The following is a 103,153-nucleotide window of genomic DNA, read 5'->3' as shown; positions in this document are numbered from 1 at the left end:
CCCTGCCGCGCCAGCCACCGACACAGGGCGGCGACGACCGTCGTTTTGCCGGCATCGGAAGTCGTTCCCTGTATCATCAACGTGGTCATGGGTAGCAGCCTCTGTTACAGCTCGACACCTTTCTGGGCTTTCACACCCTGGTCCTTGAAGGCATGCTTCACCACGCCCATTTCCGTGACAGTGTCCGCCAGGTCCACCAGTTCCTGTGGTGCCGACCGACCGGTCACTACCACATGCTGCATCTCCGGGCGGCCCTGGAGGTCGTCCAGAACACGGTCGAGATCAATATAGTCGTACTTCAGGGCGATGTTGAGTTCGTCCAGCAGGACCAGGTCGTAGCTGTCGTCTTTCAACATGTTGGCGGCCACATCCCAGGCGGCATTGGCTGCCTCCACGTCCTGCTCCCGGTTCTTGGTATCCCAGGTATAGCCCTGGCCCATCACGTGATAACTCACGTTGGGCAATTCGCGGAAGAACGCTTCTTCACCGGTGCTGAATGCGCCTTTGATGAACTGGACAATACCCACTTTCATACCATGGCCGAGCGCCCGGGCCACCATGCCAAAACCGGAACTGCTCTTGCCTTTGCCCGGGCCGGTCAGCACCAGCAGCACACCCTGTTCTTTCTGGGCACGGGCGATGCGCTCCTGCATGATCTTCTGCTTTGCGTCCATGCGGCGAGCATGGCGTTCGGGGTCTTTGGCGCGTTCACGCATGGTCAGGCTCCTTATCGATAAGCGGGCGAATGGCCTGCCCGCGAAAAATTCCGGCCACCAGTTCTGGGGCGGAGGGGAAATAGCCGTGGAAATAGCTGGCCACCAGCCCCTTCCGGCAATACACCGGTTCAGCCTCGGTGCCCGCAACCTTGCGGGTTCGGGCCAGGGGTTGCCAGTCAGTTTCCAGTCGCGAGTGATGATAGGTATGCCCCCGCAACTGCCCCTGCTCGGTATTCAGGCTCTGCAGACCCAGCGCCTGCAGGCGGCCGGCCATACTGGCTCGACCCGGGATAATTCCGAGCAGGTTGTGGATCTCTCCGTCGTGGTCCGCCAGTTCCTCCACACAGGTCATTAACCCGCCACATTCGGCCAGCATGGGTTTACCGGCGCTGTAGTGGTTGCGAATCGCCTCCAACATCGGACGGTTACCGGCCAGAGTGGCACCATGAAGTTCCGGGTACCCGCCTGGTAACCAGAGGGCGTCGGCGTCTGGCAACGCTGAATCTATCAGCGGGGAGAAGAAAGACAGTTTTGCCCCCATCGCCTGCAACAGGTCCAGATTGGCGCGGTAAATAAAACTCAGCGCTGCGTCCCGGGCAATGGCGATGCGAACGCCCTCAAGCAACGGTGGTGGGGACTCCGGGGGTTCAGCTTCCAGCGTCACGGGAAGCGGCAGGCCATCCAGTCCTGCTTCCGCAAGAACGTCAGCGGCGGCGTCCAGGCGCTGCTCCAGATCGCCCAACTCGCCGGCCTGAACCAGCCCAAGATGCCGGTTTGGGAGACTCATGGCCTCGTTTCGGGGAATGGCCCCTAGCAGACTGATGCCCTCAGGCAGGCTCTCCCGCAGCATAGCCCCATGTCTGGGACTGCCGATGCGGTTGGCAATCACCTGATAAACCGGAAGCGCGGAGTCGAATTTTGATAAACCCAGAGCCACCGCTCCAAAGGTCTGAGCCATGCCGCGGGCATCAATGACCGGCAGAGCGGGAATACCCATCAGCTTGGCGAGGTCCGCACTGGAAGGGTCACCGTCAAACAATCCCATTGATCCTTCCACCAGAATAAGGTCGGCATCCTGCGCCGCTTCCGCCAGACGCCAGCGACACTCGTCCTCGCCCGTCATCCACGGATGCAACTGGTACACTGGCTGTCCGGATGCGACTTCCAGCACCATCGGGTCCAGGTAATCCGGGCCGTGCTTGAACACCCGTACCTTTCGTCCGGCATTCCTATGCAATCTCGCCAGTGCTGCGGTCACCATGGACTTCCCCTGGCCAGAACCTGGTGCGGTAATCATTGCGGCTGGTACGGTTGCTTTCATATAGCTCCTACGTTCAATACCTAACAGGGACAAATAGCGGCGCACCATCCACGTCCACTGTCAGAAGTTCCTGATCATAAAGCCGTTCAAGTGCAGCCGGCACGAGCATTCGTTCTGCAGGCCCCCAGCAGGCTTCGCCGTTGGGGTACAGCAACAACAGATGGTCACACCATCGTGCCGCGAGATTCAGATCGTGCAAACACATGAAGACGGAACGCCCACTACGCGCCTGCTCGGTCAGTAACTGGAGTACCGACACCTGATGGTGCAGATCAAGGTGGTTGGTGGGTTCATCCAGAAGCCAGGTATCAGGTGCCTGGGTCAGCACTGTGGCAATGGCTACTCTCTGGCGTTCACCGCCAGAGAGTGTGTTCACCAGCCGATCACTGAGATGGCCCACATCCAGCTGTTCCAGAGCGCCTCTCGCAAGACGTTCATCGGCTCCGGACTCCATCTGCCAGGGTGACAACCAGGGGTGGCGCCCGATCAGCGCCGTTTCCAGTACCGTCGCGGGAAAACCGTCCTGCCGTTCCTGGAAAACCATCCCCAGTTGTTGCGATATTGTCCTGCGCTTCAGGTCTGCCAAAGGATGCTCTCCCAGGCAAACCGATCCGTGACGTGGTGCTCGCAACCCCGCCAGTGTGTGCAAGAGCGTCGTCTTGCCGGCACCATTTGGCCCCAAAACGCCCCAGATCTGCCCGGGTTCCACGGCAAAGTTCAGCGCTTCCCCATCGCCCCGCCCGGGAATGTCGATGACCAACTGTCTAGCCTGCAACGGATTCATCAGCGGCTCCGATACAACAGGTAAAGGAAGGTGGGTACACCCAGCAAGGCCGTGATCACACCTACCGGCAACTGCTCGGGCGCAATCACTACTCGCGCCAGGGTATCCGCCAGCACCAGCAGCGTGCCGCCAGCCAGTGCACAGGCAGGGAGGATCAGGCGCTGGTCGTTACCAAGCACCAGCCGCAACATGTGAGGCACCACCAAGCCGACAAAACCAATACTGCCAGCCATGGTGACCGCGGTGGCCGTGAGCAGGCTGGCAAGGATATAGATCGTCCATTCCAGCGGTCGCACCGCCACTCCCAGGGCTGCCGCCTGCATGGGACCGCGTGCCAGTACGTTAAGACTCCGCCCCAGGGGTACCACCAAAAGACACACCAGCACCAGGAAAGCCAGGGCGGGCCAGGGCGTTCTAGCGTAGGACACATCGCCCATCAACCAGTACAACATTCCCGGTAAGCGCTGGGCCGGGCTGATCGCTAACATCAGGGTAATCACCGCGCCCCAGCCTGCGGCGACCACCACACCGGTGAGCAACAAACGCGACGGCGTCCAGCTTCCGGTGCCATGGGCCAGACCGAACACCATCAGTGTGGCCAACAACGCACCGGCAAAAGCCGATCCCGAAATCATCAAACCGCCCAGGCCCGCCAGCATCGCAAACAAGGCCCCGACGGCAGCACCGCCAGACAACCCCAGAACGTAGGGGTCCGCCAACGGATTGCGTAACAGCACCTGCATCAGAGCCCCGGCCACGGCCAGCAAACCGCCCGTTGCGAAAGCGGACAGTGTCCGTGGCAGTCGCAATTCCAGCACCAGGGTTTGCTGCAGGTTGCTGCCCTCACCCAGAATGACGGCGACAACATCTCCCAGTGCCACGCTGACACTGCCCACACCCACCGACAACATCATGGCGGCGAGGCTGGCCAGAGCCAACAACACAAGTGGCATGGTCAGAGGCCTGCTCAAAGGGTCTGTCTCCCACTAACGTTTGGCACGGGCATCATCCAGTTTCTCGCAAAACAGTTGTGAACCTTTCAGAATACGCGGCGTCGGGCGCTGGATCAGCGACGGTGGAACAAAATACAGGTTCTCCTTCGCCGTGGCATCGATACTCTGGAAAGCCTCCCAGCGGGTCAGCCAGTGCCGGTTCTCTTCACCCATGCCACCGGCCAGAATGGCCTCAGGGTTGGCGCCGATAACCGCCTCGGCACTGATCCTCGGCACCAGGCGATCAAGATCACCGAATACGTTCACGCCTCCGCATAGCGTGATCACCTTACCAATCAGGTGCTCGTCGTTCACGGTCATCAGAGGCTCATCCCACACCTGATAGAACACCGAGACCGGCTCCGCACCCTGATATTGTTTTTCCAGTGCGGCCATTCCCTTGCGGAAACGATCCGCTTCGGCAAAGCCTTCATCTTCGGTACCCGCCAGAATCGACAGCCGTTCGATGGTGCTTGAAACGCCCTCAAAACTTCGGGGCTCAATAGAGAATACCGGCAACCCCAGGTCTTTCAGGGCTGTAATCTGTTCCGGCGGGTTGCCTGTCACCCAACCAATGACCAGATCAGGTTTCAGTGCCATCAGGCGCTCAAGGTCCATGCGAGTGTGGCTACCCACAGAGGTGACCTGCTTCGCCTGCTCGGGGTAATCACTGTACGAAACCACCGCGATGACCTGATCACCGGCGCCTGCAGCCCAGACAAGTTCGGTTGCTCCGGGAGACAAGGCCGCGATCCGGCTGGCCGGTTGTTCAAGGCAGACTTCCTGGCCGGTGTCGTCGGTTGCACATCGCTCAGTACCGGCCACAGCCCCCGGTGACATGGCCAGAGCTAACGACATCAGCGCAGCGGTATGCCGGAACGATTTCAACATGAGGCCCTCTGGTTTCCGGGAGTCTGACAATCATCGTTGGCAGCGCCTATCGGGGGAAAGTCGGCCGACCCACCTTTTCGCGCGGATTCGAAGGCTTCCCGCTGCCGGGGGTCCAACTGGTCCGCGACCCAATCCATCAGCGGGTGATCCGGACGGGTGTGGCCACTGCCGGGAAGGCCATGGTCGATGATGTTTCCCGCGAAGTCACGTGCCAGGGCCTGACGGGTGAAGACGTCCGCCTCCCAGAAGCCCCGTTTCGCAGCAAGGAGCGCAATCGCCTGCATGTGGGTTTTGACATGTACGTTGTGGCCCTCTGCCAGGAAGTCGTCCAGGCCAAGGCCGTGGCGATCCTGAAAGTACACTTCATTGACCTCATCCCAGACGCTGGAGCGAAGCACCTGGGGACTCGTTATTTGCCAGCCCCAGAGGTTGTCGAGAAAATCACTGCCCATGGTGCGGGCACCGGCGTAGCCGTGCTCCATCAGTGGGGCCAACCATTGCGGATTCAGGTTACGGGCTCTCAGCTCTACCTGCAGCGCTCGCTGAAGCGAATCCACCCGTGGATTTCGCGGGTCTGCGTACTGAAGCACCCGGTTCTGCGGTGGCTTGCCGCGCAAGTGCTCCACGGCGTTGGACAGCCCGCCCTGGAAATCGAAACCGTCATCGTTGTCCAGCAGGCCATAGAGGTGGCTGGCCCACCCAAGATAGGTATGGTTCACCGACCGCAATTGTCGGTCGAAAGCATCGTGAGCAGGTTCACCCTGTCTGCCCTTGCCATAGACGTGCCCCATCCGCCGGCGATAGGCGTCACCCAGTTGCTCCCGGTCCTGCCAGACACCCGTGCGGGTAGCAAGCCGATTAACCCCCGCACCGTATGCGCCCGGAGCCGTACCGAAGACCCGGTATGCGGCCTTTGCCCCCGCATCCCGAGCCGACGCACCTGCGGCCAGCAGTACTCGTGTGTCAGCGACCCAGTGGGCGGCAACACCGTTGGTGGACAGGGATTCCTCACCCGGCTTACGCATGTCGACCGGCAGAACCGATAACGCCTGGTCCAGTGCCTCTTCCAGCTCGGGGTGCTCGGCCCTGATGGATCCCGCCGCGCCTGCCAAGGCGTAACGCGATGCCATATCCAGCCATTCCAGTTGGCTTTCATAGAGATCCCGGAACAAGCCGGACGTGGTGAAAACCACATTGCGGCGAATGGGTGTATCGGTTCCCGGGCCCGCTGGCAAACGCTCCAGGCCTTTCACGATGCCCCGACTGTTCCACACCGGGCGCACACCTAATAGCTTCATGCCAAACGCGATCATGACCCCTTCGTCTCGCACCGTATCCGAGGCCCAGAGCACCAGTGCATCGCTTTGTTCTGAGGTGCTGTCTTTTGTGGCCCTGGCCTCCTCGACCAGTTCTTCAGCCAGCGACCAGGCCACACGGGTTGGAATCAAGTCATCCGACAAGGCGTGAAAATTGCGCCCCGTTGGCAATACCGCCGGCGTTCGCAATGGATCATTGCCCTGCCCCGGAGCAACAAACCGGCCATTCAACGCGTTGAGAAAGCTGGTGCGCTCAGAAGCAGGAGACGCTTCAAGATCGGTGCGCCAGGCTGGCTCTGGCTTGCCGGCCTTACCCGCCATGGAGTCGAGCATGGTGTCCACCATGTCTGTGCTCCAGTCCTGGCCAAACACGTGCAGCCCCAGGGGCATAAAGTGTTCCTGCATATCAGTGACGTAGTGGCCGGCTTCATGAACCAGCAGGTCGGATGAAAGTTCATCGAGGGACACCTCCTCCACCGACAATCCCATCTCGCCAGCGATTTCCTGTTCGAGATCGTCGGAGATATCCAGCACCTGGATTTTCTCCCGCAGCATCTTTAGCGCCCGCTCCCTGGTAGGGCTGTCGGGCTCATTGGCGGACTCCCAGGTTTCCACGAGCTGTCGGAGCTCCAGCAGTTCGTCATAAAGCTCCGTTGCGGCCAGCGGCGGCGTCAGGTGACTGATCATGACTCCCAGCGCCCGGCGCTTGGCCTGGATGCCCTCGCCCACACCGTCGACGATGTAAGGGTAGATCAATGGCAGGTCGCCCCCCAGCAGGTCCGGATAGTCATCCCCAGTCAAACCAGCACGGCGGCGTGGCAGGAATTCCCTAGTTGAGTGGCGCCCAACGTAGACCAGCGCATCAGCCTGGTAGTGATCCCGTAACCAGTGGTAGAAACCCACGTACTGGTGGGTCGGGGGGAAGGTGGTGTTGGCGTGCAACAATTCCTCGTCCACTTCCCAGCCTCGGGGCGGTTGCGGACCGATATAGATATTACCGAATCGAAGCCCAGGGAAAATCAGCCTGTCATCAACCACCATGGACTGGCCCGGCGCTTCTCCCCACCCCTTTAGTCCGGGAATGCCCGTATCGGCCAGTGCAACCCGGCTGTCATCCAGTTCCGCACTGTGACCACCTTCATCGAGACGTGCTTGCCAGAGCGCTTCGTACTCGTCCAGTCGGCTCAGGGCCGCCTTTCGGTTCGGGTGCTGGAGATGTTCAATCAGGTGCCGCAAGTCACGAATGCCCCGACTCAACAGACCGGTTGCCAATTCTTTCTCGCCCAACCTATGTGCCTGCTCAAGTCGCTCATGCAAATAACCCAGGGGGCCATGGACCATTTCCTGCTGGACAACCCTTGGCAAGGTTTCGAGATACTGACGATAGGTTCTGCCCGCCATTGAGGCAACGTCACCGGCCATTTCCCTCAGCGCGCGAGGATCATCCGGCAGACTCACGCCCCGTTGCTGGAGCAGGTCGGTGAGGGCTTCCGGACTCTCCGGCAGCGGGCCAGTCTCGTAGCCCTCGGCTTTAAGCCAGTGCAGCATTTCATATAGGGAAGCTGGCACATCGAGATTGTCCGCCCCAATATTCTGCCGGCCCGGTGGATGATTGTAGTAGATGATGGCCACGCGCTTGTCGGCGTTGCCCTTGGCTTGCAGCGTCTGCCAGCGTTTCAGGCGGTCCGCAACGGCGTCCACCCGCTCCGGCACCGGCTGGGTAAGCGTCAGAGCCACACCGGTGTTTTCGTCAATCACTTCCGGCTCCGCCGTAGCCAGCACCATAGGCTGACTGACCCCCTGGAGCTCGGGCATCGCCAATTTGTAGTGCACCTTGTCAGACGGAATACCATCGATCGACAATTGCCATTGGTTGGTGGTGCGGGAGGCCAGGCGCAAGCCCTTGATCACCGGCACATTCAACCGGACCAACGCTTCCGTGACCTGACGCCGACCCTCGCCGCCTCCAATAATAAAGTCCTGAAGACTGACAATACCGGATAGTGTCGCCGGGCCTACCGTTTCATTCAGGGCACGAACAGCCTCCAGGCTGGCACCACCCCAACGGGACAGAATTGCAAAGCATTGCATCCCTCTGGATTCCATCGCTGCACAGGTTGCATCCAGCAGTGCCCGATCGCCCGGGCGATCACCGCTATCCAGGTCCAGAAGCGCGACCACGGGGCCTGATTGCAGGTTAAGGTTCGCCGCGCTATCTGTGGCTTCACCATTACGGTAATAGCGGATCAGCGACCGGGGCGGCAGATCCGGCACGTCAAACTCTTCGCCCGCCTGAACAAGCAACCAACGCAATAAGGCATCCAGGTGTTGCGGGGTGCGTCCCTGGTATAGGGCCCGGCCTTCAAGCCAGGGTTCCTGTTCGGGGAAACGGGCCTTAAGCTCTGCCAGATGGGCTTTCAAGTCCGTGCCGGGGTCCGGCGCTTTCATCACGTTGTTCAGGGTCGTGGCATCCAGCCCTTCCAGGGGCTTGCGCCCCTGTAACCGTGACAGCACAGTCAGCGCCCTGTCGCCATTCACCCCCAGAATCGGAAACTCGCGAACGGCGGCCTGCTCGCCCACAGCACGCTCAATCCGGCCCACCTGCTCTCCGAAAACCGCCGCCATCAATAAGGCATCGGCCTGGCTCACCAGATCGTCGAGAGCGCTGTTGTCCAGGTTTGCCAATTGCTCCGGTGTTCGCAGAATAATGCGGTGATCTGGCTGGGCTGCCAGAAAGCGTTCCGCACCAGCAGCCATCTCCGCAGCGGAACGCTCAGACACTACCCCAAATACCGTGGCGCCGGACACTGGTTGGGACAGCATCAACAGAAGCCCGGAAAGGCAGCCGAACAACGGGCGTCTCAGAGTCCTATACAGGCGCTCAATCATGCCCTTACCTCTCCATGGTTGATCATAGGTCGTAGCGAATCGTCAGCATTGCGGTGCGGCCAGCGGCTATGTAAGCACTTCCATCAAAGCGCTGCGCCGTGGCGTATTCTCTGTCCAGCACGTTGTCGACCGTCAGATTGGTGGTCCAATGGCTGTCGATTTCCCACTTTGCCCGCAGGTCCCAAGTGACAAAGCCGGCAATGCGCTCTTCATTCTCTGCGTCGTCGTAGCGATACCCCTGGCCCTTAACGGTGGTTCCCAACGACACTCGGCCGAAGTCACGATCCAGATCCACCCGGAACTGTTTCGCGCTACGGCGACGAATTCGATTGTCGGTCTCACGGTCGCGGGGGTCGGTTACCGAGGCCCCAGCCTGCACGGTCCATTCGTCCAATTCCAGGCCAGCACTCAGCTCAACCCCCCTGATGCGTGCTTCGTTAACATTGAATGGTGCGAACCGACCGTCCCTAAAGACAAATACAATCAGATCATCAGCGTCTGTCTGATAGATCGCGGCATCCCAGAACCAACGGGCGTAATTTCCGCCAATACCAAGCTCCACGCTACCTGCGGTTTCCGGTTGAAGATCCGCATTGCCGAAGTTCGGGAAGTAGAGGTCATTGAACGTGGGCGCCCGGAAAGATGTGCTGTAGCTCACCCTTACTCTATGGTTGCGATCCATATCGACACCCATGGCGATCGCACCGGTTTCCTCACGACCAAAAGCCTCGTTATCGTCGGCGCGCAAACTCAACTGAAAGTCCGTCGGACCAAAATTCAACAGGGCCTGACCAAAAACAGCGGCGTTGGTGCGGCTGGTTTCGTCAAAGTCGGTGGTGCTGTCTACTTCATCCATCAAGAGTTCACCGCCCAAGATGTACTCATGGCGGCCGACACTGATCTGGTTCTCCCAACGGGCACTGCGGGTTTTGGTATCGAAGGTGCTGTCACCAAATTCGTCCCGTGTATCCTGCTCATCAATGGATTCGGCTAACAGGATACGGCTCCGCCAATAGTCGCTGATGGGCGCGTCCAGACGAACACCAACGGTTTGGATAGCAAAATCTGTATCACCGCCCTCGAACTCGGTATTGCCCTGGGCACGCATGAGGACAACGCCGGCTTCCCCACCGGAGTCGAACTGGTGAGCAACGGACGCCAGGGCTGAAGTGTTACGAAAGCCCTTGTCTTCGCCCCCTTCAACAATGGCCGTGCCGTCAGTTTCCAGATGGCTTGCGCTCAGACTGTATGTCATCCGGCCTTCAGAGCCGGCCGTTCCAGCTACATACTCCTGGGTGTTAAAGTTGCCACCGCCTGCCTGAACCCATCCCTCGCGGCCCTTTTCGGCGCTATGCGTGAAGGCCTGGATAACCCCGCCCACGGCATCGGCCCCGTACAGGTTACTGCGGGAACCCCGAACAATTTCTACCCTTTCCACCATTTGCGGCGGGAAATACTGCCAGGCAGCACTACCACTGGTGGCCGAGCGCAAACGAATGCCGTCCACCAGGAAAACCGTGGATTCGCTGCCGGTACCCCGGGTGTAGACACTGGTGTTCTTACCGAACGAGCCGTTGCTGGTGATATCAATGCCGGGTTGGCCCATCAGCAGCTCGTCGAACGTTTGAGGCTGCAAGCGTTCGATCGCCTCTTCATCGATCACCGTGACCGATGAGTCACTTTCGCCCCGGGTCTTCGGACCAAGCGTGGCCGTAACAACAATGGGGTCAAGTGCCGAGACCATTACCTCTTCGTCGGCTAGCGCACTGGAAACTGGCAGGAACACAAGGGGGAGGCCGGAAAATAGAACCGGCAAAGACTTCGAACAACTCATAATCAACACTCGCTGGCAAACCACGCGCACCCGCGTGATGGTTATTGTGTTGCGGAGTTTGAGTATGAGATTGGGGAGGCAGGATACGAGTCAGAGTACGGGTGTGAGACCGACGCAACTCTCCCACCGCCGTCGCCCTCCGCAACTTCCGGTGTGCATTCAGGCCGGTCTCCGGGCTTGCGAGTGGATCAGCCTGTTGGACTGGTCCGGGGCAATCACCTTCCCATGCATGATGCACAGTGGCTTTTTCGATTGCCTTTAGCTCGCTTACCGTTGCGGGGGCAGCGTCGGACTTTAACCGACTTCCCGTTTTACGCTTTCCGGCGGGGATACCGCAAAAAAGCGTTACCTGAACACGGTGTTCATCGAATCGGGCGCCAAACTAGCAGCCCTTATGTGCTAAATCAATACAGATGGCTTAAATACAGTGCCTGCTCTAACCGCGTCCATTCCGGTTCTGAGCCGGGCAATCCAAAGCGCAGCGCAGCAGGATTCTCGAACTCCCGAACGAGGATTCCCCGCCGTGCGAGTTCGCCTGCAATGTCCGCCGCCCGGCCATGCCGAACGTATCGAAAGAGCGCCGTTCCTGCGGCTCCTTCAAGGCCATGCCGCGACAGGCAGTCCGCCAACCGCTGGCTTTCACTGTGCAGTCGCTCCATCGTCGCAGCTTGCCACTGGGTGTCCGCCAGCGCCTGGCCCATGATAAATCGCGCAGGGCCACTGATTGACCAGGGCCCGATCATTGCACCCAATCGGCGAATAATATCCGGGTCTCCCACCGCAGCTCCGGCCCGCAGGCCCGCCAGGCCGAAAAACTTACCCAGGGATCTCATGACGATAAGACCGGGTCTGTCGGTCGCATACCCGACACTGAGTTCCGGAGTGGCATCGACGAACGCCTCGTCTACAATCAGCCACCCACCACGACGTTGAAGCCGCTGATGCCAGCTCAGCAACCGGTCCGGATCAACAACCTGGCCAGTGGGATTATTTGGATTGATCCACACCAGCACGTCCAGCTCGTCCAGCCAGCTTTCGTCATCATCCGCTAGCTGATCATTGCCAATCTCGATCACCCGATGGCCGGCAGCAGCCCAGTTATGACCATGCTCCTGGTACCCCGGAGAGGGCACACCTACCCGGCACGGCTGTCGTAAACGGGGCAAGTGCATGATTGCCGCCTGGCTACCAGCCAGGGCCATACATGCGGCGCTATCCGGTGCACCCACCCATTGTCTGATGAGTGGCTCCAGGCCATCGTCTGGCTCCGGCAGGCGACGCCAGACCTCTTCCGGGATCGCCGGAACAGGCCACCCATGCGGATTGATACCGGTGGACAGGTCCAGCCATTGATCCAGCGGGGTGCCCCACGTTTTTGCGGCGGCCCGTAGCCGGCCACCATGTTCCAGCGGCGACAAATTCACGCTTCAATACCCTGGTCTCGGGCCAGCATTATTTTCCCGGCACCCAAAGCACATCGTCCTTACCCTGGTTGTTGGCGTGTCTGGCAAGGACAAACAGCAAATCAGACAGCCGGTTCATGTATTCCAGCACCAACGGGCTGATGTCCTGCTCTTCCTGTAGCTGAGCAATGATGCGCTCAGCACGCCGCGTTACCGTGCGGGCATGGTGGAGATGCGTAGCCGCAGCATTGCCTGCGGGCAGGATAAAGGAGCGAAGCGACGGAATATCCGCGTTGAACTGGTCGATCTCCTGCTCAAGCTCAACGGTCTTGCCCTCGGCAAGCCTCAGTGGCGGGTATTTCGGGTTCTCCACGATCGGGGTACACAGATCCGCCCCGACATCAAACAGGTCGTTCTGGATGCGTGCCAGTATCACGTCCAGTTCGTCGTCCACATGCAGCCGCGCGAGACCAATCACTGCGTTGGCCTCATCCACCGTACCGTAGGCTTCCACACGCAGGTCATGCTTGGCGACGCGGCTGCCGTCGCCAAGACCGGTATCGCCCTTGTCTCCGGTTTTCGTATAGATCTTGGTGAGCCTGACCATTCATGTCTCCCGTGAACCGGTTCTGTCAGTATTCAAAGCCGGTCAGATTACAGGTTTTTCGCGATAGGTTCCCCATATCCCTTTCAGGGTTTCAACAATATCGCCCATCGAGGCGCCCTCTTTCACCAGTTCGATGGTGATGGGCATGAGATTGGCCGATTCGTCCTCGGCCTGCTCTTTCAGTTGCCTGAGCATGTCCTGGACTTTCTCCTCGTCGCGATTGTCCTTGACCCTATTCAGGCGTTCAATCTGCCGGCGTTCGGTTTCCGGATCGTGGGGATGGGTTTCGATTTCAACATCCTCTTCGTCCTGCACGAACATATTGACGCCGATTACCGGTCGCTCACCGCTGGCCTTGCGCAGCGCGAAGTCATAGGCGGAATCGGAGATGCCTCTCTGGAAGTAGCCGTCGTCGATGCACTGGAGCGTACCACCGAGCTCTTCCACTTCATCAAGAATCTTCCAGACTTCCTTCTCGATCTCATCGGTAAGATTCTCGACATAGTAGGAACCGCCCAATGGGTCCACCACCTGGGTGATGTTGGTCTCGTAGGCGATGATCTGCTGGGTTCGCAGGGCAATACGCATCGCCTCTTCCGTTGGAATGGCGAACGCTTCATCCATGCCGTTGGTGTGCAGCGATTGGGCGCCACCCAGTACCGCAGACAGTGCCTGAAGCGCGGTACGGATCGGGTTGATGGTGTACTGCGGCTTGGTCAGGGTGGCCGCGGCAGTCTGGGCGTGAAAACGGAGCCGGCTGGCCTCGGGTTTGGTGGCGTTGAATTTTTCGCGCATGATCTTGGCATAAACCCGCCGGGCTGCGCGGAACTTGGCAATTTCCTCGAAGAAATCCGCCTGGCTGACAAAGAAGAAGGACAGGCGTGGCCCGAACTCATTCACGTCCACGCCCGCGTCGATGGCGGTCCTGACGTACTCCATGGTGGTTGCCATGGTATACGCCACTTCCTGGACCGCCGTCGAACCGGCTTCAGAAATGTGATAGCCGGAGATGTTGATAGGGTTGTACCGCTTCATGTTTTCGGAGCCGTACTGAATACAGTCCCGCACCAGGCGAACCGATGGCCGCACCGGGAATATCCACTCTTTCTGGGCAATGTATTCCTTGAGAATGTCGTTCTGGATGGTGCCCGACAGGTCATTGAGATCGTATCCCCGTTTCTGCGCCAAGGCGATGTACATGGCGTAGAGAATCCAGGCTGACGGATTGATGGTCATGGATACCGAAATTTTGGTCAGATCAATGTCGTCGAACAACTCCTCCATGTCGGCAAGGGTGTCGATGGCAACGCCTTCACGGCCCACTTCACCCTGGCTCATGGCGTGACTGGAGTCGTAACCCATCAGGGTCGGCATATCGAAGTCGATGGACAGACCGGTCTGGCCCTGGGCGATCAGGTACTTGAAGCGACCGTTGGTTTCCCTTGCCGTACCGAAGCCGGCAATCTGGCGCATGGTCCAGTTCCTGCCCCGATACATGGTGGGGTATGGCCCCCGCGTAAACGGGTATTGCCCAGGGAAACCAATATCCTCAAAGGGCGTATTCTTCAGGTCCAGTGGCGTGTAGGTACGTTTCGTCGGCATTCCCGAGGCAGTGGTGTATTCCGTCTTGCTCTCCGGCGCCCGCTTGATAAAGGACGACACCTCGTTCTGTTCCCACTGGTCGAACTCTTTTTCCATGTGCTTGAGTGCAGCGGGGTCATACTGGTCAGTGCGCTTCATGAATGGTCTCCTTCATGGCTTTTAACAAGGTTACTGCGGCTCCATGGGGGTCCAGTTCGCGCTGGGTAACCTTCTTGAGCAGCTCTTCGGTCTGCGACCTGCTGTCACGTGCAAAATTATCCCGGACAATCTCTTCAGCAACCTTCACCACCCGGGTTAATGCAATCTGGTGCCGCCGCTGGGTGATTTCGCCGCTTTTTTCCAGGTGCTCAGCGTGACGATCAATGGCAGCCATCAGGTCGTCAAAACCGGTATGCTTTTCGGAACTGGTAGGCACCACGGGCACCCGCCAGATTCCCTCGCCCGGCTCCAGGCTCATCATCAGCATGGCCTTGAGTTCCTGAATGGTTTTGTTGGAGTCCGGCCGGTCCGCCTTGCTCACCACGTGAACATCGGCGATCTCCAGAACGCCGGCCTTGATGGCCTGGATGTCGTCGCCCAGCCCGGGCGCGTTGACGACCACGGTCGTGTGGGCGGCACGGACAATATCGACCTCGTCCTGCCCCACCCCGACCGTCTCGATCAAGACCACGTCGAAGCCGCCGGCATCCAGAAGATCAACCGCATCCAGGGCTGGCCTGGCGAGGCCGCCCAGGGTTCCCCGGGTGGCCATGCTGCGGATGAAAACACCGGGGTCGGACACCAGGTCGCCCATGCGGATACGGTCACCGAGGATCGCACCGCCGGAGTACGGGCTGGACGGGTCAATAGCAACAACGCCGACCTTGCGGCCGCTGGCCCGGTACTCATGGACCAGTTGCGTGACAAGGGTGGACTTCCCGGCTCCTGGCACACCGGTAATTCCCACCACATGGGCGTTGCCGGTGCTTTTGTAAAGCTCGGCCAGGGCTTCGCGCACCTCAGCATCACCGCCGCTTTCAACGCGGGTAATAAGTCTGGCGATGGCGCGAAGATGCCCTTCCCGCACACGTTCAGCGAGCTTCATCGAGGGTATGCGGTTAATCATTTAACCTCCTCGCTTCTGGTTGAGGCTCTGGTAAAGATCGCGGTCGTCAACCACACGCTGGGCCTTGAAGTCCGTGCGTGGAAAGGTCTCAGGGTCAACCATGACAACCCTTGCCCGCACACCCAGTATCCGGCTCAGTTCAGCCTCTGCCTTCTCACCGAGGGATCTGACCGCATCCGGCCCCTTGCCTGCGACCTCCTGGTTAAACTCCGCTTTTACCGCCAGCTCATCCATAGAGCCACCCCGCGAAATGATGATCCGGTGCTCGCCGCCATAACCGGCCAGGCCTTCCAGAACTTCCGCAATGGCGCTGGGATACACGTTTTCACCGCGGATCTGGAACATGTCATCAATCCGGCCGTAGATGCCTTTGGGCAGCCTGGGATAAGTGCGACCACAGGGATTGTCTTCCATCACCCAATGGGTCAGATCACCGGAAACCATCCGGATCATCGGCTGGGACGTTCTCTCGAGATGGGTGTAGATCGGCGTTCCCTGATCGCCGTATGGCACCCGGCGATGGGTGTTGGGATCAGCCACTTCGGTGTAGACAATGTCCTGCCAAAGCAGCATGCCCTCGGTGTCTGCGCTACCGGAGGCATGCATCCAGGGGGTCAACTCTGCCATCGTTCCGCAGTCAACTACCTTGGCACCGTAGATCTGCTGAATCTTGTCGCGGATGGACGGAATAGAGCCGCCCGGTTCACCGGAGAAGAACAGCACCTTGATGCCGAATTCTCTCGGGTCTACCCCTTCCTCGCGGGCCACTTCCGCCAGCCTTAACGCGTAAGACGGCGTTGAATACAGCCCGGCTGGCTTCATCATTCCGAGCCAGGTTACCGCTCGCGCAGTCATCCCGGGCGCACCAGCGCCGAAGGGGAAGGCTTTGCAACCCAGTCTTTCAGCCCCGATCAACGCCCCCCATGACCCCATGTAGAGGCTCAGGATCGCCGCCACAAATACCGTATCACCGGGGCGCAACCCCATACCCCACATGATCCGGGCATGGTTGTTGGCAATGGTTTCCCAGTCACGCCTGGAAATGCCAAAAGCGGTGGGTCGGCCGGTAGTACCAGAAGTGCCGTGAATATGATGGATGTCGCTTTCGGGACAGCAGAGGTAATCCCCGAAAGGTGGATTTTTCGCCTGGGAATCGCGCAGTTCCTGCTTGGTGACGACGGGCACTTCCTCGAAGTCTGCGAGGGTACGGATGTCATTGGCCTTTATACCGGCCTCATCCCATTTGCGCTGGTAAAATGGCGAGTGGTCGTAGGCATAGGCCATCACCTCGCGGATGCGCGCAACAATCAACTCATCGCGTTTTTCCGGGTCCATCGTCTCCCGGTCCCGGAACCAGTAGGGACTGTTCGTATCCGGAAAATAGTCGTTGCGATAACTGGGGGGAAAATTCCACTCTTCCATCGGAGACTCCTGATATTGTTATTGGTTGTCGTCTGAGGAAATCTGCGGCCACGGCCCTGACTATCGGGCACCTCGATCTGCGACCATTTGCCGGAACGAATCGATGATTTCTTGCGGAGGAGTGTCCTGAAGAAGAATCTTGTGGACGCCCATCTGGTAGAGTTCTTTGACATCGTCGTCGGGGATGACACCGCCACCGGCAACGATCATATCTTCAGCTTCCTTGTCTTTCAGAAGCTCCAGTACCTTGGGGAAAATGTGCATGTGCGCACCGGACAGCAGGCTGATGCCGAGGATGTCCACGTCTTCCTGAATGGCAGCGTCCACGACTTCTTCAGGCGTGCGATGCAGTCCGGTATAGACCACATCCATGCCGGCATCACGCAGAGCACGAGCGACCACTTTAATGCCGCGATCGTGACCATCCAGACCGATTTTTGCCAACATTACCCGAATCACAGCTGCATTTTTGTCATTGTTTTGCATCGCGTTCTCCTTGGATTAACTAATCGTGCTCCCGCTTCTTTTCAGGGGTTCACGGCAGACTTGAATCTCTTTCTGAAGCCATTTTGATGCGGTTTCCACATGCTCTCTGGCAAGTGTTTCAGCAGTCCGTGCATCACCGGCCAATACCGCGTTCAGTATTGCCTCGTGCTCTTCCCAGATCTGTTTCTGGTTTTTCTCGACAATGAGAATGTCACTCATGACGCGCCTTACGTGATTCCAGTGCGCCTCCATTGAGTCAAGGATGAAGGTGTTACCCGCCAGCTCGTAGATGAAGCCATGAAAGCGCATGTCAGCATCGATCAGAGCGGGGAGATCATGTGCTTTCCCTGCCGCGAAACCTTCGGCAATGATGTCCTCACCTCGCTTTCGCGCCCCGGCATCCACTCGCTGGGCGGCAAGCCCGGCACTCACCAGATCGATCCCACACCGGAATTCGTACAGCTGCGCCACAAAACTCTCATCAAGCACCGACACCATCAGGCCCCGACGCCCTACCGCTGACAGAAACCCGTCATCACGCAGACGCTGCATAGCCTGGCTTACCGGCAACCGCGACACATCAAGCCTCTCGGCCAGCGTCTCCTGTGTGACCCGCTCACCCGGCTTAAGCAAACCTTCAACGATCGCATTGACCACAGAGTCGTAGATCAACTCCGGCAAGTTTTTTTCGGTCTGAATTTTTTTCATTGATCGCACCCCACGACGCAACTCCTTTTTGTCGTTTGCATACAGTATTCACCATGTAATACCTGATCGATTTACAAGCATATTAGACCTTTGTCTAACACTTGAGCATTCAGGGACACACAAAACGTCAGCGGGCCCAAGAAATGGGCCCGCTGATAAACGCGAAAAAAAGAGGAGAACTCGAAAGGAGGGGTCAGGAGACGCTGGTCAGCGTTTCGGCGGCGGCTCCAGCAAATCAATACCGGCGTCGTAAACCGCATTGAGGAAATCCACCAGAACGACCGCAGACAGGCCCCATATCTGATAGCGTTCCCAGCGATAACAGGGGACATAGAAGGTATTGTTGAGGAAGTTGAGCGGATCTGTGCGTTCTCGATTGTCGTCCAGGAAAAACTCAACGGGCACCCGGAAAATACTATCGATTTCCGCAGGATTGGCTTGAAGAGGGTGATCGCCGGGTATCACCCCTACGTAAGGCGTTACGAGAATCTGATGCAGCGACATGACCTGGCTCAGCGGCGCAATCAGTTCCACCTGGTCTGGTGGCAGCCCGATTTCCTCGTGGGTCTCGCGCAGCGCGGTATCGGCCAGGGAATGGTCTTCCGGATCGCGCCGCCCGCCTGGGAAAGACACCTGCCCCCGGTGGGTACTCAGGTTTTCCGACCTCAGGGTAAACACGATTTCAGGGTTTCCGTGGTCATTGGTGACCGGGACGAGTACGGCTGCTTCGGGGTAATCCAATGTCAACAAACGGGGTACATAGCCTGACAGGCGTTTGGTGAGAAGATCGCGCAAAACACGGCTCCGTTAAGACTTCTGACTGTTGAATGAGACACCGGCAGCGCAGATAGTTACACTTGCTACCAACACACATTTGTCCAGTATATGGTGAAACAGATGAAATACTGCAGCACATGCGGCCATCCTGTCGAACAGCGCATCCCCCAAGGCGACAATCGCCACCGCTACGTGTGCATCAGTTGTGAAACCATACATTACCAGAATCCCCGCATCGTCGCCGGTACGGTTCCCGTCTGGAAAGGGCGGGTTCTGCTATGCCGCCGCGCTATCGAGCCCCGCTATGGTTACTGGACGCTGCCTGCAGGGTTTATGGAAAACTCGGAAACCACCCTCGAAGCGGCCACCAGGGAAACCCGGGAAGAGGCGCTTGCAGAAGTGACGGTGGACAATCTCTACACCATCATTCATGTGCCACACATTGATCAGGTACACATGTTCTATCGCGCCACCCTCACCAGCGAAGACTTCGGGGCCGGCGAAGAGTCGCTGGAAACCCAGCTGTTTGCGCTGGAAGACATTCCCTGGGATGAGCTGTCGTTCCCCACTGTCCGTCGCACCCTTGAGCTCTATGTGGAAGACGTTCGCAATGAGCACTTCCCAGTGCATGTGGACGACATTCGGTACCGGATGGGGCCTCGTGCCTAAATATCCACGCCTGGCCGCCGCTACAGTGTTTCCATCCGAAACACCTCGTAGGCGGGCTCTTCGTATGGATGCGCCTGTTTCAACGCTCTAAGTGCCGCCTGAATCAGGTCGTCCTTGCACACCAGCTCAACGCGGAATTCGTCCACACGCTCAATTTCCCCTGCCTGGCCCAAAAAAGGCTGGCTGCCATCCAGCGGACGAAACTGCCCCTGACCTTTACATTGCCAGGCACAGCAATCGTAATCTCCAATACGCCCGGCACCCACTTCAAAAAGGGCGCTTTTGGTCGTTTCAAGATGACTCTCAGGCACGAAATAACATATCTTGTACATTCGTCAGATCCTCCCTTGAACACCGTTGTGTCAGAACAGAATCGGGCCATTCCGACACCCTTCCAACGGATAATTTTTGTACAGATTAAGCATTTAGCTACTTACCCACAGAATCTGTGGATAACTCTGGGGAAAGTTTTGGGGAACATGCCCCCATCCCCCGGAATTACTGCACTTTTGTTAAATTGGCGACAAATTCACCTACTTAATTAAGTTCTTATATTTCATATAGTTATAGTTGTCGAACAAAAAATGAACCTAAACCCAGTGCTTTGTGCACATTGCACACAGCATGGCACCAGGAATGTGCATAAACCGTTTGAGTCAAGGGGATTTTCGCACTTATAAACAAAAATTTCCCTTGAAAATTCTTGAAAGCTCCCGTCGCCAGAAACAAAAAAGCCGGCCCTGGATGAGTCACCTTTATGGTGCGTCCGGGGCCGGCTTTTTTAGCTCAGGCTATGGCTTTAGCTGAACCAACGCCTCGCATTACGGAACATTCGGATCCATGGCGCGTCTTCACCCCAATCGGCAGGGTGCCACGAAAGCTGGGAGGTTCTGAATACCCGTTCGGGATGGGGCATCAAGATGGTGACCCGTCCATCCCTTGTGGTCACACCGGTTATGCCCGCCTCAGATCCGTTAGGGTTCCATGGGTAACGCGTGGTGACCTCGCCGCGGTTATCCACGTAGCGCAGCGCGATCAGCTCGCTATCACTCAATTGGTCTGCAGACGTTCCAGCCGGGAACTCAACCCTGCCCTCACCATGGGCAACCGCTATCGGCATCCTGGAGCCGGCCATGCCTTCCATGAACGCCGACGGAGAAGCGGGCACCTCCGCCATCACCAACCGGGCTTCGAACTGCTCCGACTGGTTACGTACGAAACGCGGCCAGCCTTCGCTGCCGGGAATCAGTTCGTGCAGGTTGGACAGCATCTGACAACCGTTACAAACGCCAAGTGCCAAGGTGTCCTGACGGTTGAAGAATGCGGCAAACTGATCACGAACCCGATCATTGAACAGGATGGACTTGGCCCAGCCCTCACCTGCACCCAGAACATCCCCATAAGAGAAGCCACCACAGGCAACCATGCTGTTAAACCCTTCCAGGGAAACCCGGCCGGAGAGCAGGTCACTCATGTGAACATCCACGGACTCGAACCCGGCACGGTCAAAGGCGGCGGCCATTTCAACCTGTCCATTAACACCCTGCTCCCGCAGCACCGCCACCCGAGGACTGGCCCCTGTGTTGATGTATGGCGCGGAAACATCGTCGTTGAGGTCAAACGTCAGTTCCGCGTGAAGCCCCGGGTCACTGCTGTCCAGCAGGTTGTCGAACTCCTCCTGAGCGCAATCGGCGTTGTCACGGAGCGACTGCACGCGATAGCTGGTTTCCGCCCAAAGACGCTGCAGGTCCGCCCGCGGTCGGGATATGACCGACTGTCCCTCAAAGGTATAGCGGATGTGGTCGTCCTGGTTGACGGTACCGATCACCGAGGTGTGGTCACCAAGACCCGCTGCCGAAAACTGCTGTAGTACAAACCCGGTATCCTCCCGACGAACCTGGATCACGGCGCCAAGTTCCTCATTGAAGAGCTCACGAGCGAACTGGGACGCATCTTCCGCAAGACCATCGAGTTTGATGTCGATACCGGTGTGCCCGGCAAAGCTCATCTCAGCCAGGGTGACGAACAGGCCACCATCCGAACGGTCATGATACGCCAGCAGCTTGCTGTCTGCGTTCAGGCCCTGGATAACCGCGAAAAACGCCTTGATGTCTTCCGGGTCGTCCAGATCCGGTGCTACCGCACCCACCTGCCGGTAGACCTGCGCCAGTGCCGAACCACCGAGGCGGTTCTGTCCCGCCGCAAGATCAACCAGAATCAGATCCGTATCGCCCGCATCTGTCGCCAGCTGAGGGGTCAATGTTCTGTCCACATCCGTCACCGGTGCGAAACCGCTGATGATCAGCGACAACGGGGCCGTAACACTTTTTTGCTCGCCGCCATCCTCTTCCCAGACCGTCTTCATGGACATGGAATCCTTGCCCACCGGAATGGTGATACCCAGTGCAGGACAAAGCTCCATACCAACCGCACGAACGGTTTCATAGAGGTTTTCATCCTCACCCGGGTGCCCTGCCGCGGCCATCCAGTTGGCGGACAGCCGAATATCCGACAATTTGGCGACAGGGGCGGCCGCCAGGTTGGTAATCACTTCGCCCACTGCCATGCGCCCGGATGCAGGCGCATCGATAACCGCAACCGGTGTGCGCTCACCCATGGCCATGGCTTCGCCTGTTTTTACATCAAAAGACGACGAGGTAACCGCCACATCACTGACAGGCACCTGCCAGGGGCCCGCCATCTGGTCACGCGCGACAAGCCCCGTGATGGTCCGGTCACCAATGGTGATCAGAAAACTCTTTGAGCCCACCGACGGCAGCCTCAGAACACGGCTTACCGCATCGTTCAGATCAATTTTTGTGGAATCAAATATGGGCTTAGTGAATGAGGAACGCGAAACACTGCGATGCATGCGGGGCGGCTTGCCGAACAGAACGTCCATCGGCAGATCAACCGGGCGGTCGTCGAAATACGAATCCCCGAGTTCCAGATGGTGGGCCTCGGTGGCTTCGCCGATCACCGCATAGGGGCAACGCTCACGGCGGCACAAGGCATCAAACTGTTCAAGGTTCTCCGGCGCCACCGCCATCACGTAACGTTCCTGGGATTCGTTACACCAGATCTCCAGGGGCGACATGCCCGGCTCGTCGCTGGGAATGTCACGCAGTTCGAAACGGCCACCGCGACCACCGTCCTTGACCAGTTCCGGCATGGCGTTGGACAGGCCGCCAGCTCCCACGTCATGAATAAAGCATATGGGGTTGTCGTCGCCCATTTGCCAGCAACGATCAATCACTTCCTGGCAGCGACGTTCCATTTCCGGGTTATCCCGCTGGACCGACGCAAAGTCCAGGTTCTCGTTGCTGGATCCGGAATCCATGGACGATGCAGCGCCGCCGCCCAGACCAATCAACATGGACGGGCCGCCGAGGACGATCAACTTGGCCCCCACAGGAATATTGCCTTTCTCCACATGGTTCGCCCGAATATTACCCAGGCCGCCAGCGATCATGATGGGCTTGTGATAACCGCGTACCTCTTCGCCACCGGCACCGGGCGCCACTTCCTCAAAGGTCCGGAAATACCCGGCGAGATTGGGACGGCCGAACTCATTGTTGAAGGCAGCACCGCCAATGGGACCTTCAATCATGATATCCAGAGGCGAGGCAATTCGTTCCGGCTTCCCGTAACCAAGTTCCCAGGGCTGCGGGTCATTCGGGATGTTAAGGTTGGATACCGTGAACCCGCTGAGGCCCGCCTTCGGCTTGGAACCACGCCCGGTTGCCCCTTCATCACGGATCTCACCACCAGAACCGGTTGCAGCACCAGCCGCCGGCGCTATCGCGGTCGGATGGTTGTGGGTTTCCACTTTCATCAGGATATGGATATCTTCCTCATGATAGCGATACACACCGGTTTCGGGCTCCGGGAAGAAGCGCCCCCCACGGCTGCCGGCGATGACCGACGCGTTGTCCTTATAAGCGGAAAGCACGCCCTCGCTGTTCATCTCAAAGGTATTGCGAATCATCGCAAACAGGGATTTCTCCTGCCCTTCGCCGTCGATATCCCAGGAGGCGTTGAAAATCTTGTGGCGGCAATGTTCTGAGTTGGCCTGCGCGAACATCATCAACTCAACATCGGTGGGATCACGTTCCAGGTCCGAGAAGGACTTCACCAGGTAATCGATCTCATCTTCAGCCAGCGCCAGGCCCAGTGAGCGATTGGCATCTACCAGTGCCTGACGCCCACCAGAAAGCACCGGAACTCGGTTAAGGGTGCGCGGCTCGTCGGTATGGAACAACAATTCCGCACCGCCCATCTCGTGGAAGACTTTCTGGGTCATGCGGTCGTGAAGCAACGCCGCAATCTTCTCCCGCTGCTCGAGGCTCAGCTTGCGGTTGGCTTTCACGTAATAGGCGATACCCCGCTCAATCCGCCGAATCTGCCGCAGGCCACAGTTGCGGGCGATGTCCGTCGCTTTGCTTGACCAGGGTGAAAGGGTGCCCGGGCGCGGAACCACCAGGAAAAGTACGCCATCAGGCTCTTCGGCGGAAACACTGGGACCGTATGTCAGCAGGCGATCAAGTACCGCCTGATCGGATTCGGACAGCGGGAACTCAAGATCCGTGAAGTGCATGAACTCGGCATACACATGTTCCACCGCAGGCACGATGTCCTGGAGGCGAGTATGCAGCTTGCGGGAACGAAAGGGCGAGAGCGCGGGAGCGCCGCGAAGTTCAAGCATGATCAAAACCTGTACGCGCGAGACTGGGAGCCGGTGCAGCATCCTGTGTTCCGTATCGACGGAGTACAAGGCAAACAGGAAAAGGCCGGCCATCTGAAAGGCCGCAATGATACTTGAAACACGCACCGGGATACAGCGTCAAAAGGTTATAAACCGGCCGCTATAATTTACATTGTTTTGCACATTAACCGAGCAGATTCATTGACCACCCCAGTATGACCGGGGATCATTACAGATGAGCCAGGGAGGCTCCGTATTGAGTGAACATCGGTTAAACTCCCAAAACTGTGCTGGCATGCCACTTGCTGCTTTTTTAGTAACGCAAGAAGTGCGAGCGAGGTAGCAGGGAGTGATCGGACATCAGGGGAAACACCGTAACACTCAGCGTCCTGCATCAAGGGAGTTCAGGAATTTGCCTAAGAACCGTCGTCAGCCGTACACGGCCATCGCGAAATTCACCTGCCTACTGTCAATAATCCTGACAGTTGCAGGATGCTCAAGGCCAAGCACTCTTCAGGAGATCCGTTCCGAGGGTGTGCTCCACGTTATCACCCGGAATGCGCCATCGGTTTATTTTGAAGGCCGTGATGGCCCCACTGGTTATGACTACGAACTGGCGCGCCTGTTCGCAGAGGACCTGGGCGTTGAGCTCAAGGTTCGCGTTGCGAAGGACAACACCAGCGTGCTGTCGATACTCGATCAGGACTACGCTCACATCGGTCTGGCAGGGCTGTCCTCGCGCCCCGATTTTCAGCAGCGCTACCAGAAGGTTGCCAACGGCATCGAAGCCGAATCCGTGGTGGTCTATAACCGCGAAGTTGACCGCCCGGAATCCCTGGAGGATCTTGAGGGGCAGACTATCCATCTGGTGGCGGACAGCAATCACGAACACCAATTGGAACAGTTCAGCGCCAACAACAGCGGCCTGCAGTGGACCATGCACGCCGGCCTGGACGCGGCTGGCATCCTCTCACGCGTGGAGTCCGGCGAGTTCCCGCTGGCCATCGTATCCTCCAACGAACTCGAGCTGAACCATGTGTTCTTCCCGAAGGTCAAGAGCGCGTTCAGCCTCGGAGAGCCCGAACCATTACTGTGGCTCTTTCCCAGCGAGCAGGACCAGAGTCTGGCCAATGCCGCAGAACAGTTTATTCAGGAGCTGCGGGACGACGGCACACTGGCGCATATTTCCGAGCGATTCTACGGTCATCTCGACCGCCTGGACTATGTTGGCGCGCGGACCTTTGTTCATCACGTGGAAAACCGCCTGCCCAAGTACGAAAGCCTGTTTCGCGATTACGCCAAGACCTACGAACTGGACTGGCGACTGCTGGCCGCCATGGGCTACCAGGAGTCCCACTGGCGCCCTAATGCAGTCTCGCCGACCGGTGTTCGCGGCCTGATGATGTTAACGCGGAACACAGCCAGCCATATCGGCATCAATAATCGTCTCGATGCCGAGGAAAGCATCCAGGGTGGCGCAAAGTATTTCACCATCGTGCATAGCCGGGTCCCCGATCGCATTCCCGAACCGGACCGGACCTGGTTTGCCCTCGCCTCCTATAACGTTGGCTGGGGGCACGTGGAGGATGCCCGCAGACTGACCGAGGGGGCCGGCAGAAACCCTGACCGCTGGATGGACGTCAAGGAATTCCTGCCTCTGCTGGCCCAGAAGGAATGGTATTCCAAAACGCGGTTTGGCTACGCCAGGGGGCATGAACCGGTGATTTACGTTCAGAACATACGCCGCTACTACGATTTCCTGGCCTGGCTGACGGAGCCAACAAAGGTAGCGGAAACTGAGGAAAAGCCCTGGTTCAAAGAGTTGGAGGGTATGGAAAAGATTGTCGGGCCCGTCGATGGCAAGGAAAACAACAGCGACATCAGGGCGTCGCTGCCAGAGGAATTCGGTTTCGTCCCACCAACGCTATAGCCGTTGCTCAAGCGCGCTTTCCACGTGCTCGGAGGAAAACCCCCGACGGGCAAGAAAGCGGGCCTGGCGAGCTTTTTCATCCCAGTCATCGCGGATATCGCTGAGCCCGAACCGCTTCTCCCGAAGCAGCGTCGCCCGGTCGGACCAGTCCGTGTCGTTCATTTCCCGGACGCAGGACGGCGGCTCCTGGATACCCCTTTGCTGGAGTTCAGCCTGGATTCTCAGCGGCCCGTAGCCCAGATCCATCCGCTGCCGGGCATAGACCTCCGCGAATCGCTCATCACTCAACCAACCTTCGGTTTCATAGTCGTCCAGAACCTGCTCAATAACATCCGATTCGATCTTCCTCTGCTTGAGCTTAAGCGCGAGTTCCAAACGGCTGTGCTCCCGTCTGGCGAGCAGTCGCAACGCGGCGGAACGCGCCTTGTGGTCCTGATCTTCCGGATTTGATGCTTTTCCCATTCAGACTCTTCCCGCAAATGCCGACAAAACGCTAGACTAGCCCCCACCTGATACAGCTGACCGTTCAATTCCATGGATCGATCAGCTGACGTACCCGGCACCCGGAACTCCGGACAACGCCGATGGCTGGTGCCTGCTTACTTTGCCGGCACCGGGAACTGGTTTCAATATCAAAGGATAACCCCATGGCCGCATTCATCCAGAAACTGTTTGGAAATCGCAAAGCAACCGCGACTGCCGTTACCCCTCGCAAGGAAGCTACGAAGGAAGAGGCCGACAAGACAAGCAGGCAGGATGACCAACGAGAGCTGCAGGCAGAAGCACTGAAAGCCAACCCGTCCGAAGGCGAACTCGAGGTACTGGCCATTGGCGGCCTGACAGCAGGTATACGCAGCGAGGCGGCGGAAGCACTGACAGAAAAAGCCACCCTGCAGCGCGTCCAGAAGCTTGCCAAAGGCAAGGACAAAGGGGTCTATCAAATCGTTCGCCAGAAGCTGCAACGTATTCGCGACGACGAAGATCGACAACGAAAACTGGCCGAAACCATTCAAACCATCGTGCGTCATGCGGTTGAGCAGGCCCGCAGCGACGACACGAAGTTATTTGAGGCGCGTCTGGACGCACTCCTCCAAAAGTGGGCTGATGTTGAAGCTCAGGCCTCACAGGAACAAACCACGGAGTTCCTGCAGGCTGTTCACCAATGCCGCGAACGGCTGCGCGAGATGCAGGCCGAAAAGGATCAGCTGAGGCATCAGCAAGAGCAAAAGAGCCAACGGGCGGAAACGTTGTCCTTACTGGAAGACACCCTTGACGAACTGAAACATCAGGATCCGGACCTGGAACCCTCCCTGGCCTCCCTGGATGCCTTGCAGAAAACCCAGGAGAACCGCTGGCTGGAAGCCACCCGGGACACCCAGGTGGAGAAACAGGAACAGAAAACCTACGAGAACCTGATGCAGTCGCTGCGGAGTTATATATCCGCAGTCAAGCGCCTCGGCCAGCACCGCGACGAGATCATGGCGTTGCAAGCCACCGACAGCAGTGACACCGATGATAGCAAGCAGACCGATCAAGCCAGGGTGATACTGGAAACCGTCGACTGGCCCCGCGATTTCAGGCGCCCCACCTTGCTGGACGCTCTGAATCGCCTTGCGGGAAAACCCCGCCCTGCAAAAACCAACAAGCCAGACTCGGAAGAACAGAAGGCCTTGGCTGATTCGCTTCGGCAGGTGTTGGATAAGCTGGAGGAAGCTCTCGAATCCAAGCAGTTGAAGGAGTCCCGCCAGCACTTCAAGGCCGCACAACAACTCGCAAAAGGCCTTGATCATCGCCACGGCAAATCACTGCAACCACGAATGCACCTGCTCGGCGGCCAGCTTCGCGAACTGACAGACTGGCAGGGCTTTGCAACGCGCCCGAAACAGGAGTCGCTCTGCGAACAGATGGAATACCTGGCAAACCAGCCCATGGAACCGGAAGCCAAGGCTGAGCGAATCAAGGAACTGCAGAATGAGTGGCGGGGTTTGGGAGGTTCTTCCGATCGCGACTTGTGGTCACGGTTCAAGCAGGCCTCGGATCAGGCGTATGAGCCCTGCAAGGCCTATTTCTCTGCCAAGTCCGGGCTGAAACAGGCAAACCTGGAAACCCGCAAGACGATTTGCGATCAGCTAGGCACATTCCTCGACAACGCCGACTGGAATAACATTGACTGGAAAGCGGCCGAACGCATACACCAGACCGCACGTGAAGAGTGGAAAGCGGCCTGGCCCGTGGAATTTCGCGACAATCGCCCGGTTCAGAAACGGTTCGACGACCTGCTGAAACAGCTCGAGGCGCCGCTGGATACCGAGCGTAAGAAGAACGAAGCTCTTAAACAGGGCATTGTTGAGCGAGCGGAAGCCCTGATTGAACACGAGCCCCTGGGCGATGCCATGAGCCAGGCGAAAGCCCTGCAAACAGAGTGGACGAGCATTGGCATTACCCGACACCGCGAAGACCGAAAACTGTGGCAAGCGTTCCGCAAAGCCTGCGACCAGATCTTCGCGCGAAGGGATGCCCGCAAGAATGAGCAGGAACAGCTTTCCCGTGAGGCGGATGAAAAAGCGGGGCCGGTGCTTGAAGCCTGCCAATCGGCGGGCTCCGATAGCAGCCTTGATGTGCTCAAAGCGACACTGGCTGAACTTGACTCGCTCAGAAACGAGCCATTGTCTGCGGGCAGCAAAGAGCGAGTCAGCCAGGAACGCAGTCGCCTTTCAGGGCTGGTTTCGACCCGCCAGCTGCAGGATCAGATAGATACCTGGAAAACTTGGATCAACGCCCGGAGTTCAAGCACCCTGGACAGCGAGGCACTGCCACAGCATTGGGCCGGTCTGGCTGCCGATGTGGGCCAGCCAGACCCGGTAGAACTGGTGATTCGGGCGGAGATACTGGCGGAAGTGCCGTCACCGGCGGAAGACCAGGGCCGTCGCATGGAAATTCAGGTACAGCGACTTGCCGAAGGCATGGGCAACGCTTCTTCGGATAGCGACAAATCAAGGCAACTGGAAATGCTGGTTGCCAACTGGTGTGTGGTTCAACCAGTGGATGTTGTCAGTGAGCCCCTGGCTGAACGGCTTGGCAAGGCGTTGGAGGCTGTACTGAGCGAGAGCTAATCGTCCCGCTGATGGGTCTTTACAAACTCCCTGGCCTCCCGAACGGCGGTCAGGGCCTGTTTTTTCATGGTCTCGAGTTCGCCGTCGGCGAGGTAGAACATCATATCGATGCTGTGGCGGTAGTATTTGGCTGGCAGCCGATTTAGCGCCACACACATCACGTCGGTCAGGTAGTCCTGGCTGTCACCATCCCCTCTTGTTTCATCAATGGCTTCCGCAACCAGCGGCTCGTAAAAGTTATCGATGGCATCTCTCAGGGACATCGCTTTGCTCCTGCTTGTGATGGGTACCTGTCTACACCATAGAACCCTACCCTGAAATTGTCATGACCGGATTGAGCAGTTTCGCCAATTCGATTGGCAGTGCTCGTCATTACGCTTACCCGTCAGGACCCGCTATGGTTACCCTTCGCGATGCTATTACTGAGTCAACGACCAACAGAGGACAGGAAATGACCACCGAAGCCTATATCTTCGATGCGGTTCGTACGCCCCGGGGGCGCGGCAAGAAAGACGGTGCCCTGCACAGCGTTAAACCCATTACCCTGCTGACCACCGTTCTCAAGGCGCTACAGGAGAGAAACAGCCTGGACACCGCCCAGGTGGACGACATCGTTATGGGCTGCGTGACCGCGGTTGGCGACCAGGGTGCGGATATTGCCAAAACCGCCGCCCTGGCCGCGGACTGGGACGAAGTTGTAGCCGGTGTCACCCTGAACCGATTCTGTGCATCCGGCCTTGAGGCCGTCAACCTGGCGGCGATGAAGGTTCGTTCCGGGTGGGAAGACCTGGTGGTTGCCGGCGGTGTTGAAGGCATGTCTCGCGTTCCCATGGGTTCCGATGGCGGTGCCTGGGCCACGGACCCGGCCACCAACCTGCACACTGGCTTCATGCCACAGGGCATCGGCGCGGACCTGATTGCAACACTGGAAGGCTTTAGCCGGGAGGATGTAGACGGGTTTGCGGTGAAGTCACAACAAAAGGCCGCCAACGCCTGGGAAAAAGGCTATTTTTCAAAGTCCATCGTTCCGGTTACCGACCAGAATGGCGTGATGATCCTGGATCGTGACGAGCATGTACGCGGCAACACCACGGTGGAATCCCTGTCCAGCCTCAAGCCCTCGTTCCAGATGATGGGTGAAATGGGCTTCGACGGCGTCGCCCGGGAAAAATACCACTACGTGGAGAAAATCAATCACGTACATCATGCCGGCAACTCCTCCGGCATTGTGGATGGCGCCACGGCGCTCCTTATTGGCAGCGAAGCCAAGGGCAAGGCCATGGGGCTCAAACCCCGAGCACGTATCCTGGCCACAGCGGTCACCAGCACCGACCCCACTATCATGCTGACCGGCCCTGCCCCGGCGGCTCGCAAGGCGCTGGAAAAAGCTGGCATGACAGTCGACCAGATCGACTTGTTCGAAGTAAACGAAGCGTTTGCCTCCGTGGTGATGCGCTTCCAGAAGGAGTTGTCGGTTCCGGACGAAAAAGTGAACGTGAACGGCGGTGCTATCGCCATGGGCCACCCACTGGGGGCCACTGGCGCTATGATCCTGGGCACCCTGCTCGACGAACTGGAGCGGAGAGAACTGCGCTACGGCCTGGCCACCCTGTGTGTGGGTGGTGGAATGGGTATTGCCACCATCATTGAGCGCGTCTGAGCCGACGACTGATTCTGAGAGGAGAACCAACTATGAGCGCCATTCACTACGACCTGGGTTCAGACCAGATCCTGACCCTGACCATCGACATGCCCGGCCAGTCCGCCAACACCATGAACGCCGATTTTCGAGCGGCACTGACGGAGACAGTGGGCAAGGTTAAAAGCGATCTCGACAATATCCGCGGCATTATTGTCACCTCCGCCAAGAAAACCTTCTTTGCCGGCGGTGACCTGAAAGAGCTGTACAAAGTAACCCGGGAAGACGCCGGTGCCTTTGAAGACATGGTCAACGGCATGAAAGCCGAGATGCGCGTCCTCGAAACCAGCGGCAAACCCATCGTGGCAGCCATCAATGGCTCTGCCCTCGGTGGTGGTCTGGAAATCTGCCTGGCGTGCCATCACCGGGTTGTTCTGGACGAAGACAAGATTCAACTGGGCCTTCCGGAAGTCACCCTTGGACTGTTGCCCGGTGGCGGCGGCACTCAACGCCTGCCCCGTATGATCGGTTTGGAAGCGGCCTTCCCCTTCCTGATGGAAGGCAAAAAGGTAAACCCAAAAGCGGCGCTTAAGGCCGGCATTGTTAATGAACTGGCCTCGTCCACCGACGACATGATGGCCAAGGCACGGGCCTTTATCGACGCCAATCCAAAGAGCCAGCAGCCTTGGGACCAGAAAGGCTTCAAGTTTCCTGGCGGCGCGCCTCACCACCCCGCCATGGCCCAGAAACTGGCTATTGCGCCGGCAATGCTCAAGCAGAAAACCAAAGGCTGCTACCCCGCCCCGGAGCGTATCCTGTCCGCCGCCGTGGAAGGTGCCCAAGTGGACTTCGACAATGGCAGCCTGATCGAAACCCGCTATTTCGCGGAACTGGTTATTGGTCAGGTCGCCAAGAACATGACCGGCACTTTCTGGTTTCAGCTTAACGCGGTCAACGCCGGCGAAAGCCGCCCGCAGGGTGTTGAGAAGGAAACCTTCCGCAAAGTGGGCGTCCTTGGCGCCGGCATGATGGGCGCGGGCATCGCCTACTCCACCGCAACCCGAGGCCTGGATGTGGTCCTCAAGGACGTTTCCACGGAAAACGCGGAAAAAGGCAAGGCCTATTCCGAGAAACTGCTGGCGAAAAAAGTCAGCCGTGGGCGCATGACGGAAGAACAGAAAGCCGAGATATTGAACCGCATTAAGGCCACTGGTTCCGCGGACGACCTGGAAGGATGCGATCTGGTCATCGAGGCCGTTTTTGAAGACAGCAACCTGAAAGCAAAAGTCACCCAGGAAGCGGAAGCGAAACTGGCCGGGAACGGTCTCTTTGCGTCCAACACCTCCACCATTCCCATTACCCAATTGGCCAAGGCCTCGGCTCGGCCCGAAAAATTCATTGGGCTGCACTTCTTTTCGCCGGTGGACAAGATGCAACTGGTGGAAATCATCGTGGGTGAGAAAACATCTGACGACACCCTCGCCCGCGCCTTTGATTACGTCCAGCAGATCGGCAAGATCCCCATTGTGGTCAACGACAGCCGCGGGTTCTTCACCTCACGGGTGTTTGGCACCTTCGTCAATGAAGGCATCGCCATGCTGGGTGAAGGTATCCATCCGTCCAGCATCGAAAACGCAGGCGTATTGGCCGGCATGCCGGTCGGCCCGCTGGCGATTTCTGATGAAGTCAGCATGACCCTTATGCAACATATCCGCGACCAGAGCAAAAAAGACACGGAAGCGGCCGGTCAAACCTGGAACGCGCACCCGGCGGAAGCCGTCATCGACCAGATGGTCGGCAGCCACGACCGCAAGGGCAAGGCCGCCGGTGCCGGCTTCTACGAGTATCCGCAATCCGGGAAAAAGCACCTCTGGCCGGAACTGGACACACTGTTTGTCGATCGGGAAAAAGCCCGGAACACGGACCTCCAGGAGCTGAAAGACCGCATCCTGTTCATCCAGGCCATCGAAACCGTACGCTGCCTGGAAGAAGGCGTACTCCGGACCGTTGAAGACGCCAACATCGGCAGTATATTCGGTATTGGCTTTGCCCCCTGGACCGGCGGTGCCATCCAGTTCATCAACCAATACGGTGTCAGAGCCTTTGCAGAACGGGCAAAAGTCCTGGCCAAGCGCTTTGGTGAGCGATTCAACCCACCCCGTCTGTTGCTGGACAAGGCAGAACGCAACGCGGTCTTCGAGTAATCAACCCCTTCCCTTGCCGGAGCTGCACCTGCGCGCTCCGGCAAGGGGGTCACCAAAGGTTTCTCGCTGGCTTTCCGCCGGCCCCCGCGTTCACAAATCTGACGACTTCATGGACAGATTGTCACGTATCGAAACTTCCCCACTATGGCAACCGGTTCTGTGCTTGCCTACAATAAAACCATGAGCCAATCCAGCGATACCCAAAAAGCGCTTAATCAACTGCCAGCGGCCGCTCATCATGGGTCCCTCTCCGCAGCGCAGGGTATCGTCCACACCGTCAGGTAACAAAGCTTATGAGCATCGCGGAACGATTTGTCACCCGTTACAGCACGACCATGGGTGGAGTCATGCCCGGCAAAAAAACCTTTGCCCTGGCTCTCACGCTCGCACTCGCTGTGCCTGTATCGGCCAATCTGGATACCGACAAGGTCTACCAGCCGGTGTCTCCAACGGTGGAGCAGGCTCGCGCCAACATATTGATTGCCCGCCAATTGCAGTTCACCCACTTCCGCGATTTGAGCATTAACGACTCGCTGTCTGGGGATGTGTTTGACGCTTATCTTGACTACCTGGATGGCCAGCGCGTCTACCTGACACAGAAAGACATCGACAAGCTCAGTGCGATTCGGCTTGGGCTCGGATCGGCGCTCAAAACCGGTCAACTGCAACCGGGTTTTGATATCTACAACCTGGTTCAGCAACGCATCATTGAACGCCTCGAGTTCGCTCTCGACCTGATCGACAACGGCATCGACAAGCTCGACTTCAGTGCCGACGAACGCATCCTGCTGGACCGCTCCGACGCCGATTGGGCCGCCGACAGGGAAGCACTGGACGACCTGTGGGTAAAAAGGATCAAGAACGCCGTCCTGGCACAACGCCTCAACGATTCCGATGACGAATCCATCAAGGAGGCTCTGCAGCGGCGCTATGAAGGCCAGTTGAAGCGCGCCTACCAGGCACGTAGCGAGGACGCGTTCCAGGCTTACATGAACGCCTTCGCGGGCATGTGGGACCCGCATACCTCCTACTTTTCACCGCGCACGTCCGAGAATTTCAATATCAACATGAGCCTGTCCCTCGAGGGCATCGGCGCAGTGCTGCAATCAGACAACGAATACACCAAGGTGGTTCGCCTGGTACCGGGTGGGCCTGCCTCAAAGCAAGGCCAGCTTGAGCCGGCAGACCGTATCGTGTCGGTCAAACAGGACGACGAGGAAAAGCCCGTCAACGTCATCGGCTGGCGCCTCGACGAGGTTGTGGATCTGATTCGCGGCCCCCGCGAATCCACGGTGACCCTGGAAGTCATCCCCGCCGATGCCCCGGATGAAACCGTCACTGAAACCATCGCCATTGAGCGGGACAAAGTGAAGCTGGAGGAACAAAGCGCCAGCAAGGAAGTCATCGAGTTCGAACGCGGCAATACCACTTACAGCATCGGCGTCATTAACATTCCCACCTTCTACGCCGACTTCAAGGCGATGCAGGATGGCGATCCCAACTACAAAAGCACCACCCGGGATGTTCGCAAACTGATCGACGAGTTGAAGGCAGATGGCGTCGATGGCGTGGTGATGGACCTCCGCAATAACGGCGGCGGCGCACTTCATGAAGCCAACGACCTGGTCGGCCTGTTCATCGAGGAAGGCCCAACGGTACAGATTCGCAACTCCAACAACGACGTACAGGTACTCAACGACGAGGACCCATCCGTTGCCTATGACGGGCCGCTGGTGGTGCTGGTCAACCGAATGAGTGCCTCCGCCTCGGAGATTTTTGCCGGTGCCATCCAGGATTACGGCCGGGGCCTTGTGGTTGGCTCCCAGACCTTCGGAAAAGGCACGGTACAGGCTGTTCGGCCGCTGAATCACGGCCAGCTGAAAATCACCCAGAGCAAGTTCTACCGCGTGTCCGGCGGCTCGACCCAGCACAAAGGCGTGATTCCGGACATAGAAATTCCGTCGCGCGTGGACAAGACCCGTATCGGCGAGGATGCGCTGGACCACGCCCTGCCCTGGGACCAGATTGAAGCCGTGCCACATGCGCGCTACTTCGACTTCAGCGGTGTTATCGATGAACTCCGGAAGCGCCACGATACCCGGTTTGAGGAAAACCCGGAGTTCAGCTTGCTGCAGAAGGAAATCGAATTCCTGAAGCAACAACGCGAACAGGAATACGTCAGCCTGAACCTTGAAAAGCGCAAGGAATATCAGTCACAGATTGAGAGCACCCGGTTGACCATCGCCAACGCACGCCGCGCCATACACGGTGAAGAAGCCTTCGAAAGCCTGGACGCGCTGGACGACTGGCAGGACGAGCAGGCGGCGGAACCAGACGGCGCAGACGACGAACTGGATTTCATTATCCGCGAAGGCGGTAACATCATGGCGGATATGCTTGAGCTGGATCAGCGCATGGCGTCCATCCTGGCTCCCAAGCAGATCACCGCCCAGGCGAACACGCTGAGCGGCAAGTCAGGCCAGTAAAGGGTTTCAGCTAAACAATCCCGCCATACCGGTCAGGTTCGGGGTGCTGACCACACCCTTCTCAGTGACGATGACGTCGATCAGACTGGCCGGCGTCACATCGAACACCGGGTTAAACGCCTTCACGCCGGCGGGGGCGATCTGAACGCCCCGAACCTGCCTGAGCTCCTCCCCCTCGCGTTCTTCAATCGGGATGTCCTTCCCCGATGCGAGGGCCATATCCACCGTACTGGACGGTGCCACCACCATAAAACCGACTTTATGATGCCGGGCCAGGACCGCCAGGCTATAGGTGCCAATCTTGTTGGCCACATCACCGTTGGCCGTAATTCGGTCCGCGCCGACAATCACCCAACGCACATGACCCGCCGCTAGTATCGACGCCGCCGCCCCATCTGCGTTGAGCGTCACCGGAATTCCATCCCTTGCCAGTTCCCAGGCGGTCAATCGGCTACCCTGAAGCCAAGGCCGGGTCTCATCGGCAAACACATCCTTCAACAGCTTTTTCTCATGCAGACGCCGGATCACTCCCAGCGCTGTGCCGTAGCCGCCGGTGGCAAGCGCCCCGGTATTGCAGTGGGTCAGAACCGAAAACGGTTTGCTGGCATCCATGTGGGCCAGTGCATAATCCGCCATTGCCAGATTGGCAGACAGGTCGTCCTTATGGATTTGAACCGCCGTTTCGGAGAGGCGCTTTACCGCCTCCTCCAGGGAGTGACATTCTGAGAACACCTGCTCCATTTTCTGCAGCGCCCAGAACAGGTTCACCGCCGTTGGCCGGGAGGCCGCCAGTTCGCGAATGGCCTGCTTGATCTCCGCTTTCCAGTCACCGCCACCAGCGTGCCGGGCTGCAAGAGCAACACCGTACGCGGCGCTGATTCCGATCGCCGGCGCCCCACGCACCACCATATTGCGGATACTCTGAGCCACCCCGGCGGAGCCCTCCAGCGTAATCCAGTGTTCCTGGTCCGGCAGCAGCCGCTGATCCAGCAATTCAAGACTTCCGCCATGCCAGCGAATGGCTACGGTGCCGATAGCACGGTCACCAGATGAAACAGGGGCGCGACTCATTCATTAACTCCTGAGGGTTACAAAACGGCAGTATACCTGTGTTAATACGGTAAACTCAGCCCCCAGGGTAGTTCTCAACCGGGCCGGTCGCTATACTTTCGGGCTACATTTCAAGACAGCGTGGCTCCGTTCCAGGCTGCACGCACAAAGGTAGGGTTAATGACGGCAGACACCATTACCGCAGCGGACATTCGCATCAACGCACGCTGGCTGATTCCCATCGAGCCCGCCGATGTGGTTCTGGAACATCAGGCGGTTCTCGTCCAGGGTGACAGGATTGCCGCCATCGTATCGCAGGACGAAGCGGATGCCCGCTTCCGTGCCAAGGAAGTGATCGACCTTCCCAGCCATGTGGTGCTGCCCGGCCTCATCAATATGCACGGCCACGCCGCCATGTCACTGTTCCGTGGCTTGGCCGATGACCTACCCCTGATGACCTGGCTTAACGACCATATCTGGCCCGCCGAAGGCGCGTTTGTCAGCGAAGCATTCATTGCCGATGGCACCCAGCTTGCCATGGCGGAAATGCTGCGCACCGGCACCACCACGTTTTCCGATATGTACTTCTTCCCGGAAATCGTTGCCCAGCTTGCGCATGACGCCGGCATGCGCGCGCAGATCTGCTTTCCGCTGCTGGACTTCCCCACACCCTGGGGGAGCGGGCCGGATGAATACCTGTCCAAAGGCGAAGCGTTCATAAAACAGTGGCAGGACAACGCCTTCATCATGCCGGCCATTGGCCCCCATGCGCCCTACACCGTATCCGACGAGCCACTGAGAAAAGCCGTAGCGCTATCGGAGGCGACGGGTGCCCCGATCCAGATTCACCTGCATGAAACCGCCTTCGAAGTTGCGGACGCCATGGAAAAGTCCGGCAAGCGCCCTACTGCCCGCCTGGCGGAGCTGAAAGTACTCGGGACCAACACCCAGTGCGTGCACATGACGCAGATTGATGAGTCAGACATAGCGCTGCTCCAGGCGACCGGTGCCCACGTTATCCACTGCCCGGAATCCAACCTGAAACTGGCCAGCGGCCTGAGCCCGGTGCAAACATTCCGCAAGGCCGGCGTCAATGTCGCCATTGGCACGGATGGCGCGGCCAGTAACAATGACCTGGACCTGTTCGGCGAGCTTAACACCGCCGCCATGCTGGCCAAGGTGGTCGCAGACGACGCCTCGGCACTGTCCGCCCACGAGGCACTGGCTATGGCGACCATCCAGGGCGCCAGAGCTCTTGGGCGCGATCATGAGCTGGGATCGTTGGCCGCTGGCAAACTGGCGGACATTATCGCCGTGGATCTCGGCGACCCGTTCCTGCAGCCAGTGTATGATCCCGCCTCCCATCTGGTTTACAGCAACCATGGCCGCCAGGTAAGCCATAGCTGGATCAACGGCGTACCCCAGGTGCAGGAAGGCAAACTCACCCGCATTGACGTCCCGGACCTGATGCTACGCGTCCAGGGCTGGGCCGACCGTATTCGCGAACAGCAAACCAGTTGACGCTCACTCTCTCAGCGACCAGGCAGAACGGCACATGAGTAACCACAACGTAGACCAGAACGAAATCGCCAAGTTCGAGGCACTGGCCAGCCGCTGGTGGGACCCCACCAGCGAATTCCGGCCTCTGCACGACATCAACCCCCTGCGACTCAACTACATCGATGAACGCGCGCCCCTGGCCGGTAAGCGCGCGCTGGATGTCGGTTGCGGTGGTGGCCTGCTCTCCGAGGGCATGGCATTGCGTGGCGCCCATGTCACCGGCATTGATATGGGAGAAGCACCGCTATCCGTCGCCAGACTCCATGGTATGGAAAGCGGCATTGAGGTGGACTACCGTCAGATCACTGTGGAAGAGCTGGCGCAAGACCCGGAACACGCGGGCCAATACGATGTGGTGACTTGCCTGGAGATGCTTGAGCATGTACCCGACCCGGCGTCGGTGATCAGCGCCTGCGCCACCATGCTCAAACCGGGCGGGCATCTGTTCGTGTCTACCATCAACCGCAATCCAAAATCGTTCCTGTTCGCCATCGTCGGCGCGGAATATATGCTCCGCCTGTTGCCCAAGGGCACCCATGAGTGGCGCAAGTTTATCCGGCCGTCCGAGATGTCCGACCATCTCCGCCACGCTGGCCTGGACATCCGCGACCTGACCGGCATGACCTATAATCCGATTACCAAAGCCTACCGCCTGGGGCGGGATGTGGACGTGAACTACATGATGCACGCCATGGACACACGAGAGGACGGTACGCCGTCGTGAACGCCACACCCCCAGAGTCAGCCATGCCAGCAACCCCGTCGACCGTCCTGTTTGACCTGGACGGTACGTTGATCGATACCGCACCGGACTTTATTCGTTGCCTGAATGAGCTGCGACTCTCTCACGGTTTACCAGGCCTGCCCGCACCGCATATCCGGCGCTCTGTCTCCAACGGGGCCCGGGCCATGATCAAGATTGGCTTCGGGCTCGACCCGGACCATCCCGACTACCTGGAAAAACACACCGCGTTTCTCGACCTTTACGAGGCCGGCGTCGCCGTGGAAACCACTCTGTTCGAGGGCATGGACAACGTGCTGAAAAGCCTCGAAGCACGGGGTATCCCCTGGGGCATTGTCACCAACAAGCCGGTTCGCTTCGCCGTTCCGCTGGTGGAAGCCCTGGGACTTGCAAACCGCTGTGCAGCAGTGGTCTGCCCCGACCATGTCACCCACCGCAAGCCGCATCCAGAAGCTCTGTTTCTTGCCTGCAAGGAAGTGGGCGTCGAACCGACAACGGGCGTATACGTGGGCGACCATGAGCGCGATATCGAGGCCGGGCGCAACGCCGGGATGACAACCATTGCGGTTCGGTACGGTTATATCGAGCAGCCGGAAACCGTTGACCTGTGGCAAGCCGACCTTATTGCGGACACCGTCAGCGACCTGGCAAAACTGTTACAATAGCGCCGATGGCAGCACTATTTCAGCATTTCCCAAATGGAGACTCAGAATGCAGGACTATCAAGCACCGGCCGACCTACTGAAAGAACGCATCATCATGGTGACCGGTGCCGGCAGCGGGATAGGAAGGGCTGCAGCAAAGGCCTATGCGGCTCACGGCGCTACCGTCATTCTCGTCGGCCGCACCGTCTCCAAACTGGAATCCGTCTACGATGAGATCGAAGCGGCCGGTCATCCCAAACCAGCCATCGTACCGCTGAATTTTGAAGGCGCCGCGGTGAAGGAGTATGAAGAGCTGGCCATGACCATTGAAGACAACTTCGACCGGATCGACGGGCTTCTCCACAACGCAGCCATTCTGGGCACTCGCAGCCCGATCGAACTGTACGATCCGGAAATCTGGAACAAGGTCATGCATGTCAATGCCACCGCGCCTTTCCTGCTGAGCCGGGCAATGATTCCGTTACTGCGCAAATCCGACGATGCGTCGGTGATTTTCACCGCCTCCGGCGTCGGACGCCGGGCCAAACCCTACTGGGGCGCCTACGCCGTTTCCAAATTCGCCATCGAAGGCCTGAGCCAGATGCTGGCAGAGGAGCTGGATGACGACCGCCACAACGTCCGCGTGAACAGTCTTAACCCCGGCGCCACCCGTACCAATATGAGAGCCACCGCGTACCCGGCTGAGAACCCGGACCAGAATCCAGCACCGGAGGAATTGATGCCGGTGTATCTGTACCTGATGGGTAAGGACAGCCACGACGTGAATGGCCAACAAATAGACGCACAGCCGAAATAATGGAACTGATTTTCTACACCACGTCCCAATGCCACTTGTGCGAACTGGCGGAAGCCCTATTGGTCAGAACGCCCATGCCGGAGCCGGTGCCCGTGGACGCCGTGGACATTGCCCAGTCCGAAAAACTGGTTGAACGCTATGGCACCCGGATTCCGGTGTTGCGCCGTAACGATACCGGTGAAGAACTGGACTGGCCGTTCACCAGTGACCAGTTAATGAATTTTCTTCGATGAGGACAGCCCGACATGTTGATGGTGATATCCCCCGCCAAGACACTGGACTACGAGAGCCCGCTGGCGACCCAAAAGACAACCCAGCCGGACTTTCTCGAGGATGCCTGTGAACTGATAGACCAGCTTAAAGACCTGGAACCCCATGACATCAGTAACCTGATGGGGATCAGCGACAAGCTCGGCCAGCTCAATGCTGAACGCTTTCGCACCTGGCACACCCCCTTCACACCGGATAACGCCCGCCAGGCGGTGCTTGCCTTCAAGGGTGATGTATACACCGGCCTGGATGCGGAACGCTTCAGCGAGAAAGAATTCGAGATTGCCCAGAAGCGGCTGAGAATTCTGTCCGGCCTCTACGGTGTGCTCAAGCCGCTGGACCTGATGCAACCCTATCGTCTGGAGATGGGCACCAAGTTCGAGAACCGCCGGGGCAAGGATCTGTACGCATTCTGGGGCAGCAAGGTCACCGATGAGCTTAACCGCTTGTTGAAGGCTGATGATGGCGTGCTGGTAAACCTGGCCTCTAACGAATACTTCAAGAGCGTTCGCAAAAAGGACCTTGAAGGTCGCCTGGTTACACCGCAGTTCAAGGACTGGAAAAACGGCCAGTACAAGATGATCAGTTTTTACGCCAAAAAGGCCCGGGGCCTGATGTGTCGCTACGCCATCCAGAACAACATCACCCAGGCCAGTGACCTGAAAGGCTTTGACCTGGAAGGTTACCGGTTCAGCGAAGAGCAGTCCGATGCGGACAGCTGGGTATTCCTACGGGATAAGCCGTAAACCGTTCACTGAATCCGGAGACATTAATGAGTGAAGCCGTTTTTTCCCAGCTCGCCATGCTGGTCTTTCTCACAGGCCTGATCGTCTGGATGGGATTCATCGTGTGGGATCTGGCCAAAAAGTCCCAGGCCGGGCGGTTTGGCACCATCATTTTGTTCACCATACTCGGTGCTGGCGTGGTGGGGTTCATCATCAAGACCGTGATGGTGGAGATTATGAATCTCTAACTGCCCAAGATGAGGTTTTCAGCATTGTCACTTTACGGCCACGGACCCGTGGCCGTATCATCCCCACCCTTTTCAGACTCTCACCATCATCGAATAACCAACAAGGATCCGGACCATGTGGTTTCGTAATGCCCGCGTATTCCGTTTTACCAAGCCATTCGAAATAACCGCCGAAGCCCTGGAAGAAAAACTCCAGGAAGACGCCTTCAAACCCTGTGGTCCCCAGGAAACCTCACGCCAGGGCTGGGTATCGCCCATGGGTAAGCACAGCGATCTGCTGGTTCATAGCGCCGGCGGCTATCACCTGATTGCCCTGCGCAAGGAAGAGAAGCTGCTGCCCGCCTCCGTCATCAAGGAACTGGTGGACGAGAAGGCTGAAATGATTGAAGCGGAACAACACCGAAAGGTGCGACGCAAGGAAAAGGACGAACTGAAAGAAGAAGTGACGCTGGAAATGCTGCCCCGGGCATTTTCCAAGAACCGTCGCTGCTACGCCTATCTGGCACCGGCAGACGGTGTACTGGTTGTTGACGCGGGCTCCTCCAAACAGGCGGAAGATCTCGCCTCAACACTTCGCAAAAGCCTGGGTTCCCTGCCCGTTCGCCCGCCAGCCGTGGAGCAGGCACCCGCCTTCACCTTCACCGGCTGGTTGAACGAGTCCATTGATCTACCCGTGAGCATCGAGCTGGGCACCGAGTGCGAACTGAAAGACACATCCGAAGACGGTGGCGTGGTGCGCTGCAAAGGCCTGGATCTTCAGGGTGATGAAATCCGCAGTCATCTGGACGCCGGCATGCAGGTGACCAAGCTGTCTGTCACCTGGGACGACAACCTGTCATTCGTGCTGGACGAGGAACTGGGCATCCGTCGCCTGAAATTCGGCGACACCCTGCAGGAAAAGCTGGACGATGTGGATGCGGATGACGCCGCAGCACGCTTCGACGCCGCATTTTCACTGATGACCCTGGAGTTGGCCAGGCTGATTCCTGGCCTGCTGGAAGCCCTGGGCGGCGAAGACCGTTCCGCGATTGTGGAAGAAAGCTGAACCTGGATATTCAGTGGGACGTCTGTTCCAGGCGTTCCCGCTGCCAATCCTTCTCCGGCTCGTTCAGTACCAGCGTCAGGTCCATTACTTCCTCTTCCGTGTTGTAGTGGATCTCGAAGCCCAGATGCTCAGCCAGTTGCAGCATCGGACGATTGTCCGGTAACACATCACCCACCATCTCCACCGTGCCCTTGGCACGGCAATAGTCGATCATCTTCTGCATCAGGGCCACACCCAGTCCCTCGCCTTTCATCCTGTCGTGCACCATCACCGCGAACTCACAGCGCAGGTTGTCGGCATCGGTCCAGGTTCGCACCGTTCCCAGGGTCTCCTCCCCCTCGCCGTCCTCCCTTGGCGCATTGGCAATAAAGACCATTTCCCGGTCGTAGTCGATTTGCACCATTTGGGCCACGTCTTCACGGGAGAAGTGCTTGCGGTACTGGAAAAAACGGTAACGGATGGACTCCGGGGACTGGAGTTCATGAAACGCACGGTGCGCCGGTTCGTCTTCCGCCAGCACCGGGCGAATGATGACACGGCGCCCGGACTTCGGCAGCACGATCCACTCCTCCAGCTCCCTTGGGTACGGCTGGATAATCGGCCGCCCCGGCTTGTCCGCCAGGTCGATCGCCACGTTCACCGCAACCGTGCCCTGGTCGTTGAACAACAGCGGTGAGATCTCCAGCCCGCGAATCTCCGGAATATCGATCACAATCTGGGACAGAGTCACCAGGGTTTCCGAGACCGCGCGAATGTCCTCCTCGGGCTTCAGGCTGTGTTCTTTCAGCAACTTGTACATGTAGGTACGCCGCAATAGCTCCCTGGCCAGCACCATATTCAACGGCGGCAACGCAATCTGTCGATCCGTCATTACGTTGATATGCGCCCCCGAGGCGCCGCAGACTACCAGCGGCCCAAACAACTTGTCCCGGGTGATCCCCACACTGAACTCGATGCCACCGACGTGCTGGTAGGAACGTTGCACCGCAAAACCCAGAAAACCGCTGTCAGGGTAATGTTTCTGGTATTCGTCCATCAGGAAGCGACAGGAATCCATAATCGCCCCCTCACTGTTCAGTTTCTGAACCGTGCCCTTGTAACGGCGCTGTCCGGGGCTGAGCTCCACAAGCGGATGACAGGCCTGTTCATGGATCAGCGTGATGTCCACCGGACGACGTTCCACGGCGAAGACCTCCAGCACTTCCTCCATATCGTCGCAATACATGGTCTCGACGGCATTAATGCCGTAATTCCGGATCACGTCGCGGGCTTCCTGGTTGGACAGATGCGCCCGACCAGAGCGAATGGCATTCACGACGATACGCCGTGTTTGGGTATGGTCGGCCAGGTGGTCGGTAAAGGACTCCGGCGTTTCGGTCAGCAACCGTTGCACACGTTGGTGTCGCACGTGCTGCATGAACGCCATAACGGCCTTCTCAGGGTTGAAGAACGACGGTAAGCCCGCCCGATAAAACTCATCGCGGGCATCCAGCACCGTACTTTGCCCCAACCAGCAGGTGAAGACGTTCAAGCGCGTGCCCTTGGTAGCCTGCACCACCGCATCGGCAATCCGCAGGCTGTCCTCGGTCAGGCTGGGCGCGTACATCACGAGAACATTGGCCACTTCCGGGTCTTTGGCAAGAATCTTGATTGCTTTGGCGTAGAGCTCCGGTGAGGCGGCGTAACCGAGGTCGATAGGATTCTTTCGGGTCCAGTACGGTGGCAGCAGTTCCGCCAGTGAATCAATCGACTTGCCCGACAGCTTTGCCAGTTCACCACCCAGATACGCCAACCGGTCTACCGCCAGTACGCCAGGGCCAACGCCGTTGGCCATAATGGCCAGTGTTTCCCGCCGCAGGGGACGCATTCGTGTCAGCGTTTCCAGCGCATCAAACATCTGCCCCAACCCATCCACTCGCAGCACACCGGCACGCTGCAACATAGCATCGTATATGGGGTCACTCTGGGTCAGCCCGGCGGGCAGCTCGTGGGGGAACCATTCCGATTCCGGCACACGGCCGCTTTTCACGGCAATCACCGGCTTGGTGCGGGAAGCCACACGTACGGCGGACATGAAGCGGCGTGGATTGGGAATATTCTCAATGTGCAGCAATATTGCTCGGGTCTGGCTGTCCTGGGCCAGATAATCAATCAGGTCGTCGTGATCGATATCCATCCCATCGCCCAGTGTCAGGAAGTATGAGAAACCCACACCCCGGGCGAACGCCCAGTCGATTACCGAACTGGCGATGGTGCCGGACTGGCCCACGAACGCCACCTTGCCGGGAATGGCGCCCATGTGGGCGTAGGTGGCGTTCAGGCTGCGGGCTGGCACCATCAGCCCAATAGTATTGGGGCCAAGCACGCGTATGCCGGTCTCCCGCGCAGCATCGCGAACCGAATACATTAATGGCTGACCGGTTTTACTGTGGCTCCTGGACATGCCGCCGGTCATCACAATAGCCGTGCGGACGCCTGCCTCGCCCAGTCGCTTGATCATCTTCGGCACGGTATCCGGAGGGGTACAGATAATCGCCAGATCGGGGCTGAACCCCATGCGGGATACTTTCTTGACGCAGGGTACGCCGTGGACGTTGTCGTAATCGTTCTGGTTAACCACCATCAACTGGCCGGGATAACCACCACCGAGTAGGTTCCGCAGAACCATGCCACCGAGGTTGTCTGCCCGTTCCGAGGCGCCGATCACCACAATAGAAGACGGGTTGAAAAGGCTTTCCAGATAACGGGTGCTCAAGTTTCACTCCTTGATTCGAGTCGACCGGGCGTGTGTACACCTTATCTTAGGCGCTTGCCTGACGATGTAAAACGGCTATCTCCGCCATAAGACCAAAGAAACGCAGAAAGCCCGGTCTATCCCTGATAATATCGGACAAAATACAAGCACAACCAGAGTGTTCGGGACCAGTATGACAACGGGATTCTTCTCTCACGACGACTGCATGAAACACAATATGGGGGCGGAGCACCCTGAGTGCCCCGAGCGACTGGCAGCCATCACCAGTTACCTGGCCGACACCGGCCTGGGGCAAGATCTCGACTGGGTGCGACCTGACGAAGCCACCCGGGACCAGTTGCAGACCGTGCACCCCGAACGCTATCTGAACCAACTTGATCTGATGCAGCCCACCAGGGGACGGGTGTATACCGACCCCGATACCGCCATGATGCCGGACACCCTGAGAGCCGCCCGACTTGCCGCTGGCGCCAGCATTGAAGCGGTCGATATGGTGCTCAGCAGCCAGCTCACCAACGCGTTTGTGTGCGCCAGGCCACCCGGGCACCATGCCGAACGCAGTAAATCCATGGGCTTCTGCTTCTACAACAACATCGCGCTGGCCGCCATGCGGGCGTTGAACTTTCACCAGTTGGAGCGGGTAGCGATTATTGATTTTGACGTACACCAGGGCAACGGCACGGTGGATATCGTGGGCGGTGATGAACGCATCCTGATGTGTTCCAGTTTCCAGCATCCGTTCTACCCACATTCCCACGTGCATCGCCAGGCGGAAAACATCATCAATACGCCCATCCAGGCAGGCACTCCGGCAGACGAGTACCGGAAGATCGTGGAAGCAGCGTGGCTGAAACGGCTGCAGGACTTCCGCCCGCAACTGGTGCTAGTCTCCGCCGGCTTTGACGGCCACCGACTGGACCCGATGGCGGAGCTGAACCTGGAAGTAGAGGATTACCGCTGGTTGACGGAAATGATCACCAGCGTGGCCAGCGACCATGCCAACGACCGTATTGTCTCAACCCTGGAGGGTGGCTATCATTTGAGGGCGCTGGCCGAGAGTGTCAACGCTCACCTTGAGGTGCTCAACGCCATCCACTGAGATTGCCGCGCGCAATGTCAGGTATTTGGCGTTGCGGCCTCGTAGCCATTGGCTTGCTGCAGGTCCGGCCGTTCGCCTTCCCGCTGAAGGCGAATTGTGGTGCGCCGGTTGTCTGCCGCGCGGCGTGATACCGGGTATTGGTCCGCATGGGCCCTGGTGGTCACGAGATCAGCATCAATGCCCTGCCCGATCAGGTAATCCGCCACCGCATTGGCCCGCTCTTCGGACAACGCGCGATTGTCGATACGGCTACCGCTGCTGTCGGTATGCCCATCCACGAACACCCTTTCCACCGTGGAATCTGCCTGGATGTACATCACAATGTTGTCGAGAAACCGACGGTCAGCTTCAGACAGGCTGGTGCTGCCTGACGCAAAGGAAATGCGGGACCGCTTGATCTGATCGTAGTTGACCGGCAACAGGCCGGCGGTGCAGCTTCGATAACCAGAGAACTGGCCCGCAAAGTTAATGTTGGACACTTTCACCCGAACCAGGCTGCCGTCGTACCAGGACTCACGCGTAACCGTTGGGTCCATCCCCTCCAGCAGGCTCTGGACAAGCACCATGGCGAGGCGTGACTCGAGCATCAGCGGCCGACGACTGTCGTCCACGTTAACCCGACCAAGGGGACGGGGGGCGGTTCCCGGGCGCCATGACGGCGCTTCCATCACCAACTGAGCCTGACCAGGACGCATGAGCGGCGTTTCCGACTCCAGAAAGAAGGACAGCGACTCACCCGCCTTGTGGCGGAATACGGCACGGCCGTAGCCCGGAACCTGATGCACTAAAGTACACTCGAATACGGACTCCGACAGGTACCACTGGCTGTTCTCGATACCCGCGCCAAAGGTGGCGGCCTGCACCGCAACAGAGCCTGCCGTCAGTGCACCAATCGCACTGGAAACCACTGCACCACGCAGGAAGGCGGAAATTCGTGCCATACCATCCATCCGTCAGAAAAGATTCACTACCCTCGTAACGGCCGAAGTCAGTCTTTCTTTAGGACGCCCGCCAAAACAATCGCTGTCGGCTTCTGATATAATTTCGCCAGATTTTTTCTTTCAGGGGTTCACGTTTGACGGGCCCCAGCAGATCCCGGAACCGTAAATGACCGAACAACTGATCATCACCCGTCCTGACGACTGGCACCTCCACGTGCGGGACGGCGACATTCTCAAGGACGTCGTACCCGCCACCGCCCGTTGCTTTGGCCGCGCCATCATCATGCCAAACCTGGCGCCACCGGTGACGGAAGCCGAACAGGCCATGGCTTACCGTAGCAGGATACTGGCCGCAGCCGGCGACACCGGGTTCGACCCGCTGATGACGCTGTACCTCACAGAAACCACTACGCCTGCGCAAATCAGGGATGCCAAGGCTGCGGGCGTGATTGCCGCCAAACTGTACCCGGCTGGCGCCACCACCAACTCCGCATCCGGTGTGACCGACATCCGCAACATTTATCCGGTACTGGAGGCCATGAGTGACTGCGGCATGCTGTTGCTGGTCCACGGCGAAGTCACCGACGCAGAGATCGACATCTTCGACCGGGAAAAGATCTTCCTCAAGCGCGTACTGGCGCCGACCATGGAGGCGTTTCCGGATTTGCGGGTGGTTCTGGAGCACATCACCACCGCCGATTCAGCCGAATTCGTGCGTGACCATGACGGTGACAATCTGGGTGCCACCATCACGCCGCAACATCTGATGTACAACCGCAACCACATGCTGGTCGGCGGCATTCGCCCTCACCTGTATTGTCTGCCCATCCTCAAACGCAACCGGCACCAACAGGCGTTAAGGGATGCAGTGGTCAGCGGAGACCGCCGCTTCTTCCTGGGAACGGATTCTGCGCCGCACTCGAAAGACAAGAAAGAAACCGCCTGTGGCTGCGCCGGCTGCTATTCAGCGTTCAGCGCCATGCCCCTGTATGCGGAGATTTTCGAAGACCTGGGTGTGCTGGACAAACTGGAGGCCTTTGCCAGCTTTAATGGCGCCGATTTCTATGGCCTGCCCAGAAACAGCGATACCATCACGCTAGTGAAAGAATCCTGGGAGATGCCCGACGAACTGCCCCTGGCTGACGGTACCATCGTGCCTTTGAAGGCCGGCGAAAGCCTGAGATGGCGGCTTGTCTGAACATCAGCCGACCAACCGTTCCCTGTTAATCGTTCCTTATCAATCATTTGTGTACCAGGCCGGCAACCCTGGCCAGAGACTCCAGGAGTTTAAGTGACTGAAGAACATAAAGAACCGCATCCCATGTCCCGCCGCTTCCGTGGTTTCCTGCCGGTTGTGGTGGATGTGGAAACCGGCGGCTTCAATCCTGAGAAGGACGCCCTGCTGGAGATCGCTGCGGTCATACTGACAATGGATGAGGACGGCTGGTTGAAGCGGGCTGAAACCCACGTTCAGCAGATCGACCCCTTCGAGGGCGCCAACCTGGAGCAGTCTGCGCTGGACTTCACCGGTATCGACCCGTGGAACCCGGAGCGGGAAGCCGTTCCGGAACGAGAAGGCATGAGCGAGATTTTCGGGCCCATCCGCAAGGCGGTCAAAGCCCACGATTGCAAACGAGCCGTGCTCGTTGGCCACAACGCAACCTTCGACCACAACTTTGTGTTCGCCGCTGCCCTGCGTTCAGACATCCGCCGCAACCCGTTTCATCCGTTTTCCACCTTCGACACGGCAACGCTAGCTGGCCTGGCCTACGGCCATACCGTACTGGCGCAAGCCTGCAAGCTGGCGGGCATTCCGTTCAGCAACAAGGAAGCGCACTCGGCCGCCTATGACGCAGAGAAAACCGCAGATCTGTTCTGTGGCATCGTCAACCGCTGGCGCGAAATCGGTGGCTTCCCACCGCCGCCCATACCGGACGACACAGAAGAGGCACCTTGATAGACAGCCACAAAAAACCCCGCGCGAAGCGGGGTTTTTTTGATCTCCAAGGGCAATACTACCAGTAAATACCCCGCATGATCGCCGCAAAGGCCACCTGCTCGGAGGACACCTTCGGCTTCTCGCCGGAACGGCTGCCGGCAGCGGCCGGAGAGTCCGGGAACATGCGGTAACCCGTGTTCATCACGATCTCGCCCATCTTCGGCGCCAGCGCCTGCATGACCTGGGCGAAAATGCCGAGACGCGTGGCGATGCGCTTGGGACGGTAAACAATGGCATCCGCCACCATTTCCGCCGCTTCGTCCGGCGTCAGTGTAGGCACCGAGTCGTAAATCTTGGTAGGCGCGATCATCGGCGTTTTTACCAGCGGCATGTTGATGGTGGTAAAGGTCACGTTGCGATCCGACCATTCCGCCGCCGCACAACGGCTGAAGGTATCCAGCGCTGACTTGGACGCGACATAGGCCGAGAAACGGGGCGCGTTGGTCAACACACCGATGGACGAGATATTGACCACGTGCCCGCGACGACGCTCCAACATAGCCGGTGCAAAACCCATGATCAGGCGAACGGAACCGAAGTAGTTCAGCTGCATGGTACGCTCGAAATCGTGGAAACGGTCGAACGAGAGCGCCAGCGAGCGACGAATGGAACGGCCCGCATTATTGACCAACACGTCCACATGGCCGTGATTGTCCAGCACCGTTTTCACGAACCGGTCGCAGTCATCCATGTCGGCAAAGTCACATTGGTAGGCATGAACGTTGCCGCCACGGGCTTCCAAGTCCGCAGCCACTTCCATCAGGCGTTCTTTCTTGCGCGCGCCAATCACCAGGATAGCGCCGGCATCCGCCAGTTTTTCTGCCGTCGCCAGGCCGATGCCCGAGGTACCTCCGGTGATTACACAGACCTTTCCTTCCACCGTGCCACGCAGGGTGCGGTCCTTGAACAGGTCGGGGTCCAGGTTGCGCTCCCAGAAGTCCCACAGCACCGCAGCGTAACCCTCCAGGCGGGGCACCTCGATACCGGTGTCCTTGAGGACCCGCTCCGTCTCACGGGCGTCAAACCGCGTGGGGTAGTTGATGAACGACAACACCGAAGGCGGAATGCCCATATCGTCCAGCAATGCGGTGGTCAGACGCTTAACGGGCGGCAGATTCTTCAGGCTCTGGCGGATAAACGGCGGCACAAACCCGAACATGCGCGAGTCGATCCGCATCGCCATACGGGGAGCGTGACCGGCTTCGGAGAAAATATTGAGGATCTCGCCCACTTTGTACGGATCGGAATCCACCAGGTGGAAGCAGTTACCGTCCTCGCCTTTCAGGTGCGCGATGTGATCCATCGCATTCACCACGAAATCCACCGGCACAATATTCAGTCGCCCACCCTCGATGCCAATCGTCGGCACCCATTGGGGCAGTGCATGGCGAATTTTCTGGATCATCTTGAAGAAGTAATAAGGCCCGTCGACCTTGTCCATTTCACCAGTCTTGGAATGGCCAACCACCATACCCGGACGGTAGATCCGGAACGGAACCTTGCAGCTCTCACGAACCACCTTTTCAGATTCGTGCTTGGTCAGCAGGTAGGGATGGTCGAGCTTTTCCGCTTCCTCGAACATGTCCTCACGGAAGGTGCCCTTGAACAGGCCAGCTGCCGCGATGGAGGAAACGTGGTGGAAACAACCGGCGTCCATGGCTGTTGCCGCATTGACGGCACTGTGGGTGCCCTCGATGTTGGTGGCCTGCTGGGACTTCTCGTCCGCACCCATGTCATACACCGCGGCAAGGTGGAAGAAATGATCAATGTTACCCTTGAGCGATTTCATCGTCTTGGCGTCAATACCCAGGTTCGGGCTGGTGAGGTCGCCGATCACTGCTTTCACCCTGGACTCATCCGCGCCCCAACGCTCCCGAAGCTGGTCCAGTTTTTCCTGTGATTGCTCGCGAACCAGTACATGCACTGTGCCGCCACGAGCCAACAGTTTGTCAACGAGAAAACGGCCGATAAATCCGGTGCCACCCGTCAGAAAGTAATTCATTGATAGTCCACCCTGCTTATTGCTCAGTTGTTGTCATTTCCCTTTGTTGCCATCGGATATATTAGACCAAAGTCTTATACCGCCGATGCACGCCGGCATTGTACTTAATTGCAACACTCATGTATCGAACTTTTTTAGAGCATTTACTCTGTAAGCCATTGTTTTGATTAGAGCGCTTACTCTAATTCATGCATGCAATACACGCCGGAACCTGTTCGGTTAACCAGCACTCTGAAATTGAGACTAGCACAAGGTGGGCAGGCTGCCCGCAAATCCTTACCATTACTGGAAGGAAATGAAACCTGACGGTTGCAATGACATAATCGGAACCTTCAACGGCAGTTTCTGTCTCTATACTCTCTACACACTCTCTACATTTCCCGCACTTCGGAACCCGGAACATGCACAAAGACGATCCCAACGCTGAACGCTACATTGCCATTGCACGTGCCTGCCTGAAGGCCATCAACGATACAGCCGCCGACGCCGGCTCCCGGGAACAGAAAATCCAGGCGGTGTATCAGGCCATTGACCACGCCTTCCAGGCCGAATTCGCGGATTATCGCCAGTCCGTTGCGGTGATGGGGACGGTTCTGGAGCGCATCGCCTCCGGCCAACTCGATGCCGACGCAGCCACCAGCCTGGCCAAGAAAACCCTGGATCAACAACCGGAAAGTACCCGTAACGCTCTGATTCATTAACGTTTCAACGTAAAGAGAGACTGTATGCACCCTGGCATCCATGGATTTGCCCAAGGTTTCCTTGGCCTGAAGCAAGGATTTCTCCTGGCGCTGGTACTGGCCTTCAGTTCGGTTGCCCTGGCGAGCCAGTCGCCCGTAAAAAGCCCGAACGACGACAACCTGTACCGTTATGTGCAGTTGGACAACCAACTGCGGGTGCTTCTGATTTCCGCGCCGGGCTCCGACAAAGCCGCAGCATCCATGAACGTTGCCGTCGGCAGTGGCGATGACCCCGCCAACCGCGAAGGCCTCTCTCACTTCCTTGAACACATGTTGTTCCTGGGCACGGAAAAATACCCTGACCCTGGCGAGTACCAGAAGTTCATCAAAAGCCATGGTGGCAGTCACAACGCATTCACCGCATTCCAGGACACCAACTACTTCTTCGACGTACAGGCCGAGCATCTGAAGGAAGCCCTGGATCGCTTCGCCGAGCAATTTTCAGCGCCACTGTTCACGCCAGAACTGGTGGATCGCGAACGCCGCGCCGTGCACTCGGAGTACAGCTCGAAACAGAAAGACGACAGCCGTCGCTTCTACTCCGTTAAAAAGGCCGTCAGCAATCCCGACCACGCGTTCCATCAGTTTGCCGTCGGTAACCTGACTACCCTGGAAAACACCGAAGAGCGCCCCCTGCGCCCGGACCTGATCGACTTCTGGAAAGCCCATTACTCGTCCAACCTGATGACGCTTGCCGTCTACGGCCCGCAATCGCTGGATCAGCTCGAGGCCATGGTACGAGGCCGCTTCGACCGCATCGAAAACCGCAACCTGAACGCGAAGGTCCACGACGAGCCACTGTTCAGCCCAGGCACCCTACCCGCCCGCGTGCATGCGGATGCGCTGAAGGATATCCGCAACCTGACGCTCACCTTCCCCATCCCGTCTCAGGAAGACCACTACCGCGACAAGCCGGCCAACTACGTTGCCAGCCTGCTTGGCCACGAAGGCCCGGGCAGCCTGTTTGACGTGCTGAAGAAGGCTGGCCTGGTGGAAAGCCTGTCCGCAGGTAGCGGCATGGATACCGGCCAGGAAGCCACCCTGGAACTGAACATGGCGCTGACCCCGGAGGGCCTTGATAATCAGGAAACCATTCTGGAACTGACCTTTGCCTACATCGACAAGGTGCGCGAGGAAGGCATTTCCCGCTCTCGTTTCGAAGAAATGAAACAACTGGCACAGATCGATTTCCGTTTCCGTGAGAAGAGCCAGCCAGTGCAGGAAGTGATGCATCTGTCGCGACAGATGCGGCATGTGGCGCCAGAGGACGTACTCCAGGCGCCATGGATGATGGAAAGCTATGCACCCGATAAATACCGGAACATTCTGAACCGGCTTACTCCGGATAACGTGCTGGTGTCCGTCCTGGAAACAGAACCGAACCTTGAAGACCCCAACCTGACCCAGTGGTACGACGCCGCCTGGAAACTGAAGCCCCTCGCCATCCGGGACATTCGGCAACGGGACGACAACCCCATGGTGTCCAGGCTGGCCCTGCCGCTCGACAACCCTTTTATTCCCGAAGAACTCGACATGATCGACGGCGCAACCATGGAGCAGCCCGTTTCCATGGGGACCGTCAGTGGCATGGAGGTCTGGTACGCCCGGGACACCCGGTTCGAGACGCCGAAGGCCAATGTGTACCTAAGCCTGCGAACCCCGGCGACACGGGCATCCGCTCGCAGCAATGTGCTGTCGTCGCTGTTGGTGGATGCCATCAACACCAACGTGAACGCATGGGCCTATCCCGCCCAGCTGGCGGGACTCGACTACAGCATCTACCCCCACCTTCGGGGCATAACCGTCCGCGTCGGCGGTTACAGTGACAAACTCCACACCCTGATGGCCCGCATCCTGACCCAGGTAGCGGACCCCACACTCACCGAGCAACGCTTCCGCATTGCCCGGCAAAACATGATCGATGGACTGCTAAACAAGGCCAAGGAACGGCCTGTGCAGCAGACCTCTGAACGCATTCAGAGCCTGCTGATCGAGGGCGCCTGGAGTACAGAAGAGAAGCTTAAGGCCGCCCGGGAAGTCACGCTGGATGAACTCAAATCCTTCGCCGAGGCGTTCCTGGCCCAGGTCGACCCGGTGATGCTGGCACACGGCAATATGACACAAGCGTCCGCCCTTAACCTCACCAATCGTATCCATGCCATGGTGCTGGACGACAGTGAGCTGACAACGGTCGAGCGCAGCCGCGTTCGGGCCTTACCGGAAGGTGAAACCCTGTTACCGCTGGAGGTAGACCATCCGGACACCGGCTATACCCTCTATGTACAGGGCGATAACACCGGCTTTGAGGAACGCGCCGTATTCCGCCTGCTGGGGCAGATTATCAGCAGCCCGTTCTATGAAGAGCTCCGCACCAATCGCCAGCTTGGCTATATCGTTTACGCTACCCCGTTCGAAATGCTGGAAACCCCGGCGCTGGGCTTCGTGGTGCAATCCCCGGAAGCCAGTGGCGACCAGATCGACCAAGCGGTGCGGGAATTTTCCAAGGCTTTCAAGGACACGTTATCCAACCTCTCGGAGCAGGACCTGGCGCGAGAGAAACAGGCTGTCATCAGCCAACTGATGGAACAGGATCGGCAACTTGGTGAGATTTCGGAGCGTTACTGGCGTGAAATCGACCGCGGCGCGACCGACTTCAAATCAAGGGAGAAACTGGCCAAGGCGATACAACGCGTGAGCCGGGAAGCCCTGGTTAATACTTTGCAAAAGCAGGTCATTGACCGTAAACAGGCACTGCAGGTGTTCACTACAGCCGAGGCAAAAAACAACGCCAGCGCGGTTGAGCTGTTGCTGCAACGCAGCGCTGTTCCCGACGCCTGATCAGCTCTCAACCTGAGGACTGGCCCGTGAACCGGTGCCAGTCTTCGGGTTCATCCACGTCCCATCGTTGCGGAAGCAACCTGAATGACAAACCCGCTTGCGTAAGGCGGTCACAGGTTTGCGACAACGCCTTTTCCGTTCCCCAGGCCACGTCGGCCAGCATGCCCGGGAGGACCCGGCGAGCACCGATGAGTACATAGCCGCCGTCCTCCGACGGCCCCAGTACCACGTCCACCTCGTCCAGCGCAGCCACGGCTGTTCGCACGTAGTCCGCATCCACGGAGGGGCAATCACTGCCCACAATCATCGCCTTGCCAAAGCCACGCAACCCTGCGTCCAGTGCCTGTGACATGCGTTCCCCAAGGATGTCGCCCTCCTGTACAGCCTGAGCAACGCCGTGAACGTCAAGCCGTTCCAGTACAGGAGCAGCACCCGTGGGCGCATTCTCCAGCGCCCGGTCCCACAGGAACTGGACGGTATAACCACTGGCCACCAGATTATCGAGCACGGCCAGACTGAGCCTGACGTGTGCCGCCATAGCGCCCTCGGCGCCCAGTGCCGGCATCAGACGGGTTTTCACCCTGCCCGCCTCCGGCCACTTGGAAAACTGCATAACCAGCACTGAAGCATCAGGATTGACGGGCATTACGAACATCCGACCGGTAGAGGGTAACAAGGGTTTCCGGCGAGTCGCCGCGCCAATAGCGCCAGCGCAATCGCCACATCAGCAGGATGGTACGCCAGGCACCTTGCTGTTCCCAGCGCCGGCTATCCGTGACCACGGGATCGGTAATACGGAAAGGTCGTGACACCAGTCTCAGACGAGACGATAGTTCCACATCCTCCATCAACGGCATCTCTTCAAAGCCACGCAAGGCCTCGAACACCGGCCGACGCACGAACAGAGCCTGGTCGCCAGTAGCGATACCCGTCAGCCAGGAGCGTTGATTCATGAACCAGGCGATCACCCGGTACAGCACTCTCTTGCCGCTGAGACGCACATCAAACCGCCCCCATGCCTTACGGCTTGCATTAAATTGCTCCAGTGCCGCCAGCGCAGAATCCGGTAAACGGGTATCAGCGTGCAGGAACAGAAGGACATCGCCACGGGCTGCTTGTGCGCCGGCGTTCATTTGCGGCGCCCTTCCACGGCCACACTGGATGACACGGTCACAATGACCCTGCGCCAGCCTGGCTGTTCCATCATCACTGCCACCGTCCACCACAATGACTTCATGGCCCGCCGCTCTGAGCGGCTGCAGATGATCCAGGGTGTCGCGAATGGTGGCGGCTTCCTGCCAAACAGGCACAATAACGCTTAAACGCAACGGCTGGGGCGGTGTCTTGGAAGTGTGCTGTGCTGGTGTCTTCAATGCGCCTGGTATCCCCTGTGCCCGATCAAACCGGTAGCTGCCTCGCCTCAATAAACTGTTTCAACGCTACCGCATTATTATGATCTGTATCCTTGGCTGCAAATACCAGCGTGATTCGTTCGTGCTTATCAACGTAGGATGCCAGAGTGCACAGGTCCGCACGATCGGACGATGCCAGTTCCTGCAGGTACTTTTCACGAAACCCGTCCCATCGGGCCGGGTCATGGCCAAACCACTTACGCAATTCAGTGGATGGGGCCAAATCCTTCAACCACTCGGCCAGACTGGCCTTTTCCTTGGCAACGCCCCTCGGCCACACCCGGTCAACCAATAGCCTTGGACCATCAGAACGAGCCGGTTCATCATAGGCACGCTTCAACCGAATTTCTGTCATAGCGATCTCCTTCTATTCCGGAAGTATTCCCGCAAGCCCTTGAGACACATCACTCAGCCCGCTATCATACCCGCCTTCTGACGATCAGCCCCCGTAGCTCATCTGGATAGAGCGTCCCCCTCCTAAGGGGAAGGTAGCAGGTTCGAGTCCTGCCGGGGGTACCATACCATCAATAAAATCATATGGTTAGAGATCTGTCTCTGGGACTTTACTGATTCCGGTGTGCAATGACGCAATGAGAGGGCACGCGATGTCCCCTTTTTGTTCATGGCATCGAGCGACCATATCGCTCAGAACACTTTCAATCCTCTCCAGTTTTTTAATCTTTTCACGCACGGACTTCAGTTTATGCTCGGCCAGGACACTGGCTTCCTGGCAGTGTGCACCATCTTCCAGCCGAAGCAGGTCGATAATTTCGTCGAGACTGAAGCCTAGATTCTGCCCCGATTTCACGAACGTCAATCGATCGATATCAGCAGAACCATAGCGTCTGATCCCACCGGGAGGACGCTGGGGTTCCGATAACAGGCCCCGCCGCTGGTAATAGCGAATGGTCTCGACATGGACACCGGTCGCCTTGGCCAGCCCACCGATGGTCAGTGGATTTACTTTATTCACCATGCGGGCTTACTCCGTAGTTGACTACGGCATCAGTTTACTTCATCAAACAAGGTCACTAATAGAGCATTTTCCCATGCTATCCATGGGTTGCCTTGCCTTATCCCGCACAGCAGGATAATTGTTTAACATCCTTGGTAAAGGTTTGAGCGCACAGCTTCAAACCTTCTACCATCGTCAGGTACGGGAACAGCTCATCGGCAATCTCGTTGACGGTCATGCGCGCACGTAGCGCCATCACCGCAGTCTGGATCAGTTCGCCGGCCTCACCCGCCACGGATTGCACACCCAGTAACCGCCCGCTTTCACGTTCCGCGACCATTTTGATGAAGCCCCCGGTATCAAAGTTGACCAGTGCCCTTGGCACGTTGTCGAGGGTCAGGGTGCGGCTGTCAGTGACGAAGCCTCTTGCCTCAGCGTCGGCTTCAGACAAACCGACGGTCGCAATCTGCGGATCGGTAAAGACCACTTCGGGCATGGCGCTGAGATCGAGCCGCGCATCACCACCGGTCATATTGACCGCTGCCCGACTGCCGCCCGCGGCCGCCACATAGACAAACTGCGGCTGGTCGGTGCAGTCCCCAGCAGCATAGATGTCGGGCACGGTGGTACGCAGACAGTCATCGACTAAAATCGCCCTGCGGGCAGTCTCGACGCCGATAGCCTCCAGGTTCAGCCTGTCTGTGTTCGGTGTACGTCCCACGGCCACCAGCAGCCGATCGGCCCGCAGCTCCCCCGCATTCGTGGCGAGAACGAACTCCTCATTGGTATAGCTGATCTGGCTCGCCTGCGTGTTATTCAGAACCTTGACACCCTCGGCCTGGAACGCGGTTTCAATGGCCTCGCCAACAGCCGGGTCTTCACGGGAAACCAGCCGGCTACGCGCCAGGATGGTCACCTCGCTGCCCAGCCGGGCAAACGCCTGTGCCAGCTCCACTGCCACGACGGACGCCCCGATGACAGTCAGTCGATCTGGAATGGTGTCGCTGGCCAGTGCCGTGGTGGACGTCCAGTACGGCGTATCGGATAGGCCCGGAACCGGAGGAATGGTTGGCCGCGCGCCGGTACCAATGAACGCTCTGTCAAAGCATACTTCGCTTTCCGTGCCGTCAGCTCCAGTAACCTGCAATGTATTGGCATCGATAAACCGAGCCTCACCCCGCAAGACCGTAATGGCCGGATTGTCTTCGAGAATCCCCTCATACTTCGCGTGACGAAGCTCATCGACCCGGGCCTGTTGCTGGGCGAGCAACCGGGGCCGGTCAATAGAAGGCTCGACCGCCGCAATGCCCTCGTCGAACGGGCTGGTGCGGCGCAGATGGGCCACGTGAGCGGCGCGGATCATGATTTTCGAAGGTACACAGCCGACATTAACGCAGGTGCCACCGATGGTGCCACGCTCGATCAGCGTTACCCAGGCTCCGCGTTCCGCCGATTTCAAAGCGGCGGCCATGGCACTGCCGCCACTGCCAATCACGGCAATGTGCAGATCGTTATCACTCATAAACACCACTCCTGAACGAATGTGCTATTGCAACAAAGTCTTGGTTTTTGATGGCTACTCCTGTTTTTCCAGGGTCTGTTTGAGCGTGGATGGATAGCCCGCGTTGGTGGTGGCCTGAGTTAATGCTTCAACGGAGGTTTTCTCATCGTCGAAAATAACCGTCGCATCACGCTCCTCATAGCGGACCTGGACAGAACTCACCCCATCAACCATCTTGAGAGCGGCTTTGACGGTGATCGGGCAGGCCGAACAGGTCATTCCGGGAACCGACAAGGTCACCGTCTTTTGCGCCGCCAAGGCAGGCAGGCTGAACAGCGCAAACAGTACGGCAGTGATCAGGGACTTTCTCATGGCGTATGGCCTCTCAGTAAAATAGCGGTAAGACGAAAGGGAATGCCAACGCGATCAGTACGAACAGCGCGACGATCCAGAAGGTGATCTTGTAAGCGGTGCGCACTTGCGGTACTGCGCAGACCTCGCCCGGATCGCAATCCTGTGCAGGCCGGTATATCCGACGCCAGGCAAAGACCATCGCCACCAGAGCAGCACCAATGAACCACGGCCGGTAGGGCTCCAGAGCGGCAAGGTTACCGATCCAGGCACCGGAAACACCAAGGGTGATCAGAACCAGGGGGCCAAGACAGCAGGCCGATGCGAGCACTGCTGCGACCCCGCCTGCGATTAACGACCCGCGACCGGATTTGGGCTCTGCTTTCAACTCTGACATTACGACGGTTCCTTTCATGACTTTGCTGGCTATCTTCAAAATACTTCCGTAGTCGGCTACGGAGTCAAGCCCTGCACTCCTATGGAATGTTCAGCACTCTTGACCCCGTACCGTGGTACGGGCACTACTCTTATTATTCGAATCTACTGGGTGGGGGTTCTGCCATGACAGACATGACCATTGGCAAAGTGGCTGACGCGGTGGGTGATTGACCAGTTACGACAAATCCGCCAGAGACTTGCGGCACTTGTGGACCGTTGTCCCGGTCAAGGTCCGTTGCAGTGCTGTTCCATATTTGATGCGCTGGAGCAAACTGAGGGCTATTCCACAAGCATCATGAACAAGACAGAGTAATTCCTTAACGCCGTATCTTGGTACGGAGTCTACCCTTGAAACACAGCTTCATCTCACCAGAGGGACGCGTCATGTTAAAGAAATATTTCTTGGTTTTAGCGGCCTTGATCTTCAGCGTTGCCGCGCTGGCCGCCGACAAACACTACGTGTTGGGCGTGGACGGCCTGGCCTGTCCCTTCTGTGCCTATGGCATCGAGAAACGTCTGAATAAAGTGGATGGCGTCACCGGCGTGGAGGTGGACGTTGGAAAAAGTACGGTGAATGTCACCCTTCAGGAGGGCAAGCCTTTCTCTGAGGAGCGGGCACGTCAGGCTGTCGAGGAGGCCGGCTTCACGCTGCGCTCCTACTCAGAGGCCGGGGGCGAAACAGGAGGCAGTGATGCGAAATAACAACCAGTCAATCGGCTTGCCCCTGCTGGTCGGTGCCCTGGTACTGACCGGTGTGCCTTCGGCACAAGCCGCACCCAACACCTTTAACACGGCTCTGCCCGTGCCGCAGGGTGAAACCATCTGGCGCGAGCAACTGGTCTTACGGGAGCGTTCCGATGATGGGCCCATGGATCGCGAGGTCTCGGTCCAGGCCCTGGGCAGTGTCCTGGGTTATGGCATAACCTCGAAGCTCGCGGTGTTCGGCGTCGTCCCTTACTTTTTCAACAAGACACTGGACGTCACCACGCCCATGGGCCGGATTGAGCGCGATACCGGTGGCATCGGCGACGTCTCGCTGTTCGGGCGCTACACGGCTTACCAGGACGACTTCACCGGCGGCACCTTCCGGATCGCGCCGATTTTCGGGCTCACTGCACCAACCGGGGACAGTGACGACCGCGATCGTTTCGGCGAACTGCCACGTCCATTGCAGGTTGGTGACGGAGCCTGGGATGGGTTTGGCGGCGTGGTGGCCACCTATCAGACGCTGCAGTACCAAATGGACGCGCAGTTACTATATCGCGAAAACGGGCGCCACGACGGTTTCGCCCACGGCGACGAGACCCGTCTCGACGCCTCAATGCAATACCGGATCTGGCCGCCTAGCCTTGAAGGCATTTCCGGCACACCAGGCTTTACCTATGCACTACTCGAATCCAGTTTCGTTCACCGCGAACGCAACGAGATTGGCAGTGGTACCGATGCCAATTCCGGCGGTACCCAATGGCTGCTGGCGCCGGGCGTGCAATACATCACCCGGCGTTGGGTCGTCGAGGGCACGGTACAACTGCCGGTGGCCGAAGATCCCAATGGTGATGCCATTCAGGACGATTACATCGTGCGGGTTGGCTTTCGCCGCAATTTCTAGGGGTTGATGGCAGCATGAAAAAAATCGCCAAGTGGTCAGGCTTCAGTATGTTGGGCCTTCTGATTGCGATCACGTTAATCGGATGCGCAGGCGGCGCCATCAACTGGAATCAGGAACCACCGTATTCACTGGTACAGACCTGGGGTGAAAAAGGCAGTGGCGCGGGGCAATTCAACGACCCCACCGGGGTTGCGGTAACAGACACCGAAGTGTTCGTGTCCGATGCCCGCAACGGGCGTATCCAGGTTTTCGATCACCAGGGGCGCTTCAAACGGGCGTTCGGCACCCCCGGTGATGAACTCGGGGAACTTGGGCGGCCGATGAACCTGACCATACACAACGACAAACTCTACGTGCCAGAGTATATGAACGACCGGATTCAGGTGTTCAGCTTGGCTGGCGAGCCGCTGAGGATCATTGGCAGCCCCGGCAAGGGGCCTGGCCAGTTTAACGCGCCCGGAGGTGTTGCAGTGGCCAATGACGGTGATCTGTTTGTGGCGGACTTTTACAATCACCGTGTGCAACATTTAAACGCGGATGGCTCATTCGTCAAACAGTGGGGAACAACCGGGAAGACTGGCAGGAGTGCCGGCGAGTTTACCTATCCCACCGACGTGGCGCTGGGAAAGGATGGGGCTCTCTACGTGGCCGATGGCTACGGAAATCGTGTCCAGGTTTTTGACGCCGGCGGCGATTTCCTGCACAAGTGGGGAGGGCCGTTTGCCCTGGGCCTTTACGGGCCTTTCAAGGGCTGGTTCACCACCGCGACGTCCATCGCGATTGGCCCCGAAGGCAATGTCTTTGTGGCGGATTTCTATAATGATCGTATACAGAAGTTCGCGGCGGATGGGGGTTACCTCACCGCATTTGGCAGCGAGCCGGAGAACCCCGGCCACACGGCGATGGCAGTTGCCGTTTGCCATGATGGAGCAGTGTGGAGCGTGAATTTTGCCGACAACCGGGTCGGGAGGTGGCAGCCGGATTAAGTGGTCTGATGCTCAGCCATCCCGTGGATCAGACCGTGATGGTTCGGTGTCCCGCTGTCCCGGAAAGACTCGGCAAATCCGGAACAGAATGGTCGGCCGTCCCGCCCCGTTGTGACGTGTGTATGCACCCGAAAGACCCGGTTGATCAGGGGCTCGGTAATAACCTCTCCGGGGCTGCCGATGGTTTCGAGCCGGCCGTCCGCCAGAACCGCAATCCGGTCGGCAAATTGTGCGGCCTGGTTCAGGTCATGCAATGACATCACCACCGTCAGCCCGTGTTCCCGATTCAGCTTGGACAGCAATTCCAGTACTTCCAGCTGGTAGCCCCAGTCCAGAAACGTGGTGGGTTCGTCCAGCAGCAGAATGTCGGTTTCCTGGGCCAGGGCCATGGCGATCCATACCCGCTGCTGTTGCCCTCCGGACAGCGCTTCTACCGGTCGCTCCGCCAAATCCGAGACCCCCGTCATTGCCATGGCATCGAGGGTTGCGTTGTCGTCGGTGGTGAGGTTGCGCTGCCACCATTTGCGGTGTGGGAAACGACCCAGCGCCACCAGATCCTGAACCCGAATGCCATCGGGAACGATCGGTTTCTGGGGCAGCATGGCGAGCCTGAGGGCCAGTTTGCCCCGGTGCCATTGGTCAACCGGCTGGTCGTCCAGGTAGACCTGACCGGACCGGGCCGGCAACAGGCCCGCAAAGCTTTTCAGCAAAGTACTTTTACCAGAACCGTTGGGGCCCAGCAGGCAGGTAATCCCACCCTCGGGAATGGCCAGCGAGACGTTGTCCACGACCGGTTTGGAGCCATAGGCAAGAGAGAGCTGCTCGGTTCGTAACATGGAGAATCCCGGCCTCAGGGTTGTCGCGATAACAGATAAAGAAAGAACGGTACACCAAGAACGGCGGAAACCACACCCACGGGCACTTCGTAGGGTGTAAACAGCGTCCGGCCGAGTAAATCCGCCAATACCGCCAGCACCGCTCCCAATAGTACACACAACACCAGTTGGACCGGAAGGTTGGCCCCAGCCAGCCGTCGGCTGATGTGGGGAATCAGCAAACCAATGAAGCCAACCGGCCCCACCACGCCCACGGCACTGGCCGCCAGCAGGGTGGCAATCAGCAGGGCAAAGGCGCGCCAGCGGTTCAGGCCCAGGCCCAGAGTGCGAACGTGTTGATCGTCAAGCTGCATGACTTCCAGGGGACGCACTAGCAGGCCGACACCGACCAGACCAATAAGCGTCCATGGCAGCAACGTGTGTAGGTGCTGCCATTCGGCGCCGTACAGTGAGCCAGCCAGCCACTGGGCAACCAGTTCAGTATGGGCGTGGCCCCAGAATGCCAGCGCACCGGTGGTCAGTGCATGCAACATACCGGCAATGACCGCACCGGTCAGCGTCATTTTGACCGGCGACAGCTGGCCATGCCGCATGCCCAGGAAGTACACCGCAAGCGCTGTTACCAGCCCGCCTGCCATGGCAAACAGGGGCAAATACTGAAGGGCAAACGACGTATTGTTGTAGGGATCGGCACTGGACACCAACCAGTCTCCGATAATAAAAGCGACGACCGCCACCAGGCTGGCGCCGGCGGAGATGCCGAGAATGCCGGCTTCTGCCAACGGATTGCGGCTAAGCAACTGTAACAGCCACCCTGACAGGGCAAAATGAATACCAATCAGGGCGCCGGTCAGGGTACGGGGCAACCGTAATTCGAAGACCACTCGCTGCACGTGTTGAGTGCTGTCGCCGGTCAACCCGGCCCACACCTGGGACCACGTCAGGTCCACCGCCCCCAGTTGGACGCCCGCGACGATGACAACAACCAGGCTGAGCCCGCCAGCCAGAAGCAGCCGGGCAACGGGGCCGGCGCCTGGAATCTGCATTCCACGGCGGTCTGCCCGAGGCGTTGTCGTAGCCGGATGGTTCACGTTATGCGCTCCGGGGTGAGGTTCGCGAGTTAAGCAGATAGATCAGCCAAGGGGCCCCAATAAGGGCCGTCAGCATACCGACGGGTAGCTCCTGGGGAAAGGCCAGTTGCCGAGCCAGGATATCCGCTGCCAGCAACAACAACCCTCCAAACAGAGCGCTCAGGGGCAGCCAGTGCTGGATCTGGTTGCCGGCCAGCCGCCTGGCAATGTGCGGCGCTACTAGTCCAATAAACACGATCGGGCCGGTGAAGGCGACCAGCGCGGCGGCAAGCAGCAAAGCCAGCAGCAGAAAAATCAGTCGCCAGCGGCCGACCGACAGTCCCATGGCAAGCGCCAGATCATCATCAAGTTGCAGTAGGCGGAGGGGTCTCTGCATCGCAATCAGGGCACCGAGCGGAAGCAGCAGCCAGGGCAGCACCATCTGGAGCTGAAGCCAGCCCCGCCCCATCAGGCTACCCGCCAGCCAGTAATACAGTTCCGCCGCCTCCGCCCCGGAAACCAGTAAAAGGCCCGTGGTCAGTGCCGTGGCCAGCGACGTGACGGCGATGCCGGCGAGTACCACACGCTCGGGCTGAAGCTGACGGCGGCCAGCAATGGCAAACGTCAGAGCACCACCGAGCAGCCCCCCGGCAAGAGCCATCAGCGGCAGCCACAGTGCGCCCGGCGAACTCAGGGTTCGAAGCGACACCACCGCCAGGGCAGCAGAGGCAATCACGCCGGTGAGGCCGGGGGATGCCAGCGAATTCCGGGTAACGCCCTGCATGACAGCACCCGCAACCCCGAGGGCCGCCCCACCGAGAATACCGAGCAGATTGCGCGGCAGCCGCAGCTCCAGCACGGTGATGCGCGTCAGCAAGTCGCTGCTGCCGTCGATGGCTGACAGCAACAAGGTCGGCGACACCCATCGGGAGCCCGCCATCAGGCCAGCGAAGAACAGCAGCACGAGGAGAAATACCGTTGCCCCGTAGAGGCCCATCGGGCGTATGGCTGAATCGGAACCCGTCATTTGTCGGGTTCCGATGTCAGCAGCAGGCGCTGTATGTCATCCAGGATACGCTCACGGGCAATCGGACCGGCCCCTTCTTTCCAATAGTGCGGTACTTCGTAGACCTGGCCCGTGCGCACGGCCTTGAGATAGGGCCAGATGGGGTTCATCGTGAACGCGCGCTGACGGCTGGTGGGCAACAGCAGAATGGTATCCGGGTTAAGTTCCAGCAAGGCTTCAAGACTGATCCGGTAGCCCAGTGGGATGCCGCTGTCAGGATTCGGCGGCTGGCCCCCGACATTGTCGAAGCCCAGACGCTCCAGCAGCGCCGTCGGCAGAAAATGGTCGTAATAGACGAAGGGAGTTTCACTACCGCTGGTCAGCAGCGCCACTGTCTCGGCAGGCTTTGGTTTGTTGCGGTCCGCGAGTAATTGAACGCGATCAAGAAAGCGGGTGTTGAGTGCACTGGCTTTCGCCGGTGCACCCAGTGCCTGCCCCGCCAACTCAACCCCCCGCAGGCTGTCCTGGACGGTGATCAGGTCCAGGGCCAGCATCGGGGCGATGGCTTCGATCTGGTCACCGTCTTTCTCGGTATAACGGCGAATGGCGATGACAAGATCCGGCCGGACCGACGACAGTACCTCCAGGTTAGGCTGATGTCGGGGGCCGAGCCCCGTAACACCGTCTAACCGTGACGCCAGGTAGTCGGGCACGCCCTGAAGTCCGTAATCGGTGACGGCAACCGGCGGTATTTCCAGTGCCAGTGCGACATCGGCCCCAAAGGTCGAAATCGCAGCGGGCCGGGCCGCCGGTTCGGACAACCGCAGGGTTTCCCCGCGGTCATCCGTCAACCGGATAGTCTCATCCTGCGCCCATCCTGACGCAGGCGACAGCAAAACAACGAGCAGGATCGTTGCGATCCGGTTACGTAAGCAGGCCATCAGAAGTCGAGCTGTGCCTCAAGGATAAAGCTTCGACCCGGCTGGGGCACACGGCCGACCGGGCTGACGTCCACGCCCCGGAAGTAGTAATCTTCATCCAGCAGGTTGTTGACCGCCAGGCCAAGGTTCAGCACACGATCACCGCCAACCGCGAAATCGCGACCGACCCGGGCCGTAACCAGATGGTAATCCGGCAACTCACCGGCACTGCCATTGCTGGTTTCTTCTTCGGTGTTGTCCGCATCGCTGTAGCTTTCGCTGACGTACACCCAGTTCAGGCTGGTGTCCCAGGCCTGGTAGCTGTATGTCGCGTCAGCACTGACCTTATGGGTGGGCGCGTTGGGCAGCTCGTTGCCTTCGTTGTCACCGGACAGCTGTTCGGTGTCGAGGAAGGTATAGCCAAGGCCCAGTTCCCACTGGCTGTTGAGGTTCCAGCGGTTTGCCAGCTCGATACCCTGGTGGCGGGTTTCTCCCAGGTTCTCGAAACGACTGGTCGAACGGTTAAACTGAATCTGATCCTCGTAATCGATGCGGAACAGGGTTGCTGAAGACAGCAGGTCGGGTGTGACTTGCAGGCGGGCGCCCAGCTCGTGGTTCCACGAGGTTTCATTGGCAACCGCACCCTCTCGGGTGGTCTGGGCAATCTGTACCGGCACCAGAGAGCGCTGGCTGTTGGCAAAGACAAACAGATCATCAGACGCCTGGTAGCCTACGGTCAGGCCCGGCAACAACTCCTCAGCGCTGTTTTCCTCGGTGTTGCCACTGAGGTTGTCACGAAAGTCCATGTCGACATCTTCATAGCGCAGGCCCGGTGTCACCGTCAGGCGGTCATCCAGGAATGACACGGTATCACTGATGTAAAATGCCATGGCCCGGGTGTCCAGGTGCCAGTCGCGCGCCACGGAACGGTTACCGGAGGAAAATTCCAGGCGATTAACGTCGAACTCCACATCCTCGCTGACAAATCGTGCACCCAGGGTAATGTCGTGGCGGCCATGGCGAATAGCAAGTCGGGGCTCCGTGCCCAATACCGTGAACAAACGCGGTGAATCCGCAACATGGGTCGAATCCAGCCCCGGGTCCGCCCAGTGGCCAGTGCCGCTGAGGTTCTGGCCGAAGAAGAAGGTGCGGTCGGCATCGTGCACAAAGTTGCGCCACTGGAATTCCATGTTGTCGGCCGGCGTGTACGTCCAGGTGAAGGTGGCGCGGCTCATGTCCGCTTCGTAGCCGTCATGTGGGCGCTGGCTCTGGGTACGGTCCTGCTCATAGGCTTGCGGTGTCAGGGCGCCAGGCAGTTCGGCATCGACGCGGTAGTATTGCAATTGCGTGGCCAGTTCATGCTGGTCGTTCAGGTAATAGCGGGCGTCCAGAATCAGGTTATCCACTTCGGTATCGGAGTGATCGCGAAATCCGTCGCCACGCTGGACGTTGGCCTGGAACTGCAGGTCGAGCTTGTCGGTCGCCCGGCCGCCGACACGGTAATAGGTATCGGTAAAGACATTGCCGGTCTCTTCCGCAATGGTCACCCGCTCACGAAGGGTCTGGGAGGTTTCCGCCGGAATCGGTTTGGTGACGAAATTCACCACGCCGCCCACGTTGTTGGGGCCGTAATGAACGGAGGCGCCGCCCCGGACAATATCCACGACTTCCAGGCTCGGAAGTGTAACCGGGAAAAGCGACACGCCGACGTTGCTGTAGGGGCCGATGGCAATCGGGTAACCGTCCAGCAGAATCTGAAGCCGTTCACTGCGCAGCGGGTTCAGACCACGCACACCGATGTTGGGAAGGATGCCCGTGCCAGTTTCATCAAGCACCGTGAGCCCCGGAACCGGGCGCAAGGCGTCGTTCAGATTCAGCGCTCCGGTCGCCTGGAGCTGATCCTCCTCCACCACCGTGCGGGCCCCGGTATAGGTCTTCTCGGACTCTTCGGTCGGTGGACCAAGCCAGTCAGCGGTAACATTGAGGCCGGGTAGCTGGGTGGGCGCATCAGCCTGCTCCTGTGCCAAAGCGGACGCCGAGCCAGCCGCCAGAAACGACACGGGGAGCGTGGCTATAGCAACAGACAGTCGATGGCGGCGCAGTGGCGTTGAAACTTCGGACTTCGACATTGGATTCTCCAGCACGTATTATTAAATTTGATTGCGCATTTTACTGATAATAATTCGCATTTCAATTAAATTAGAATATTCCTTCCTCAAAATCTGCTTCCCGGACTACTCGATGAAATGTTCTTTTGGGTGGGGATGCATCAGAAACGCCTGATGGGAAATATTCCAGGCGTAGGCACCGGCGTAACGGAATACCACCAGATCGCCAACCCCGAGCGACTCGACATCAACCCGGCGGGCGAACACATCCTTGGGAGTACAAAGCTGGCCGACCAGGGTAACGGAATGATTGGCAACGACTGGGGCTGCAGCCTCCCTGTCGTGGGTGGGCAAAATGTCAAACGGATGATCGTGGGCCTGGGCCGCCGGAGTCCGGAAGTGGTGGGTGCCGCCCCTGCAGATGGCAAACCATTCCTCGCCGCATCGCTTAACGTCCAGAACTTCGCCAACATAAAAACCACAGGGAGCGGTTATGAAACGACCACACTCGAACCGGATTTTCCAGGCACGATCCGAGTAAGCCTGAAGCAATTCATCAAGGCCGGAACAAAACCCCGACCAGTCAAACTGCTGGTCGGGCCGGGTGTAATTTATCCCGATTCCGCCCCCGACATTTATCTCGGTAATGGTCAGGTCGTACCTGGATTCCCACGCACGGACGGTTTCCAGATAGTGTGTTATTAACCCGAGGTGGCGTTTTTCATCCAGTTGATGCGACATCAGATGAAAGTGAAAGCCGCGCAGCCTGACTCTGTCCTGCCGCCCGAGCAACGCAAGTGCGTCTGGTATACAGGCTTCTTCCATGCCAAATGGAGTAGGCACACCGCCCATGGTAAGACGTGTAGAGGGTGTGTCTGCCAGTTCGAGATTGATCCTCAGAAGAATGTCCTGGTTAGCCTGCCTGCGGCCGGCAATGTCGCACAGACGCTGCAGTTCCAGCAGGCTTTCCACATGGATCAGTTCAACGTTCTGATCGATGGCCTTTTCCAGATCAGATGCCAGTTTGCCGGGACCACCATAAATCACAGGCGTGTCTGGAAAATGTCGGCGCACCCAGTCCAGCTCACCGCCAGACGCCACTTCGAAGCCATGTACAAAGGGCGCCAAAGCGCCGAGCACCGGTAAGGCGGGGTTCGCTTTGGCGGCATAGAACATCTCACAACCGGGCGGCAAACACTCGACGATGCCCTGCGCCCGGTGACGGAGCTCAGGCAGGTCATACACGTAGGCGCACAGCGGGTCACTGTCCTGGCCTTTCAGTTCCTTGATGGCTCGCTGAACGGAAACAGGTACTTCAGGCATTGCACTGCCCTCCCCTGCCGTCTACGGCTCGGGGCAGAGTCATCGCCAGCGGGTTTGGTACCCAGGTGTACTGCGACTCACGATCCGGACGCTTGAAAAGGCGGGTCATCAGGTTGCTTTTGTTCGGAATGGGCTCGCCGGCCAACAGCCTGCCCAGAACATCGGCCGCCCAGGGATCGTCGGTGCCTGCGAGCCAGTTGCGCACTTCACTGGCAAGCGCGTTCCACAACCGGAGTTCGATGTGGTTCTCCCCCCGGGAGAGGCAGGCCACGGCCTGGAACAGGTGGTTCACCAACAGACAGTACGCGATCCGCTTCCAGGCCTTGTCCTGGCTGTAATGAACGGACGCCAGCGTTTGTTCATCAAGGGTATCAGGCAGCCCTCCTGACCAGCGGCCCGGTACCAGTTTTGTTCCCTCCAGGTCACGAACAAAGACCTGAACGGGGTATCCCTCCCGAATACCAACCACCACGTTCTGAAGGTGTGGTTCGAAAACCACACCATGATGGAACAGCGACTCAAAGAGCGGAGGGATGAGTAAGGCGAGATACTGTTCAAACCATCGTATTCTGGCGTCCTGTTCGTTGACGCCGGTGGCGGCAGCCAGTGTTCCGGCGGCCTCCGTGGCCGGGCAGCGACCGAAGCGGTCGTCGCTGAACAGCGCGGCGGCCAGCACGGGTGTTACACCTGCGTCCAGATACTGTTCGAGGTTGTCCCGTAGAATAACGCCAAAACCCTCCGCGATGCTCCGGCGGTCAGGCTCGGGGTGATCGGCAAAATCAAGGGTCTGGTAGGCTGGCTCATACAGTAGACGGAATCCGCGCCACCGCGCCAGTGAAGGCGCAAGGTGAGCCTTGAGGGCTGCAGAGAGGGCAACGGCGCTTTCCAGTTCATAGACGGCATTTTTCCGAATGCAGTTGGTCAGCCGGACATGGGTTGAGAATTTCAGGAAATAGGGGCTGCCCGGTTGGTAAAGCGTTCGAACCGACGCTGTTGGGTAGAACCGTGGGCCGGCCTGCCCCAGTGGTAAGATCCGCCCTGAGCGGATAGCGCTGCAGACGATGGGCAGGCGCATGAGGTAGCGTGCCTGCCAGGGGTGCACAGGAATCGTGACCCATCCGTCGGGCAGGTCAAGCCCTACGCTCGCGTCTGACCCGAAGGCCGGCCCGGCAATGTCACCGCGGGTGCGAAGATCGCCCGGATGAACCGCGAAGTAACAGAGGGCAAACCCCGCGCCCATTTCCGGGGAGTATTGCAGGATATCCTCCGGGTCGAACCCTTCCCTGGATTTTGGTGCCGGGTGGTAACGGTGCCCGAAACTCAGGGATTGCTCAGACCAGCGGAAGGCGTCCAGCCCCTGCCCCCAATCGGCGGGAACGCGGGTGTATTCGAGAATGCTCCGCATGACGTTCCGGCTGAGAAGAATCTGCCGGTAGAGCTCGCTGTTGAAAGGCTCTTCGAAACGCTGCGACATTTTATGAAGCAGTATCCGGCCCAGTTCCTCGAGCCCCAGCACCCGCCATCCCCTGAGCGCAGACTTGTAGTATGGCGCAGACAGGTAGCGGTAGTTGCACGTTCGTGAGCCTCCTGCAACCAGAACCAGCAGGGAATCTTCGGAATCAGGGAAGCCGATGTGCAGCACACTGGCAGGCTCCAGCGCCAGGCGAACCCGAAGCCCCTGTGGCCAGGACCGGCTCCTTTCGCCGCCCTGAACAGACAGCTCCCCGGAGGGCTCGGCAATATCCCGGCAATAACAATTCAGCAGGGCCTCCATGCTGGCCTGATCCGCCTGATAGTCGCAGTGCTGATCCCTGAAATAATGATGTGAAGCTGTCAATGACATGACTCTATTCCTCCTTCAAGCGTTCATGATGGTCGATGGCGGGGGTGTTGGCCCGGTAGGAGCTCAGGGTGATGGTAAGAAGGGTCACCGCGGCGCCCAGCCAGAGTGGCGCGGTCTGGTTGCTCATACCCGCGGCGACACCCGCGAGTACACCGGCCGCGACACCGGCCCATTTACCGGCGCTGTCAAGGGCGCCAAAGCTTTGGCCCGCGTTTTCCGTTCGTGTGAGACGTGCGGTTTCGGCGTTGAGGGCAAAAAGACAGGTCGTCATGCCCAGCCCCATGACCAATCGTCCGGCGAGAATGGCGGCCGTTGTTCCGGCCGTCGCCTGAATAACGTAGGACAGTGCGAACAGTGTCAGGCCCGCGGGCAAGGTCCACGGGTTACCGAAAAACACGCTTCGTCGCAGCGGGCTGACCAGAATAATCAGGTAGATGGCATGAGGGAGGCTGTAGAGAACTCCGGCCATAGCGGCGGTACTACCCGTTCGTTCCTGGGTCCAGGGAATGAAGTAGGGAAAACTGGCCACCAGCGCGAAATTGAAACCGAAGTAAAGCAATCTCAACCGCAGCCAACTGGCGGATGCCGAAACCCTTTCACGGGAATGTTTCTGGTCACGAGGCCCACCCGAAACCGGGTCCGGGGGAGCGAGTTTCCATACCAGTAGTGCCGACAGAAGAGGCAGGATGGCCATATAGAGGTACAGACGCTGGGCTGGGACCCAGGTCATGAAGAAACCGAAAAGGATGGGCGCCAGTATCATGGCCGACCTGGCCGAGCCCTGCATCCAGTTCAGTGACTGGGTCAGGTTTTGACCGCGAGCAACGGTGGAAAGGTATGCGCTCGATGCGGCAAAGGTTCCACCCAGAAAGCCCTGAACCATCAGTGCCATGGCAAAGGTGACCACGCCCGGCGCCAATCCGGCGATTACGAAGGCCACGGCCAGACCAATCTGGGCCCGCAGCAGCGACCAGCGGCGGCCGAAACGGTCCGCTATTCTTCCCCAGAACGGCGCCGCCAACGCCGTGCAAACCGTCGGGATAATATAGAACCAGCCCACCCAAACGGTGTGTTCAACCGCAAATGTGTCGGTCAGGATCAGCCCAAAAAATGGTGGCATCCCCAGCGCCACCAAGGCCGCGGTAAAGTGGCTGAGCAGGATCACCGGCAGAACAGACTGGCTCATGACTCCTGCCCGAGAAAGTTTGGAGCCAGCTTGCCATAGAATTTATTGATGTCAGCGGCGCCGGTGCGGGACTTGCTTTCCAGGCTGCCTGCCCTGAGAAGATACTTGGTATAAAGCTGGCGATCCTCCAGCAGCACCTTGCGCGCTGGCTGAGTATTGACGCCCTCTTCGTCAAGCTGATCGAGGACGCTGATCACCTCCTCACGAAGCACCTTATACCAGTGGCCCCTTGATCCGAGCCCCCGTGCGGCCAGACCCTCAAGGATAACCGCCAGGTTCAGTTGCAGGGTTATGGTGGTAAACATCTGCGCCAGAGGTGTTTCATTATTGACCAGGATGCGTTGATCCCGGAGTTGCGCGACTTTTGACTCCATCGACGGCATCTGGCCGCATAGCCTGTCTGGCCACAGCCTGGGGGCGTCGTTGTCCTTGAAAAGCAGCTGCGGTGGCCGCCCCGGCGTGAGCAGCACCATGGAGTTCTGCTGGTTGGATTCCAGTGCAACGCCGTAGACAAGCCACAGTCGCAGGTGCACCGTCAGCGTTAAGGCAACGTACTGACGCACCCACTCCGTCAGGTTGCCACTATTGAACTCGTCCGCCATCATCTGTGCAACGCAGCGACCGTCCGGGCTGTCGGCTAACAGGGAGGCAACGGGCACAATCTGCTGCTGGTCAGAAAACCCGCAAAACCGGCGTACAATGCAGCCCAGCCAGGGCAGATCGCCAACGTGCAGGCCTGAGGATTCGTCGGTTACAGAAAAGGTCCCTTTAAGGACCGGGTCCTTGCCGGCTATCTCCTGCAGGATTTGCTGAACCGTATGACCATCATAAAGCGTGCTCGGTTTGACCGTTCGAATGTTCCGGTTGCCCAGTGTGCGAATGGTCAAAGGGACTTTCACGTGGACCTCCGGCGCTGCCTCAAGCTGGAGGGTTCGTACCGACAGTGTTGGCTGAACCCAAAGCGCAGGCGTTGGCGCACGGAGGACGCTGGCACCGATTTCTGTGTTCGACAGATAGTCACTCAGCGCGGTGTCCCAGAGATGAGGGTGCACCGGCAACAAGTGGTGGCTGTCAGCAAGCCGGTTATCCAGCCCTACCTCGCTGAAATCCGGCCAGCAACCCGGGAGCTCGCCCACCGCAGTGACTTCCGAGCCGGGGACGGCAAGCCACCGTAACCGGAAACGCGGGGCAAATTCAGGCGCGTACGCCGCCAGTGCCGCCTCATCAAAACCACTCTTGGCGCGGGCACTGGGGTAAAACGGATGATCGAGAAAAGCCGCGAGGCGATCGAAGTGGAGCAAGCGTTCGGATAGCCGGGGAAAATCCTTCCAGCTTTGCCCCTGATGGCGGATTTCGTCAAACCACCTGGACCGCTCCTCGTGGCAGAAGGAGGCGTGAGACTCCGCCGTTCTGCACTCATCGGCATAGACCTCCAACTGCCCCCCGGAGTCATCGTGTTCGTCCGCAGTGAGGCACGCCAAAACCTGTTCGTAGTGATTCACTTCTGACACGCTTCCGGCCTGGTCTGCGGACTGCCAGATGAGCGGGTCGCCACTCCACTGCCAACGCTGCATGAAGGTTGCGGGATTGACCGGCAACCACAGGATGCCCTGCGCCAGCGTCCACCGTAACCAGGTCGCCGGCGCTCCCGGTGAGCCAGGCACGCTGTCCACCCCAACTGCCTGAGAATCACTCTGGCAGCCGGCCACGTCCTCGCGGATCAGCGCATCGACCAGCCTCTGGGTCAGATACTGCCCGGGGTCTGTTGAAGACAGAGCGGTGTTCCTGGTCATCAGCCTATCTCCCACTCTGCTTCAAGGTCGGTGGCCCATTCGGCCAACGTATTCTTCACCCGGGAGGGATCGCTCGAAAACAACCGCAACACACCCAGGTAGTCCTTGTTTGAGTGGGTCAACCGGACGTCATCACCCACTTCCCTCAACGGCTCAAACTCGGCAATGCCGTCACCGCACGGCTCCCTGCGCTCAGGAGCTGAACGGCGAACCCGCCCGCTGGTAGAAGCACTGAGGTAGCGTATCTGCGCCGCCTGCGTGGGCGGGGATAATTCAAGAGGGTTGCCAACATGGGCCTGAAGGATGGCATGGAACAGTCCATGATTCGTCATGCGGTCAAGCAGGAATTCGCGGCCATCCCCCACCGTTCGGTAATTGATCTCGATAAGTCTTGGTCCATTGTCTGTTATCACAAATTCGGAATGGCAGGAGCCAAGGCCCACACCGAAGCGCCGTACCTGCCTGAACATCTCCTGAAGGTGAGGCCTTTCAGGCTGGTAAGGCACCCACGCCGCTTCAAGTTCGACAAAATGGGGAGGCTCGGAAAGCCGCACTTCAAATCCTCCGAGCGCAATCAGGCTGTTTCCGTCCCCAATGGTTTCCAGAGTGTGAACAGGGCCTGACAGAAACTCTTCCAGCAGCAGGGGTTGCCCGGGTTGTTCCTGCCAGAACTGATCACAGAACGATTGCAGTTGCGCAGCATTGTCCAGGCGCCTGACGTTGAGGCTGGCAACCCCCTCCCGGGGCTTGGCAATACACGGGAATGGAACGTCGTCGATCACCTTCCCCAGGGAGGTCTGATCATTCACAGCCCTGAACCAGCATGCGCCATCATCGAGCGCTTTCAGGTACTGGCGCATGGCTGCCTTGTTTTTTGCCCGGTAACAGGTTTGCCAGTCTTTGCCCGGCAGATTCAGGTAGGCTGCGGCCAGGGCAGTCACCGTCTGCAGGTGATCGCTGTTGGAAAACACGCCCACGGGGGCCGGGAGTTCTGAGAGAAGATCGAGAACAGACAGCGGATTAAATACATCACACTGGAGAATCTGTTCCGGATAGGCGGGAAGGCCCGGTTGACTGAAATAGTGGTGGTGAGTCGCCGCCTGGTCTGTCAGCAGGATCACTTTCAGCCCCATCGACCGGGCAGCTGGCAGGAATCCCCGATTCAGGGCTTCCGTTGGAACATGAGCAAGAAAAAGTACGGTATCGCGCATAGGAAAACTCTTGTCAGGTTTGAAGGAGAATGGTTGCCTCAGGGAGACGGCGGGCTCGACTCGGCACGGCAGGTCGCGAGGTGGGACTTGAGGTATTTAAAGAGCAGACTGCGGTCTTCTCCCAGGAGAAAGGCTCTTGCTCCCCACTCCTGCCATTCCGTTAATTGGTCAGGACTTCGGGGCAAAGCGCAAAATTCCACTGGACGCCCGCGGCAACTCGCTGCCAGTTCCGCGATGGCGTGATTGACAGACGAATGGAACGGATCACCCGGGCAGCCCAGTGATTGCGACAGATCGACCGCTCCCGGAAGCACCCAGTCAACACCGGGAACACCCAGGATGGCTTCGCGGTTGTCGATGCCTTCCTGATCCTCAATCATGAGCACAATGAGGACTTCCTGGTTGGCCTGCCTGAGGTAGTCTTTCAGCGGGAGGGTTCCGAAACCTGTTGTCCGGCCGCCGGTAATACCACGTTGCCCTGCCGGCGCGTAACGTGCCATCTGAACAACGTCACGCGCATCTTCGGCATTGCGGATACGGGGAACAACGATCCCCTGTGCACCACTGTCCAGAGCCCGGGCAATCGCAGCACGATCAACCCCCGGCACGCGCACCAGAGGTGTGACGGAGGCACACTCGGCGGCGCGAATCATGTGTTCGAGGGACTCCGGGTTCGTGGACATGTGCTCGGTGTCCAGTACGACAAAGTCATAGCCGGCATGGCCGATCATCTCTACCATCCATGGTGTTGGCACAGCGTTAAGTAGTCCATACGCCGAGCGGCCCTGGGCGACCTTCTGGCGCGTCTGGTTAACTGTCAGCACATAAACTCCGCAATCAATATAATTTAAATGTTAATCATTTTCATTCGTATTTAAAGATATATCGATTCTAAAATCAAGCGCTACGCGGATGACATCGGGGTAATGTGAAGGACTGCCATGTCGCCCAGAACCTGGCCTCAGGGGCCGCTAGCCCAACTCCGGGTAACAGGATCAGTGAATAGCATTGCCAGTAATCGTTTCATGGTGACCCCCTAAAGGTTCTATAGGTCACTGAATCCGACAAGTGAAAGGCCAGTTGTTCATAGCTGAAACCCAATTTCTGCCTTAATACCAGGCAGCACAGAACACTCCCTACGTTCAGACCGGTTCGCCCTGCGACCGATACCGAGGAATCGATCAGATCCGCTGCTGGGAATCGTCACAAGATTAACCGCAAGAGCGTGATCGTGCTGGGTGAGGATGGCAGGAGGAGCGCTTACGTATCAGGAGCCATATGCCCGTTCAAACGATTCGAGTATTGGGCAACCATCAGTACTTGCTCCACAAAGGTTGGTCAGCAAACGCAACTCATCTCGCAATGCTTCCAGCTCGGACAGGTGATGTTCAATCTCGGCCAACTTAAGACGAGCCAGTTTCTGTACATTGGGTCTCGCATTTTTGGAATTGTCCCGAAAGCTGAGAAGGCCAGCGATCTCATCCAGGCTGAAACCCATCTTTTGTGCCCGCTTAATAAATCGCAAACGGGAAAGATCCTTGTCGCTGTATAAGCGCGCACCACCGTTGTTGCGGTGAACCCCGGGCATCAGCCCGATTTTTTCATAGTAACGCAGGGTATCGGCGCTTATGGCCAACGCCTGCACGACCTGGCCAATTTTCATCATCTTTCAAATCCGGACTTAATCTTCGTTGAGTAAACAGAAGCGTACCACTATCAAGGGGTTCCCCCGCAGCGCTTCAATATTGAGGATGCTTGAATGACCATACTGCTTCAAATGCATTCGTGAGTGTCACTCTCACTACGAGGGTAAAAGCCAGCCCAACTAGCGGTTCGACGTTGGATACCTCAGCATCTGTAGAATAAAGGTACCAAGCAGTAAAAGCACTGTCATCACCAAGGTCAGGTCAAATTTAACCTCCAGAAAACTCATGAGCCCTTCGGCGCTGAGGCGTGGTGGAATCCAGCCAAGTTTGCTGAACAAAAGCTCCATGAGTACCGCGCTGCTTACCATCGTTACGAAAAAGACGATAAAGATGTAGATGGCGGCTTTCCAGCCAAAGAACTTCCTCCACAGATTCATGATCGGCACGGTGATCAGATCCGCGTAGATACAGGCGATCACCCCGGCGAACGACACCCCCGAGGCCCACAGGGCGGCGGCGAAGGGCACGTTGCCAATCGAGCCTATGAAGCTTGCCACGCCTGCCAGCACACCCATGACGGCGTTCTCACCGATGCCGACCAACCCGGTTGGTTCCAGGAACAATGTGGTCCAAAACGCCGGCGGTACGAGCGCGACGATGAACCCCGCGATCAGGAAACCGAACAGAGCGCTCTTGTAAATTTTGCCCAGAGTATGGAAATAATTGTGGGCGATGCGTCGCCAGCCATCGGTTGTCGTCAATTGCTTGCGCCAGTCGCCCTTCGCCGTGACATTCCGGGTGAAGGCCACCGGCGCTGGGTCTTCCCGGAATTGTTCACGAAGGCGGGTGCGTGCCTCTTCAAATAGCTGCTCGGGCAAGGTCAGTCGTACCAATACGTACATGATGCTGATCAGTAGAAAGCCACCCAGCAGCTCGGCCACCAAAAACGGCCAGCCCAATATGGCATAGATCAGAATGCCCAACTCGATGACCAGGTTGGTTGAAGCAAAGCTGAAGGCGAACGAGGCCTCTGCGGAGGCGCCCTTTTTGAACAGCGTCTGTGTGATGCTCAGAGCCCCGAAAGTGCAGGCGGAACTGGCCACACCGGCGGCCGTGGCCTTCCCCGTGCTCAACAGGTCGCGACCGCCCAGAATGCCCGCCAGTCGCTCCTGATCAATCAGAGTCTCAATCAGGGCGGTTATCAGTACGCCCAGCAGGATCGGCCACAGCGCCTTATAGAACAGGCCCAGACCAATCAATAAACCTTGCGTTAGTGAATCCAGTATAGACATTGCTCCTCCCTGGTCGCTGTCGGAACAGTTGAAGTGCGTTGAATTTCAAATCAGTAGCTGAATTTCACAAAAAATAGCTATCGGTGCGCTGCCACATGAGGTGTATAACAAGCCAGAATAGCCGCATGGAACATGGCGCTAAAATCCTGGAGCCTGGAGTCCGCTCAAGGTCAATGCCCGATCTATGCCAGCGAGCTATTTAGTCAGCGCCGTATTTTTGCTTCGCCCGGCATTTCGGAACGAAACAACCGGATCGAACCCAGGGCGAGTATCAATTCAATCGCCGCAAACAGCGCCAATGCGGTCCCGAAGCCAAAGCGCAGAACTTCGCCGAAAATCAGGCTGCCCAGGCCAAAACCCACGAACAGGGTAAACACGTTCAAACCCATCGCCTGGCCGGGCCGTTTGCCGCCGAGCGAGGTGACGATGCCGGCAAACAACGGCTGTGTCGCGTCATAGCCCAGCGATAGCAGCATCGCGATGATCGGCGCGAGAATCACCGGAAAATCGAACAGCAGGCCCGCTGCGGCCAACGCACTCAAGCCGAGCCCGATTGGCAACAATCGCGCGCGACCCCATCGGTCTGCAGCGCGGCCAATCAGCGGGCCAAACAACAAACCGGGCACCCCGTAGCCAAGCAATGCCAGACCGATGCCGACCGGCCCGAGACTGTAGCGTTGTTCAAGGTAAACACCCAGCCAGGTGAACACGCCGGAATGAAACATCGAGTTCACAAAAACATAGCCATAGGTGCGCTGGCCGCGTGCGGTGCTCAAAAGGCCCAAATAGCCGCGCATCAGGTCACCGAGTGTGCCGCCTACCGGCTGCATTGCGCCGGCGATCAGGCGCCGATAGGGTAAAAGCAGGAGCAGAACTATCCCCCCGGTTGCGCCGACAGCCAGGAAAAGCCCTCGCCAGCCGATAATGGGCACCAATATCGAGCCAAGCGGTGAGCCAAACGCCATACCGCCGGCCATAGCCGCAAATAACCAGCCTAGTGGCCGCCCGCGCTGCTCGTAAGGAAACAGCTGTCCGACAAGCACGAGCGCAAGCGGTACCACGCCGCTGGCCCCCAGTCCGGTCAGCACGCGCCATAGCGCCATCTGTTCGACGGATACGGCAGTGGCCGTGAGCGCTGTGAGGAGCGAGAACATCGCCAGGGACGCGAACATGACGCGCTGAACACCGAGCCGATCGGCCAGCAGGCCGAACACCAGGGTGGCGATGCCATAAGGAATCAAATACGCCGGCACTACAAAGCCCACGGTGTGTGCCGAAGTTGCGAATGCATCCGCGAGCGCCGGTATGATCGGCGCCACCATGTATGCCTGGAAAAAAATGAAGAATGTGGCGAGCGCGAGCATCCGCAGCAAACGCTCCCGTTCGTGATGAATGGTTACGCTCGCGAGGGAGTCATGTGACATGTAATTTCCTTTGAGAGTTCGATTGACGCTAGCGGACCAGGCCGGAAACCTATACCGACTCCGCCGGCGTCGTGACACCTCGCCCGAGCAGCCAGCGCACCATCGGGTAGGCGGTCATGAAACCCAGAAGCAACCCACCCCACATGACGAACCAGAACGCGATGGTGGTGGGCGGATAGCCCAGCACAAAGGCCACAATCAGCATCGTGACACCCATGCCGATATCGAACGCAATGATCGCTAGCGCGGATATTTTCAGCGCCACCCGCAGCCGCAGGCCAGCCGAACGGATCTGGCCCATCCGCGTCAGCGACCGGTATTCGAAGGCAATCAGCAACGGCAGTGCGAACGCGGCGATAAGCAGAATCATCGGCCAAACGCCTTTGCCAGCGATCGTGATTCCGGTACCCACCACGATCGGCACGGCGATCAGATGGCCGATGAACGATGCCGCGCCTCCGGGGATGGTTTCCAGGGCGGCCATCACGGCCAAGCCCTGGTCGGGCGCGGCGCCATGACGGTTTTGCCATCGCGCCGTGGCCGGGCGGCCCCAACGGTAATAGGCGACAAGCGCCAGCGGACCGGCGTAGATCGCAGTAATGGGCCACACCGCTTCCCAGCTGGTCATCGGCTGCCGGTAGCCGCCAAGATAAATGTCGGCGAGAATTATCAGCGCGCATAGCAACCCGATGCCGGTAACCGACCAGGCGAGTATCGTCAACCATAGGGGTATCATCACTGGAATCTCCTTTGTAACCGGTTCATTTGCCCAATTTGAGATGGTTCGCAGCCGCGACTGTCCATGCCGCGCTAGCGTTCATATCAAGGTCATTGGCCCGATGGCTGGGGGATTGCGCCCATCGACAGCCCACCAACCGGTATGATCAGATGTGCGTACGGGGTATTCGCCTTCATGACCCAGGGCGCTCCACTTTGCGGCGCAGTGGGAAATTGCTTTAGATCGGTCGGGTCGGGAACGATCACCATGACGTGCGGGGGCATCTGCATGCCGGTGTCTGTCGTCATGCCATGCAGCATGTAGGTGAGGCCGATACGATCAACCTGTGGTGTTTTACCCTGGAAGCGGGCTTTGAAATAGGCTCGGGACTGCGAATCCAGACAGGTTGGTGTGTCACCGGCCAGGCCTGCGAAGCGGCACACCCACTCGCCGCTGCCCTGTTGTAGAACCTTGCCCGCCCGGGAAAGCACGGTGGCATGTTTGGTAACCGATTCGGGGCCGGCGCTTAAAAGCGTCTGGATGACGGCTTCATCCGAATCTGCCTTGGGCTTTTTTTTGGTTCATCGCACTTTACCGGGAAACGCTGCTTTTATCTTAAGGAAGAAGTAGTCGTTGTCCCGGTAGCCATAGGCCATCCGTTTGATGACCTTAATCTTGTTGTTCATCCCTTCCAGGACGCTGGTATTCATCCGGTAGACAGCACTGGCGATAATACCTTCGACATAGCCTTTGAGGCGTCTGGCAAATTGCTGAACTGGTGCCAGCCCACTGCTCATTGCCAGATTCAACCAGTCCTGCCAGCGTTGCTTGGCTTCGTCCTCTGAAGGGGCGTACCAGAGCTCTTTGAGCTGGTCTTTCAGCACATACACTGTCATCAGAGGCTGGTTAGCCTGCAGCAACTCTTCGAGCTTCAGAGCTTGATCATCTTTGAGGTTGGTCCGATTTCTGAGCAATAGCCAGCGACTTCGCTTCACTACCTTTCGAGCGGGCTTGTCGTGTCGAAGCTGATTGGCCTGGTCGACCCGAACCCGATCAATCACTTCCCGTCCGAACTTGGCGACAACATGGAACAGGTCGTAAACCACGCGAGCGTTAGGGCAATGATGCTGAACTTCCAGATCCATGGCGGTATTCATGTCCATCGCCACAGCTTCGATCCGCGTGCACGCCTCAGCTCCTAACCATTCAAAGAAGGGACGCACAGCGGCTCGGCTACGCCCCTCTCCAACCCAGAGCACTTGCTGCGTGTCTGCATCAATCGCCACGGTGGCGTACCGGTGCCCCTTGAACAAGGCGAACTCATCCATGATCAATCGGCGAATTCGATGCCTGTCAGGCTCAGTCACTTCCCGCTTGAGACGTTGATGGTCGACGGCTTTGACCGTATGCCAGTGCAACCCCAACAGGGTTGCTACATGCTGAACTGGCATCAGGCGCACCAAGGACTCAATCCAATTGATCATGCCCGCTGTCAGGCGCTGTCGCCCTGGTAACCAGCGAATCTGTTCAAGTCTGGGACCACAGGATACACAGCGAACTCGACGGACAGGCACATCCAGCCAAACTCGATAATGAAACAGGTCGCGCTCTCGAACTCGTCGGGTACTAGTGTCGTGGATGGCAAGCGTGTGCTGGTTACAACCACTGCAGCAGGGTAGATGATCAGCGGCAGGTTGCAGTCGGATGAGCACGGAGTGGGCGTCAATCTGGACGTAGGATTCCATCGTGAATCCTTCCCAGAACAGATCAAGAAGATTAGCATTCATAGAGGCGGCGGTGGATTGGCTAATTTTGTTGTTTTGGCGAACTCAAAACTAACCGGTTTTACCGCCGTCTCCTACTTTTTCACGCTAACCCGCGATGAACCTTTTTTTTGGGCTGGTCAGCCTCGTTCTGATTGGCAAGCGCGGGGGCTACAAGGCCCAGTCCTGAAAAGATGGCCACGGCAGCCACCAATAAACTTTGGTTTACAATATTGCGTTTCATAGCGCCTCTCCTGACCTGATCCGGACGGATCCTTTGCTGGTTGGATATCAACAATGTCACAGAAGCGTATTACTTGGAGCCAGCTCCAGGTCAAGCCTTTGTTTATTCGCGGGAACAGCAGGCCGTATTCACCGGCGATGTGTTGTTGATCCGCGGCAGCGGCCGGACTGACTTTCAGGGCGGCGACCCGCACAAAAGTTACGATTCGATCGTCAACAAACTGTTCCGTTTGCCTGACTAGACGCTGGTATATCCGGCCCATGAAAAACAACCGTGACACGGGCCCGCCCCAAGGCGGGCTGCATTAGAGGAGAATTTAAATGGATATCAAACAGCTTGATCAGAACTACAGCGTGACGGCGCAACCTGCCATTGCTGACATCGAAGAACTGGCAAGCGCGCCGTTCACTTATGGGCCCTTGCCAATGCAACTTTCTACCCTATCCCGGACCTGATCGGTAAAGCCGGGGCTGCAGGTTTTGATCTGGAACCCATGCGAAACAGTCTCGAAACCCTCAGGAATCGCAGTGATCGGCAATGACGACAAATACGCCGGGGATACGGGCACATGGCAGTTGATCTACTTTTTCTGTGCGGATAGCAACGCCCACAATACTTTCATGGTGAATCCCCTTCTAGTTTGAAAGGCCGGTGGCTTGCGTTGTTTGCAAGGCTTCGTATCGCGCCCTGGCACTGAACAGGTCGCGGATGACCGTTTCCCGGGTGAGTTTTACGCCAGTAAGCTTCCGTGCACTGTCTATGGCATCTTCCAGTGCACCGGTACCGCTGGCCAATTCATTCAGGCTGGCTTCCCAGTGAGCGCGTTGATTCGGAAGATGGCGTTCGTCAAGGATTTCAAGGCGGCTGTAGCCTGCCTGAATGGCTGCCTTTACGTCGCCGATTGACGCTCGCAGATCGCGATGGGCCTGAGTGGTCTGCCACTGTCGTTGGGATACTTCCGCAGTCGCCCTGCGAACGGCACTGTTCTGTCGCTGTCCCGTAAACGGAATCTGAATCCCAACGCCTACCGTCCAGCGCTTTTTTTCGTCAGCCAACAAGCTATTGTAGCCCGCATTGGCCGTAAACACGGGCCTTCGGTTGGCTTCCGCGACGTCCAGTCGGGCCCGGGCCTCCGCGGTCCGCGCCTCTGCGGCCTGAACCAACGGGTGCTCGGTTCCGGTCAGGGTGTCCGCTGCCATTGGCATACGAGGAGGCAGGGATAGCATCAATTCGGAGGGTTGCGGACGGCGCCCCAATAATGGGATCAGGTTGGCGGAGAGCTTGGCCTGGTCCGCCCGCAGCTCAACCAGTTGCGCGTCCAGCGTATCCAGTTCCGTCTCTACCCTGAACAACTCACTCTGTGTGGCCTCGCCGTATTCCAGTCGTTGCCGGGTAATCTCGGCTAGCTGTTCCACCAGCGCACGAGTCTCGTAGTGCAACTCGATGGCCCGGTGCGAATACCACAAACGGGCATAGGCCTCCTTGACCGAGGCCGTCAGTTTTCTGGTCTGCCAGAGGGTGTCCTGGGTTGCGGCACGCACACCCGCCTCCTCGGCTCCGCGGGACGCGGATAACTGGTCCGGCCAGGGCAGCTTCTGACTGACCTCAAACCGGTGCCCGACCACATTAGGGCCCTCCAGAGTTTCGGGTGCAATACCGTACTTTACGACAGGATCCGCCCAGGCATCCGAGCCTTCCACTTCGGCCCTTGCTGCCTCGATGGCGGCTCGCTGCGCACTCAGGGTGGCGTTGCTATCCAGGGCCTCCGCAATCCACTGGTCCACCGTTTCCAGCGATTCAGCCATTGCGGGGGCAGAAAGGGAAACGAATACCGCCAGAACGGCGTAAATTCCACTGCGTCGAATCATTGGTTCGCTCCTTTTTGGGCGAGCTTCTTCAACCGCGCACGCTGCCAGAGGTAGAAAATCACCGGAATCAGCAGCAGCGTCAGCACTAGAGTAGTAACCATGCCGCCAATCATCGGCCCGGCGATCCGCTGCATCACTTCCGAACCAGTGCCGCCGCCCAGCATGATGGGTACAAGGCCAGCCACGATGGCGGCAAAGGTCATCATGATCGGGCGCACCCGCTGCGCAGCCCCGTGGCTGATCGCCTGGCGCAGGGCATCCGCCGACAGTTTCCCGGGCTGATGATCGACGGCCTCCAGGGCGTTGTGCAGGGACTGGTTGAGGTACACCAGCATCAGCACACCGATTTCCACGGCGACTCCGGCCAGGGCGATAAAACCAACGGCAACAGCCACGGACAGATTGTAGCCCAGCAGGTACATCAGCCAGATGCCGCCAATCATACCGAACGGCAGGGTGCCCATTATAATACCCACCTCGGTCATGTTGCGGAAATTCAGGTACAGCAGGATCACGATAATCGCCAGCGTCAGCGGTACCACCAGTGTCAGGCGCTCCTTGGCACGCTGCATGTACTCATACTGGCCGGACCAGGTCAGGGAGTAGCCGGCAGGCAGGTCCACCTGCTCCCGCACCACCGACTGAGCCTCTTTGACCCAACTACCAAGATCCCGGCCTGCAATGTCCACCAGGGTCCAGCCATTGAGGCGGGCATTTTCCGATTTGATCATGGGCGGCCCCCTGTCGACCCGGATATCCGCCACGTCGGCCAGCGCGATACGCTGTCCACCGGGCGTCACTATGGGCAGTAAGCGCATCTGCTCCACCGAATCCCGGTAGCCCTGGGGATAACGCAGATTGATGGGATAGCGCTCCAGGCCCTCCACCGTACTGGCCACGTTCATGCCGCCAATCGCAGTGCGTACCACGGATTGAATATCTGCGATATTCAATCCGAAACGGGCGGCAGCCTCCCGCTGGATATCCACCTTGATGTAACGTCCGCCGGCCACCCTCTCGGAAAACGCAGAGGCTGTGCCCGGTATGTCAGTCAACACCCGCTCTAGCTTTTCCCCTATGCCCTGGATCACTTTCAGGTCCGGGCCGGCCACCTTGATGCCCACCGGGGTCTTGATGCCCGTTGAGAGCATGTCAATACGGGTTTTGATCGGCATGACCCAGGCGTTAGTGAGACCGGGAAGCCTGACGGTCCTGTCCAGCTCGCGGCGCAGGGATTCCGGCGTTACGCCGGGGCGCCACTGGTCCCGGGGTTTAAACTGGATAAAGGTTTCAATCATGGTCAGCGGGGCCGGATCGGTGGCCGTGTCAGCGCGGCCGATTTTGCCGAACACAGTTTTAACCTCTGGAATACTGGCAATCAGCTTATCGGTCTGTTGCAGGATCTGCCGGGCCTTGCCAATGGAGATGCCGGGATAGGTGGTGGGCATGTACATCAGGTCCCCCTCATCCAGGGGGGGCATGAACTCACTGCCCAGCTTGTTGGCGGGCCAGAAGCCGATGATCAGCACAATCAGGCCACCGGCAAGCATCAGGGCGGGCCGCCGCAAAGCCCAGTCAATGGCTGGGCTGTACAGGAAGATCAGCAGCCGGTTAATGGGATTGCGGTGCTCCGGCAATACCTTGCCACGAATGAAGTAGCCCATCAGCACCGGTACCAGTGTAATGGCAAGCCCGGCAGCCGCAGCCATGGCATAGGTTTTGGTGAACGCCAGGGGTGCGAAGAGCTTGCCCTCCTGAGCCTCCAGCGTGAACACCGGCAGAAAGCTCACGGTGATGATCATCAACGAGAAAAACAGCGCGGGCCCCACTTCACCGGCGGCCCTATACATCACGGCCCATCGGTTTTCCGGTGTCAACGGGGTCCGCTCCATGTGTTTATGGACATTTTCAATCATCACAATGGCACCGTCGACCATCGCACCGATGGCGATGGCAATGCCGCCGAGGGACATAATGTTGGCGTTGATACCCTGAGCGTGCATCACCACGAACGCAGCAAGAATGCCCACCGGCAGGCTCACGATCACCACCAGGGAAGAGCGCAGGTGAAACAGGAATACCGCGCAGATCAGGATCACCACCAGAAACTCTTTCAGCAGCTTGCTGTAGAGATTGTCCACCGCATTGTTGATCAGTGTGGAACGATCATAGGTGGGCACCATTTCAACGCCATCCGGCAGGCTGCCCTTGATCTCCTCCAGGCGTTGTTTAACACCCTCGATGGTAGCCAGAGCGTTTTCGCCAAAACGCATCACCACGATACCGCCGGCCACTTCGCCTTCTCCATTCAGTTCAGCGATACCCCGGCGCATTTGTGGCCCCAGCCGGATATCCGCCACATCCTTGAGCAACAAGGGCTTGCCATTATCGTTGACACCCAGCGGCACCTGGCGCAGGTCGTCCTCGTTCTGCAGGTAACCGGTGACCCGCACCATGTATTCCGCCTCGGCCATTTCCACGACGGATGCCCCGGTTTCCTGGTTGGCGCTGTTGATGGCGGCATGAATACGCTGCAGCGTGATGTTATGGGCGCGCAGCCGGTCCGGGTCCACCACCACCTGATACTGCTTGACCATGCCGCCAACACTGGCGACCTCGGATACCCCGGACACGGTTTGCAGTTCAAACTTCAGGAACCAGTCCTGAATGGCCCGAAGCTCCGAAAGGTCATGCTGGCCGGTGCGGTCCACCAGGGCGTAGGAGTATACCCAGCCAACGCCGGTGGCATCCGGCCCCAGCTCTGGTTTGGCGGCATCGGGCAATTGCCCGGCTACCTGGCTCAGGTATTCCAGTACCCGGGAACGAGCCCAGTACAGGTCGGTGTCGTCATCGAAGATCACATACACATAGGAGTCGCCAAAGAAGGAATACCCCCGAACCGTTTTGGCGCCCGGCACCGACAGCATGGCGGTGGTGAGCGGGTAGGTCACCTGGTCTTCCACCACCTGGGGCGCCTGGCCAGGATACGGGGTCTTGACGATCACCTGTACATCCGACAGGTCCGGTATGGCGTCAATGGGCGTTTCCCTGACGGAATAGAATCCCCACCCAATCAGTATGAGGGTGGCGAGCAATACAAAAAATCGGTTATGAAGCGACCACTGGATAATGCGGTTAATCATGAGCTGAGTCCGGTCTGGTGATGGCCGGGGGCAGCCCGATGGCGCACCCCCGGGCTATCACTACTGTTTCCTGATAGAGGTCACCTGCTGGCCCTTGCCAGCGGGTGCCAGAGTGAAGACAACCTTGTCACCCTTATCCAGGGCATCCAGGTCCACCTCCGGGGCTACGGGAAATCCCATGGTCATGCCCGGCCAGTTCAGCGCCGGAATAGGCTCATGCTTCAGCGTTACTTTGCGATTTTCGGTGTTGATCATGGTGATTACGCCCCGGCTCTGGACCGGGCCAGCGGACTCTTTGGTGTCCATGCCGGACATCGAGCCCATGTTGTTATCGGCCGCTGCCAGAACAGGTCCCAGGGATAATCCGAACACAACAGCCGTCATCAGGTTTTTCAGTTTCATGGTTTTCTCCAGTGGTTACTGCGCGTCTTGCGCGGGCTCAATACGTTCAACAAGATAGCCGTCCGGCGTCTCCCGGAACCCGAAATTGACGGTCTCACCCGGGGCCAGTTCCACCAGATCGACGGATTCGGCAATACCAAAGGTCATGGTCATGGCCGGCCAGCCAAGACCGGGTACCGGGCCATGGTCGAGCGTGACTGAAGAACTCTCAGCATCAAGCTCCGTAATCCGGCCAGCGGCTTCAAACAGTTCGGGCGCAGAGCTGTCTGCACCGGCCATGCCGGCGCTGTTCTGCTCCTCGGGCTCCAGGCGCAGCATGGCGGCCTCGAGGCTGGTTTCTGAATCAATCAGGAACTGGGCGGACACCACCACCTGCTGCCCTTCTTTCAGACCTTCGTGAATGACCACCCTGTCGCCGGCTTCCCGGCCCGTCTTGACGGGCACCGGACGAAAATAGCCGTCATCCTCAGCCAGCAGCACATGCTGGCTGTCGCTTCGCCGGATCAGCGCCGGGCGCGGGATAGTGAGCAGGTCCTCACCGATGGGGGCATCCATGGTGAGATTGACGAACATTCCGGGGCGCAACCGGCCATCCGGGTTCGGAACGCGTACCCGGGCCCGAAGAGTCCGCATTTTGGGATCCAGTTCCGGGTAAACGTAGTCAATGTCACCATTCCAGTTTGTATCCGGCATGGACGGCGTGGTGAATTCAACGGCCTGACCCGCTTCAACCAGCCCGGCCTGACGTTCAAAAAACTCGGCGATCACCCACACCGAATCGCGACTGCCAATGGCCATGATTTCAGTATCCGGGCGCACGTACATGCCGGCACGAACAGGCAATGCGGCCACATAGCCGGAGCCAGGGGCAAATACGGTGATGCGTTCTCGGATTTTTCCTGTTTTTTTCAGGTTGGCAATCTGTCTATCCGTCATGCCCAGCGCGCGCAGCTTTCCGCCGGTCGCTGTTGCCTCTGAGCCCCGCCCAAGGCGCTCGGACATCAGAAACTCCTGCTGGGCATTCACCAACTCCGGTGAATAGATCTCATACAGTGGTTCACCACGGTCAACGATTTCTCCTTCTGACCGAACATGCAACACCTCGACCCATCCGGCAATGCGGCTGTGCACCTGAATCAGTTGATCTTCATTGTCAGTGACATAACCCACGGTTCGGACCGGAACAGACACTGCCCCACGGGAAACTGCCCGGGTTTTAACCCCCAGATTGTTTCTGACGGCAGGATTGATCTGAACCCCGCCGTCGTCCCGGCCGCTACTGCTTTCTTCGTACACCGGCACCAGGTCCATTCCCATGGGGGACTTGCCAGGCTTGTCACGGCGGTAGTTGGCATCCATGGGAGCAACCCAGTACAAGGGCTTTTCATCCGCCGATTCACCGGCAGGATTACCAGAATCGGCGGATTCTGACATCGGCATGATTTGCAGGCTGGCCAGCCAGCCCAGACCAAAAGCGACAGCGATCACCATCGCCATCAGGGAAATGCGCATTGATGTTTCCTTATTTGAAGCTTATAGACGCTCGCCCGAGTGGCCTATCGGCCCAGGTGTAAACGTGCGAACTTAGATAAAGACTAAGATCAGACTACTGAGAAATCAGGGGGAGGTGTAAGGGTATCAAGGATAACGCTGAGATAGACTTCTCGGGGACGAAGAGAGGTAGGGTCGGAAGAACATTGCACTGGCAAAACCGCCTTCTCAGAAACCAGTGCGGATAGCATCGCACCGCAACTGCCCTGGTTGGCGGCGATAGCACAATCGGTAGACGCCATATCACCACAGGCCATATCCTGTTCCGAATGCCCGTCAGTGCTGGCACTCCAACAGTCCACCATGGCCATGTGGCCGAAACGGGCAGGAGGTTCTGCTGTGTCTGCCGTGAATTGCCCGAACGCCAGCACCGGCTGTATTGCCATGATCAGCAACAGCAGGTTAAGAAGGGCTTTAGGCGTTATCAAGCGTGGCAAATGGAGCGACCCAGGTAATTGAGTTTTCAAGAATTCTCGTGATGGTACGGCTTTCACGCCACAGGCGTCAAGCAATTAATCATGCCGGCACGAAGCTGTCTTAGCTCACTAAAATGCTGATCTAGCCGAAAAGACGATCTGTACATCGTTTCTTCATTTCGCCGCTGGAGAAGCCTTCGCCTGTCCACTGGGCATGTCTGACTCGCGCTCGACGAGCACAAACAACAGATGATCAATAAATCGAATCTGATCCCCGTCCAGCTGATCATCGATTTCCAGAATACCTTTCTCAATTTCATCAGAAGTAAAACCTGCCAGATTTGACATAAAACGCGCCCGCAGCATCGCATACCAGCGATCCTTCGGGATTTCGACGCGGTACTCTTCCCTGCTTGTCACCGCACCAAGGCCGGAGGCGGCGATTTCACCGAGAAGAATGTCAAGCTCCGGTTGACTCTCTGAAAAGGCAGTCATCGCCCGGCTGAAAAGGGGAAACTCGGGCAAACTGGGCCGGGTGACCACCAGAACACGACCATTCGGTCGCAAACATGAGCGCATTTTCTTCCAGAATCTCTCACGATTGCGGATGTGATGAATGGACTCCTTGATGAGCACCCGGTCCAGTTGCACCCCGCTGTCAATGAACGCTTCAGCGGATGCACAACGGGTCTGGATGCCGCTGTATTGTTCAGCATTCAGGAGCATGGCGCCTGAGGGGTCCACGCATATCGCTTCAGATTCCAGCGGCACAGCCTGGCTGAGCAGATGTGTGAAGATACCGGTCCCACCACCAAGGTCTGCAAACCGGCTGTCAGCCTGCATATTTAAATGATTAAGAAGCTTTTTCAGCATCCAGCCCCGGTAATCCCTGGTCAAAAGCCACAGATCATCATAGTCCCGGGAGACTTCGGTAAAAGCCGTCGTCATTGCGTGTGCCCCATAAAACGCTGGTAACGCCCTGCGTTACCCTGTGTGTCAACCCAACCCCGAGCGGGACTTGCCAACGAGTTTTGCAAGCCGGCCCATTCGTGGAACAAACCTTGGCACTTCCTGCTGATAGGTCCGGTACTCGTCACCGAACCGCTCAATGACCTGTCGCTCTTCATGCCGTGCGAGCAAGCTGTAGGCAAGGACAATGATGGGGAACAGACTAACGGAGAACAGCGTCGGCCAGTGCACAATCCCCTCCCCGAACAGGATGAGAAAAAGGCCCGTATACTGCGGGTGCCTCACCAAACCGTAGAGCCCATCCGTTGCAAGACACCCTTGTTGGTGTGCACGATGAAGTTCGCGCCATCCCTGCAGAAAAATACCGATGCCAGTCACAGCCAGAGTATAACCAAGCAACATTGAGATAAGCATGCCCACCTCGCCGACACCAAGCAGCGAGGACCAGAGATTCGCGCTGAGGTCGCTACCGTCCAGATCAAAGAACCGCACGAGCAAATAGACAGTGAGAGGGAAGCCGTACATCTCCGCATACAATGCGATTATAAACGCCTGCACCACCCCGGCACTGCCCCACTCCCGCCATGTTCTGGGAGCGAGCCAACGATACATGACCCAGGAGATCAGCACGATCATGATCGCCGCTATACCCCAGGCTCCCGAATGACCAATAGTTTCTGTCATGTTAAGTTTTCCTCGTAAGTCAACGAACAAACAAGCTAAGACAGCTTTTATCTGGCTGTCGCCGCCTCCGTTTTATTGATCGGTTGACGTCTTGACCAGGCAATTAATGCAAGGCCGCCAAGGATCATCGGCAGGGTCAGCAGTTGCCCCATGGTCACCCAGCCGAGGGCGATGAACCCCAGTTGCGGGTCGGGGAGGCGAACAAACTCGACCGCAAAACGGAAAATTCCGTAGAGCAACAGGAACAGGCCGGACGTTGCGCCCATCCGACGTGGGTTGCGTGAGAACCACCACAGCACCACAAACAGCACAACACCTTCCAGGGCAAACTCATACAGTGACGACGGGTGACGTGGCGCCGACCCCATATTCGGGAACACCATGGCCCAGGGAACATCACTGACCCGCCCCGGGAGCTCGTGATTGATAAAATTGCCAAGGCGCCCTGCCCCCAGGCCAATTGGTACCAATGGCGCTATAAAGTCCGTGAGTTGGAAAAATCGCAGGTTCTGCTTTCGAGCAAACACCAGAGCTGCAATCAGGACGCCAGTCAAGCCGCCGTGAAAACTCATGCCCCCTTCCCAGACCTTGAGCAGCCAGAGCGGGTTGTCTGCCAGCTTGTCAAAACCGTAGAAGAGCGCATAACCGACGCGGCCACCGAGAATGACGCCCATCGCGCAGTAGAAAATCAATGTTTCAACAGCGTCTGCATTCAACCCCAGCCGATGAGCCCGACGACGCCCCAGCCACCAGGCCGCAAGAAAACCGACAAGGTACATCAGGCCGTACCAATGAATTTTTAGTGGGCCCAGTGCAATGGCTACCGGGTCGATTTGAGGATACTGAAGCATAAGCTTTCCTGATTCCGTGTGTGAAAGTGCGTTAGGGTTTTAATCAGTAACACGTTCCGCTCCATTGGCTGTCTCCTCCAATCTTTGCCTGGCAACAGCGATACCGTTGCGAATGGCCTGTGCGGAGTCGTTATCGCCGAAGCCCGCCAATGCACGGCCCCAGTAATTGATCGCCTGTTTATAGCGGCCGTCGTCAAAGGCCTCGACCCCCAACATGCCCAGCACCGTTGGCTCACGTGGATCCTTGTCGAGTATTTCGTCGATCAGCGCCTGCACTTCAGTGGTCAGGCTGCGCCCGGCCACAAAGAATTTGATCTGGGCCAGTTGGGCCAGTAGGTCAACTCTGCGGCCTTCCAGTTCGATCAGTCGTTCCAGGGCGCCAATCGCCTGCCCCGGTTGACCGATCTTCTGGTAAAGCGGAAACAGCAACGACCAGACCTTGGGATTATCCGGCTGAGTCCCGGCCTCCTCTTCGAGCCGGCCAACCAGGGTTTTCATTGAGGCGCCGGGCGTATTGAGCGCATTCTGTTGGGCGGCATACAGGGCCAGATCGCCATCGGCACCCTGCCATCGATAGCCGATGATGCTGGCACCTATTACTGCCGTTATCACCAACGGAATCATCAAACGTCCTGACACGGGGCGCCTGAGAGGCATTCGGCGGCGGGCCTCGGTGTCCTCCAGCAGATTGCGGTCCAGCTCGTGACGGCTTTCTTCAAAACGGGCGACGTCAATCTCGCCGCGATCGCGGGCTCTTTCCAGTGCTGAAAGCCGGCGCTCATAGACGGCCAGGTTTTGCGCCTCTGCATGATCATCGGCCTCAAACCGCTGCTGCCAGTCATGGATCGCCCTTGCTCTCCGCAACGGTAGACTCAGGAACCACAGCGCAAGAAGCAGCAGTGTACCAATACTTAACCAGAGCATAGTCATTCCGATCCCTCACGGTGACGATGAATCAGGGAGGACAGGCGGGTACGTTCCTCCTCGGAGAGCGGCCGCACTCGCCGGTGTCTGCGTGCCCGGACAAACGCAATCACAATCATGGCGCCCCCTGCCACCAGCGCTGCCGGCAACGCCCAAAGCAACCACGTGCGCCCGTCAAGGCGCGGGTTGTAAAGAACGAACTCGCCAAAACGATTAGCCATGAAATCAAGAATTTCCTTATCCGCACGCCCATCACGAAGCATCATTGCTACCCGCTCCCGCATGTCCGCCGCCACCGGCGAATCGGAACTGTCGATGGCTTGAGCATCACATTTAGGGCACCGCAACGACGCCGTAAGGTCGCGATAACGCTCCGCCATCACCGGATCCTCGAAATGACGCGCATCGATTGCCGTGTCCGCCACCGACTGGAACGAAGCCAGCAAAAACACGATGACCACACAGCAACGGCTCTTTCGGTTTAGCGCCATTTCTCTACCTCCGCCATGACTTCATCCACCTGAGCTGGCGTTATGTACCCGACGTGCTTATATCGAACGATACCGTTTGCGTCGACCAGGAAGGTTTCGGGCACGCCATACACGCCGAGCTCGAAACCCAGGTCACCGGCAGGATCAAAGATGTTGACCTCGAAAGGTTTTCCAAACTCTTCAAGAAACTGTCGCCCCAGGTCACGTGTGTCTTTGTAGTTGATGCCCACCATCTGAATGCCGCGTTCGGAGAGCGCCAGTAGCTGGGGCATTTCCTCCTTGCAGGTCGGGCACCAGGACGCCCAGACATTGACCAGAGACATCTGCCCGCGAAGCAGGGATTCATCCACCTCGGTGTCAGGGTCCTCTAGCGTCGGAAGCGTGAACGCGGGAAACGCCTGGCCTATCAGGGCCGACTCGCGAGCACTGGGGTCCAGCGAAAGCCCCCGGTACAAAAAGAAGGCCAGGCCAAGGAACACCACAAAAGGAAGCATCAGCAACAGGCGGCGCATCATGCGCGAACCTCGCGCGCCGGCCTCATCGATTCCCGGTCAGCTGCAGCGGCACGGCGGCGACGATAGCGACGATCCGCCACAGCCAGCACGCCCCCGGAGGCCATCAGCAGCGCACCCAGCCAAAGCCAGCGTACAAATGGCTTGACCTGTAGGCGCATTGCCCAGCTGCCGTCGTCCAGTTCCTCCCCCATGGCCACGTAAAGGTCCCGCAACAGGCCGGGGTCGAGTGCGACATCGGTCATCGGCTGCCCACGGGCAATGTACAGGCGCTTCTCCGGGTACAGGGTGGTGACAATCCGGCCTTCACGGGCAACCTCGATGGTCGCCGTATCGGCGAGGAAGTTGGGCCCCCGACGCTCGCCCAGTTCGGTCAGCGTAAAATCGTACCCGCCCAGATCCACCTGCTCACCGATATCAAGCCGCACATTACGCTCCATGGCGTAGTTCGACACCATCACCACGCCCACGATGGTGACGGCCAGGCCCACGTGGCCGACCACCATGCCCCAGTATGAAGGGGTCAACTTACGCAATCCGGCCAGCGCAGAGGACGCATTGCGGACTTTATCAAACAGGTCGCGCACCAACGCCAGTACTACCCACAGGGCCGCCACCATCCCCAGCGCCACGGCGACATTCCACTGGCCGTTGTAAAGAAACGGTATCGATACCGCAATCGGCAGTGCGGCCAGACCCGCCCCCAGTAGTCGCCGGAACAGCTCGCGACCGGGCATCTGCTTCCAGCGTGCGACCGGCCCCAGCCCCATAAAGGCACAAAGCATGACGGTCAGTGGCACGAACAGGCTATTAAAGTAAGGCGCGCCGATACTGATTTTGCCCAGCCCGAGTGCATCCAGGATCAAGGGGTACAGGGTGCCCATCAGGACCGTGATCGTCATGATGACCAGCAAAATATTGTTGATCAGTAACAGTGCATCCCTGGAAAGCCAGCTAAAGCCCGCATTGGCGCTCATTCGCGGCGCCCGTAGCGCAAAGATCAACAGCGAGACGCCGACCGTTATTCCCAGCAACGCCAGAATGAAGAGCCCCCGTGACGGATCATTGGCAAAGGCATGAACCGAGGTCAGTACCCCTGAGCGCACCAGGAAGGTGCCCAGCAACGAGAGTGAGAACGTGAAAATCGCCAGCAGCGCCGTCCAACTCTTGAACGTGCCACGCTTTTCCGTGACCGCCAGTGAATGTATCAGCGCTGTCCCGCTCAGCCAGGGCAGGAGCGATGCATTTTCCACCGGATCCCAGAACCACCAGCCTCCCCAGCCCAGCTCATAGTAGGCCCACCAGCTACCCAGAGCGATGCCGAGGGTCAGAAAGGCCCAGGCAATGTTGGTCCACGGCCGAACCCAGCGCGTCCAGGCCGCATCCAGACGCCCTTCGATCAGCGCAGCGATGGCAAAAGCAAAGACCACTGAAAAACCCACATAGCCCATGTAAAGCATCGGCGGATGGATGATCAGGCCAACATCCTGCAACAACGGATTCAGATCGGCACCGTCGGCTGGCATGCCCGGCAACAGGCGATCAAAGGGACTGGACGTAACGACGATGAAAAGCAGGAACCCTGCGCTGACGACACCCAGAACTCCCAGAACCCGTGCCAGCATATCCTGTGGCAACTGGCGGGAAAACAGACTGACGGCAAAGCCCCAGCCACTGAGAATCAGACTCCATAACAGCACCGAGCCTTCATGAGAGCCCCAGACGGCGGTGAACTTGTAGTACCAGGGCAGCATCGAGTTCGAATTACGGGCCACATAGTCCACGCTGAAATCATCCAGAAGAAAACTGGCGGTCAGGCTGGCATAAGAAACCAGTAGAAAGGCAAATTGCCCCCATGCCATGGGCTCAGCAAATGCCATCCACAACGGGCGCCGGGTGGCGGCTCCCAGCAAGGGCACGGTCGCCTGAAGCAGCGACAGGCAAAGTGCAATCAATAACGCGAAGAGACCAACTTCGGGAACTGTCAGCGTAAGCATTTCGAGGCCGTGTTCGGTTAAGGGTTCGGCGATGACCGAACCTATCGGTAAGGGGTTCTCAGGTATTGCTTCGTCAGCCAGCCGCATGGCCGGCTGACGAATTCCCTATTACTTCCGACCAGGTTGGCGGGTAACGCGCAGATACGGTGTCTGCTCATCCCATCCGTCGGGGAAACGCTCTTTGGCCTCTTCGTTGGAGAGCGACGGAACGATGATCACATCCTCGCCATTCTTCCAGTCCACCGGCGTGGCCACTTTGTGGTTGTCGGTCAGCTGGAGCGAATCAATGACGCGCAGGATCTCGTCCAGATTGCGCCCGGTGCTGGGGGGATACGTCAGCATCAGACGGATTTTCTTCGCGGAATCGATAATGAATACCGTTCGAACAGTCACCTTGGGGTCGGCTTTTGGATGGATCATTCCGTACAGGTCGGCAACCACCTGATCCTTGTCTGCCAGCAGGGGAAAATTGAGCCCCGTGCCCTGGGTTTTCTCGATATCCTTCGCCCAGTCGTTATGGGAGTCGAGCGGGTCGACGGAGACCCCGATCAGCTTCACACCGCGACTGGCGAACTCGTCCTTACGCTTCGCGAAGGCACCGAGCTCTGTGGTACAGACGGGGGTGTAGTCGGCGGGGTGTGAAAACAGCACGGCCCAGTCGTCTCCCAGCCACTCATGAAACTGAATGTTTCCCTCGGTGGATGCGACGGTGAAATCGGGAGCGGTTTCTCCAAGTTGCAATGTCATCGTTTCATTCTCCTTTGCTTTGGCTGTCGTTCTTGGTTCGTCAGAATAGACGGTATCCTTAAAGTCAACTTTAAGGTCAAGACGTTTGTCAGATGTTTTTTAGCCTGATCCATCGAGCTCGACGTTCGTGCCCGATTTTTCGGGTATGAAACTGACATAGAGGAAAAGCACAGTGCCCAGCACAATGGCGATATCGGCAAGGTTAAAGGCCGGCCAGTGCCAGGATTGCCAATAGACATCAAAGGAATCCACAACATAGCCACGAAATATCCGGTCAATCAGGTTGCCCACGGCACCGCCAAGAATAAGGCTGTACGCGATGGCTTCTCCCCTGCGGCGGCACTGAAGAATCAGCCCGATCAGTACAATCGAGACAACTACCGCGACTGTGATAAGAAAGTATCGCTGCCAACCTCCGCCATCGGCAAACAGGCTGAATGCGGCGCCGGTGTTCCAGACATGCACCCAGTTAAAGAACGGGGTCACCGGAATCGACTCGCCATACGCCATTGACTGCTGGACCGACCATTTTACAACCTGATCAGACGCCGCAATCAGGCCCGAAATCGCCAGCAGGCCATACGGCAAGTGTTTTTTGGCAACGATGGACATTATTTAACCCTTAAGCGCAAGGATGCGCCTGGCCCCGTTGAGTACGATAATCCCCGCAATGCTGCCGATGATCAGGTCCGGGTAATTGGAGCCAGTCCATGCCACCAGGGCGCCAGCGGTAATGACCCCCAGATTGATGACCACATCGTTGGCTGAGAAAATCCAGCTCGCCTTCATGTGGGCACCGCCCTCCCGATGTTTGGATATCAGCAGCAGACACGTGGTGTTAGCGATCAATGCGATGAACGCAATCCCCATCATTACCAGCGACTCCGGCTCACTGCCGAAGACAAAGCGCCTCACCACCTCTGCAAGTACGCCCACAGCCAGTATCAGTTGGAGTACGCCCGCGAGATGCGCAGCACGCACCTGCATTTTTACGCTGTGCCCAACCGCATACAGGGCGAGCCCGTACACGGCCGCGTCGGCGAAATTGTCCAGGGATTCTGCAATCAAACCGGTGGAGTGCGCGATCAGGCCGGCCGTCATTTCCACCACAAACAGGACAGCATTGATACCGAGCAACCAACGCAGGGTGCCGGACTCCTGCTCGGCAGAGATAGCCGTATCCCCGACCGCCTTGATTGACTCAGGGTCGGCAGCGGCCGTTTCCTGAAGCGAAGCGCCCAGCCCGAGGGTCGCCAGCTTCGCGGTGATAGGCTCAGCCTCGCCATCGTGCACAACCTTCAACCGCCGATCAGACAGGTCGAAGGACAGCCCGCGAATGTCTTCAAAACCGTTCAGGGCCAGTCGAATCATCCGTTCCTCCGAAGGACAATCCATCTTCGGTACGGTATACACACTGATCCAGTTGCCGGACGCTTCAGAGGCCTCCGACCCGGTATTACCCTCGGCGGGTGTTGCGTCGCAGCCACAGGCGTCTTCACAGGATTTACTCATGATACGGCTCCACTTGAGTATTGTCGGATTATGATTTAAAACCATATAGTCACTATAAGGTCAATAGAACAGATACCATCTGTTGAGGAGAAACCCGATGCGCATTGGTCAGTTGGCACGGTCCGTAGGAGTCGATACTCAAACTGTCCGCTTCTATGAACGGGAGGGCTTGTTACCACCGCCGGATCGGCAGGACAACGGTTACCGTGTTTACACCGAACGGCATGTTGAGCGGCTGGCCTTTATCAGGCGCTGCAGAATACTCGAGCTGTCACTCGCTGAAATCCACGAGTTACAGAGGTATCAGACCGCCCCCCATCAGCCTTGCAGGGCCATCAACACCTTGCTTGATGATCACATCACTCATGTGCGGTCTCGGATAACCGATCTGCAGGTACTGGAGCAACAACTCACGTCGTTAAGAGCGAGTTGCAACGATGATCGGGAAATTAAGGCCTGTGGGGTTCTCGAAGGGCTCAGTGAAGAAAGCATGCGGCAGTAGCCTGAAGCATTTATGCCAAGTATTGGGGTAACCATTGTGGGCGAATCAATATACTTGCGCAGATGTTGAAAATCCGCTTCCTGGCAGATCTTTTCGACAACACGGAGCCTGAGTAGCCGGCAGATGGAGCAAGCACCTCATCATCTCCTGTTTCGTTAAAAAGGCTGCATCAACTTTTGCCAGTAGTTCGTTGGGTAATTCGGCTCTGAAGCAATACCGAGATCCTTAGTGCCGATCGTTCGCTCGGAATCGAAGTAAGCCGTGCCGTGCAAGGATCTTAGCGGCAATGGGTGAAGTGATCATTTGTATCACTGCAAAGAATGCGGCAGGAATCGCAATTTCTGAAGGTAAGCCAGATGCGGCGACAAAAGCAGCAGCAATGCTAAATTCTTTTTTGCTCACGGTGAAGAGATAGGTAATCACTTCTTTCCGGTCAGAGGTTAGCAACCGTGAGGACATTCCTATCAGGTAGCCAATCAGATTAAGACTCAGGGCTGCTCCAGCAATCAAAAAAGCGTACCAGCCATAACCAATGATAGTTTCTGCGTTTGGGCCTACTACAGCCAGTAGTATCAGAAGATATATGATTGATCCAATTCCCGCGTACGTTGAATCATGGCGTGCAAAAAAATCTGGAAATCCTGTGCGTAAGCTCACTCCAACAACAGTGGGAACGAGAACGATCAAGGCTAATTCAAAGATGATTGCCCCGAGAGGAACTTCCAGTTGTATTCCAGTCAGCCATAAAAAAAGGAATGGAACAATGAATGGCGATAGTGCTGTATTGACCGCATTAAAAACGGCTGCTAAGGCAACATTCCCCCGCGCCATTAATACCAGCAGCGGAGACGAAACATCTGTCGGCAATGTGCCAAGCAACGTTTGACCTGCTGCAAGAGGTCCGTTCCCGAAAAATAAACGGCCAGTCAGAAAACCGGCAATCGACATCGGACCATAGACCAGACCTAGTGCTAAAAGTTGCCTTGAAGGTTTGCGAAAGACCACTCCAACGGCATGTGCGTCGAAGGTAAGACTGATGACAAGCATCAGCAGCGCGAGCAGTGGACCGATAAAGGGCTCTAGGTGCGTTCCTAACCCTGGGAATACTAAGACCAAACCAGCTAAAGTGATAACAAACCAAACAAGATTAGACTCCACAAAATAGATGAATCTGATCATATCTTGGAGTCCACCGTGCCCGGTGAGGTTGGGCGACCTTCACACTGCGCGAACAACTCGATGGCTTTGTTGCAATAAGCACAGTGCCCATCGCAGCAGTCGTGCATCAGAAACGCTACGAGATCAGCAAGTACAGGAAAAATAGCACTGTAAACTATTGAACGACCCTGGCGTCGTGTTTCTTGAGACATCGCCCCAAACGCCCTAACAGCTTCTGCTTCTTTCATTTCAATATCTCAATACCTATTGCTATATTGAAAAATTAGGTGACCCCTGGTCCAGTCGGCGTGGCCCGCGGTCAGTCCGGAACCTCGGAGATCGCACGGGTCATCAAATCCGCCATGGCCGGGCTGTCCCATTCCGCGGCACCGACCAGGCGGCCAATTTCGCGACCGTCGTGATCAATCAGCAGCGTTGTAGGAACACCTTCTATGCCCAGTGTTGAGGTCGCCAGTGTGGACGGATCAATATACTGGCGTAGATGTTGGATGCCGGTTTTCCGGTAGAATTTCTCAACAACACTGATGCCTGCGTGGTCAACGGACAGCGCGACCACTTCAAATTGCTCGCCGCCCAGTTGAGCCTGGAGTGAGTCAAGCGTCGGCATTTCCTCACGGCAGGGTGCGCACCAGGTCGCCCAGATATTGAGCAAAATCGCCTTACCCTTAAAGTCAGCCAGTGTCAGCGGCCTGCCGTCTTCGTCTTCAAAAGCCAGCTCGGGCAGAGTGCGAGGGGACTCCCAGATCAGGAAACCCTGGGGCCCCACCGACTTCGGAACCTTTCCTGCAGCCATAACTGGAGAGGTCATGGAAATAACAAGCGCGAAAAGGACTACGGCGATTCCCCGGGCGGCGGATATGCGCTGTTGACTCATTGGACATTTCTCCTGATTAAAGTGGTCGGCTTTCTGCCCGCATGGCGCCCCACGCGTTACTCGCTCTGTAGCAACGCTTCAATGCGCCCATGCAGCCGGCCCCAGAACCCATCATCAGCTGCCGCGTTGGGGCCTTTGGCAATGGCTTTCAGGTAGGTCACCAGATGTTCAGGCTTGAATTTCAATCCATGGAACCGGGCCCGCATCTGCCCTTCCGGGTCAATCACGTGGGTTACCACACCATGGACCTGTACACCCTCACCTGTATCCCTGAACTGAACGCCGTACGCTTTGGCAAGTTCGGGCGTCAGTTCAGGTGGTTCCGTCCTGGCTCGGTAGAGGAAGTGCCAGTTGCGGGGATTCAGATCGAAATTCTCGCCGTAGGCACGCATGTTTCTCCGGGTGCCTGCAACATCTTCCCGGTCCGTGGCAATGGTGATGAACACCACCTCTTCACTCAGTCCTTCTTCTTCAACCCCGGTTTGCAACTGCCGGATCAGGTTCATATGCAAAGGGCAGGCCTCGGTACAGCGCGTGTAGAGAAAGTTAAGCACAACGGTTTTGCCGTTTAAGTCGGCAAGGGAAAGGGCATTGCCATCAACGCCTGTAAGATCAAATGGAGGGGCCGGCTGATCCACGAACTGGGCATATCGCTCTTTCTCGTTCAATGAGGCCTCCACATCCTCCATGGAGTGGGCCATGGCATTGGTGCTGACCTGGGCAACCATGGCAATCAGCAATACTCTGAATACACTGTTCACAGTCATTCTCCATTTGAGTTGTTTTCCGAAGGGCGTCCCGGTTTATTGTGGCTTGGTATCGTCCAGATTCAGCGCAACGGGCAGGTCAGCTGGTGCCAGGCAAACGCCCTCGTCACTGCAGGCCTGTACCCGTACCGTCATGTCTAGCTTGCCTGCCTCTTTCAGCGCGGCGGTCTGTTTTTCATCTGGCAGCAGCCGGATACTCGCACCGTCGTCATACACCTCCAGGGCGGTGTCACCCAGTGTGATGTCACTGACCCTGCCGCGGGGGTACTGGGTCGGGATGTCAAGCGACTGGCCGTTGACCGAAGAACTGGCGACGGTGGGAATCAGGAACTCCATGGAGGCCGGGTTGGCGTTCACGTGCCAGCCCGATTCAATGTCCAGTGTCAGAATAATTTCACCGGTCTCCCCTATCAGGGCTTTGCCGCCTTCCGCAAGATTGAGGCGGACCTTATCGGAAGAATCTGCCAACCCCGTGCGGGCAACTGGCGCCTGGGGGTCGGAATTGGCTCGTTCGGACTGGGCCGAGCCAGGAGCGTTTCCGGAATTGGTACCGATCAACGTGAACGCCGCGATCGCGATCAGAAAAACCGCTACGCCGGTCATCAATACTTTGGTTCGGGTTGTCATGGTTCATCTCCAGTAGCTAGCGTTGTGAATTCTCGGTGCGGTTGATCGCCTCGACCAGGCTGTCGGTATCAAAGAGCCCAGTGAAACGGGCGACAACGGTGCCGTCAGCGTCAAAAATCGCCGCAAAAGGCAAAGCTTGCCCACCCGTCGCGGTTAACAATGCGTCTTTTTCGGGATCGCTTGCTGTCACGTCCACCTGAATCGGCACCATGCCGGCCCGCTCCACGGCTTCGGCCACAGCGGGCTCTTTATACACGGTGCGCTCCAGGACCTTGCAGTTGATGCACCAGTCGGCAGTGAACTCCAGCAAATACGGTGTGCCACGGGTTTTTGTTTCCGCCAGGAGTTCTGCTGAGTAGGGTTGCCAGACAAGTTCGTCTTCGCTGCTGCCAAGCGGGGATGCGAATACCACCGTCACCGCAAGGGCA

94 protein-coding genes, 1 tRNA gene, 1 pseudogene and 1 riboswitch (1 of these 97 running past the window's edge) are annotated in these 103,153 nt (G+C 58.1%); of the genes and pseudogenes, 26 read left to right on the top strand and 70 right to left on the bottom strand.

Translation table 11 applies throughout. The annotated features are described in order from the left end of the window. The 16 genes from B3M52_RS08275 to B3M52_RS08200 all read right to left on the bottom strand — a co-directional run. Nucleotides 1-89, bottom strand: an 89-nt coding sequence (locus B3M52_RS08275; RefSeq protein WP_286749394.1) for a hypothetical protein, incomplete at its 3' end; no start/stop codon positions are given. A gap of 15 nt (nucleotides 90-104) precedes the next feature. Continuing rightward, nucleotides 105-716 (bottom strand): cob(I)yrinic acid a,c-diamide adenosyltransferase, encoded by a 612-nt coding sequence (cobO, locus tag B3M52_RS08270; RefSeq protein WP_007154796.1) that lies wholly within the window; start codon nucleotides 714-716, stop codon nucleotides 105-107. Beyond that, a complete protein-coding gene (locus tag B3M52_RS08265) occupies nucleotides 709-2,037 on the bottom strand; it encodes a cobyrinate a,c-diamide synthase (protein WP_075194595.1) in 1,329 nt (442 codons plus the stop codon). Before B3M52_RS08265 ends, cobO begins: the two co-directional genes overlap by 8 nt. A gap of 13 nt (nucleotides 2,038-2,050) precedes the next feature. Then, nucleotides 2,051-2,821 (bottom strand): ABC transporter ATP-binding protein, encoded by a 771-nt coding sequence (locus B3M52_RS08260; RefSeq protein ID WP_075194594.1) that lies wholly within the window; start codon nucleotides 2,819-2,821, stop codon nucleotides 2,051-2,053. Next, nucleotides 2,821-3,774, bottom strand: coding sequence for a FecCD family ABC transporter permease (locus B3M52_RS08255; RefSeq protein WP_075194593.1), 954 nt, complete (start codon nucleotides 3,772-3,774; stop codon nucleotides 2,821-2,823). The genes B3M52_RS08260 and B3M52_RS08255 overlap by 1 nt, the downstream gene beginning before the upstream one ends. Before the next feature lie 33 nt (nucleotides 3,775-3,807). Then, nucleotides 3,808-4,704 (bottom strand): cobalamin-binding protein, encoded by an 897-nt coding sequence (locus B3M52_RS08250; RefSeq protein ID WP_143743774.1) that lies wholly within the window; start codon nucleotides 4,702-4,704, stop codon nucleotides 3,808-3,810. After that, complete coding sequence (locus B3M52_RS08245; protein WP_075194592.1) at nucleotides 4,698-8,909, bottom strand: cobaltochelatase subunit CobN; 4,212 nt, start codon at nucleotides 8,907-8,909, stop codon at nucleotides 4,698-4,700. Before B3M52_RS08245 ends, B3M52_RS08250 begins: the two co-directional genes overlap by 7 nt. A gap of 22 nt (nucleotides 8,910-8,931) precedes the next feature. Next, nucleotides 8,932-10,743, bottom strand: a complete 1,812-nt coding sequence (locus B3M52_RS08240; protein WP_075194591.1) for a TonB-dependent receptor plug domain-containing protein — start codon at nucleotides 10,741-10,743, stop codon at nucleotides 8,932-8,934. Between the two features lie 155 nt (nucleotides 10,744-10,898). Next, a riboswitch (cobalamin riboswitch) is annotated at nucleotides 10,899-11,100 on the bottom strand. A gap of 47 nt (nucleotides 11,101-11,147) precedes the next feature. Further along, nucleotides 11,148-12,167 (bottom strand): threonine-phosphate decarboxylase CobD, encoded by a 1,020-nt coding sequence (gene cobD, locus B3M52_RS08235; RefSeq protein WP_075194590.1) that lies wholly within the window; start codon nucleotides 12,165-12,167, stop codon nucleotides 11,148-11,150. A gap of 28 nt (nucleotides 12,168-12,195) precedes the next feature. Then, on the bottom strand, nucleotides 12,196-12,753 hold the full coding sequence (locus B3M52_RS08230; RefSeq protein ID WP_075194589.1) for a cob(I)yrinic acid a,c-diamide adenosyltransferase: 558 nt from the start codon (nucleotides 12,751-12,753) through the stop codon (nucleotides 12,196-12,198). Nucleotides 12,754-12,795: 42 nt separating this feature from the next. Next, on the bottom strand, nucleotides 12,796-14,493 hold the full coding sequence (locus B3M52_RS08225; protein WP_075194588.1) for a methylmalonyl-CoA mutase family protein: 1,698 nt from the start codon (nucleotides 14,491-14,493) through the stop codon (nucleotides 12,796-12,798). After that, nucleotides 14,480-15,460 (bottom strand): methylmalonyl Co-A mutase-associated GTPase MeaB, encoded by a 981-nt coding sequence (gene meaB, locus B3M52_RS08220; protein ID WP_083637141.1) that lies wholly within the window; start codon nucleotides 15,458-15,460, stop codon nucleotides 14,480-14,482. Before meaB ends, B3M52_RS08225 begins: the two co-directional genes overlap by 14 nt. Continuing rightward, complete coding sequence (locus tag B3M52_RS08215) at nucleotides 15,461-16,882, bottom strand: phenylacetate--CoA ligase family protein (RefSeq protein WP_075194587.1); 1,422 nt, start codon at nucleotides 16,880-16,882, stop codon at nucleotides 15,461-15,463. A 60-nt stretch (nucleotides 16,883-16,942) separates the two neighbouring features. Beyond that, nucleotides 16,943-17,368 (bottom strand): cobalamin B12-binding domain-containing protein, encoded by a 426-nt coding sequence (locus B3M52_RS08210; RefSeq protein WP_007151650.1) that lies wholly within the window; start codon nucleotides 17,366-17,368, stop codon nucleotides 16,943-16,945. Nucleotides 17,369-17,383: 15 nt separating this feature from the next. Then, entirely contained in the window at nucleotides 17,384-18,076 is a 693-nt protein-coding gene (locus B3M52_RS08205) for a GntR family transcriptional regulator (RefSeq protein ID WP_036206493.1), read from the bottom strand. 207 nt (nucleotides 18,077-18,283) lie between these two features. Continuing rightward, nucleotides 18,284-18,871, bottom strand: a complete 588-nt coding sequence (locus B3M52_RS08200) for an NUDIX hydrolase (RefSeq protein WP_007151652.1) — start codon at nucleotides 18,869-18,871, stop codon at nucleotides 18,284-18,286. 102 nt (nucleotides 18,872-18,973) lie between these two features. Here B3M52_RS08200 and B3M52_RS08195 point away from each other — a divergent pair, with 102 nt between their 5' ends. Continuing rightward, nucleotides 18,974-19,522 carry an NUDIX hydrolase gene (locus B3M52_RS08195; RefSeq protein WP_036206490.1) on the top strand — a complete coding sequence of 183 codons (549 nt, stop codon included), beginning with the start codon at nucleotides 18,974-18,976 and terminating at the stop codon, nucleotides 19,520-19,522. Between the two features lie 20 nt (nucleotides 19,523-19,542). Here the strand turns inward: B3M52_RS08195 and B3M52_RS08190 are convergent, their stop codons facing one another. Further along, nucleotides 19,543-19,854: a YqfO family protein gene (locus tag B3M52_RS08190; RefSeq protein ID WP_075194586.1), complete on the bottom strand. Its 312-nt coding sequence runs from the start codon at nucleotides 19,852-19,854 to the stop codon at nucleotides 19,543-19,545. A 467-nt stretch (nucleotides 19,855-20,321) separates the two neighbouring features. After that, nucleotides 20,322-24,227 carry a phosphoribosylformylglycinamidine synthase gene (gene purL, locus B3M52_RS08185; protein ID WP_075194609.1) on the bottom strand — a complete coding sequence of 1,302 codons (3,906 nt, stop codon included), beginning with the start codon at nucleotides 24,225-24,227 and terminating at the stop codon, nucleotides 20,322-20,324. 535 nt (nucleotides 24,228-24,762) lie between these two features. On the opposite strand from purL, the gene mltF reads away from it, so the two are divergent. Next, nucleotides 24,763-26,157 carry a membrane-bound lytic murein transglycosylase MltF gene (gene mltF / locus B3M52_RS08180; protein WP_319830334.1) on the top strand — a complete coding sequence of 465 codons (1,395 nt, stop codon included), beginning with the start codon at nucleotides 24,763-24,765 and terminating at the stop codon, nucleotides 26,155-26,157. On the opposite strand, the gene B3M52_RS08175 is transcribed toward mltF, so the two are convergent. Further along, complete coding sequence (locus B3M52_RS08175; protein WP_041334648.1) at nucleotides 26,152-26,619, bottom strand: regulatory protein RecX; 468 nt, start codon at nucleotides 26,617-26,619, stop codon at nucleotides 26,152-26,154. The two genes, mltF and B3M52_RS08175, sit on opposite strands and share 6 nt — an antisense overlap. Nucleotides 26,620-26,804: 185 nt before the next feature. Between B3M52_RS08175 and B3M52_RS08170 the strand changes: the two genes are divergently transcribed. Then, complete coding sequence (locus tag B3M52_RS08170; protein WP_075194585.1) at nucleotides 26,805-29,270, top strand: DUF349 domain-containing protein; 2,466 nt, start codon at nucleotides 26,805-26,807, stop codon at nucleotides 29,268-29,270. On the opposite strand, the gene B3M52_RS08165 is transcribed toward B3M52_RS08170, so the two are convergent. Next, nucleotides 29,267-29,533 (bottom strand): late competence development ComFB family protein, encoded by a 267-nt coding sequence (locus B3M52_RS08165; RefSeq protein WP_036206478.1) that lies wholly within the window; start codon nucleotides 29,531-29,533, stop codon nucleotides 29,267-29,269. The two genes, B3M52_RS08170 and B3M52_RS08165, sit on opposite strands and share 4 nt — an antisense overlap. 188 nt (nucleotides 29,534-29,721) lie before the next feature. Here B3M52_RS08165 and B3M52_RS08160 point away from each other — a divergent pair, with 188 nt between their 5' ends. The 3 genes from B3M52_RS08160 to B3M52_RS08150 all read left to right on the top strand — a co-directional run bounded on the left by B3M52_RS08160 (nucleotide 29,722) and on the right by B3M52_RS08150 (nucleotide 35,599). After that, entirely contained in the window at nucleotides 29,722-30,930 is a 1,209-nt protein-coding gene (locus tag B3M52_RS08160) for an acetyl-CoA C-acetyltransferase (protein ID WP_075194607.1), read from the top strand. A gap of 32 nt (nucleotides 30,931-30,962) precedes the next feature. Beyond that, nucleotides 30,963-33,113, top strand: a complete 2,151-nt coding sequence (locus tag B3M52_RS08155) for a 3-hydroxyacyl-CoA dehydrogenase NAD-binding domain-containing protein (protein WP_075194584.1) — start codon at nucleotides 30,963-30,965, stop codon at nucleotides 33,111-33,113. 293 nt (nucleotides 33,114-33,406) lie between these two features. Next, nucleotides 33,407-35,599, top strand: a complete 2,193-nt coding sequence (locus B3M52_RS08150; RefSeq protein WP_075194583.1) for a carboxy terminal-processing peptidase — start codon at nucleotides 33,407-33,409, stop codon at nucleotides 35,597-35,599. Between the two features lie 6 nt (nucleotides 35,600-35,605). Here the strand turns inward: B3M52_RS08150 and mtnA are convergent, their stop codons facing one another. Further along, nucleotides 35,606-36,670, bottom strand: a complete 1,065-nt coding sequence (gene mtnA, locus B3M52_RS08145; RefSeq protein WP_075194582.1) for an S-methyl-5-thioribose-1-phosphate isomerase — start codon at nucleotides 36,668-36,670, stop codon at nucleotides 35,606-35,608. Nucleotides 36,671-36,829: 159 nt separating this feature from the next. On the opposite strand from mtnA, the gene B3M52_RS08140 reads away from it, so the two are divergent. The 8 genes from B3M52_RS08140 (at nucleotide 36,830) to rdgC (ending at nucleotide 42,700) form a co-directional block, all read left to right on the top strand. Beyond that, complete coding sequence (locus B3M52_RS08140) at nucleotides 36,830-38,170, top strand: TRZ/ATZ family hydrolase (RefSeq protein WP_036206461.1); 1,341 nt, start codon at nucleotides 36,830-36,832, stop codon at nucleotides 38,168-38,170. Nucleotides 38,171-38,204: 34 nt separating this feature from the next. Continuing rightward, entirely contained in the window at nucleotides 38,205-38,933 is a 729-nt protein-coding gene (gene ubiG, locus B3M52_RS08135; RefSeq protein ID WP_041334640.1) for a bifunctional 2-polyprenyl-6-hydroxyphenol methylase/3-demethylubiquinol 3-O-methyltransferase UbiG, read from the top strand. A gap of 23 nt (nucleotides 38,934-38,956) precedes the next feature. Continuing rightward, nucleotides 38,957-39,616, top strand: coding sequence for an HAD-IA family hydrolase (locus B3M52_RS08130; protein WP_041334637.1), 660 nt, complete (start codon nucleotides 38,957-38,959; stop codon nucleotides 39,614-39,616). Nucleotides 39,617-39,662: 46 nt separating this feature from the next. Beyond that, entirely contained in the window at nucleotides 39,663-40,412 is a 750-nt protein-coding gene (locus B3M52_RS08125; protein WP_036206452.1) for a YciK family oxidoreductase, read from the top strand. Continuing rightward, nucleotides 40,412-40,645, top strand: a complete 234-nt coding sequence (locus B3M52_RS08120; protein ID WP_007151668.1) for a glutaredoxin family protein — start codon at nucleotides 40,412-40,414, stop codon at nucleotides 40,643-40,645. Before B3M52_RS08125 ends, B3M52_RS08120 begins: the two co-directional genes overlap by 1 nt. A gap of 12 nt (nucleotides 40,646-40,657) precedes the next feature. Next, complete coding sequence (gene yaaA / locus B3M52_RS08115) at nucleotides 40,658-41,428, top strand: peroxide stress protein YaaA (protein WP_041334634.1); 771 nt, start codon at nucleotides 40,658-40,660, stop codon at nucleotides 41,426-41,428. Between the two features lie 26 nt (nucleotides 41,429-41,454). Beyond that, on the top strand, nucleotides 41,455-41,655 hold the full coding sequence (locus B3M52_RS08110) for a DUF2788 domain-containing protein (protein ID WP_036206443.1): 201 nt from the start codon (nucleotides 41,455-41,457) through the stop codon (nucleotides 41,653-41,655). Nucleotides 41,656-41,770: 115 nt separating this feature from the next. Further along, entirely contained in the window at nucleotides 41,771-42,700 is a 930-nt protein-coding gene (gene rdgC, locus B3M52_RS08105; protein WP_075194581.1) for a recombination-associated protein RdgC, read from the top strand. A gap of 10 nt (nucleotides 42,701-42,710) precedes the next feature. Here the strand turns inward: rdgC and B3M52_RS08100 are convergent, their stop codons facing one another. Further along, a complete protein-coding gene (locus B3M52_RS08100) occupies nucleotides 42,711-45,455 on the bottom strand; it encodes a GNAT family N-acetyltransferase (protein WP_036206438.1) in 2,745 nt (914 codons plus the stop codon). A 172-nt stretch (nucleotides 45,456-45,627) separates the two neighbouring features. Between B3M52_RS08100 and B3M52_RS08095 the strand changes: the two genes are divergently transcribed. Beyond that, nucleotides 45,628-46,554: a histone deacetylase family protein gene (locus B3M52_RS08095; RefSeq protein WP_075194580.1), complete on the top strand. Its 927-nt coding sequence runs from the start codon at nucleotides 45,628-45,630 to the stop codon at nucleotides 46,552-46,554. 17 nt (nucleotides 46,555-46,571) lie between these two features. Here B3M52_RS08095 and B3M52_RS08090 read toward each other — a convergent pair whose 3' ends face one another. Continuing rightward, nucleotides 46,572-47,495, bottom strand: coding sequence for a flagellar protein MotY (locus B3M52_RS08090; RefSeq protein WP_075194579.1), 924 nt, complete (start codon nucleotides 47,493-47,495; stop codon nucleotides 46,572-46,574). Between the two features lie 166 nt (nucleotides 47,496-47,661). Between B3M52_RS08090 and pyrC the strand changes: the two genes are divergently transcribed. After that, on the top strand, nucleotides 47,662-48,693 hold the full coding sequence (pyrC, locus tag B3M52_RS08085) for a dihydroorotase (RefSeq protein WP_075194578.1): 1,032 nt from the start codon (nucleotides 47,662-47,664) through the stop codon (nucleotides 48,691-48,693). Nucleotides 48,694-48,816: 123 nt separating this feature from the next. After that, nucleotides 48,817-49,452 carry a ribonuclease T gene (gene rnt / locus B3M52_RS08080; protein ID WP_036206941.1) on the top strand — a complete coding sequence of 212 codons (636 nt, stop codon included), beginning with the start codon at nucleotides 48,817-48,819 and terminating at the stop codon, nucleotides 49,450-49,452. Nucleotides 49,453-49,510: 58 nt separating this feature from the next. On the opposite strand, the gene B3M52_RS08075 is transcribed toward rnt, so the two are convergent. Beyond that, complete coding sequence (locus tag B3M52_RS08075; RefSeq protein WP_286749385.1) at nucleotides 49,511-51,496, bottom strand: SDR family oxidoreductase; 1,986 nt, start codon at nucleotides 51,494-51,496, stop codon at nucleotides 49,511-49,513. Between the two features lie 401 nt (nucleotides 51,497-51,897). Between B3M52_RS08075 and B3M52_RS08070 the strand changes: the two genes are divergently transcribed. Both B3M52_RS08070 and B3M52_RS08065 read left to right on the top strand, forming a co-directional pair. Next, a complete protein-coding gene (locus B3M52_RS08070; RefSeq protein WP_286749384.1) occupies nucleotides 51,898-52,197 on the top strand; it encodes a hypothetical protein in 300 nt (99 codons plus the stop codon). A gap of 24 nt (nucleotides 52,198-52,221) precedes the next feature. Then, the gene (locus B3M52_RS08065; protein WP_075194575.1) at nucleotides 52,222-55,074 is read left to right on the top strand and encodes an insulinase family protein; all 2,853 of its coding nucleotides are present in this window, start codon (nucleotides 52,222-52,224) and stop codon (nucleotides 55,072-55,074) included. Nucleotides 55,075-55,081: 7 nt separating this feature from the next. Here the strand turns inward: B3M52_RS08065 and B3M52_RS08060 are convergent, their stop codons facing one another. From B3M52_RS08060 to B3M52_RS08050, 3 genes are read right to left on the bottom strand one after another with little or no spacing between them, the layout of a single operon-like run. Then, nucleotides 55,082-55,720, bottom strand: a complete 639-nt coding sequence (locus tag B3M52_RS08060) for a TIGR04282 family arsenosugar biosynthesis glycosyltransferase (RefSeq protein WP_075194574.1) — start codon at nucleotides 55,718-55,720, stop codon at nucleotides 55,082-55,084. Next, nucleotides 55,704-56,447 carry a TIGR04283 family arsenosugar biosynthesis glycosyltransferase gene (locus tag B3M52_RS08055; protein ID WP_227664155.1) on the bottom strand — a complete coding sequence of 248 codons (744 nt, stop codon included), beginning with the start codon at nucleotides 56,445-56,447 and terminating at the stop codon, nucleotides 55,704-55,706. Before B3M52_RS08055 ends, B3M52_RS08060 begins: the two co-directional genes overlap by 17 nt. A gap of 25 nt (nucleotides 56,448-56,472) precedes the next feature. After that, nucleotides 56,473-56,841, bottom strand: coding sequence for a DUF488 domain-containing protein (locus B3M52_RS08050; RefSeq protein WP_075194573.1), 369 nt, complete (start codon nucleotides 56,839-56,841; stop codon nucleotides 56,473-56,475). A gap of 87 nt (nucleotides 56,842-56,928) precedes the next feature. Between B3M52_RS08050 and B3M52_RS08045 the strand changes: the two genes are divergently transcribed. Further along, a tRNA-Arg gene (locus tag B3M52_RS08045) sits at nucleotides 56,929-57,005 on the top strand. A 22-nt stretch (nucleotides 57,006-57,027) separates the two neighbouring features. On the opposite strand, the gene merR is transcribed toward B3M52_RS08045, so the two are convergent. The 4 genes from merR to merT form a co-directional block, all read right to left on the bottom strand. Further along, nucleotides 57,028-57,462, bottom strand: coding sequence for an Hg(II)-responsive transcriptional regulator (merR, locus tag B3M52_RS08040; protein ID WP_286749383.1), 435 nt, complete (start codon nucleotides 57,460-57,462; stop codon nucleotides 57,028-57,030). Between the two features lie 97 nt (nucleotides 57,463-57,559). Beyond that, nucleotides 57,560-58,963: a mercury(II) reductase gene (gene merA, locus B3M52_RS08035; RefSeq protein WP_286749382.1), complete on the bottom strand. Its 1,404-nt coding sequence runs from the start codon at nucleotides 58,961-58,963 to the stop codon at nucleotides 57,560-57,562. Nucleotides 58,964-59,017: 54 nt separating this feature from the next. Beyond that, the gene (gene merP, locus B3M52_RS08030) at nucleotides 59,018-59,314 is read right to left on the bottom strand and encodes a mercury resistance system periplasmic binding protein MerP (protein WP_278367311.1); all 297 of its coding nucleotides are present in this window, start codon (nucleotides 59,312-59,314) and stop codon (nucleotides 59,018-59,020) included. A gap of 13 nt (nucleotides 59,315-59,327) precedes the next feature. Beyond that, nucleotides 59,328-59,690 carry a mercuric ion transporter MerT gene (gene merT, locus B3M52_RS08025; RefSeq protein WP_278367309.1) on the bottom strand — a complete coding sequence of 121 codons (363 nt, stop codon included), beginning with the start codon at nucleotides 59,688-59,690 and terminating at the stop codon, nucleotides 59,328-59,330. 389 nt (nucleotides 59,691-60,079) lie between these two features. Between merT and B3M52_RS08020 the strand changes: the two genes are divergently transcribed. From B3M52_RS08020 to B3M52_RS08010, 3 genes are read left to right on the top strand one after another with little or no spacing between them, the layout of a single operon-like run. Continuing rightward, the gene (locus tag B3M52_RS08020) at nucleotides 60,080-60,433 is read left to right on the top strand and encodes a heavy-metal-associated domain-containing protein (RefSeq protein ID WP_256713517.1); all 354 of its coding nucleotides are present in this window, start codon (nucleotides 60,080-60,082) and stop codon (nucleotides 60,431-60,433) included. Beyond that, nucleotides 60,423-61,340, top strand: a complete 918-nt coding sequence (locus B3M52_RS08015; RefSeq protein ID WP_075194568.1) for a hypothetical protein — start codon at nucleotides 60,423-60,425, stop codon at nucleotides 61,338-61,340. Before B3M52_RS08020 ends, B3M52_RS08015 begins: the two co-directional genes overlap by 11 nt. Before the next feature lie 14 nt (nucleotides 61,341-61,354). Further along, the gene (locus B3M52_RS08010) at nucleotides 61,355-62,326 is read left to right on the top strand and encodes an NHL repeat-containing protein (RefSeq protein WP_286749380.1); all 972 of its coding nucleotides are present in this window, start codon (nucleotides 61,355-61,357) and stop codon (nucleotides 62,324-62,326) included. Here the strand turns inward: B3M52_RS08010 and B3M52_RS08005 are convergent. The 19 genes and pseudogenes from B3M52_RS08005 to B3M52_RS07915 all read right to left on the bottom strand — a co-directional run bounded on the left by B3M52_RS08005 (nucleotide 62,323) and on the right by B3M52_RS07915 (nucleotide 82,709). Next, nucleotides 62,323-63,162 (bottom strand): ABC transporter ATP-binding protein, encoded by an 840-nt coding sequence (locus tag B3M52_RS08005; RefSeq protein ID WP_269400122.1) that lies wholly within the window; start codon nucleotides 63,160-63,162, stop codon nucleotides 62,323-62,325. The two genes, B3M52_RS08010 and B3M52_RS08005, sit on opposite strands and share 4 nt — an antisense overlap. Before the next feature lie 14 nt (nucleotides 63,163-63,176). Next, on the bottom strand, nucleotides 63,177-64,253 hold the full coding sequence (locus B3M52_RS08000; protein ID WP_269400121.1) for a FecCD family ABC transporter permease: 1,077 nt from the start codon (nucleotides 64,251-64,253) through the stop codon (nucleotides 63,177-63,179). Between the two features lies 1 nt (nucleotide 64,254). After that, nucleotides 64,255-65,259 (bottom strand): FecCD family ABC transporter permease, encoded by a 1,005-nt coding sequence (locus tag B3M52_RS07995; RefSeq protein WP_127400871.1) that lies wholly within the window; start codon nucleotides 65,257-65,259, stop codon nucleotides 64,255-64,257. Then, nucleotides 65,256-66,179 (bottom strand): ABC transporter substrate-binding protein, encoded by a 924-nt coding sequence (locus tag B3M52_RS07990; RefSeq protein ID WP_228712229.1) that lies wholly within the window; start codon nucleotides 66,177-66,179, stop codon nucleotides 65,256-65,258. Before B3M52_RS07990 ends, B3M52_RS07995 begins: the two co-directional genes overlap by 4 nt. Next, nucleotides 66,179-68,287: a TonB-dependent receptor family protein gene (locus B3M52_RS07985; protein ID WP_127400870.1), complete on the bottom strand. Its 2,109-nt coding sequence runs from the start codon at nucleotides 68,285-68,287 to the stop codon at nucleotides 66,179-66,181. Before B3M52_RS07985 ends, B3M52_RS07990 begins: the two co-directional genes overlap by 1 nt. A 105-nt stretch (nucleotides 68,288-68,392) precedes the next feature. Next, the gene (locus B3M52_RS07980; protein ID WP_269400120.1) at nucleotides 68,393-69,589 is read right to left on the bottom strand and encodes a type III PLP-dependent enzyme; all 1,197 of its coding nucleotides are present in this window, start codon (nucleotides 69,587-69,589) and stop codon (nucleotides 68,393-68,395) included. Further along, nucleotides 69,582-71,432, bottom strand: a complete 1,851-nt coding sequence (locus B3M52_RS07975) for an IucA/IucC family protein (RefSeq protein WP_127400869.1) — start codon at nucleotides 71,430-71,432, stop codon at nucleotides 69,582-69,584. Before B3M52_RS07975 ends, B3M52_RS07980 begins: the two co-directional genes overlap by 8 nt. 4 nt (nucleotides 71,433-71,436) lie before the next feature. Then, nucleotides 71,437-72,618 (bottom strand): MFS transporter, encoded by a 1,182-nt coding sequence (locus B3M52_RS07970; RefSeq protein ID WP_075194562.1) that lies wholly within the window; start codon nucleotides 72,616-72,618, stop codon nucleotides 71,437-71,439. Then, complete coding sequence (locus B3M52_RS07965; RefSeq protein WP_075194561.1) at nucleotides 72,615-74,411, bottom strand: IucA/IucC family protein; 1,797 nt, start codon at nucleotides 74,409-74,411, stop codon at nucleotides 72,615-72,617. Before B3M52_RS07965 ends, B3M52_RS07970 begins: the two co-directional genes overlap by 4 nt. After that, entirely contained in the window at nucleotides 74,411-75,622 is a 1,212-nt protein-coding gene (locus tag B3M52_RS07960; protein WP_091642387.1) for an ATP-grasp domain-containing protein, read from the bottom strand. Before B3M52_RS07960 ends, B3M52_RS07965 begins: the two co-directional genes overlap by 1 nt. A 38-nt stretch (nucleotides 75,623-75,660) precedes the next feature. Continuing rightward, on the bottom strand, nucleotides 75,661-76,446 hold the full coding sequence (locus B3M52_RS07955; protein WP_177190615.1) for an HpcH/HpaI aldolase family protein: 786 nt from the start codon (nucleotides 76,444-76,446) through the stop codon (nucleotides 75,661-75,663). A gap of 202 nt (nucleotides 76,447-76,648) precedes the next feature. Beyond that, nucleotides 76,649-76,816 (bottom strand): annotated as a pseudogene (locus tag B3M52_RS07950) (ISNCY family transposase); the annotation flags it as partial. Nucleotides 76,817-76,889: 73 nt separating this feature from the next. Then, a complete protein-coding gene (locus tag B3M52_RS07945; RefSeq protein WP_052479502.1) occupies nucleotides 76,890-77,288 on the bottom strand; it encodes a heavy metal-responsive transcriptional regulator in 399 nt (132 codons plus the stop codon). Between the two features lie 159 nt (nucleotides 77,289-77,447). Then, nucleotides 77,448-78,560: a permease gene (locus B3M52_RS07940; RefSeq protein ID WP_075194558.1), complete on the bottom strand. Its 1,113-nt coding sequence runs from the start codon at nucleotides 78,558-78,560 to the stop codon at nucleotides 77,448-77,450. Nucleotides 78,561-78,763: 203 nt separating this feature from the next. Beyond that, nucleotides 78,764-79,984 (bottom strand): MFS transporter, encoded by a 1,221-nt coding sequence (locus B3M52_RS07935; protein WP_075194557.1) that lies wholly within the window; start codon nucleotides 79,982-79,984, stop codon nucleotides 78,764-78,766. 49 nt (nucleotides 79,985-80,033) lie between these two features. Next, the gene (locus B3M52_RS07930; RefSeq protein ID WP_228301257.1) at nucleotides 80,034-80,720 is read right to left on the bottom strand and encodes a DUF4396 domain-containing protein; all 687 of its coding nucleotides are present in this window, start codon (nucleotides 80,718-80,720) and stop codon (nucleotides 80,034-80,036) included. Between the two features lie 92 nt (nucleotides 80,721-80,812). After that, on the bottom strand, nucleotides 80,813-81,193 hold the full coding sequence (locus B3M52_RS07925; protein ID WP_286749375.1) for a hypothetical protein: 381 nt from the start codon (nucleotides 81,191-81,193) through the stop codon (nucleotides 80,813-80,815). A gap of 90 nt (nucleotides 81,194-81,283) precedes the next feature. Further along, nucleotides 81,284-82,489: an ISL3 family transposase gene (locus B3M52_RS07920; protein WP_213480225.1), complete on the bottom strand. Its 1,206-nt coding sequence runs from the start codon at nucleotides 82,487-82,489 to the stop codon at nucleotides 81,284-81,286. A gap of 79 nt (nucleotides 82,490-82,568) precedes the next feature. After that, a complete protein-coding gene (locus B3M52_RS07915; RefSeq protein ID WP_286749373.1) occupies nucleotides 82,569-82,709 on the bottom strand; it encodes a hypothetical protein in 141 nt (46 codons plus the stop codon). Between the two features lie 40 nt (nucleotides 82,710-82,749). Here B3M52_RS07915 and B3M52_RS07910 point away from each other — a divergent pair, with 40 nt between their 5' ends. Both B3M52_RS07910 and B3M52_RS07905 read left to right on the top strand, forming a co-directional pair. Next, entirely contained in the window at nucleotides 82,750-82,950 is a 201-nt protein-coding gene (locus B3M52_RS07910; RefSeq protein ID WP_075194554.1) for an MBL fold metallo-hydrolase, read from the top strand. A 79-nt stretch (nucleotides 82,951-83,029) separates the two neighbouring features. Continuing rightward, complete coding sequence (locus B3M52_RS07905) at nucleotides 83,030-83,164, top strand: hypothetical protein (RefSeq protein WP_256713513.1); 135 nt, start codon at nucleotides 83,030-83,032, stop codon at nucleotides 83,162-83,164. A gap of 180 nt (nucleotides 83,165-83,344) precedes the next feature. On the opposite strand, the gene B3M52_RS07900 is transcribed toward B3M52_RS07905, so the two are convergent. The 15 genes from B3M52_RS07900 to B3M52_RS07830 form a co-directional block, all read right to left on the bottom strand. Beyond that, the gene (locus B3M52_RS07900; protein ID WP_075194553.1) at nucleotides 83,345-84,577 is read right to left on the bottom strand and encodes a TolC family protein; all 1,233 of its coding nucleotides are present in this window, start codon (nucleotides 84,575-84,577) and stop codon (nucleotides 83,345-83,347) included. Continuing rightward, nucleotides 84,574-87,720: an efflux RND transporter permease subunit gene (locus B3M52_RS07895; RefSeq protein ID WP_075194552.1), complete on the bottom strand. Its 3,147-nt coding sequence runs from the start codon at nucleotides 87,718-87,720 to the stop codon at nucleotides 84,574-84,576. Before B3M52_RS07895 ends, B3M52_RS07900 begins: the two co-directional genes overlap by 4 nt. Before the next feature lie 60 nt (nucleotides 87,721-87,780). Further along, a complete protein-coding gene (locus B3M52_RS07890) occupies nucleotides 87,781-88,122 on the bottom strand; it encodes a copper-binding protein (RefSeq protein WP_052479501.1) in 342 nt (113 codons plus the stop codon). 15 nt (nucleotides 88,123-88,137) lie between these two features. Beyond that, nucleotides 88,138-89,634 carry an efflux RND transporter periplasmic adaptor subunit gene (locus B3M52_RS07885; protein ID WP_075194551.1) on the bottom strand — a complete coding sequence of 499 codons (1,497 nt, stop codon included), beginning with the start codon at nucleotides 89,632-89,634 and terminating at the stop codon, nucleotides 88,138-88,140. 89 nt (nucleotides 89,635-89,723) lie between these two features. Further along, entirely contained in the window at nucleotides 89,724-90,140 is a 417-nt protein-coding gene (locus B3M52_RS07880; RefSeq protein ID WP_127400868.1) for a hypothetical protein, read from the bottom strand. 123 nt (nucleotides 90,141-90,263) lie between these two features. Further along, nucleotides 90,264-91,037 (bottom strand): class I SAM-dependent methyltransferase, encoded by a 774-nt coding sequence (locus B3M52_RS07875; RefSeq protein ID WP_075194550.1) that lies wholly within the window; start codon nucleotides 91,035-91,037, stop codon nucleotides 90,264-90,266. A gap of 48 nt (nucleotides 91,038-91,085) precedes the next feature. Further along, nucleotides 91,086-91,742 (bottom strand): methyltransferase family protein, encoded by a 657-nt coding sequence (locus B3M52_RS07870; protein WP_075194549.1) that lies wholly within the window; start codon nucleotides 91,740-91,742, stop codon nucleotides 91,086-91,088. 47 nt (nucleotides 91,743-91,789) lie between these two features. Then, the gene (lgt, locus tag B3M52_RS07865; RefSeq protein WP_075194548.1) at nucleotides 91,790-92,593 is read right to left on the bottom strand and encodes a prolipoprotein diacylglyceryl transferase; all 804 of its coding nucleotides are present in this window, start codon (nucleotides 92,591-92,593) and stop codon (nucleotides 91,790-91,792) included. 39 nt (nucleotides 92,594-92,632) lie between these two features. Then, on the bottom strand, nucleotides 92,633-93,517 hold the full coding sequence (ccmI, locus tag B3M52_RS07860; protein WP_256713511.1) for a c-type cytochrome biogenesis protein CcmI: 885 nt from the start codon (nucleotides 93,515-93,517) through the stop codon (nucleotides 92,633-92,635). 2 nt (nucleotides 93,518-93,519) lie between these two features. Continuing rightward, nucleotides 93,520-94,008, bottom strand: coding sequence for a cytochrome c-type biogenesis protein (locus B3M52_RS07855; RefSeq protein ID WP_041334546.1), 489 nt, complete (start codon nucleotides 94,006-94,008; stop codon nucleotides 93,520-93,522). After that, nucleotides 93,999-94,520, bottom strand: a complete 522-nt coding sequence (locus tag B3M52_RS07850) for a DsbE family thiol:disulfide interchange protein (protein ID WP_371915651.1) — start codon at nucleotides 94,518-94,520, stop codon at nucleotides 93,999-94,001. The genes B3M52_RS07855 and B3M52_RS07850 overlap by 10 nt, the downstream gene beginning before the upstream one ends. Continuing rightward, nucleotides 94,520-96,517: a heme lyase CcmF/NrfE family subunit gene (locus B3M52_RS07845; RefSeq protein WP_075194603.1), complete on the bottom strand. Its 1,998-nt coding sequence runs from the start codon at nucleotides 96,515-96,517 to the stop codon at nucleotides 94,520-94,522. Before B3M52_RS07845 ends, B3M52_RS07850 begins: the two co-directional genes overlap by 1 nt. A 108-nt stretch (nucleotides 96,518-96,625) precedes the next feature. Beyond that, a complete protein-coding gene (locus B3M52_RS07840) occupies nucleotides 96,626-97,264 on the bottom strand; it encodes a peroxiredoxin (RefSeq protein WP_036206316.1) in 639 nt (212 codons plus the stop codon). Nucleotides 97,265-97,363: 99 nt separating this feature from the next. Next, nucleotides 97,364-97,876, bottom strand: coding sequence for a signal peptidase II (gene lspA, locus B3M52_RS07835; protein WP_036206313.1), 513 nt, complete (start codon nucleotides 97,874-97,876; stop codon nucleotides 97,364-97,366). 3 nt (nucleotides 97,877-97,879) lie between these two features. Beyond that, a complete protein-coding gene (locus B3M52_RS07830; protein WP_036206310.1) occupies nucleotides 97,880-98,776 on the bottom strand; it encodes a cation transporter in 897 nt (298 codons plus the stop codon). A 97-nt stretch (nucleotides 98,777-98,873) separates the two neighbouring features. Here B3M52_RS07830 and cadR point away from each other — a divergent pair, with 97 nt between their 5' ends. Next, nucleotides 98,874-99,278 (top strand): Cd(II)/Pb(II)-responsive transcriptional regulator, encoded by a 405-nt coding sequence (gene cadR / locus B3M52_RS07825; protein WP_075194546.1) that lies wholly within the window; start codon nucleotides 98,874-98,876, stop codon nucleotides 99,276-99,278. 225 nt (nucleotides 99,279-99,503) lie between these two features. Here cadR and B3M52_RS07820 read toward each other — a convergent pair whose 3' ends face one another. The 5 genes from B3M52_RS07820 to B3M52_RS07800 all read right to left on the bottom strand — a co-directional run. Continuing rightward, nucleotides 99,504-100,457, bottom strand: a complete 954-nt coding sequence (locus tag B3M52_RS07820; RefSeq protein WP_075194545.1) for a bile acid:sodium symporter family protein — start codon at nucleotides 100,455-100,457, stop codon at nucleotides 99,504-99,506. Between the two features lie 298 nt (nucleotides 100,458-100,755). After that, the gene (locus tag B3M52_RS07815; RefSeq protein WP_083637139.1) at nucleotides 100,756-101,331 is read right to left on the bottom strand and encodes a TlpA family protein disulfide reductase; all 576 of its coding nucleotides are present in this window, start codon (nucleotides 101,329-101,331) and stop codon (nucleotides 100,756-100,758) included. A gap of 56 nt (nucleotides 101,332-101,387) precedes the next feature. Further along, complete coding sequence (locus tag B3M52_RS07810; protein WP_075194543.1) at nucleotides 101,388-102,098, bottom strand: SCO family protein; 711 nt, start codon at nucleotides 102,096-102,098, stop codon at nucleotides 101,388-101,390. A 36-nt stretch (nucleotides 102,099-102,134) separates the two neighbouring features. After that, the gene (locus tag B3M52_RS07805) at nucleotides 102,135-102,725 is read right to left on the bottom strand and encodes a protein-disulfide reductase DsbD domain-containing protein (RefSeq protein WP_075194542.1); all 591 of its coding nucleotides are present in this window, start codon (nucleotides 102,723-102,725) and stop codon (nucleotides 102,135-102,137) included. A 16-nt stretch (nucleotides 102,726-102,741) separates the two neighbouring features. Then, on the bottom strand, nucleotides 102,742-103,153 hold the final stretch of the coding sequence (locus B3M52_RS07800) for a protein-disulfide reductase DsbD family protein (protein ID WP_075194541.1). Its footprint extends 779 nt past the window's final position; the window shows 412 of its 1,191 coding nt (coding positions 780-1,191); its start codon lies off the right edge, out of view; its stop codon occupies nucleotides 102,742-102,744.

The sequence above is a fragment of the Marinobacter sp. UBA2688 genome (assembly GCF_002352785.1).
Taxonomy (GTDB): domain Bacteria; phylum Pseudomonadota; class Gammaproteobacteria; order Pseudomonadales; family Oleiphilaceae; genus Marinobacter; species Marinobacter salarius.
Note: the sequence above shows the minus strand (reverse complement) of the source record. Positions and strands in the feature narration are given on the sequence as shown.

What these genes read in the sequence shown, in the direction of transcription:
- cobO (WP_007154796.1), bottom strand. Translation starts at nt 716, where the DNA reads ATGCGTGAACGCGCCAAAGACCCCGAACGCCATGCTCGCCGCATGGAC.
- B3M52_RS08265 (WP_075194595.1), bottom strand. Translation starts at nt 2,037, where the DNA reads ATGAAAGCAACCGTACCAGCCGCAATGATTACCGCACCAGGTTCTGGC.
- B3M52_RS08260 (WP_075194594.1), bottom strand. Translation starts at nt 2,821, where the DNA reads ATGAATCCGTTGCAGGCTAGACAGTTGGTCATCGACATTCCCGGGCGG.
- B3M52_RS08255 (WP_075194593.1), bottom strand. Translation starts at nt 3,774, where the DNA reads ATGCCACTTGTGTTGTTGGCTCTGGCCAGCCTCGCCGCCATGATGTTG.
- B3M52_RS08250 (WP_143743774.1), bottom strand. Translation starts at nt 4,704, where the DNA reads ATGTTGAAATCGTTCCGGCATACCGCTGCGCTGATGTCGTTAGCTCTG.
- B3M52_RS08245 (WP_075194592.1), bottom strand. Translation starts at nt 8,909, where the DNA reads ATGATTGAGCGCCTGTATAGGACTCTGAGACGCCCGTTGTTCGGCTGC.
- B3M52_RS08240 (WP_075194591.1), bottom strand. Translation starts at nt 10,743, where the DNA reads ATGAGTTGTTCGAAGTCTTTGCCGGTTCTATTTTCCGGCCTCCCCCTT.
- B3M52_RS08230 (WP_075194589.1), bottom strand. Translation starts at nt 12,753, where the DNA reads ATGGTCAGGCTCACCAAGATCTATACGAAAACCGGAGACAAGGGCGAT.
- B3M52_RS08225 (WP_075194588.1), bottom strand. Translation starts at nt 14,493, where the DNA reads ATGAAGCGCACTGACCAGTATGACCCCGCTGCACTCAAGCACATGGAA.
- meaB (WP_083637141.1), bottom strand. Translation starts at nt 15,460, where the DNA reads ATGATTAACCGCATACCCTCGATGAAGCTCGCTGAACGTGTGCGGGAA.
- B3M52_RS08215 (WP_075194587.1), bottom strand. Translation starts at nt 16,882, where the DNA reads ATGGAAGAGTGGAATTTTCCCCCCAGTTATCGCAACGACTATTTTCCG.
- B3M52_RS08210 (WP_007151650.1), bottom strand. Translation starts at nt 17,368, where the DNA reads ATGCAAAACAATGACAAAAATGCAGCTGTGATTCGGGTAATGTTGGCA.
- B3M52_RS08205 (WP_036206493.1), bottom strand. Translation starts at nt 18,076, where the DNA reads ATGAAAAAAATTCAGACCGAAAAAAACTTGCCGGAGTTGATCTACGAC.
- B3M52_RS08195 (WP_036206490.1), top strand. Translation starts at nt 18,974, where the DNA reads ATGAAATACTGCAGCACATGCGGCCATCCTGTCGAACAGCGCATCCCC.
- B3M52_RS08190 (WP_075194586.1), bottom strand. Translation starts at nt 19,854, where the DNA reads ATGTACAAGATATGTTATTTCGTGCCTGAGAGTCATCTTGAAACGACC.
- purL (WP_075194609.1), bottom strand. Translation starts at nt 24,227, where the DNA reads ATGCTTGAACTTCGCGGCGCTCCCGCGCTCTCGCCCTTTCGTTCCCGC.
- B3M52_RS08175 (WP_041334648.1), bottom strand. Translation starts at nt 26,619, where the DNA reads ATGGGAAAAGCATCAAATCCGGAAGATCAGGACCACAAGGCGCGTTCC.
- B3M52_RS08170 (WP_075194585.1), top strand. Translation starts at nt 26,805, where the DNA reads ATGGCCGCATTCATCCAGAAACTGTTTGGAAATCGCAAAGCAACCGCG.
- B3M52_RS08165 (WP_036206478.1), bottom strand. Translation starts at nt 29,533, where the DNA reads ATGTCCCTGAGAGATGCCATCGATAACTTTTACGAGCCGCTGGTTGCG.
- B3M52_RS08160 (WP_075194607.1), top strand. Translation starts at nt 29,722, where the DNA reads ATGACCACCGAAGCCTATATCTTCGATGCGGTTCGTACGCCCCGGGGG.
- B3M52_RS08155 (WP_075194584.1), top strand. Translation starts at nt 30,963, where the DNA reads ATGAGCGCCATTCACTACGACCTGGGTTCAGACCAGATCCTGACCCTG.
- B3M52_RS08150 (WP_075194583.1), top strand. Translation starts at nt 33,407, where the DNA reads ATGAGCATCGCGGAACGATTTGTCACCCGTTACAGCACGACCATGGGT.
- mtnA (WP_075194582.1), bottom strand. Translation starts at nt 36,670, where the DNA reads ATGAGTCGCGCCCCTGTTTCATCTGGTGACCGTGCTATCGGCACCGTA.
- B3M52_RS08140 (WP_036206461.1), top strand. Translation starts at nt 36,830, where the DNA reads ATGACGGCAGACACCATTACCGCAGCGGACATTCGCATCAACGCACGC.
- ubiG (WP_041334640.1), top strand. Translation starts at nt 38,205, where the DNA reads ATGAGTAACCACAACGTAGACCAGAACGAAATCGCCAAGTTCGAGGCA.
- B3M52_RS08130 (WP_041334637.1), top strand. Translation starts at nt 38,957, where the DNA reads ATGCCAGCAACCCCGTCGACCGTCCTGTTTGACCTGGACGGTACGTTG.
- B3M52_RS08125 (WP_036206452.1), top strand. Translation starts at nt 39,663, where the DNA reads ATGCAGGACTATCAAGCACCGGCCGACCTACTGAAAGAACGCATCATC.
- B3M52_RS08120 (WP_007151668.1), top strand. Translation starts at nt 40,412, where the DNA reads ATGGAACTGATTTTCTACACCACGTCCCAATGCCACTTGTGCGAACTG.
- yaaA (WP_041334634.1), top strand. Translation starts at nt 40,658, where the DNA reads ATGTTGATGGTGATATCCCCCGCCAAGACACTGGACTACGAGAGCCCG.
- B3M52_RS08110 (WP_036206443.1), top strand. Translation starts at nt 41,455, where the DNA reads ATGAGTGAAGCCGTTTTTTCCCAGCTCGCCATGCTGGTCTTTCTCACA.
- rdgC (WP_075194581.1), top strand. Translation starts at nt 41,771, where the DNA reads ATGTGGTTTCGTAATGCCCGCGTATTCCGTTTTACCAAGCCATTCGAA.
- B3M52_RS08095 (WP_075194580.1), top strand. Translation starts at nt 45,628, where the DNA reads ATGACAACGGGATTCTTCTCTCACGACGACTGCATGAAACACAATATG.
- B3M52_RS08090 (WP_075194579.1), bottom strand. Translation starts at nt 47,495, where the DNA reads ATGGCACGAATTTCCGCCTTCCTGCGTGGTGCAGTGGTTTCCAGTGCG.
- pyrC (WP_075194578.1), top strand. Translation starts at nt 47,662, where the DNA reads ATGACCGAACAACTGATCATCACCCGTCCTGACGACTGGCACCTCCAC.
- rnt (WP_036206941.1), top strand. Translation starts at nt 48,817, where the DNA reads ATGTCCCGCCGCTTCCGTGGTTTCCTGCCGGTTGTGGTGGATGTGGAA.
- B3M52_RS08075 (WP_286749385.1), bottom strand. Translation starts at nt 51,496, where the DNA reads ATGAATTACTTTCTGACGGGTGGCACCGGATTTATCGGCCGTTTTCTC.
- B3M52_RS08070 (WP_286749384.1), top strand. Translation starts at nt 51,898, where the DNA reads ATGCACAAAGACGATCCCAACGCTGAACGCTACATTGCCATTGCACGT.
- B3M52_RS08065 (WP_075194575.1), top strand. Translation starts at nt 52,222, where the DNA reads ATGCACCCTGGCATCCATGGATTTGCCCAAGGTTTCCTTGGCCTGAAG.
- B3M52_RS08060 (WP_075194574.1), bottom strand. Translation starts at nt 55,720, where the DNA reads ATGCCCGTCAATCCTGATGCTTCAGTGCTGGTTATGCAGTTTTCCAAG.
- B3M52_RS08050 (WP_075194573.1), bottom strand. Translation starts at nt 56,841, where the DNA reads ATGACAGAAATTCGGTTGAAGCGTGCCTATGATGAACCGGCTCGTTCT.
- merR (WP_286749383.1), bottom strand. Translation starts at nt 57,462, where the DNA reads ATGGTGAATAAAGTAAATCCACTGACCATCGGTGGGCTGGCCAAGGCG.
- merA (WP_286749382.1), bottom strand. Translation starts at nt 58,963, where the DNA reads ATGAGTGATAACGATCTGCACATTGCCGTGATTGGCAGTGGCGGCAGT.
- merP (WP_278367311.1), bottom strand. Translation starts at nt 59,314, where the DNA reads ATGAGAAAGTCCCTGATCACTGCCGTACTGTTTGCGCTGTTCAGCCTG.
- merT (WP_278367309.1), bottom strand. Translation starts at nt 59,690, where the DNA reads ATGTCAGAGTTGAAAGCAGAGCCCAAATCCGGTCGCGGGTCGTTAATC.
- B3M52_RS08015 (WP_075194568.1), top strand. Translation starts at nt 60,423, where the DNA reads ATGCGAAATAACAACCAGTCAATCGGCTTGCCCCTGCTGGTCGGTGCC.
- B3M52_RS08010 (WP_286749380.1), top strand. Translation starts at nt 61,355, where the DNA reads ATGAAAAAAATCGCCAAGTGGTCAGGCTTCAGTATGTTGGGCCTTCTG.
- B3M52_RS08005 (WP_269400122.1), bottom strand. Translation starts at nt 63,162, where the DNA reads ATGTTACGAACCGAGCAGCTCTCTCTTGCCTATGGCTCCAAACCGGTC.
- B3M52_RS07995 (WP_127400871.1), bottom strand. Translation starts at nt 65,259, where the DNA reads ATGACGGGTTCCGATTCAGCCATACGCCCGATGGGCCTCTACGGGGCA.
- B3M52_RS07990 (WP_228712229.1), bottom strand. Translation starts at nt 66,179, where the DNA reads ATGGCCTGCTTACGTAACCGGATCGCAACGATCCTGCTCGTTGTTTTG.
- B3M52_RS07985 (WP_127400870.1), bottom strand. Translation starts at nt 68,287, where the DNA reads ATGTCGAAGTCCGAAGTTTCAACGCCACTGCGCCGCCATCGACTGTCT.
- B3M52_RS07980 (WP_269400120.1), bottom strand. Translation starts at nt 69,589, where the DNA reads ATGCCTGAAGTACCTGTTTCCGTTCAGCGAGCCATCAAGGAACTGAAA.
- B3M52_RS07975 (WP_127400869.1), bottom strand. Translation starts at nt 71,432, where the DNA reads ATGTCATTGACAGCTTCACATCATTATTTCAGGGATCAGCACTGCGAC.
- B3M52_RS07970 (WP_075194562.1), bottom strand. Translation starts at nt 72,618, where the DNA reads ATGAGCCAGTCTGTTCTGCCGGTGATCCTGCTCAGCCACTTTACCGCG.
- B3M52_RS07965 (WP_075194561.1), bottom strand. Translation starts at nt 74,411, where the DNA reads ATGACCAGGAACACCGCTCTGTCTTCAACAGACCCCGGGCAGTATCTG.
- B3M52_RS07960 (WP_091642387.1), bottom strand. Translation starts at nt 75,622, where the DNA reads ATGCGCGATACCGTACTTTTTCTTGCTCATGTTCCAACGGAAGCCCTG.
- B3M52_RS07945 (WP_052479502.1), bottom strand. Translation starts at nt 77,288, where the DNA reads ATGATGAAAATTGGCCAGGTCGTGCAGGCGTTGGCCATAAGCGCCGAT.
- B3M52_RS07940 (WP_075194558.1), bottom strand. Translation starts at nt 78,560, where the DNA reads ATGTCTATACTGGATTCACTAACGCAAGGTTTATTGATTGGTCTGGGC.
- B3M52_RS07935 (WP_075194557.1), bottom strand. Translation starts at nt 79,984, where the DNA reads ATGTCACATGACTCCCTCGCGAGCGTAACCATTCATCACGAACGGGAG.
- B3M52_RS07930 (WP_228301257.1), bottom strand. Translation starts at nt 80,720, where the DNA reads ATGATACCCCTATGGTTGACGATACTCGCCTGGTCGGTTACCGGCATC.
- B3M52_RS07920 (WP_213480225.1), bottom strand. Translation starts at nt 82,489, where the DNA reads ATGAATGCTAATCTTCTTGATCTGTTCTGGGAAGGATTCACGATGGAA.
- B3M52_RS07915 (WP_286749373.1), bottom strand. Translation starts at nt 82,709, where the DNA reads ATGAAACGCAATATTGTAAACCAAAGTTTATTGGTGGCTGCCGTGGCC.
- B3M52_RS07905 (WP_256713513.1), top strand. Translation starts at nt 83,030, where the DNA reads ATGGATATCAAACAGCTTGATCAGAACTACAGCGTGACGGCGCAACCT.
- B3M52_RS07900 (WP_075194553.1), bottom strand. Translation starts at nt 84,577, where the DNA reads ATGATTCGACGCAGTGGAATTTACGCCGTTCTGGCGGTATTCGTTTCC.
- B3M52_RS07895 (WP_075194552.1), bottom strand. Translation starts at nt 87,720, where the DNA reads ATGATTAACCGCATTATCCAGTGGTCGCTTCATAACCGATTTTTTGTA.
- B3M52_RS07890 (WP_052479501.1), bottom strand. Translation starts at nt 88,122, where the DNA reads ATGAAACTGAAAAACCTGATGACGGCTGTTGTGTTCGGATTATCCCTG.
- B3M52_RS07885 (WP_075194551.1), bottom strand. Translation starts at nt 89,634, where the DNA reads ATGCGCATTTCCCTGATGGCGATGGTGATCGCTGTCGCTTTTGGTCTG.
- B3M52_RS07875 (WP_075194550.1), bottom strand. Translation starts at nt 91,037, where the DNA reads ATGACGACGGCTTTTACCGAAGTCTCCCGGGACTATGATGATCTGTGG.
- B3M52_RS07870 (WP_075194549.1), bottom strand. Translation starts at nt 91,742, where the DNA reads ATGACAGAAACTATTGGTCATTCGGGAGCCTGGGGTATAGCGGCGATC.
- lgt (WP_075194548.1), bottom strand. Translation starts at nt 92,593, where the DNA reads ATGCTTCAGTATCCTCAAATCGACCCGGTAGCCATTGCACTGGGCCCA.
- ccmI (WP_256713511.1), bottom strand. Translation starts at nt 93,517, where the DNA reads ATGCTCTGGTTAAGTATTGGTACACTGCTGCTTCTTGCGCTGTGGTTC.
- B3M52_RS07855 (WP_041334546.1), bottom strand. Translation starts at nt 94,008, where the DNA reads ATGGCGCTAAACCGAAAGAGCCGTTGCTGTGTGGTCATCGTGTTTTTG.
- B3M52_RS07850 (WP_371915651.1), bottom strand. Translation starts at nt 94,520, where the DNA reads ATGCGCCGCCTGTTGCTGATGCTTCCTTTTGTGGTGTTCCTTGGCCTG.
- B3M52_RS07845 (WP_075194603.1), bottom strand. Translation starts at nt 96,517, where the DNA reads ATGCTTACGCTGACAGTTCCCGAAGTTGGTCTCTTCGCGTTATTGATT.
- B3M52_RS07840 (WP_036206316.1), bottom strand. Translation starts at nt 97,264, where the DNA reads ATGACATTGCAACTTGGAGAAACCGCTCCCGATTTCACCGTCGCATCC.
- lspA (WP_036206313.1), bottom strand. Translation starts at nt 97,876, where the DNA reads ATGTCCATCGTTGCCAAAAAACACTTGCCGTATGGCCTGCTGGCGATT.
- B3M52_RS07830 (WP_036206310.1), bottom strand. Translation starts at nt 98,776, where the DNA reads ATGAGTAAATCCTGTGAAGACGCCTGTGGCTGCGACGCAACACCCGCC.
- cadR (WP_075194546.1), top strand. Translation starts at nt 98,874, where the DNA reads ATGCGCATTGGTCAGTTGGCACGGTCCGTAGGAGTCGATACTCAAACT.
- B3M52_RS07820 (WP_075194545.1), bottom strand. Translation starts at nt 100,457, where the DNA reads ATGATCAGATTCATCTATTTTGTGGAGTCTAATCTTGTTTGGTTTGTT.
- B3M52_RS07815 (WP_083637139.1), bottom strand. Translation starts at nt 101,331, where the DNA reads ATGAGTCAACAGCGCATATCCGCCGCCCGGGGAATCGCCGTAGTCCTT.
- B3M52_RS07810 (WP_075194543.1), bottom strand. Translation starts at nt 102,098, where the DNA reads ATGACTGTGAACAGTGTATTCAGAGTATTGCTGATTGCCATGGTTGCC.
- B3M52_RS07805 (WP_075194542.1), bottom strand. Translation starts at nt 102,725, where the DNA reads ATGACAACCCGAACCAAAGTATTGATGACCGGCGTAGCGGTTTTTCTG.